Below are 113,096 nucleotides of genomic sequence, written 5' to 3' on the forward strand. Positions count from 1 at the left end.
GTCGAGCTGGACGACGCCCACTACGTGGTCAACGCCGAGTACGTCACCACCGAGGACGGCACCGGTCTGGTCCACCAGGCGCCCGCCTTCGGTGAGGACGACCTGAAGACCTGCCGCGCCTACGGCCTGCCGGTGGTCAACCCGGTCCGCCCGGACGGCACCTTCGAGGAGGGGCTCGGCCTGGTCGGCGGCCAGTTCTTCAAGAAGGCCGACGAGGCCCTGGTGGCCGACCTCGACGCGCGCGGCCTGCTCTTCCGCCACGTGCCCTACGAGCACAGCTACCCGCACTGCTGGCGCTGCCACACCGCGCTGCTGTACTACGCCCAGCCGTCCTGGTACATCCGCACCACCGCGGTCAAGGACGCCCTGCTGCGGGAGAACGAGCGCACCAACTGGTACCCCGAGTCCGTCAAGCACGGCCGCTTCGGCGACTGGCTGGACAACAACATCGACTGGGCCCTGTCCCGCAACCGCTACTGGGGTACCCCGCTGCCCATCTGGCGCTGTGCGGAAGGCCACCTGACCTGCGTCGGCTCCCGCGCCGAGCTGTCCGAGCTGGCCGGCCGCGACCTGTCCGGGCTCGACCCGCACCGCCCCTACATCGACGAGGTCACCTTCACCTGCCCGCAGTGCCCGGGCGAGGCGCACCGGGTGCCCGAGGTGATCGACGCCTGGTACGACTCGGGCTCGATGCCGTTCGCGCAGTGGGGATACCCGTACCGCAACAAGGAGCTGTTCGAGGCGACCTACCCCGCCCAGTTCATCTCCGAGGCGATCGACCAGACCCGCGGCTGGTTCTACACCCTGATGGCCGTCGGCACCCTGGTCTTCGACCGCTCCGCGTACGAGAACGTGGTCTGCCTCGGCCACATCCTCGCCGAGGACGGCCGCAAGATGTCCAAGCACCTGGGGAACATCCTGGAGCCGATCCCGCTGATGGACCAGCACGGCGCCGACGCGGTGCGCTGGTTCATGGCCGCCGGCGGCTCGCCCTGGGCCGCCCGGCGCGTGGGCCACGGCACCATCCAGGAGGTCGTCCGCAAGACCCTGCTGACGTACTGGAACACGGTGGCCTTCCAGGCGCTGTACGCCCGCACCTGCGGGTGGGCCCCGGGGGATGCCGACCCGGCCCCGGCGGACCGTCCGCTGCTCGACCGCTGGCTGCTGGGTGAGGCCAACACCCTGGTGCGCGAGGTCACCGAGGCGCTGGAGGCGTTCGACACCCAGCGCGCCGGCAAGCTGCTGTCGGCCTTCGTGGACGACCTGTCCAACTGGTACGTGCGCCGGTCGCGCCGCCGGTTCTGGCAGGGCGACGCGGCGGCGCTGCGCACCCTGCACGAGGTGCTGGAGACGGTGACCCGGCTGATGGCGCCGCTGGTGCCGTTCATCACCGAGCGGGTCTGGCAGGACCTGGTGGTGCCGACCACCCCGCGGGCCCCGGAGTCGGTGCACCTGTCCTCCTGGCCGGTGGCCGACGAGGCGCTGATCGACGCCGGGCTGTCGCAGCGGATGCGGCTGGTGCGGCGACTGGTGGAGCTGGGCCGGGCCACCCGTGCCGAGTCCGGCGTCAAGACCCGTCAGCCGCTGTCCCGCGCGCTGGTGGCGGCGGCCGGGTTCGAGTCGCTGGAGGAGGACCTGCGGGCGCAGATCGCCGAGGAGCTCAACGTGGCCGCGCTCGCCTCGCTGGCCGAGGTCGGCGGCTCGCTGGTGGAGACCACGGCCAAGGCCAACTTCCGGGCGCTGGGCAAGCGGTTCGGCAAGGGCACCCCGGCGGTCGCCAAGGCCATCGCGGACGCCGACGCCGCCGCCCTCTCCCTCGCGCTGCGGGAGGGCACCGCCTCGGTGGTGGTGGACGGCGAGACCGTCGCCCTCTCCCCCGACGAGGTCGTCATCACCGAGACGCCCCGCGAGGGCTGGTCGGTGGCCTCCGACTCCGGTGCCACCGTGGCGCTCGACCTGCACGTCACCCCTCAGCTGCGCCGCGCCGGTCTGGCCCGGGACGTGATCCGGCTGGTGCAGGAGGCCCGCAAGAACAGCGGCCTGGACGTCGCCGACCGGATCGCGCTGCGCTGGCAGACCGGTGACGAGGAGCTGGCGGCGGCCCTGGCCGAGCACGCCCCGCTCGTCGCCGAGGAGGTGCTGGCCACCGACTTCGCCGCCGGCGAGGGCGACGACACCTTCGGCGCCCCGTTCCGTGACGAGGCGCTCGGCCTCACCTTCCGGCTGCGCAGGCGGTGAGCTGATCCGCCGGCGCCGCCGGCCGGGCCGTGGGACGGTCCGGCCGGCGTCGGCGCGCTGCGGTCACCAGGCCGGAGCCGTACACGCAAAAGGGCCGGGGCCCCAGGGGATCAACCCCAGGGGCCCCGGCCCTATGTCACTCGGCGACCGCCGCGCGACCGAAACCGATCAGTCGGCGATCAGTTGTCGTCCTCGTCGATCAGGAAACCGCGCATCGGCGTCGGCGCCTGCTGCAACGGCTGCGGACCCTGCGGGCGCACCGGTGCCATCGGCTGCGTCATCGCCGGCGACATCTGCTGCTGACCGCCGTAGGTCTGGTTGCCGCCGCCGGTGTGGCCGCCCATCTGCTGGCCGCCGTACGACTGGTTGCCGCCGCCGGTGTGGCCCATCGAGGAGGCACCGGCCGCCGCCATGCCGCTGCCCATCGAGCCGCCCATGGAGGACGAGGACGGCAGGGAAGCGGTCGCCGGTGTGCGCGGCGGGGCGAGCGAGTCGTCCGCCTGGTTCTCCAGCTGACGCAGCTGGCTCTCCAGGTAGGACTTGAGCCGGGTGCGGTATTCACGTTCGAAGCCCCGCAGGTCCTCGACCTTGCGTTCGAGGGTGGCGCGGGCGGACTCCAGGGAGCCCATGGCCACGCGGTGCTTCTCCTGCGCGTCCCGCTCCAGCGCGTCGGCCTTGGCGCGGGCGTCCCGCTCCAGGCCCTCGGCGCGGCTGCGCGCCTCGCCGACGATCTTGTTGGCCTCGGAACGGGCCTCCGCGATCGCCTGGTCGGCGGTCTGCTGGGCCAGCGACAGGACGCGGGCGGCGCTGTCGCCACCGGGTCCGCCCTGCTGCTGCATCGGGTGGCCGCCCTGCTGCATCGGGTGCCCCTGTCCCATGGGGCCACCCGGGCCCATCGGACCTTGTCCCATCGGGCCGGGGCCCATGGGACCCTGCGGGCCGTGCTGCCCGCTGGGACCGGCCGGCAGCTGCGGGGCGCCCGGAAGCTGGGGCGGCCCCATCTGCTGCTGGTGCTGCTGGCCGGGCGGCACCGGCTGCGGTCCGGATATGGCGGCGGGCACGGGGGAGCCCTGCCTGTCCTGCTGCTCCGGCTTGCGCATCTGCTGCTGCTGGTTCTGCGCGGCGGCACGGGTGGCCGCGGCCAGCTTGGCCCGCAGGTCCTCGTTCTCGCGCAGCAGCCGGGTCAGCTCGGCTTCGACCTCGTCGAGGAAGGCGTCGACCTCATCCTCGTCATAGCCCTCTCGGAGGCGGACGGTCGTGAACTGCTTGTTACGAACGTCCTCGGGGGTCAGCGGCATCTCTTCACCTCAACGTGATCGTCGGCAATTGGCAAGACCGTATCGTTCACAGCCTGGCCACGACGGAGATCAGGATGTAGACGATGATCATCAGTACGAAGAAGGACAGGTCGAGCGCCACGCCCCCGAGACGCAGCGGCGGGATCAGCCGCCGCAGAAGCTTGAGTGGCGGATCGGTGACAGTGTAGGTGGCTTCGAGTATCACCACCATCGCCTTCCCCGGACGCCACGATCGGGCGAACTGGAAGACGTACTCCATCACCAGCCGGAAGATCAGCACGATCAGGAAGCACATCAACGCGATGTGGATGACCTGCTTTGCGACATCCATCGCGCTTCCCTCTCCCCTGCTCTCCACCGGCTCTGCGGTCCGGTTCCACGTGCCTGCGTATGTCAGCTCTGGTTGAAGAACCCGCCCTCGGCGATCCGGGCCTTGTCCTCCGCCGTTACATCGACGTTAGCAGGAGACAGCAGGAACACCTTCTGCGTCACCCGCTCGATGCTGCCGTGCAGCCCGAAGACGAGACCCGCGGCGAAGTCGACGAGGCGCTTGGCGTCCGTGTCGTCCATCTCGGTCAAATTCATGATCACCGGGGTGCTCTCCCGGAAGTGTTCCCCGATCGTACGGGCTTCGTTGTACGTGCGAGGGTGGAGCGTCGTGATCCGGTAGGGCTCCCGCTCCGACACGACCTTGGGCATGATCACCGGTGCGTTCTTCTCCAGAGTGCGGCGTTCGGGTGTGATGGATGCCACGGGTGCGATCCGCGGCTCCCGGGGGGCCGGCGCGTGGGTGACGCGGGCCGGTTCGTCCTGCGGGGGCTGGTGCTGACGCCGGGCGCGGTCGGGCTCCGGCTCGGGTTCGAACTCGTCGTCGGGGTCGAACCCCGGGCCGTCGTACCCATCGTCCTCCACGAGGCCGAGGTAGACCGCCATCTTGCGCATCGCGCCGGCCATGCTCTGCGTCCTCCGCTCTGTGGTGGATCGGCACCGTCATCAGGTGAGGGGATCCACTTCGGTCAGCTCCGAACCTGACGGAGCATGACCATATTTTCTGCTGTGGTCCGACTTGCTGGTGACGTTACCGGAGCCCAGGACGGACTCCGAGTACCGCCGTACCCACGCGCACATGTGTCGCACCGGCGGCGATGGCCTCCTCGAGGTCCGAACTCATCCCTGCGGAGACCATGTTTGCAGCAGGATGGCTCGCGCGCAGGGCAGATGCGATTTCCATCAGCCGCTCGAATGCTCTTCGCGGCTGCGAGGCGTACTCCCCGGCAAGCGGCGCGACCGTCATCACCCCATCGAGGCGCAGCCCTTGAGCTGCGGCGATCGCGTCGGCGACGGCCGGGACGTCCTGCGGGGCGAGGCCGCCGCGGCTGCCGAGCGAGCCGGTCGGCGCGTCGAGCGCCACCTGCACCAGGCACCCCGTCGTCCGCTCGGCGCGCACCGCCGCCGAGGAGAGCGCGGAGACCAGCCGGAGCCGGTCGACCGAGTGCACGGCGTCCGCGTAACGGACCACGGAGCGCGCCTTGTTGGTCTGCAATTGTCCGACGAAGTGCCAAGTGAGTCCGAGATCGGCGCATTCCGCCGCTTTCGGGGCCGCTTCCTGATCGCGGTTCTCCGCGACCTCACGGACGCCGAGTTCCGCGAGAAACCTCACATCCGAGGCCGGGTAGGTCTTGGTGACCACGATGAGGGTCACCTCCTCGCGCGGCCGGCCCGCGGCCCGGCACGCGGCGGCGATCCGCTCCTCGACACCGGCCAGATTCCTGGCGAGTTGCGACTTTCTGTCCGTCACTTGCTGCCGTCTTTCCCGCACGTGCCGTCACTGCCGATCCATACGTACCCGGCGAGCCGGCCGGTGGTCCTCTCCCGCCGGTACGAGAAGTGGTCCGGTGATTCACGGGTGCAGATATGGGATTTCTCACCCTTCGTCACCCCCGCGCCGACGAGTTGGGCCCGCACTCCGGCGGCCACGTCCACCGCCGGTGTCCCCCACAAGGTGGTCGCCCACGCCCGCGGTGCCACCGCGGCGACGTCGGCGCGCATCGCCTCGGGCACCTCGTAGCACCGGCCGCAGACCGCGGGCCCGGTGTGGGCGGTGATCCGCTCCGGGCGGGCGCCGAGCGCGGTCATCGCCTCGACGGCCGCCGGGACCACCCCGGCCACCAGCCCGGGACGGCCGGCGTGCGCGGCGGCCACCACCCCGGCCACCGGGTCGGCGAGGAGCACCGGGACGCAGTCGGCGGTGAGCACCGCGAGCGCCAGCCCGGGCCGGTCGGTGACGATCGCGTCCACCGCGGGCACCGGGTCGTCCCCCCAGGGGGCGGTGACGTGGGCGACGTCGTTGCCGTGCACCTGGTTCATCCACACCACGCGGCCGGGGTCGAGCCCCAGCGCGCCCGCCGCCGCGGCCCGGTTGGCGCGGACCGCGGCCGGGTCGTCGCCGACCGCGCCGCCGAGGTTGAGCTCCTCGTACGGAGCGGCGCTCACCCCGCCCCACCTGTCGGTGAAGGCGAAGTGGGCGCCGCTCACTTCGTAACGCTCGCTTATCACCTGCGAATGATCACTTCAGGAAGTCCGGGACGTCCAGTTCCTCGGCCTGGCTGTCCTGGTGGTAGCGGGGGGCCGGGGGGGCCGGGGGCGGGGTGACGGGGGGCAGCGGGGCCTCGACGACCGGGGCCGGGTCGGGCTCCTCGTCGCGCTGCGGGGCGACCGAGCCGAGGCCGCCGAAGGCCGGGCGGGTGGACGGCTCGGCGGACTGGCCGCCGGGGCGGGACTGACCGCCGCCGTCCTCGCGGCCGTAACCGCCGAGCACCTTCTCGCGGTTCTTGGTGGGCGGCTGGCCGCCGTCGAACCCGGCGGCGATCACGGTGACCCGCACCTCGTCGCCGAGGGCGTCGTCGATGACCGCGCCGAAGATGATGTTGGCCTCCGGGTGCGCCGCCTCGCTGACCAGCTGCGCCGACTCGTTGATCTCGAACAGGCCGAGGTCGGAGCCGCCGGAGATGGAGAGGAGCACACCACGGGCGCCGTCGATGGACGCCTCCAGCAGCGGCGAGGAGATCGCCATCTCGGCCGCGGCCACCGCGCGGTCGTCGCCGCGCGCCGAGCCGATGCCCATCAGCGCCGAACCCGCCTCCGACATCACGGACTTGACGTCGGCGAAGTCGAGGTTGATCAGGCCCGGGGTGGTGATCAGGTCGGTGATGCCCTGGACACCGGAGAGCAGCACCTGGTCCGCGGACTTGAACGCGTCGAGCACGCTGACCTGGCGGTCGGAGATGGACAGCAGCCGGTCGTTGGGGATGACGATGAGGGTGTCCACCTCGTCGCGGAGCGCGGCGATGCCGTCCTCGGCCTGGTTGGCCCGGCGGCGGCCCTCGAAGGTGAAGGGGCGGGTGACCACGCCGATCGTCAAGGCGCCCAGTGAACGGGCGATGTTGGCGACCACCGGGGCGCCGCCGGTGCCGGTGCCGCCGCCCTCGCCCGCGGTGACGAAGACCATGTCGGCCCCCTTGAGGACCTCCTCGATCTCCTCGCGGTGGTCCTCGGCGGCCTTGCGGCCCACGTCCGGGTTGGCGCCGGCGCCGAGGCCGCGGGTGAGCTCGCGGCCGACGTCGAGCTTGACGTCGGCGTCGCTCATCAGCAGGGCCTGCGCATCGGTGTTGATCGCGATGAACTCGACGCCCTTGAGACCGACCTCGATCATCCGGTTGATGGCGTTGACGCCACCGCCGCCGATGCCGACGACCTTGATGACTGCGAGGTAGTTCTGCGGTGCTGCCACGTCGAAGGCCTCTCGCCTCGATTTACGTGCCGGTGTCCCGCGAAGCCGCGGAGCACCGGCGGATGCCGATGGGACGGTCCGGACGCCCGACCCGAACCCTAAACCTGAGGTTTAGGGTTACCAGTATGTCTGTGCCTTGTGCCTGCCCTGGACAGGACAGTAAGTCGACAAGCGGTTCCCGTTCAACGAACACGCCGAACCTACCGCTTTTCTTTTGACCCTATGTGATCACGCCTGACGCGGGCGAACCAGGGTCACCACGGAAAGCGCGACGTCAACTTCCCGATGCGGCGGGGGCGCTGGGGACACTCACGTCGAAGTGGCGCGCGCCCCCGGCCGCCTTCAGCAGCGCGCGCAGCGCCACCGACTTCTGCGCCCCGCGCTCCGCGCTCCCCCACACCACCGTGCGCCCGCCGTCGAGTTGCAGCGAGACGGCGTCGAAGGAACGCACCTGGATGACGCGGGTCCGCTTGCGCACCGGCGCGGGGAGATCCGTGGCGACCTGTACCGCGGCCCGCAGAAGACGATCCGGGCCGAAATAGCCATTACTGGACGAAGCGTCCCGGCCGGCCGATCCGTCGCGCGTTCCGGAACCGGTCGCCAATTCCACCCGGGGAACACCGGAAGGAGCGGTCGACTCCGTGGCAAAACGGACACCATCGGCGTCCAGTTCCACATATTTTCCGTCCTTTTCCAGAACGGCTGCCGGAGTTCGCTCGGTCACATTGAGCGTCAGGGTGTGCGGCCAGGAACGGACCACCTCCACCGCGGCCACCCCGGGCAGCCCGGAACGGACGCGTCCGGCCACCGCGTCGGTGTCCACCGAGGCCAGCGCGGTGCCCTCGGGCACGGCCGCCGCCGCCCGCACCTGACCGGCGCCGAGCGCGCGCACCCCGGTGACCCGCACCTGACGCACCCGCAGCCAGGGCGAGAGGTACAGCACCGCCAGGCAGCCGGCGACCACCACGGCCACCGCGACCAGCAGCAGGAGCAGGCCGCGCCGGGAGAGCCGCGGGCGCCGGGCGGCGGGCGGGGTGGGGCGGGGCGGACCGGCGGTCTCCCGCTCCGCCCGCCGGGTCGTCATCGGTCCGGCCACGCCTCCACCCTTCCGTCCGTTCGCGGCCCTATCCTGCCCGGCCGGCCGCGACGGCCTCGTGCACCATGCCGACGAGCAGGTCGTCGGCGTCCCGGCGGCCGAACTCGGCGGCGGACCGGGACATCTCGTACAGCCGGTGCGGATCGGTCAGCACCGGCAGCACGTTGCCCAGCACCCACTCCGGGGTCAGCTCGGCGTCGTCCACCAGCAGGCCGCCGCCGGCCTTGACCACCGGCTGGGCGTTGAGCCGCTGTTCGCCGTTGCCGATGGGCAGCGGGACGTAGGCGGCGGGCAGGCCGACCGCGGAGAGCTCGGCCACCGTCATCGCGCCGGCCCGGCACAGCATCATGTCGGCGGCGGCGTAGGCCAGGTCCATCCGGTCCAGGTAGGGCACCGGGACGTAGGGCGGCATGCCGGGCATGTTGTTGGGGGTCGGCAGCTCGTTCTTGGGGCCGACGGCGTGCAGGATCTGGACACCGGACTGCTGGAGGCGCGGCGCCACCGCCTGGACGGTCTCGTTGAGCCGCCGGGCGCCCTGGGAGCCGCCGGAGACCAGCAGGGTGGGCAGGTTGGGGTCGAGCCCGAAGGCGGCGCGGGCCTGCGGACGGACGGCGGCCCGGTCCAGGGTGGCGATGGCCCGGCGCAGCGGGATGCCGATGTAACGGGCGTCACGCAGCTTGCTGTCGGGCGTGGAGACCGCGACCACCTTGGCGTACCGCGAGCCGATCTTGTTGGCCAGGCCGGGGCGGGCGTTGGCCTCGTGCACCACGATGGGCACCCCGAGGCGCTTGGCGGCCAGGTAGCCGGGGAGGGCCACGTAACCGCCGAAGCCCACCACGCAGTCGGCCTTGGTGCGTTCCAGCACCTGCTCGGCGGCCTTGATGGTGCCGCGCAGCCGGCCGGGCACGGTGATCAGCTCCGGGGTGGGGCGCCGTGGCAGCGGTACCGCCGGGATGAGCGCCAGTTCGTAGCCGCGTTCCGGCACCAGCCTGGTCTCCAGGCCACGCTCCGTACCGAGCGCCGTGATACCCACGGTCGGGTCCTGCCTGCGCAGGGCGTCCGCGAGCGCGAGCGCGGGCTCGATGTGGCCGGCGGTCCCTCCGCCGGCGAGAACGACATGCACCGAAATTCACCGCTTCCTGGACGGTCGTCGCCTGGCGAGCCGTCTCATGCTCCGTGTGATTACCCCAGTCGGAAAACCGTGTCCCCGCGCGGCCAGTGCCGCCCGCGCCGCGGGCTCGCTCCTGGCGAAGGAGACCAGCAGCCCGACGGCGAACATGGTCGGCAGCAGGGCCGAACCCCCGTAGGAGAACAGCGGGAGCGGAACTCCGGCGATCGGCAGCAGGCCGAGCACCGACCCGATGTTGACCACGGCTTGCGCCATGATCCAGGTGGTCACGCTTCCCGCGGCGAACCTGACGAAGGGATCCTCCGTGCGTCCGGCCACGCGGATACCCGCATAGCCTAGAGCCGCGAAGAGACCCAGTACCGACAGCGTCCCCGCCAGCCCCAGTTCCTCCCCGGTGACGGCGAAGATGAAGTCGGTGTGCGGCTCGGGGAGTTGGCCCCATTTTTCCACACTGGCGCCGAGTCCGGAACCGAACCATCCGCCGGAGGCGAGTGCGTAGATTCCGTGAACGGCTTGCCAGCACTGGTCGGCCGGACCGGGATCGGTGGCACCGAGGCAGGCGAACCGGGACATCCGGTGCGCACTGGTCTTGATCAGGACGAGCGCCAGGATTCCGGCGACCGACAGCACCCCGGCGAAGAGCCGGGTCGGGGCGCCGGCCAGCCACAGCAGCCCGAAGAGCATCGCGGTGAGCACGATCGCGGTGCCCATGTCGCCGCCGATCAGGATCAGCCCGAGGATCAGGAAGACCACCGGCACCAGCGGCACCAGCAGGTGCTTCCACTGGTTGAGCAGACGCTTGTCGTGCTTGCGGGCGAGCAGGTCGGCGCCCCACAGCACCAGCGCCAGCTTGCCGAACTCGCTGGGCTGCATCTGGAACGGGCCGCCGAGCGCCAGCCAGTTGCGGTTGCCGTTGACCGACATCCCGATCCCCGGCACCTGGATCAGCGCCATCAGGAAGACCGAGCCGGCCAGCAGCGGATAGGCCAGCGCCCGGTGGCCCTTGACCGGCAGCCGGGCCGCCACCACCGCCAGCACCGCGCCGATCGCGGCGGCCAGCAGCTGCTTGCGGAAGAAGTACGTGGACGGCAGGCCGCGCTGCAACGCCTTGATCTGGGAGGCCGAGAAGACCATCACCAGCCCCAGCACGATGATGAGCAAGGCGGCGCCGACGATGACGTAGTAGGCGGTCAGCGGGCGGTCCCAGGTGCGCCGGGCCCGTTCCAGGAGCGCCAGCGGGCCGCGCGGGGCGAGCCGGCCGCGGGCGGCGGCACCGCTCGGCGCGCGCCCCGGGCCGGGTACGGCGGCGCCGGCCCGGGGCGGGACGCGCCGGGGCGGCAGCGCCCGGGCGGCCCCCGGCCCCGGGCGGCGTGTTCCGTTGCGGGCGCCAGGACCTCCGTCCGTCATGCGCGTCCCTTTCCTCGTACGTCCCGCCGGTTGACCGGCGACGCGCGGACGCCCGGCTAGTGGTGGTCGGTCAGGCCCTGTACGGCCTCGGCGAAGGCGTCGCCGCGCTTGCCGTAGTCGGTGAACATGTCCATCGAGGCGCAGGCGGGGGCCAGCAGGACGGTGTCGCCCGGCCGGGCGAGGCGCCGCGCGGCGTCGACCGCCTCGGCCATCGCCCCAGTGTCGGTCCGTTCCAGGTCGGTCACCGGGACCTCGGGGGCGTGTCGCGCCAGCGCTTGGGCGATCAGCGCGCGGTCGGCGCCGAGCAGCACCACGCCGCGCAGCCGGCCGGCCGCGCCGGCCACCAGCTCGTCGAAGGTGGCGCCCTTGGCCAGCCCGCCGGCGATCCACACCACGTGGTCGTAGGCGGCCAACGAGGCTGCCGCGGCGTGGGTGTTGGTGGCCTTGGAGTCGTCCACGTAGGCCACGCCGTCCACGGTGGCCACGTGCGTGATGCGGTGGGCCTCGGGGCGGAAGGCGCGCAGGCCGTCGCGGACGGCGGCGGGCTGGACGCCGTAGGCCCGGGCGAGGGCGGCGGCGGCCAGCGCGTTGGCGATGTTGTGCGGGGCCGGCGCGGCCAGGTCGGAGACCTCGGCCAGCTCCTGGGCGTTGCGGTGCCGGTCGGGGCAGAACGCGCGGTCGAGCAGGATGCCGTCGACCACGCCGAACTGCGAGGGGCCCGGGGCGCCGAGGGTGAAGCCGATGGCGCGGCACCCCTCCTCGACGTCGGCCTCGCGCACCAGGGCCTCGGTGGCGGGGTCGTCGGCGTTGTAGACGCAGGCGATCCGGTTGCCCTCGTAGATGCGGCCCTTGTCGGCGGCGTAGGCGGCCATGGAGCCGTGCCAGTCGAGGTGGTCGGGGGCGAGGTTGAGGACGGCGGCGGAGTGGGCGCGTACCGAGGGCGCCCAGTGCAGCTGGTAGCTGGAGAGTTCGACGGCGAGCACGTCGTGGGGCTCGGCGGAGCGGACCACGTCGAGGATCGGGGTGCCGATGTTGCCGACGGCGGCCGTCCGCAGCCCGGCCGCCCGGAGGATGGCGGCGAGCATCCGGACGGTGGTGGTCTTGCCGTTGGTGCCGGTGACCGCGAGCCAGTCGGCGGCCCCCGGTGCCCGCAGCCGCCAGGCCAGTTCCACGTCGCCCCAGACCGGTACGCCGGCCGCTTCGGCGGCGGCGAACAGGGGGCCGGTGGGCTTCCAGCCGGGCGAGGTGACCACCAGGCCGGTGTGCTCGGGCAGCGTGGCGCCGTCGCCGAGGCGGACGCCGATCCCCTCGGCGGTCAGCTCCGCCGCGGTGGCGCGCTGCCGTTCGCCGTCGCCGCCGTCGACCACGGTGACCCGGGCGCCCAGTCCGGTCAGGGCCCGGGCGGCGGCGATGCCGCTGACCCCGAGGCCGGCGACGGTGACGTGGGCGCCCTTGAACTCCATGTCGGTCACGTCACTCACCTGGAGGCCACGAATCCGGCGTAGAACAGGCCGAGGCCCACCGCCATGCACATGCCCTGGATGATCCAGAACCGGACCACCACCAGGACCTCGCTCCACCCCTTGAGCTCGAAGTGGTGCTGGAGTGGCGCCATCCGGAAGACCCGTCGTCCGGTGAGCCGGAAGGAGCCGACCTGGATCACCACGGAGAGGGTGATGAGCACGAACAGGCCGCCGAGGATGGCCAGCAGCAGCTCGGTGCGCGAGCAGATCGCCAGACCGGCCAGGGCGCCGCCGAGCGCCAGCGAACCGGTGTCGCCCATGAAGATCTTGGCCGGCGAGGTGTTCCACCACAGGAAGCCGAAGCAGGCGCCCATCAGCGCGGCGGCCACCACCGCCAGGTCCAGCGGGTCGCGTACCTCGTAGCAGCCGGCGCCGGCGGTGAGCGGGTTGGCGCAGGACTGGCCGTACTGCCAGACGCCGATGACGGTGTAGGCGGCGAAGACCATCACCGAGGCGCCGGTGGCCAGGCCGTCCAGGCCGTCGGTGAGGTTCACGCCGTTGGACATGGCCAGGATCATGAAGAGCGCCCAGACCACGAAGATCACCGGGCCGATGGACCAGCCGAAGTCCTGGGTGAAGGAGAGCCGGGTGGAGGCGGGCGTGACCCCGCGGGCGTCGGCGAAGTTGAGCGAGAGGATGGCGAAGGCGATGCCGACGATGAACTGGCCGGCCATCTTCGCCTTGGCCCGCAGGCCCAGGCTGCGCTGCTTGACGATCTTGATGTAGTCGTCCAGGAAGCCGACCAGGCCGAGGCCGGCGAAGAGGAAGAGCACCAGCAGCCCGGACATGGTGGGCCGCTCGGAGACGATCACCTTGGTCAGCGCGTAGGCGACCAGGGTGGCCAGGATGAAGGCGATGCCGCCCATGGTCGGGGTGCCGCGTTTGCTGGCGTGCGCCTTGGGGCCGTCGTCCCGGATGAACTGCCCGTACCCCTTGCTGGCCAGCAGCTTGATCAGCAGCGGGGTGCCGATCAGCGAGAGGAAGAGCGCCAGGACGCCGGAGATGAGGATCTGCTTCATCACCGGGTGCCCTCCGCCCCGGCACCGTCCAGCAGCGCCTGCGCCACCCGCTCCAGGCCCATCGCCCTCGAAGCCTTCACCAGCACGACGTCCCCCGGGCGCAGTTGGCTGCGCAACAGGTCGATCGCCGTCTCCGCGTCGGACACGTGCACCGACTCCTCACCCCACGAACCCTCGTTCTTGGCGCCCATGTCCAGCCAGGCGGCCGGTTCGCCGCCGACGGCCACGAGCTTGCTGACGTTGAGCCGGACGGCCAGCCGCCCGACGGCGTCGTGCTCGGCGAGCGAATCGTCGCCGAGTTCGGCCATCTCGCCGAGCACCGCCCAGGTGCGCCCCCCGCGTGCCCGGGCGGCGTCGCCCATGGCGGCGAGCGCGCGGAGCGCGGCCCGCATGGACTCGGGGTTCGCGTTGTAGGCGTCGTTGACGACCGTCACACCGTCCGGGCGCTCGACGACCTCCATCCGCCAGCGCGAGAGCGTGCCGGCCTCGGAGAGCGCGGAGGCGATCTGTGGCGTGGGCATGCCGAGTTCACGGGCGACGGCTGCCGCGGCGAGCGCGTTCGACACGTGGTGCTCACCGTACAGCCGCAAGGTCACCGGGGCGCACCCGGAGGGTGTGCGCAGGGTGAAGACCGGGCGTCCGCCGTCGTCCAGCCGGACGTCCTCGGCCCGCACCTCGGCCTCCTCGGACTCGCCGAAGAGCACCACCCGGGCCGTGGTCCGCGCGGCCATGGCGCGCACCAGCGGGTCGTCGGCGTTGAGCACCGCCACCCCGCCGTCCGCCCCGGCCGGCAGCGCCTCCACCAACTCGCCCTTGGCCTGGGCGATCTGCTCCCGGCCGCCGAACTCGCCGAGGTGCGCGGAGCCCACGTTGAGCACCACGCCGATCCGCGGCGGGGTCAGTTCGGTCAGGTAGCGGATGTGCCCGATGCCCCGGGCGCCCATCTCCAGCACCAGGTGGCGGGTGCCGTCGTCGGCGCGCAGCGCGGTCAGCGGCAGCCCGATCTCGTTGTTGAGCGAGCCGGGGGTCCACACGGTGGGGGCCAGCCGCTGGAGCACCTGGGCGATCAGGTCCTTGGTGCTGGTCTTGCCGGAGGATCCGGTGAGCGCCACCACGGTGGTGCCCAGCCGTGCGATGACGGTCCGGGCGAGCGCGCCCAGCGCCCGCTGCACGTCGTCCACCACGATCGCGGGGACGCCGAGCGGGCGCGTGGCGAGTACGGCCACGGCGCCGTCCGCGACGGCCTGCGCCGCGTAGTCGTGGCCGTCCACGCGCTCTCCGCGGAAGGCGGCGAACAGGCCGCCGGGGCGTACCTCGCGGGAGTCGATCACCACGGGTCCGCCGACCGGCGCCTGGGGGTCGGGTATGTCGTGCATGCTCCCGCCGACCGCCTGCGCGACCTCGGCGAGGGTGAGTGCGATCACTGCTGGTCCTGGTCCTTTGGCTGCGGCTGCCGACGCGAGGCGTGCTCGATCGCCTCGCGCAGCACCTCCCGGTCGTCGAAGGGGCGTACCACTCCGGCGATGTCCTGGCCCTGCTCATGGCCCTTGCCCGCGACGAGCACGGTGTCGCCCGGCTCGGCGCGGGCCACGGCGGTGGCGATCGCGGTGGCCCGGTCGGGCTCCACGGTGACATGGCCGCGTTCATGGGCCGGTACCTCGGCGGCACCGGCGAGCATGGCGGCCAGGATCGCCAGCGGGTCCTCGGAACGGGGGTTGTCCGAGGTGAGTACGGCGGTGTCCGCGAGCCGGGCGCAGGCGGCGCCCATCGGTCCGCGCTTGTGCTGGTCGCGGTCGCCGCCGCAGCCGAGCACGATGTGGACGCGGCCCTCGGTGACCTTGCGCAGCGCGCGCAGCACCGATTCGACGGCGTCGGTCTTGTGCGCGTAGTCCACCACGGCCAGGAACGGCTGTCCGGCGTCGACCCGTTCGAGGCGGCCGGGGACGCCGGTCACCGCGGCGATGCCGTCGGCGGCGGTCCGCGCGTCGATCCCGGCGGTGACCAGGGCGACCAGGGCGGCCAGCGCGTTGGCGACGTTGAACGGGCCGGGCAGCGGCGCGGCGGCGCGGATCCGCTCGCCCCCGGGGCCGACGGCGGTGAAGGTGCTGCCCTCGGTGCCCACCACCACCTCCTCGGCCCGCCAGTCGGCGTCCGGGTGGCCCTCGGCGGAGAAGCTCACCAGCGGCACGGTGGCCTCGGCGAGCAGCCGGCGGCCGTACTCGTCGTCGTGGTTGACCACGCCGCGGCGGCTGCGCGCCGGGGTGAACAACTGCGCCTTGGCCTGGAAGTAGTCCTCCATGCCGGAGTGGAACTCCATGTGCTCCGGGCTGAGGTTGGTGAAGACGGCCACGTCGAAGACGGCGCCGTCGACCCGGCCGAGCACCAGGGCGTGGCTGGAGACCTCCATGGCCACCGCCCGCACCCCGCGCTCGCGCATGGCGGCGAAGAGCGCCTGGAGGTCGGTGGCCTCGGGCGTGGTGCGTTCGCTCTTGAGCCGTTCGGTGCCGATCCGCGACTCGACGGTGCCGATCAGCCCGGTGTCGTCGCCGTGGACCGCGCGCAGCCCGCCTTCCACCAGGTAGGCGGTGGTGGTCTTGCCGGAGGTGCCGGTGATGCCGATCTGGAGCAGGTCGCGGCCGGGCTCGTCGTAGACGGCGGCGGCGAGCGCCCCCATCCGGGCGCGCGGATCGGCGACGGTGAGCACCGGCAGCCCGGTGGCCGCCGCGCGGTCGCGCCCCGCGGGGTCGGTCAGTACGGCGACGGCCCCGCGTTCGGCGGCCTGCGCGGTGAAGTCGGCGCCGTGGAACCGGGCGCCGGGCAGGGCCGCGTAGATGTCACCGGGGCGCACCGCCCGCGAGTCGTGGGTGATGCCGGTGACGAGGGCGTCCCCGGCCGGCGCCGCGGTGCCGAGCTGCCCGGCCAGTTCCGCGAGCGGCTTGGGGCGGACCTGGGACGGGCGCGGAGGGCCCGGCTGCTTGCCCGGGCCGTCGTGCGCGTTGGGGGTACCCCCGCGGTGCAGGGTGGTGGACTGATCAGCATGTGGCACGGCGGTGAGGTTACCCGGCGTGCGGGGGTGGGAGCGAAAAGGGGCCGGGGCCGGGGCGTGTGCTCCGGTTCCGTCCCGGGATGGTTTTGTGATCGTTGTCACGGAGGTGTCGCTATCGCTGGTCACGGCGGTGTCACCGGTTTTCCGGCCGGAAATCGACGGGGAACGGGGCGGCGGCGGTGGCGGACGGCGGCACCTGGAGGGTCTTGAGGGCGAACTCCATGACCTCCTTGAAGACCGGTCCGCAGTTGGGACCGCCGAAATAGCTGCCCACGGTGGGGTTCTGCACCACGCAGGAGACGGTGATCCGGGGGTTGTCGGCGGGGGCGAACCCCATGAACGAGGCGGTGTAGCCGTGGTAGCGGCCGGTGACCGGATCCACCCGGTTGGCCGTGCCGGTCTTGCCCGCGACGCGGTAGCCGGGGATGCGGGCGGCGGTGCCGGTGCCCTGTTCGTCGCCGACCACGGACTCCAGCATCCGGGAGAGGGTCCTGGCGGTCTGCTCGCTCACCACCCGGGTGCGCTTGGGCGCCGGCGCCGCGGTGAACCGGCCGTCCGGGCCCACCGTCCCCTTGACCAGGGTGGGCGTGATCCGGACACCTCCGTCGGCGATGGTGGAGTAGATCGAGGTGGCCTGCACCGCGTTGACCGACAGGCCCTGGCCGAACGGGATGGTGTACTGCTGCGAGGTGGACCACTTCTGCGGGGGCGCGAAGATGCCGGGGGTCTCGCCGGGGAAGCGGAGCCCGGTCGGCTCGCCGATGCCGAACTTGCGCAGGTAGTCGTAGAGCACCTGGTCGGCCTGGAACTGGGTGCGGCCGAGGTGGCCGGTGGCCAGGATGGTGCCGATGTTGCTGGACTTGGCGAGGACGCCGTTGAGGGTCAGGTCCCAGGTGCCGTGGTCGACGTCGTCGTGGAAGACGCGGTCCTCGCGCTGGAGGGTGCCGGGCACCACGACCCGGGTCAGCGGGGTGGCCACGCCCTGGTCGAGGACGGCGGCCATGGAGACCAGCTTGCTGACGCTGCCGGGTTCGTAGGCGTCCTGGAGGGCGGCGTTGCCGAGGGCGGCGCGGTCGGCGTGGGTGAGGTCGTTGGGGTCGAAGCCGGGGGCGTCGGCCATGGCGAGGATCTGCCCGTTGCGGGCGTCCTGCACCACCACGTAACCGCGGTCCGCGTGGGCCGCCTCGACCTGCCGGGTGATGGCGTTCTGCGCGGCCCACTGGATGTCGCGGTCGATGGTGAGCTCGACGTCGGCGCCGGGCACCGCGGGCTGCTGCTGCATGCCGGCCGCGGGGATCTGCTGGGCTCCGGAGGCGGCGAAGGTCATCCGGCCGGGTTTTCCGGCCAGTTCGCCGTTGAGGGCGGCCTCCAGACCGCCGGCGCCGGCGTTCTCGCCGTTGACGAAGCCGATGACGCCGGCCGCGAGGTCGCCGGCCGGGTAGACCCGCTTGCTGGTGCTCTGGGCGAGGACCCCGGCGAGCAGTCCGGCGGCGCCCGGTCCGGCCGGGCGGGCGGCCGGGGCGTTCTTCAGCTCCTTGACCCGGTTCCACACCTGGGGGGAGCGGCGCCGGGCGAGCACCACGTAGCGGCTCTTGGGGGTGGCCAGCCGGGCGGCGAGGGTGCCGGCGTCCACCCCGAGGACGGGGGCGAGGAGGCGGGCCGCGCGCTGCGGGGCGTCCGGCCGCTTGGCCTGGCCGGGGGTGAACAGGTAGGGGTCGGCGGTGATGTCGTAGGCGTCCACGCTGGTGGCCAGCGGCACCCCGGCCCGGTCGGTGATGTCGCCGCGCACCGCGGCCACCTCCACCGGCTGGTAGCGGTTGACGTCGGCCTTGGCCGCGTACGCCGGAGCGTCGACCACCTGCACCTGGAACAGGCGTACCACGAAGGCGAGGAGCACCAGGGTGAGGAGGACGGCGACCAGCCGCAGCCGGGGCCGGGGGCGGCCGAGCCGCAGCGTCCCGCCGCCACCACGGCGGGCCGGGCGGCCCTGCGGCGCGGGACGGCCCCGCGGCGCGGGACGCGGGCGGCCCTGCGGGCGTGGTTTCCTCTCCCCCTCGGCGGGCCGCGGGAGCTGCCCCCGCCGTGGCGGCCTCTGCTCGATCACGCGGTCACCTTCCGGACGTCACGACTAGCTGCTGACCAGGGCGCCGACCCGGGCGGCGGGCCGGCGGCGGCTGCTCACGGCGCCCCCGGGGTGGCCGAGGCCGATCCGGGGACGCCGCGCACCGAGCCGTCGGGGGTGAGTAAGGCGGGGGTGCCGCCGGGCACCATGCCCAGCCGGCGGGCCCGTTCCTGGAGGGTGCCGGGGGCGGAGTCCTGCTCCACCTCCTGCTGGAGCGCCTGCCGCTCGTCGGTGAGCCGGGTGGTCTCCTTCTTCAACTCGGCGAGCTGGAAGGAGCCCTGGTTGATGGCGGCGTTGAGCAGCAGCAGCGAGACCAGCCCGGTGGCCAGCAGGACGACCACCAGCACCACGAACGGGGCGCGGGCGGCGCGGGCCCGGCCGGTACGGGCCGGCGCGGGACGGGACTTGCCGGTACGGGCCGGGACGGGGCGGGGTCTGCGGGTCACGGCGCCCCTTCCGCCGCGCCGGAGGGGTCCTTGCGGATCCGTTCGGCGGCGCGCAGCCGGGCGGGGGCGGCCCGGCGGTTGGCGGCCACCTCCTCCTCGGTGGGGAGTTCGGCGCCGCGGGTGAGCAGCTTCAGCCGCGGCTGGTAGCGCTCGGGGACCACCGGCAGGCCGGGCGGCGCGGTGCTCGTCGCGCCGGCCGCCAGCACCTGCTTGACCAGCCGGTCCTCCAGCGAGTGGTAGGAGAGGACGGCGATCCGGCCGCCCACCGCCAGGGCGGCCACGGCGGCCGGGACCGCCCGTTCGAGCACGTGGAGTTCGCCGTTGACCTCGATGCGCAGCGCCTGGAAGGTGCGCTTGGCCGGGTTGCCGCCGGTGCGCTTGGCGGCCTGCGGCAGCGCCTGGCGGATCAGCTCGACCAGCCGGGCGCTGTTGGTGAACGGTTCCTGCTCGCGTTCCCGGACGACCGCTTCGACGATCTTGCGGGCGAACTTCTCCTCGCCGTAGGTCCGCAGGATGCGCACGAGTTCGCCGGGCGGGTAGGTGTTGAGCACCTCGGCGGCGCTGACCCCGGTGTCCTGGTTCATCCGCATGTCCAGCGGGGCGTCCTGGGCGTAGGCGAAACCGCGTTCCGCCTCGTCCAGTTGCATCGAGGAGACGCCGAGGTCGAACAGGACGCCCTGCACCTCGGGGACGCCGAGCCGGCCGAGTACCTGCGGCAGTTCGTCGTAGACGGCGTGCACCAAGGTGGCCCGGTCGCCGAAGGGGGCCAGCCGCTTGCCGGCGAGTTCCAGCGCGGCCGGGTCGCGGTCGACGGCGATCAGCCTGGCCTGCGGGAAGGCGGTCAGCAGCGCCTCGCTGTGGCCGCCGAGGCCGAGGGTGGCGTCGACCACCACGGCGCCGGGCTCGCGCAGCGCCGGGGCGAGCAGCTCCAGGCAGCGCTCCAGCATGACGGGTACGTGCCGCGGCTCCACGTCAGCACCCCTCCCCGGCACCGGCGTGGCCAGGGCGTGGCCACGGCTGCGGGAAGGTCGTGTCGCGGGTGGTGCTCATCTGGGTGGGGCCCTCGATCGTCGGGTGGTGGCGGGGGACGTGGCCCCGGGTCCCCGCCCGCTCGGAAGGGGAAGCGGCCGGCTGGCGCCGGGGAAGGGGCACCAGCAGACCGTGGAGCGGGAGGAGGCCCGGCGTCACGTACCCCGCGGCTGCCGGGGTCACGTACGCGGACGTACGTACGGAAACGGAAAACGTGGCGGAATGGGACGCCGTCACACTATGCCGGGCAGCACCTCCTGCGACAGCGCGGCGAAGCTCTCCTCCTGGGCGGCGAGGTAGCTCTCCCAGGCGGCGGCGTCCCAGATCTCCACCCGGTTGTTGGCGCCGATCACCGCGCAGTCGCGGGTCAGCCCCGCGTACTCGCGCAGCGGCTGCGGCACGGTGATGCGGCCCTGCTTGTCGGGGACCTCGTCGGTGGCGCCGGCGAAGAGCACCCGCATGTAGTCCCGGGCGGCCTTGGAGGTCACCGGCGCCTGCCGCAACTGCTCGGTGACCGCGCGGAACTCGGCCTCCGGCCATACGCACAGGCAGCGTTCCTGCCCCTTGGTGATCACCAGGCCAGCCGCGAGCTGCTCGCGGAACCGGGCGGGGAGGACCAGCCGGCTCTTGTCGTCCAGCCGGGGCGCGTACGTCCCGAGGAACATCCGCACCTCCCGCGGTCGACCGGCTTCGTGCCGTCGGAAACAGCGCAGTGGGAGCACATCCGTCTCCCACTTCGCGCCACTTTACTCCACCGCGCCCCACCGTCAATCGCACGCTGGACCGCACGCTAGGCCATGCGGGTGTAAAAACCGCAGGCCAGGGCGGGTGGAGGGGGGCGGAGGGCGGCGCATACCGGTGGCGGTCGGCGAGCGCGTGCGCCCCCTGCCCGTCATTCACCCGGTCGGCGGCGGGCGCTCCAGCCCTGTGGGTTAGCTCACAGGGCGGCACATTGACCGAGGATGCGCCCTCGTATGCGCCCTTTTCCCGGCCGACCCAGCGGGACGCGGCCGGGCGGCGCCGATTAACGTCTAGGCATGTCCACTACCTCGTCCACCCCCGCAGAGCCGGTCACCGGCAGCGTCACCGACCGCCTCGTCGCCGCCAACCGCGCCTACGCCGACCAGTTCACCGACCCGGGCATGGACGCCCGCCCGGTGCTCAAGGTCGCCGTCGTCGCCTGCATGGACGCCCGGATCGACCTGCACGCAGCGCTCGGTCTGCACCTGGGCGACTGCCACACCATCCGCAACGCCGGCGGCGTGGTCACCGACGACACCATCCGCTCCCTGACCATCAGCCAACGGGCCCTGGGCACCCGCTCGGTGGTCCTCATCCACCACACCGGCTGCGGCCTGGAGTCCCTCACCGAGGACTTCCGCACCGAGCTGGAGCACGAGGTGGGCCAGCGGCCGACCTGGGCGGTGGACGGCTTCACCGACGTCGACCAGGACGTGCGGCAGTCCATCAACCGGGTGCGCACCTCCCCGTTCCTGCTCCACACCGACGACGTGCGCGGCTTCGTCTTCGACGTGCACACCGGCCTGCTGCGGGAAATCACGGCCGAGTAACGGCGCTCCCGTGACGTGACGGTCCGGGGAAGGGAACAATGCAACGAGCGGCACCGGCGCCCCGGTGCCGCTCATCCATCGGGGAGGGCCGGTCCGTGACCGGGAGCCGGCTCCTGGAACCCTTGGACCGGGGTTCCGACGGGCCTAGGAGGGCCGAGTGACGACCTATGACGCACGCGTGAACCTCGGTGAACTGACCGGCATCGCGGCGAAGGTACGCGACTCGGTGGAGAACGTGATCGAGGGCAAGCCGGAGGTCGTGCGGCTCGCCCTGACCGTCCTGCTCGCCGAGGGCCACCTGCTCATCGAGGACGTGCCCGGGGTCGGCAAGACGATGCTCGCCAAGGCGCTGGCGAAATCCATCGACTGCTCGGTCCGCCGCATCCAGTTCACCCCCGACCTGCTGCCCTCCGACATCACCGGGGTGAGCGTCTTCGACCAGCAGCGCCGGGACTTCGAGTTCAAGCCCGGCGCGGTCTTCGCCCAGATCGTGGTGGGCGACGAGATCAACCGCGCCTCGCCCAAGACCCAGTCGGCGCTGCTGGAGTCGCTGGAGGAGCACCAGGTCACGGTGGACGGCACCACCTACGACCTGCCCACCCCGTTCATGGTGATCGCCACCCAGAACCCGGTGGAGATGGAGGGCACCTATCCGCTGCCGGAGGCGCAGCGGGACCGCTTCATGGCCCGGGTCTCCATCGGATACCCCAGCGTGGACGCCGAGTTGCGGATGCTGGACGTGCACGGCGGGGTGAACCCGCTGGACGACCTGCGTCCGGTGGCCGACGCCGACGACATCACCGGCCTGATCGAGGCGGTGCGCGCGGTCCACGTGGCCCCCGCGGTACGGCGGTACGCGGTGCAGCTGGTGGCCGCCACCCGGGATCACCCCGATCTGCGGCTGGGCGCCTCGCCGCGGGCCACGCTCCACCTGGTGCGCGCCGCCCGGGCCGCGGCGGCGCTGGACGGACGGGAGTTCGTCCTGCCCGACGACGTCCAGGCGCTGGCCCCGGTGGTCCTCGCGCACCGGCTGCTGCCCACCGCGCAGGCCCAGTTGAACCGGGTCGGCGCCGAACAGGTGGTGGCCGAGATCGTGCGGCGCACCCCGGTGCCCGATCCGTACGACGCGGAATCCGGCGGCCGGGCGCTGTGAGGCGGCCGTCCGCGCCCGCGGTCCGGCCGGCCGTGCCGGGGCCGCCGGACGGGAGCGCCGCCGAGGGGGGCGGCCGGGGCGGGCTGCCGCGCGCCCTGTCCGGGCTGACCACCCGCGGCCGTTCCTTCCTGGCCGCCGGGGCCGCCGCCGGGGTCTGCTCGTACCTGCTGGGCCAGCCCGATCTGCTGCGGGTGGCGGCGCTGCTGGTGGCGCTGCCGCTGGTGTGCGTGGTCGTGGTGGCCCGCACCCGTTACCGGGCGGCCGGCGGCCGGCGGCTGACCCCGACCCGGGTGCCGGCCATGTCGCAGGCCCGGGTGGTGCTGCGGGTGGAGAACGTCTCCCGGCTCCCCACCGGGATGCTGATGCTCCAGGACCGGGTGCCCTACGTGCTCGGGCCCCGGCCGCGGTTCGTGCTGGACCGGGTCGAGCCGGGCGGCCACCGGGAGGTCTCCTACCGGGTCCGCTCCGACCTGCGCGGCCGGTACCCGCTGGGCCCGTTGCAGCTGACGCTCTGCGACCCGTTCGGGATGTGCGAACTGACCCGCCCCTTCGACGACTCCGACACGCTCACCGTGGTGCCCCGGGTGGAACGGCTGCCCGTGGTGCGCCTCGGCGGCGACGCCCCCGGCTACGGTGACGGGCGCAGCCGGGTGCTGGCGCTGGCCGGCGAGGACGACGTCATCCCGCGGGGCTACCGGCACGGCGACGACCTGCGCCGGGTGCACTGGCGTTCCACCGCGCGCTACGGCGAGTTGATGGTGCGCCGCGAGGAGCAGCCGCACCGGGCGCGCTGCACCGTGCTGCTGGACACCCGGCGTACCGCCTTCCCCGGCGAGGGCCCGGACTCGGCGTTCGAGTGGGCGGTCACCGGGGCCGCCTCGGTGGTGGTGCACATGCTCCAACAGGGCTTCACCGCACGGGTGGTGACCGACACCGGCAGCGCGGTGCCGGCCACCTGGGCCATGGGGGCCGCGGGCGGCGGCGGTGAGGCGTCGGAGGCCGCCGGGGTGCTGCTGGACGCGCTCGCGGTGGTCGAACGTTCCGAGGGCACCGAACTGTCCCGGGCGCACGAGGCGTTGCGCGGGGACACCGAGGGGCTGCTCGTGGCCTTCCTCGGGGAACTCGACGAGGCGCAGGCGTCCTCGGTAGCCCGGCTGCGGCGGCGCGGCGGCACCGCGGTGGCCTTCGTGGTGGACACCCAGGAGGACGGCACGGCGGTGGAGGGACCGTTGCGGGTGCTGCGGACGGCGGGGTGGAGCGCGGTCGCGGTGCGCCCCGGCGACCTGCTGCCGGAGCTGTGGCGGCGGGCGGCCGGCGTGGACGCCCGCGGGACGAGGGAGGCCGCCAGGTGAGCGGACGCGGACGGCTCACGGTGTGCGCGGTGCTGGCCTGCCTGCTCACCGCGACCTCGCTGCTGCCGCTGGCCACCCCGGTCACCTGGTACGTGCAGGCGGCGCTGCTGGTGGCGGTGCAGGCCGCGGTGGGGGCGCTGGCCCGGCGGGTGCCGCTGGGCCGCGCGCTGACGGTGGCGGCCCAGGCGCTGGTCTCGCTGCTGCTGATGACGCTGGTCTTCGTGCCCGGCCAGGCGCTGCTGGGGCTGGTGCCCGGGCCGCGGGCGCTGCTCGCCTTCGGCCACCTGCTGACCGAGGGCGTGCAGGACGTGGGCCAGTACGCGCCGCCGGCCCCGGTCACCGCCGGGATCCGGCTGCTGCTGGTGGGCTCGGTGGTGCTCTTCTCGCTGGTGGTGGACGTGATCGCGGTGACGCTGCGCAGCGCCGCGCCCGCCGGGCTGCCGCTGCTGGCGCTGTACTCGGTGGCCTCCGGGCTCAACGAGGGCGGCGGGCACTGGCTGTGGTTCCTGTTCACCGCCGCCGGCTACCTGGTGATGCTGCTCGCCGAGGGGCGGGACCGGCTCACCCGCTGGGGGCGCGTCTTCGGCCCTGCGCCCCGGCGTACCGGGTTCGTACCGGCCGGGACGGGCACGGCGGCCCCGGTGCGGGGCGGCCGGCGGATCGGGGCGCTGGCGGTCGGCCTCGCGCTGCTGGTGCCGGCCGCGCTCCCCGCGATGGGCGCCGGGCTGCTCACACCGGACGGGGCCGTACGCGGCCTGGGCCGCGGCGGCGGCACGATCGCCGCGGTCAACCCGCTGGTGTCGTTGCAGTCCAGCCTCAACCAGCCGCAGGACCAGGAGGTGCTGCGCTACCGCACCACCACCGACGACGCCGCCGACATGTACCTGCGGATCCTCACCCTCGACCAGTTCGACGGCACCACCTGGCGGGCCTCGCAGCGCCGGGTCACCGACGTCCCCGACACCCTGCCCACCCCGGCCGGACTCGGCTCCGCGGTACAGGTCGCGCAGGTCAACACCACCTTCGCGGCGGCCACCGGCTACGTGCAGACCTACCTGCCGATGCCCTACCCGGCGGTGCGCGTCAAGACCGGCGGCAGCTGGCGGTACGAGCCGGAGGGGCGCACCCTCGTCGGCGACCACGGGCAGACCACCGCCGGCACCCGCTACCAGGTGACGAGCCTGCTGGTGCAGCCCACCGCGCGGCAGCTCGCCGAGGCGCCCGCCCCGCCGGCCAGGCTGCGCCAGGAGTACACCCAGGTGCCGGCGAACCTGCCGGCCGAGGTGCGGCAGACCGCGCTGCGCGTCACGGAGGGGGCGACCACCGCCTACGACCGCGCGGTGCGGCTCCAGCAGTGGTTCACCACCACCGGCGGCTTCTCCTACGACACCAAGGTCGCCGAGGGCAGCGGTCCGGACGCGATCGTGCGCTTCCTGCACGACAAGCGCGGGTTCTGCGTGCACTTCTCGTTCACCATGGCCGCCATGGCCCGCACGCTGGGCATCCCGGCCCGGGTGGACGTCGGCTTCGCGCCGGGCACCCCGCAGTCGGACAACTCGTACCTGGTCGGGCTGAAGGACGCGCACGCCTGGCCGGAGCTGTACTTCGAGGGCGTCGGCTGGACCCGGTTCGAGCCGACCCCGAGCCGGGGCTCCACCCCCGACTACACCCGCCCCACCACGCCGTCCCCGGGCGGCCAGGACCCGTCCGGGCCGCGCCACGGCTCCGGGGCGGTCCCCGCGCCGGGCCCCTCCCCCAGCGCCTCGTGCGACGGATCGGGCCACCCGGGGCGGGCGGACTGCACGGGCACCACGACCGTGACGGTGGGCATGCCGTCGGACGGCTCGTGGGCCGGGTACGCGCTGCTCGGGCTGGTGGCGCTGCTGGCGCTGGCGCTGGGCGCGGTGCCGGCGGTGTGGCGGGTGCGGCAGCGGTCGGTGCGGCTGGCCCGGGCGGCGGGGGCGGCCGGGGCGCGGGAGGCGGTGCTGGCCGCCTGGCGCGAACTCGTCGACACCGCGTGGGACCTCGGCGCCACGCCGGACGGTGCCGAGACGCCACGCCGCGCCGCGGCCCGTGTCGTGCGCGTCTTCGGACTCGCCGGCCCCGCCGCGGAGTCGGCCCGACGGCTCGGCGACGCGGTGGAGCACGTCCTGTACGCCCCGGCCACCCCCACCGTCCCCGACGGCCTCGCGGACGACGTGCGCCGGGCGTGCGCCGCCCTGCACGCCGGGGCCGACCGGCGCACCCGCCTGCGGGCCCGGCTCGCCCCGCGCTCCGCGGCCCGCCTCGGCCGCCGGTTCGCGGAACTCCGCACGGCGGTGGCGGCACGCTGCCGTGCGGCGCTGGCGACGCTGCGTCCCAGCCGCTGAGGGGCGCCGCCGGGCGTGTCGGCCTCCCCCGCCGGGGGCGCGCACCGCACGGAAGACGCCGGACCCCTCCGGCCCGGACCGGAGAGGTCCGAACCGGAGGGGTCCGGCGGAGACGGGTGGAACGGAGGGTCAGGGCCCCTGTTGCTCGTCGCGGCGGCGCTGCCAGCGCTCCTCGATCCGGTCCATCACCCTGCCCTTGCGGCGCGGGTGGGGCCGGCCGGGGTGGTGGCCGACACGTCCCGGAGCGGACTGTTCCGGTTTGGCGGACCGTCGCCAAGCGGTCACGGCGAGCGCCGCGCAGCCGAGCATCACGAGGAAGCCGACCACGCTGATCCAGATCTGCTGGGCGACCATACCGGCCATCAGGAGCGCGATGCCGACCAGGAAACCGGCGACCGCCTGGTAGACGCGCCGCCGGGTGAACGTGCGCAGCCCGCTGCCCTCGAGCGCCGACGCGAACTTCGGGTCCTCGGCGTAGAGCGCTCGCTCCATCTGCTCCAGCATGCGCTGCTCGTGCTCCGAGAGCGGCACGGAGTCCTCCTACTCGTCGGTCGCAGGGGGTGCGACCGGTACGACCCTTTCAGGATAGGCAGGGTTGCGCCCCCGGGAAACCCGCCCCTCTGCCCCTGGCCACCCGCTGATCCACTGATCGCGCACCTGCGGTGTGCGACAAGTGCATTCCCCGCGGGTGGGTTCCTCATGCTGCCCTTGCTTTACCTCGATGATACGTTCCGCGCGGCCGGAAGGCAGCGGTCCGCGATGGGAGCGACGCCACATCCGCCGCGGACGTTCCGTGCCCGGTCAGCCGCGGTGCGCGAGGACGTGCAACTGGGTCGCGATCGAGTGGAACGCGGGGAGTTCGGCGGCGGCCAGCTCCAGCTCGCGCAGCGCCTCGACGGCGCCCGGCTCGGTGTCCACCAGCACCCCGGGCACCAGGTCGGCGAAGACCCGCACGCCGTGCACCGAGGCGACCTCCAGCCCGGCCTCGCCGACCAGGGCGGTGAGTTCCTCGGCGGTGAACCGCCGGGGCAGCGGATCTCCCTCACCCCAGCGCCCGTCGGGGTCGGTCAGCCCGCGGCGCGCCTCGCCGAAGTGGCCGGCGATGGCGCGGGCGAGCACGGCGCCGTTGCGGCCGGCGGCGAGCAGGCTCAGCGTGCCGGAGGGGCGCAGCGCGCGCACCACGTTGCGCACGCCGCCAGCCGGGTCGTCGAGGTACTCCAGCACCCCGTGGCAGAGCACGACGTCGTAGGCGCCGCTCTCCACCACGTCGAGCAGGCCGCCCGCGTCGCCCTGCACCCCGCGCACCCGGTCGGTGACCCCGGCCTCGGCGGCCCGGCGCTCCAGGGCGAACAACGCGTCCGGGCTGGGGTCGACGACGGTGACGCGGTGGCCGAGTTCGGCCACGGGGACGGCGAAGTTGCCGGTGCCGCCGCCGGTGTCGAGGACGTCGAGCCCCGACCCCTCCGGAACGGCGGCCTTGGCCCGCCGTTCCAAGGCGTCCTTGAGCACCTCCCACACCACGGCGGTTCGCAGGGACGCGCGGGGGCGCAGCGGGTCTGACACGGCGCGACGGCTCCTCATCCACGGATGTTCCACGTACTGGCCGCTCCACCATAAGGCTTCGCCGACCTCAGCCATCACTACCTCGGGGTGCGCCCGTTCCCCTTTCGCCGTGGCGGTTCGCTCGCGCTGGCGGTCAGCCATTACCTCCCCGGGTGCCCCCGGTCCCCCTCTCGTCGTGGCTGGCGTCACGGATGTTTCCCTCCGCCCACCCGTGGCTGTCATCGCATAGCGCGGGATGCGCACTGTCTGCCTGGGTTCCCGGGGGCCCTCCGGGGTGACTCCTCGCTCCCCGTATCCGCCACGGTTGCGCTCCGGCTACTGGGTCGCTGCGGGGACACCCCTGCACGCCCCCGTTCCGCATCGTTCCGCGCTGCGGCACGGGGTGGGTGAGAAAGGAAATCGGGGTCACCCCAACCTCCTTACTCACCCCCACCCGCGAAGAGAGGCACCCGCGAACGGACAGGAGGGGGTGTGCCGGGGGTGTCCCCGCAGCGACCCAGCGGCCGGAGCCAAGCTGTGGCGGATACGGGGAGCGAGGAGTCACCCCCGGCGCGCCCCCGACCCCATACGCACCCAAGGCGAACCCACCCGGTGCCGAACCCAACCAAAACCCCACCAACCACCCACCGGACAGGGGCGAACGGGGGCCACCCCGGCACCCTGAAACGGGCGAACCGGGCCACGGAGTAATGGCTGACCGCCAGCGCGTAGCGGGCCCGCTGACCGCCAGCGCGAGCGAACCCGCGTGAGCGAACCGTCAGGAGGGGAGGGCCAGGAGGCGGTGGACGAGGCGGAGGAAGACGGTGACGGCGCGGAGGAGGTCGTCCGCCTGGCGCCAGGTCGCGGCACCGGGTATGCCCGCCTCGGCCCGTGCCCGGCGTTCCGCGCCGGAGGCGAAGAGCGCACTCCACTCGGCCAGTTCGGGGGCGGCCTCCGGAAGCACCTCCCAGGCGCTGCGGATGCGCCGGCGGCGGCGCGGGGTGGCCTCGGGACGGCCGCGTACCGCGAGGACCGCGGCGGCGGTGCGCAGCGCGGCCAGATGCGCGGTGGCGTACCGCTCGTTGGCCGTGGGGGCCTCGGCCGCCTCGGCGAGACCGCGGCGGGCCTGGGCGAGCAGGTCGAGGGCGGCGGGCGAGGCGGTGGCCCGGCGCAGGACGGGGTGGACGTCGGCCGGCGGACCGGCGGACCGGCCTCCGGGGATCGGACGGCGACGCGATGCGGCGGTGGCAGCCATGGCGACCTCCTGTCGTCGGTGACGGTTCGCACCGTCACCGCCCATAGTCGGGCACACCACTGACAATCGACCCTGACCTGGGGAAATCCCGTATGCGCGGCGGGAGTTGGGGCACCCGGAGGACAGCCGGGCGGAGGATGTGGCATCCTAGTTTTTAGACTGACCAGTCAGTGCAAGACGAACCACCGCGTGAACGAAGGAGGGGCACGTGCAGCAGGGGCGCGCGCAGCACAGCCGGGCCACGGCCGCCGACCGGCCACCGGAAACACCCCCGGAGCAGGCCCGCACGGCCCAAGGGGGTCCGGCCTCCGGGACGACCCCGGCGGCCCCGGACACCCCGTCCACCACGGCGCCGGCGGCCCCCGCCGGAACGACCGCACCGGCCGGAACGACGGCCCCCGCCACCGTCCGCGCCCACCACTTCGGCCTCAAGGGCCCCCGCGGCTGGGTCTTCCAGGACGTCACCTTCGACGCCCCGGCCGGCAGCCTGGTGGCGCTCGCCGGACCGTCCGGTTCCGGGCGCACCTGCCTGCTGCTGTCGCTCACCGGCCGCATGCGGGCCACCGAGGGCCACGCCGAGGTGGCCGGGTTCCGGCTGCCCAAGCAGCTCGCCCAGGTTCGCGGGATCACCGGGATCGGGCCGGTCGCCGGGATCGCCGAACTCGACCCGGCGCTCACCGTCGCCGAGCACTTGCGGGAACGCGCCCTGCTGGTCAGCCGGTTCGGCGGCTCGCTGCGCCAACTGCTGCGCCCGCGCAAGGAACGCGCGGCCCACGCCCGCGACCGGATCGCCGAGGCGCTGGCGACGGCCGGGCTCGACCCGCGGACGCTGCCCAAGGGCCCCCGCACCAGCGTGCGCGACCTGGAACGGCTGGAGGCGCTGCGGCTGGGCATCGCGCTGGCGCTGCTGTCCGGCCCCCGGGTGCTCGCGCTGGACGACGTGGACCACAAGCTGTCCACGGAGGACCGGGCCGCGGCCTGGCGGACGCTGCGTTCCGTCGCCGCCTCGGGGGTGACCGTCCTCGCGGTGTGCACCGAGCCGCCCGGGGACGTGCCGGACGCGCTGACGGTACGCCTGGGCAGCACGCGCCAGGCGGCGGAGGAGACCATACGGAAGGGGGCGGCGGCCGATGCGGGCGCCACGGTTGGCAGCGCTTGAGCTGCGGAAGTTCGGGCGAGGGAAGCTGCCGGTCGCGGCGTTGGTGGCGTTGCTGCTGCCGCTGTTGTACGGCGCGCTGTACCTGTGCTCGTTCTGGGACCCGTACGGCCGGCTGGACAAGGTGCCGGTGGCCCTGGTCGACGAGGACAAGGGCGCCACGGTCAAGGGTGAACGGATCGCCGCCGGCGACGAGATCGTCAAGAAGCTGCGGGCCAACCGCAGCAAGAGCTTCAACTGGGTCGACACCAACGCCCAGGACGCCGCCAAGGGCGTGGAGAACGGCACGTACTACCTGTCGTTGACCATCCCGGCCGACTTCAGCCACCGGGTGGCCTCCAGCGGCGGCGACGACCCGCAGACCGGCGCGCTCCAGGTGCGGACCAACGACGCCAACAACTACATCGTCGGCCAGATCTCCCGCACCGTCTTCTCCGAGGTGCGTTCGGCGGCCTCCGCGACCGCGTCCCGGGGCTTCTACGACAAGATCTTCCTGGCCTTCTCCGACATCCACGACAAGACCCGCACCGCGGCCGACGGCGCCGCCAAGCTCAACGACGGCCTGGGCAAGGCCAAGGACGGCGCCGCCAAGCTCAACGACGGCCTCACCAAGGCCAAGCAGGGCAGCGGTGAACTCGTCGACGGCCTGGGCACCGCCAAGCAGGGCAGCGGACAGCTCGCCGACGGCCTCGGCACCGCCAAGCAGGGCAGCGGCAAGCTGGCCGGCGGGCTCGACACGCTGGAGAGCGGCTCCGCGAAGGTGGCGGCCGGCGCCCACGAGGTGGCCGACGGCACCCAGCAGCTCGCCGACAAGGTGGGCGGCCTCGCCGACACCGTACGGCCGGTGCTGAAGAACCACAGCCAGGAGATCGCCGACGCGGCCCGGCTGGTCGCCGACGGCTCCCGGGTGATCCGGGAGAACCTGGCCAAGCTGCCGCAGGCCGCCGCGCAGGCCGACAGCGACGCGCAGTCCGCGTACGACGACCTGTCCGCCGCCTACCAGCGGCAGTGCGGCGGCGCGGCGGGCGACGTCAAGGGGCTGGGCGTCGACTGCGCCGCGCTGAAGAAGGCGGTGGACGCCGCGCAGCTCACCGCGCGGGTGGCGCACGACGTGCACACCGTCGTCCAGAACGACACCGACGGCCTGCGTCAGCTCGACGGCGACCTCGCCTCGTTGCAGCAGCTCGCCGGCAAGCTCGCCGACGACGCCCCGCACCTGTCGTCCGACCTGGACAACGCGGTGCGCCAGATCAACCAGCTCAACTCCGGTGCCCACCAGGTGGCTTCGGGCGCCGACCGGGTGCACGCCGGCAACCGCGACGCCAGCACCGGCGCCAACGCCCTCGACGGCGGCCTCGGCAAGCTGGAGAACGGCGGCAACGCCCTCGACAACGGCATCGGCAAGCTGCGGAACGGCGGCAACGCCCTGAACAGCGGCATCGGTGACCTGTCCACCGGCGCCCAGTCGCTGAGCGGCGGTCTGTACAAACTCTCCGACGGCTCCAACCAGCTGGCCACCGGCCTGGCCGACGGCGTCCGGCAGATCCCCGACTACGGCAAGGACGCCCGGACCCAGCGGGCCGGGGTGATGGCCGACCCGGTGCGGCTGGCCGCCGAGGACATGCACAAGGCGCCCAACTACGGCACCGGCTTCGCGCCCTACTTCATCCCGCTCTCGCTGTGGGTCGGCGCGATGGTCGCGTACATGCTGATGCAGCCGCTCAGCAGGCGGGCGCTGGCCGCCGGGGCCTCCGGGTGGCGGATCGCGCTGGCCGGCTGGCTGCCGGTGGCCGGGATCGGGGTGCTGCAGAGCGCGGCGCTGCTGTCGGTGCTGCACTGGGCGATCGGGCTCCAGATGGTCCGGGCGGCCGGCACGGTGGGCTTCCTGCTGCTGGTGGTGGCCTGTTTCACCACCCTCGTCCAGTGGTGCAACGCGCGGTTCGGCCCGGCCGGCCGGGTGCTGGTGCTGGCGCTGCTGATGCTCCAGCTGACCTCCGCGGGCGGCACCTACCCGGTGCAGACCTCGCCGGCGTTCTTCAACTGGATCCACCCGTTCCTGCCGATGAGCTACGTGGTGGACGGCCTGCGCCACCTGATCACCGGCGGGGACATGTGGCCGGTGTGGCGGGCCTGCCTGGTGCTGGCCGCCTTCACCGCCGGGGCGCTGACGCTCACCGCGTGGACCGCCCGCCGCAAGCAGGTGTGGACGGTGGACCGGCTGCACCCCGAGATCAGCTTGTGAACCGGTACGCCACGGTGCCCCGGGCCGCGCGCCCGGGGCACCCCGCCGGGGGAGGAGAATCAGCGCCATGAACAGCGCACGACGCGAGGCGACCCGGCAGAAGCTCTACGAGGCCGCGGTCACCCTGATCGCGGAGAAGGGGTTCTCCTCCACCACGGTGGACGAGATCGCCGAACGCGCCGGGGTGGCCAAGGGCACCGTCTACTACAACTTCGCCAGCAAGAACGACCTGTTCGAGGAGTTGCTGCGGCACGGTGTCGGTCTGCTGACGGCGTCCTTGCGGGAGGCGGCGGAGGGGGTGTCGGCGGCCGGCGGCAGCCGGGTCGACGCGTTGGACGCGATGATCCGCGCCGGGCTCGCCTTCATCGCCCGCTACCCGTCGTTCACCCAGCTCTACGTGGCCGAGCTGTGGCGCACCAACCGGGCCTGGCAGTCGACCTTGATGATGGTCCGGCAGGAGGCGATCGCGGTGGTGGAGAAGGTGCTGCGGGAGGCGGTGGACGGCGGTGAGCTGAGCGCCGAGATCGACGTGCCGCTGACCGCGTCCGCGCTGTTCGGGATGGTGCTGGTGGCCGCGCTCGACTGGCAGGCGTTCCAGCCCGAGCGGAACATCGACGACGTGCACGCCGCCTTGTCCCGGCTGCTCCAGGGCCGGGTCGGCGGCAGCGGCTCGTAGCCCCTCGTCCCCCGACCCCCGAGCGCGAGCGCGCTGGTCCGGCGCGGCTCGATCCCCCGTCGAGCCGCGCCGGACCAGCGCTTCCCCCGCTCTTTCCCCCGTGCGGACCGTGCCGTCCGTTCCGCCGCCCCGTGCCGGCGGTTCCGGATGATCACTGCCGTCCGCGTGATCCACTCTCTCGTCCCCGGGGCCCCCGTCCCATCCGTGCGGCTACTCAACTGGGTGCCTAGGTACGGATACTCAGCCCCGGTGCGACGGGCTCACCGGGCGGGCCGGAACCTGGGGTGCGGCGTTGTCGGTGGTGGCCGATAGAGTCCCGGACATGGCAGGAATCGCGGTGATCGGCGCGGGTATGGGCGCCCTGGCGGCGGCGGCCCGGCTGGCCACGGCGGGCCACCGGGTGACGGTGTACGAGCGGGCGGCGACGTACGGCGGCGGGGTGGGCCGCTACGAACGTGACGGCTTCGCCTTCGACACCGGCCCCGGGCTGCTCCATCTGCCCGCCGTCTACCGGGACTTGTTCATCAAGACCAGCCGGGGCGGCAAGGGCACCCTGGAGTCGGTGGTCGAGGTGCGGCAGACCGACCCGTCCAGCGCGCACGTGCTCCCGGACGGCACCCGGTTCGCGCTGCCGGACGCCTCCCGGGCCGGGGTGGTGGCGGCGCTCGACGCGGCGCTGGGCGCGGGGGCCGGCCAGCGGTGGGGCGAGGTGATGAACCGGGCGCGGCACGTGTGGGAGGTCACCCGCCGTCCGCTGCTGGAGGAGACGCTGGCCGCCGACCCCACGCCGCTGGGCCGCGACCCCTACCCGGCCGCCCGGCGCGGGCTCTTCCGGCGCGCCGTCCCCTCGCTGGCCGCGCTGGCCGCCCGCGAGCTGGGCCACCCCGGGCTGGTGGCGCTGATGTCCGGGTACGCGCTCCAGTACGGCCTCGATCCGGCGACCGCCCCGGCGAGCGCGGTGGTGCTGCCGTACATGGAGCAGACCTTCGGCACCCGGTACGTGGCCGGCGGGATGCGGGCGCTGGCCGGCGCGGTGTACGACCGGTGCGTGGCGCGGGGCGTGGCGTTCCGCTTCGGCGCCGAGGTGACCCGGGTCGTCGAACGGGACGGCCGGGCGGCCGGGGTCGAGCTGGCCGACGGCGAGGTGGCCGAGGCGGACGTGGTGGTGGACGGCAGGCCCGGCACGCCGCTCCCGGGTGATCTGGCGCGCTTCACGGTGCTGCTGGCGCTGCGCGGCGCCCGTCCGTCCGGCACCGCCCACCGCACCGTGGTGCACGGCTCCGGCACCCCGGACGAGGAGGCGCCCACGGTCACCGTGCTGCGCCCCGACGACCCGGCGCTGCGGCCGGACGACCGCCACGAGTCGGCCGTCCTGACGGTGACGGTGCGTCCGCAGGGCCCGGTCGACTGGACGGCGCCGGGGTACGCGGAGGCGTTCGCGGACCGGGTGACGCGGGCGGTCGGGGCGGCCATACCCGACCTGGCCGACCGCCTCCTGTGGCGCGAGGTACGCACCCCGGCCGACGTCGCCGCGGCCACCGGCGCCCCCGGCGGCGCCGTCCCCGCCCCGGTCCTCGCCGGGGCCGACGGCGCCTTCCTGCGCACCGCCAACCGGGGCGGCACCCCCGGCCTCTACCTGGTCGGCGGCTCCGCCCACCCCGGCGGCGGCCCCGCCCACGCCGGCATGTCCGCCGCCATCGTCGCCGACCTCATCGCCGGCGGCCCCGGCGGCAGCCGCTGACCCCCAGCGCCGGGCACCCGACCGCCCGGGGCGGCCCACGCCGTCTTGTCGACCCGTGCCGACACCGCCCATCACGACAGCCGCTGCCCCCGGCCCCTCAACGGGCCGCCCCGCCCCGGACATCCCGCCCCGGCACCGGGCACGCCAGCGTAGGGAGGGGGAGACAGCCCCTACCACGTTGCCAACCCCGTCACGACACCGGCCGACCCGCAACCGCCCATCACGACAGCCGCCCCGCCCCGAACGCCGGCGCGCCGACGGCGGGGGCAGCCCGACCCCGCGACCGTGCCGTCAGCCGCGCCGGCCGATCGCGCCGGACACGGCACGCCGACCCGGCGGCTCGAAGCCTCGGCGCGGAATCGACCACGCCCACGTACCCGGCGGGGTGACCGCAACCCGGCTACGGGCCCGGGCCGGCACCGCGCCGGCCGATCGCGCCGGCGCGGCACGCAGTCCACCCGCCTGCCCGCCCCGGACCACACCTCGCTGCGCCACGCCTCCCCCGCCGCGACTCCGGGGCTCACCACCCGTACGGGTCGTAGGGCTCCGCGGGATGGGGGTGGTCGGGGGGATGGGGGGGTCCAGATGCCGCCGGGAGGGGTGGGGGGGGTGTAGGGGTCGGCGGGTGGGGCGGGGGGGTAGGGCTGGTCGGCGTAGTCGGGGTAGGGCGTGGTGTTGCCGAAGACGTCGGGTTCGTAGGCGTCGTCGTAGCCGGGGTAGCCGACCGGTTCGGACGGGTCGGCCCAGGGCTGGGGGTGGGGCTGGCCGGGGTCGGCCGGGTAGCCGTCGGGCTCGCCGCCGTCGTACGGCTCGAAGCCGCCCACCGCGGTGGCCTCGGGGTCGTCGGCGGTCGCCTCGACGGTGGCCGCGGTGGCCGCCGCGGCGGCGGCACCCGCCGCTCCGGCCACCGCCGCGCCGCGACCGCCCTTGCGGCGCCGGCCGCCACCTCGCCGACCGCCACCGTCACCCGTTCCGGAGGACTCCACGGCGGCGGCCCCCCGGCCGCCCCGACCACCGGCCCGGCGGCGCCGGCTCGCACCGGGCCGGCCGCCCAGCGCCCACCCGGACGTGAACCCGCGCCGGTAGGACAGGGTGACGAAGGTCTGCCCGGTGGCGAAGGCGACCGCCCCCAGGCAGATCACCAGGACCGAGGGGATGACCACCCCCGCCACCACGCCCAGGAAGCCGGCGAAGGCGCACAGCCGCCATCGCAGCCGCGCCTTGTGCTGGAGGAGCACCTCGCCGAGCAGCCACAACGCGACGATGCCGAACGCGATGTAGAGCAACGCGTAGCCCATACGCGCCCTTCCTCAACCGGTCGTCACCGAAGCCGTCGCCCAGGGCGGTGGATCCGCCCGTCACGGCCTACGGTGCAGGCCCAGGTTCTCGTAGATTTCCAGTGAAGCCGTGGAGTGGTTCAGCGTAATGAAGTGGAGCCCCGGGATCTCCTCGGCCATCAGCTTGCGGCACATCTCGGTGGCGAACTCGATGCCGATGGCCCGTACGGCCGCCGGGTCGTCCTGCACCGCGAGGATGCGCTCGGCGAGCGCGGGCGGGAACGGGGCGTTGCCGAGCTGCGAGAACCGCTCGATCTGCCGGACGTTGGTGACCGGCATGATCTCCGGGATGATCGGCGTGTCGCAGCCGGCCGCGGCCACCCGGTCCCGCAGCCGCAGGTAGTCGTCGGCGTCGAAGAACATCTGGGTGATGGCGAAGTCGGCGCCGGCCCGGCACTTGGCCACGAAGTGCCGGGTGTCGGTCTCCACGTCGGTGGAGCGCGGGTGCATCTCGGTGAAGGCGGCGACGCCGACGCAGAAGTCGCCGGACTCCTTGATCAGTTCGACGAGTTCGGCGGCGTACCGCAGCCCGCGCGGATGGGGCACCCACTCGCCCAGCGGGTCGCCGGGCGGGTCGCCGCGCACCGCGAGCATGTTGCGGATTCCGGCGTCCGCGTACTGCCCGATGATGTTGCGCAGCTCGGCCACCGAGTGGTTGACGGCGGTCAGGTGGGCGCAGGGGGTCAGCGTGGTGTCGGAGACGATGCGGTCGGTGGCGCGTACGGTGCCTTCGCGGGAGGAGCCGCCGGCGCCGTAGGTCACCGAGACGAACGTCGGGTTGACCGCCTCGATGCGGCGGATGGCGTTCCACAGCGTCCGCTCGCCCTTCTCGGTCTTCGGGGCGGCGAATTCGAAGGAGTACGAGCGCTCGCCGGAAGCGAGCAGCTCCCGGATGGTGACCGCGCGATCGGTCCTGGTGGAAGGGGTTCCAAGGGCCATACGGGTCAGGCTATCCGGCCATCCGGGGCGCCCATAACCTGCAATGCCATATACGCGTTATGCCGGGTTCCCGTCCGCCCCTCGGACGATCTTGGCGAGCCGGGCGGCGGCGTCGGCCGGGTCGTCGGCCTCGGTTATCGCCCGGACGACGACGATCCGCCGAGCGCCGGCCGCCAGCACCTGCTCGACGTTGTCCAGGCCGATGCCGCCGATGGCGAACCAGGGGCGGGCGGTGCCGAGCCCGGCGGCGTACTCCACCAGCGGCAGCCCCGGCGCGTGGCGGCCGGGTTTGGTCGGGGTGGGCCACACCGGCCCGGTGCAGAAGTAGTCGGCACCGGGCTCGGCGGCGGCTGCCGCCGCCTCGGACTCGGCGTGGGTGGAGCGCCCGATGAGCACCTCGTCGCCGAGGAGGGCGCGGGCGGCCGGCACCGGCAGGTCGCCCTGGCCGAGGTGGAGCACGTCCGCGCCGGCCGCGTGGGCGACGTCGGCGCGGTCGTTGACCGCCAGCAGCTTGCCGTGCCGTCGGCAGGCGTCGGCGAAGACCGCCAGGTGCTCCAGCTCCTCGCGGGCCTCCATGCCCTTGTCGCGCAGTTGCACGACGTCGACGCCGGAGGCGAGGACCGCGTCGAGGAATTCGGCGAGGTCGCCCTGGCGCTTGCGGGCGTCGGTGCACAGGTAGAGCCGGGCGTCGGCGAGCCTGGCGCGCCGGTCGGCGGCGGTGGCGGTGCTCATGGCGGTGGGCGCTCCCCCGGGGTGGTGGCTGCTGGGTCTGCCGGTGCGGCGCGGGTCAGACGGCGAGCGCCTGGGCGCGCCGCTTGACCTCGGTGCCGCGATTCTCCCGCAGCGCCTGGGCGGGGGTGCCGGGCAGGGTCGGGTCGGGGGTGAAGAGCCACTCCAGGGCCTCTTCGTCGGTGAAGCCGTCGTCCCGCAGGAGGGTGAGGGTGCCGGGGACGCCCTTGACCACCTTGCCGTCCCCGATGAAGTCCGCGGGCACCATCAGGACCCGGTTCTCCCCGCGGCGGACCGCGATGAGCTGGCCCTCCTTGATGAGCGAACGAACACGGGTCACCTCGACGCCGAGCCGCTCGGCGACCTCGGGGAGGTTGAGCCAGGCGGGTACGAGGGCGTCAATCTTGTTGTCGATCTCGGTCACACGACAAGCCTGCCATCCCGCACCGACAACCGGTACCCGGACCCGTCCGCCCGGGCGACGGCGTACGCCGTACGGCTACGCAGCCTCGCGCACCGCGTTCTTCAGCGGCACCGCCGCGTCCCGTACCGCCGTCTCGTCCAGCAGCGCGCCGCGCTCGATGAGTTTGCGGCCCTGGGCGAGGTCGCGGGGGCGGCCGACGGCGAGCAGGGCGGCCAGGGCGCCGTCGCGCAGCCAGCAGACCGACCAGGCGGGGCCGCCGGGTTCGCCGCGCAGCACCATGCGGTCGGCGGCGGTGTGGTGGCCGGCGTACTGCACGAAGCGGCCGAACTGCTCGGACCAGAAGTACGGCACCGGGTCGTAGACCTCGTCGCCGCCCAGCAGGTTGGCGGCGGCCACCCGGGGGCCCTGGACGGCGTTGTCCCAGTGGTGGATCAGCAGCCGTTCGCCGTACCGGGCGGAGGGGAACGAGGCGCAGTCGCCGACCGCGTAGATCCCGGGGAGCGAGGTGCGCAGGCGGTCGTCGGCGCGGACCGCGTGGTGCTCGTCGAGCGCGATGCCGGAGCCGGCCAGCCAGCCGGTGGCCGGGTGGGCGCCGATGCCGACGACCACGGCGCCGGCGGTCAGCCGGGTGCCGTCGGAGAGGACCACCGAGCCGGGCTCGACGGCGGCGACCGCGGTGCCGGTCAGCAGCCGTGCCCCGGCCGCCTCGTACCAGCCGCGCATCGGCTCGGCGATCTCCGGCGGCAGCACCCCGGCCAGCGGGTGGTCGGCGGCCTCCACCACGGTGACCGGGCACCCGGACTCGCGGGCCGCGGTGGCGAACTCGGCGCCGATCCAGCCCGCGCCGACCACCACCACCTCGTGGCGGGCGGCGAGCACCGGGCGCAGCGCGTTGGCGTCGTCCAGGGTGCGCAGCAGGTGGACGCCGGGCAGGCCGGCCGAGCCCGGCAGGGTGACCGGTTCGGCGCCGGTGGCGATCACCAGCCGGTCGTAGGGCAGCGGGCCGTCCGAGGTGATCACCTCGCGCTCGGCGGGGCGCAGCGCCTCGGCGCGCGAGCCGAGCCGCAGGTCGACGCGGAGGCCGGCGAAGTCCACCTCGAACGCCGAGCCGTCGGCGGCGCCGAGCAGGACGGCCTTGGACAGCGGCGGCCGGTCGTACGGCTGGTGGGGTTCGGCGCCCAGCAGGATGATCTCGCCGGGGAAGCCCTGGTCGCGCAGGCAGATCGCGGTCTGCACCCCGGCCATCCCGGCGCCGGCCACCACGACCCGCGCCACGTTCCCGTCCTCGGTCACGACAGTCTCGTCCTCGCTCACGCGATCACCGTAAACCCGTCGGGCCCCGGGGTCGCAGTCGTACGCGGCGAGATGTCTGACACACCGTCACACCAAGATCGCCGCGGGGCGGCGCGCGGGGCCGTCCGTCCCCGCCCTTAACCGGGGCGCCCGGCGCGTAATACAGTGGCTGCCGTATTGCACTCGCGGGAGCCCGGACGCACCGGGCTGAGAGGGCGGCTGGCCGGCCGCCGACCGTAGAACCTGATCCGGGTCATGCCGGCGAAGGGAGGAGCGGGATATCCATGTATCCGTCCACGCGTCCGCCGCGACCGGGGCACAGCCATGACGTGCTCGTGGTCGGCGGCGGCATCATCGGCCTGGTCACCGCCTGGCGGGCGGCCCAGCGCGGGCTGCGGACGGCGGTGGCCGATCCGGCGCCCGGCCGGGGCGCCGCCCGGGTGGCGGCCGGCATGCTGGCCCCGGTGACCGAGCTCCAGTACGGCGAGCAGACGCTGCTGGAGTTCAACCTGGCCTCGGCGCGGCGGTATCCGTCGTTCGCCGCCGAGCTGGCCGAGGCCACCGGGGCGGACATCGGCTACCGGGAGTGCGGCACGCTGGCGGTCGCGCTGGACGCCGACGACCGGGCGCAGCTTCGTGAACTCCACGCGTTCCAGGGGTCGTTGGGGCTGAGCGCGCAGTGGCTCAGCGGCCGGGAGTGCCGGCGTCTGGAACCGATGCTCTCCCCCGCGGTCCGCGGCGGCCTGCGGGTGGACGGCGACCACCAGACCGATCCGCGCCGGCTCGCCGCCGCCCTGCTGCGCGCCGCCGAGCTGGCCGGGGTGGTCCTGCACCGTGCCGAGGCCGCCCGGATCGAGGTGGCCGGCGACCGGGCGGTGGGCGCGGTGCTCTCCGACGGCACGTTCGTGGCGGCCGGCCGCACCGTGCTCGCCGCGGGGAGCTGGAGCGGCACCGTCGCCGGGGTGCCCGAGCACGTGCTGCCGCCGGTGCGCCCGGTCAAGGGCCAGGTGCTGCGGCTGCGGATGCCGCCGGGGGCCACCCCGTTCCTGTCCCGCACCGTCCGCGCCGTGGTGCGCGGCGGCCACGTCTACCTGGTGCCCCGGGAGAACGGGGAGCTGGTGATCGGGGCCACCAGCGAGGAACTGGGGTGGGACACCACGGTCACCGCGGGCGGCGTGTACGAGCTGCTGCGCGACGCCCACGAACTGGTGCCCGGGGTCACCGAGCTGGCGCTGACCGAGACGATCGCGGGGCTGCGGCCCGGCTCGCCGGACAACGCGCCCGTCCTCGGCCCCACCGAGCTGCCCGGGCTGCTGCTGGCCACCGGCCACCACCGCAACGGGGTGCTGCTGACCCCGGTGACCGGGGACGTGATGGCCGAGGTGCTCACCACCGGCGAACTGCCGGACGCCGCCCGCCCGTTCTCGCCCCGCCGCTTCGCCGGCCCGTCCTCTTCCGCTTCCGCCACCACCACCGCACGCAGCGAGGTGTCGTCCGCATGACCGTCCCGTCCATGGTGACCGTCTCGCTCAACGGCGAGTCCCGCGAGGTCCCGGCGGACCTCACCCTCGACCGGCTCGTCGCCACCTTGACCACCGCCCACTCCGGGGTGGCCGCCGCCGTCAACGAGACGGTGGTGCCCCGGGGCGCGTGGAGCTCCACCCCGCTCGGCGACGGCGACCGCGTCGAGGTCCTCACCGCAGTCCAGGGAGGCTGACCGATGGCCGACGACCCGCTCGTCATCGCCGGTACCACCTTCTCGTCCCGGCTGATCATGGGCACCGGCGGTGCTCCCAGCCTGGAGACGCTGGAGCAGGCGCTGCTCGCCTCCGGCACCGAGCTGACCACGGTGGCCATGCGCCGCCTCGACCCGGCCGTCAAGGGCTCGGTGCTCTCGGTGCTGGACCGGCACGGCATCCGGGTGCTGCCCAACACCGCGGGGTGTTTCACCGCGGGCGAGGCGGTGCTCACCGCCCGGCTGGCCCGGGAGGCGCTGGGCACCGACTGGGTCAAGCTGGAGGTGGTGGCCGACGAGCGCACGCTGCTGCCCGACCCGGTCGAACTCCTCGACGCCGCCGAGACGTTGGTGGACGACGGCTTCACCGTGCTGCCGTACACCAACGACGACCCGGTGCTCGCCCGCAAGCTGGAGGACGTGGGGTGCGCCGCGGTGATGCCGCTGGGCTCGCCGATCGGTTCCGGGCTGGGGATCCGCAACCCGCACAACTTCCAGCTCATCACCGAGCGCGCCCAGGTGCCGGTGATCATGGACGCGGGGGCCGGGACCGCCTCGGACGCGGCGTTCGCCATGGAGCTGGGGTGCGCGGCGGTGCTGCTGGCCTCGGCGGTGACCCGGGCGCAGCGTCCGGTGCTGATGGCCGAGGCGATGCGGCACGCGGTGGAGGCCGGCCGGCTCGCCCACCGCGCCGGCCGCATCCCCCGCCGCCACCACGCCCTGGCCTCCTCACCGGTGGACGGGGTCGCCGCCTTCGACCCGGAGCGCCCGGCGTTCTGACCTGGGGCCGCGGCGGTCGGTCCCGGCCGTCGCGGCTCGTAGACTGACCTGTCGTGGATACGACCCTGCGCGACCCGCTGATCGGCCGGGCGCTCGACGGCCGGTACCGGATCGAGGCGCGGATCGCGGTGGGCGGGATGGCCACCGTCTACCGGGCCGTGGACACCCGGCTGGACCGGGTGCTCGCGGTGAAGGTGATGCACCCCTCGCTCGCCGCCGACGCGGCCTTCGTCGAGCGTTTCATCCGGGAGGCCAAGTCGGTCGCGCGGCTGGACCACCCCAACGTGGTGGGCGTCTACGACCAGGGCACCGACGGCGACTACGGCTACCTGGCGATGGAGTACGTGGCCGGGTGCACGCTGCGGGACGTGCTGCGGGAGCAGGGGGCGCTCACCCCGCGGGCCGCGCTCGACGTGCTGGAGCCGATCGCGGCGGCGCTGGGCGCGGCCCACCGTTCCGGTCTGGTGCACCGGGACATGAAGCCGGAGAACGTGCTGATCGGGTCGGACGGCCGGGTCAAGGTCGCCGACTTCGGGCTGGTGCGCGCGGTCGGCAACGAGACCACGGCGACCAGCGGTTCGGTGCTGGGCACGGTGTCGTACCTGGCCCCGGAGCAGATCGAGGACGGCTCGGCTGACCAGCGCACCGACGTCTACGCGTGCGGGGTGCTGCTCTACGAGATGCTCACCGGGGCCAAGGCGCGTTCCGGCGCCACCCCGGGTGCCGTGCTCTACCAGCACCTCAACGAGGACGTCCCGGCGCCCTCGGCGGCCGCCCCCGGGCTGGCGCCGGGCCTGGACGACCTGGTGGCGCGGGCCGCCGCCCGGGACCCCGGTGAACGTCCGGCGGACGCCGTCGCGCTGCTGGCCCTGGTGCGGCAGGTACGGGCCGGGCTCACCGGCGAGCAGCTCGACGCGGTGCCGCCGACCGCCCGCACGCCGCTGGCGCCGGGCGCCGAGGACCGTACCGCCGTGGTGCCCCGGCCCGGCGGCGGCCCGGCCGAGGGGGCGGTGGACCGCACCGCCCGCTTCCAGGTGCCGCCGGATCTGGTGCGCGAGGAGACGGTGGCCCCGGCGGTGCGCCGTCCCTCCCGGCGCGGGTTGATCGCGCTGCTGGTCGCGCTGGCGGTGCTGGTGTGCGGCGGGGCGGTGGTCTGGTACGTCGGCTCGGGCCAGTTCACCTCGGTGCCGCCGGTGCTGGCGCTGACGCAGGACGAGGCGGGCAAGCGGCTGCGGGCGGCCGGGCTGGGGGTGAGCTTCGGCGAGGCCTGGAGCGAGACGGTGGCCAAGGGCCGGGTGGTCTCCACCGACCCCGGGCCGGGCGCCCGGATCCGGGGCAACGGCACGGTACGGGTGGTGGTCTCCCGGGGCCCGCACCGGGTCGCGGTGCCGGACGTCACCGGGCAGCCGCTGGACGCCGCCCGGGACCGGATCTCCGGCGCCGGGCTCACCCCGGGCACGGTGGCCAAGGCGTTCAGCGACTCCGTTCCGGCCGGCTCGGTGATCTCCACCGACCCGGCCAAGGGCACCGCGCGCAAGTCCGGGGACGCGGTGGCGTTCACGGTCAGCAAGGGCCGGCCGGTGCCGGTGCCGGACGTGACCGGGAAGACGGTCTCCGACGCCGAGCAGGCGCTGACCGGGGCCGGGCTGAAGGTGGAGGTCTCCGGCACCCCGGTCTACTCCGACGCGGTGCCCAAGGACTCGGTGGCCCAGCAGTCCCCCGGCCACGGCACCCAGGCGGCGGCCGGCGACACCGTCACGCTGACCGTCTCCAAGGGGCAGCAGCTGTTCAAGGTGCCCGACGTCACCGGCAAGGACGTGGACGAGGCCACCAGGATCCTCCAGCAGGCGGGGTTCAAGGTCTCGGTGATCCAGGTGTTCTTCACCGGCAAGGTGTTCAACCAGTCGCCGGGTGGCGGTTCGACGCAGCCGAAGAACACCACGATCACGCTGTGGGCCCGGTGAGCGCGGACGGCCCGGCGGGCACCGTCCGCGGCCATGACATCCTGGAACGGTGAGCCTCACCTCCTCCCCCGCCGGCCTCGTTCCGCGCAACCCCGTCGGTGCCCACGTCCCCGTCTCCCGGGGGCTGGCGGCGGGCGGGCTGCCGTACGCGCGGGCGGTCGGCGCCGAGGTGGTCCAGGTCTTCGTGGCCAACCCGCGCGGCTGGGCCACCACCGAGGGGGTCCCGGCCCAGGACGCCGCGTTCCGCGAGGGGTGCGCGGCCGAGGGCGTTTCGGCGTACGTCCACGCGCCTTATCTGATCAACTTCGGTTCGCACACCGCGGAGACGGTCACCAGGTCGGTGGCCTCGCTGCGGCACTCGCTGCGCCGCGGCCGGGCGATCGGGGCGCGCGGGGTGGTGGTCCACACCGGTTCGGCCACCGGAGGGCGGACGCGTGAGGTGGCGCTGGCGCAGGTGCGCGAGCACGTGCTGCCGCTGCTGGACGAGCTGACCCACGACGACGACCCGTGGCTGCTGCTGGAGCCCACCGCGGGCCAGGGCGCCTCGCTGTGCTCCCTCATGGCCGACCTCGGCCCCTACTTCGACGCCCTCGACCACCACCCCCGGCTCGGGGTCTGCCTGGACACCTGCCACGCCTTCGCGGCCGGCCACGACCTGACGGCGCCGGGCGGCACCAAGGCGCTCCTGGACGAGCTGGTGGAGGTGTGCGGTCCGGGCCGGCTGAAGCTGATCCACGCCAACGACTCCAAGGACGTCGCCGGCGCCCACAAGGACCGCCACGAGAACATCGGCGCCGGTCACATCGGCGTCGAGCCCTTCCGGGACTTCTTCACCCACCCGGCCACCGAGGGCGTCCCGCTGGTCATCGAGACCCCGGGGGCGAAGGAGCAGGACGCGGTGGACATCTCCCGGCTGAAGGCGTTGCGGTGAACGAGGCTAGAGTTCCGGGCCGTCGCCCGGTTCCTCCTGGTAGGAGTAGCGCTGCTCGCGCCAGGGGTCGCCGATGTTGTGGTAGCCGCGTTCCTCCCAGAAGCCGCGGCGGTCGGCCACCATGTACTCCACGCCGCGCACCCACTTCGGCCCCTTCCAGGCGTACAGGTGCGGCACGATCAGCCGTACCGGGAAGCCGTGCTCGGCGGTGAGCAGCTCACCGCGGCAGTGGGTGGCGAAGACGGCGTTGTCGTCGGCGAAGTCGGCGATCCGCAGGTTGGCGCTGAAGCCGTACTCGGCCCACACCATCACATGGGTGACCTCGGGCGCGGGCGGGGCCAGGGCCAGGAGGGTCGAGGTGGAGATGCCGCCCCACTCGACGCCGAGCATGGAGAACTTGGTGACGCAGTGGAAGTCGCCGACGACCGTGGTGTGCGGCAGCGCGGAGAACTCCTCGTGGTTCCAGCAGTGCTTGTCGCCGTCGGCGGTGGCCCCGAAGACCCGGAACTCCCAGCGGTCGGGGCGGAACTTGGGCACCGGTCCGTAGTGCAGCACCGGCCAGCCGCGCTGAAGGCGCTGCCCCGGAGGAAGCTCTCCTTCGTGGCGTTCCGACTGACCCATGACTCCATGGTGACAGACCGGACGGCATGCTTTTGACCAGGGCGGCTATGATTCCGGGCGCAACGCACCCGGACGTGTACATACTGGATCGGCCCGGTCCGCGGTGCGAGGATGCGCGTCACATGTCGGGCTTCCCCAGAAGGGCGGCTGTTGCCATGCAGGGCGACCCCGAGGTCATCGAGTTCCTCAACGAGCAGCTCACCGCGGAACTGACCGCGATCAACCAGTACTTCCTGCACGCGAAGCTTCAGGAGAACAACGGCTGGTACAAGCTGGCCAGGTACACCCGGGCCGAGTCGTTCGACGAGATGCGGCACGCCGAGGTCCTCACGGACCGGATCATCTTCCTGGATGCGCTCCCCAACTACCAGCGCCTCTTCCACGTCCGCGTGGGCCAGACGGTCACCGAGATGTTCCAGGCCGACCGCCAGATCGAGGTCGAGGCCATCGACCGCCTGCGGCGCGGGATCGACGTGATGCGCGCCAAGGACGACATCACCTCGGCCAACATCTTCGAGTCCATCCTCGCCGACGAGGAACACCACATCGACTACCTGGACACCCAGCTGGAGCTGGTGGACAAGCTCGGTGAGGCGCTCTACCTCGCCCAGCAGATCGAACAGCCCAGCTCGGACGGGGACTGACCCCTCCGGGCCGGGCTCAGGCGACCGGTGCCGCCACGCGGGCGGCGGCGCGGCGGGCGGCCTGCCGGGCGCGGACGGCGGTGAGGCGGGCCGCGGCGGCGGGCGGCAGCGCGGGGGCGGCCGAGGCGGCCTCCCGCGGCAGGCAGTCGGCGCCCCGGCCGAGCAGCGCCTGGATGCGGCGCACGCACGAGCCGCAGTCGGTGCCCGCCTTGCACGCCGAGGCGATCTGGCGCGGGGTGCAGCGTCCGGAGTCCGCGTGCTCGCGTACCTGCTCCTCCGTGATGCCGAAGCACGAGCAGACGTACACGCGGTTCACCCCTTGCTGGTATCGGGCCCGGCCAGGTCGGCCGTCACTGAGGTTAACCTAACCTTACCCAGCCCACCAGCGGCGGGGAACGCCGAAGGGGCGCGGATCGGTGTGATCCGCGCCCCTTCCGCCGTTACCGGCCGGTCACTGGCCGCGGTACATCTCCGCCACCAGGAACGCCAGGTCGAGCGACTGGCTGCGGTTGAGCCGCGGGTCGCAGGCGGTCTCGTAGCGCTGGTGCAGGTCGTCCACGAAGATCTCGTCGCCGCCGCCGACGCACTCGGTGACGTCGTCGCCGGTCAGCTCCACGTGGATGCCGCCCGGGTGGGTGCCCAGGCCCTTGTGGACCTCGAAGAACCCCTTGACCTCGTCGAGCACGTCGTCGAAGCGGCGGGTCTTGTGCCCGGAGGCGGCCTCGAAGGTGTTGCCGTGCATCGGGTCGCAGACCCAGGCCACCCGCGCCCCGGAGGCGGTGACCTTCTCGACCAGCTCGGGGAGCTTGTCGCGGACCTTGTCGGCGCCCATCCGGGTGATGAACGTCAGCCGGCCGGGCTCCCGCTCCGGGTCCAGCCGGTCGATCAGCGTCAGCGCGTCGTCCACCGTGGACGTCGGCCCCAGCTTGACCCCGACCGGGTTGGCGATCCGGGAGGCGAACTCCAGGTGCGCCCCGTCCAGCTGCCGGGTGCGCTCACCGATCCACACCATGTGCCCGGAGACGTCGTACAGCCGGCCGGTCCGCGAGTCGGTACGGGTCAGCGCCGACTCGTAGTCCAGGATCAGCGCCTCGTGCGAGGAGTAGAACTCGACGGTCTTAAACTCCTCGGGGTCCGCGCCGCACGCGTGCATGAAGTTGAGCGCGCTGTCGATCTCCCGGGCCAGCGCCTCGTAGCGCTGGCCGGACGGCGAGGACTTCACGAAATCCTGGTTCCAGGCGTGCACCTGGCGCAGGTCGGCGTAGCCGCCGGTGGTGAAGGCGCGCACCAGGTTCAGCGTGGCGGCCGAGGCGTGGTACATCCGCTTGAGCCGCTGCGGGTCCGGGGTGCGGGCCTCGGCGGTGAACTCGAAGCCGTTGACGGAGTCGCCGCGGTACGTCGGCAGCGTCACCCCGTCGCGGGTCTCGGTCGGCTTCGAACGCGGCTTGCTGTACTGGCCGGCGATCCGCCCGACCTTGACCACCGGCACCGAGGCCGCGTACGTCAGCACCGCGCCCATCTGGAGCAGCGTCTTCAGCTTGTTGCGGATCTGGTCGGCCGAGACGGCGTCGAACGCCTCGGCGCAGTCGCCGCCCTGGAGCAGGAACGCCTCGCCGCGGGCAACCGCCCCCATCCGGGCGCGCAGCAGGTCGCACTCACCGGCGAAGACGAGCGGCGGATACGACTCCAGCTCCGCGATCACATCGCGCAGAGCCTCGGGATCCGGCCACTCGGGCTGCTGCGCCGCGGGCAGATGACGCCAGGTGTTGCCACCGGCGGTGTTTTCAGCGTTCACGGTCACAGACACAAGGTTACGGGGTCGCACCCCCCGCCCCGGGCGATGCTCACGTAATGAGACGAGATTCCCAACGTCCCGGACATCACCTCTTCGGGTGAGCCCGCCGCCCGCGCGAGCGGGATGACCCGGTTTGGGCCGGTGGCGCTCCGGTGCGGGTCGGTAGCGTGGCGGTCGGAGGAGGGTCCGAATGGCCGCAGAGCCCGTCAAGCCGTACCACGACGTCGACCCGGAGCGCGCGCTGAAGTACGCGGTGCAGCACGTCGCGGGCGGGCGGGCCGAGGTCGTCGAGGGGACGCTCCGGGCGTCGTGGCGGTCGTGGGGCCACGAGGGGGCCGTCCGGGAGATCCGTCGGCGGATCCTGCCCCGGCTCGACCGGATGGGCTGGGTCGACGGCTCCGGCAACGTCGACCTTCCCGGCTCGGCGAACTGGTACGTCCCCGACCTCGTCGTCATCCCCCAGGAACTCGACGCCACCGACCCGTTCCTCGTCCTGCCCGACCAGACGCTGCTCGTCGTGGAGTGCACCTCCCCGTCCGACGAGGACACCGACCGGATCGTCAAGCGGAAGCGGTACGCCGAGTACGGCGCACCCCTCTATCTGCTGGTCGACTCACAGGAGCGCGTCTGCACGGTCTTCTCCGCACCGTTCGAACTCGGCTACACCCGGGTCGACGGCCCCCATCCCTTCGGCACCCCCGTCCGGCTCCCCGAGCCCTTCGGAATGGACATCGACACCTCCGGCTTCTGACGGGAGGATGGGGCGAGCCGTCCGGCTCCGGGGATCTTGGGGAGAAGTCCGCACATGTCGTTACCGCCGCCACCGCCACCGCCGTCCCCGCAGGGGAACCCGTACGCGGGCGCACCGGCGCCCTGGGGGGCGCCCCCGCCACCGCCTCCTCCGGCCAGGAACAAGGCGGGCAAGGTGGTCGCCATCGTGACCGGGACCGTCGTGGCGGCGGCGGTCGTGGTGGGCGTGGTGAGCTACGGGGAGCGCGGCGAGGCGCGACGTGAGGTCGCCGAGCAGGGACCGGATCCGCAGTACAAGCTCACGGTGCCCAGGACCCTGCTGGACGGCACGTACGTCCGCGCCCGCGACCTCAGCGGGCCGCTCGCCGAGCAGGCGGGCGCCAAGGGCATCGACATGCAGAGCCGGACGGCCGCCGGCGGCGAGTACGTCACCGCCGCCGGAACGGACCGGAAGGCACTGCTCGTCACGGGGCTCTCCGGCCGCACCGCCGACCCCGTCCACGACCGGGACGAGTTGCTGAGCGGCGCCTCCAACGCCCAGGCCACCACGCTCTCCATCGCCGCGAAGGAGTTCACCCCGGCCGATTCCTCCGAGCGGGTCGCCTGCGAGGTGCTGTCCACGACCCGGGGAAGCCAGGTGGTGTCCTTCCCCATCTGCGGATGGGGTGACAACGGCACCGTGGCCACCGTCATGCAGACCGGCTCCGCCACGACCGGCTCCCCCGACTCCGTCGACCTCCAGGCGTGCGCGAACCTGACATCCCGGGTCCGCGCCCAGGTCCGGGTGGCGCTCCGCTGACCCGGACCGCCGCTCGTCACGGCTCACGGCATTCGACCCCCGCCGACAGGACGAGACCATTAGCCTGAGGTTCGGTCATGGCCACGGCAGAAAGCTGAGGGCAACAAAGATGGCAACAGGCATCGTCCGATGGTTCAACGACGCCAAGGGCTTCGGGCTGATCATCCCCGACGACGGCGGCGAAGACCTCTTCGCCCACTTCTCGGAGATCAGGACCGACGGGTTCAAGTCCCTTCAGGAGAACCAGAAGGTCGAGTACGAGGTGAAGTCCGGCCCCAAGGGCCTCCAGGCCGCGAACATCAGACCGCTGTAACCTCCCCGGCCGGGCCGCGTGAGCTTGAGCTGGTACGGCGGCCCGGTCGGCGGGCACGAGTTCACCTCGGGCTTCCGCAGCTCACCAGCGCGTAGCGCAGGATGCGGCCGGGCACTCGCACCGGTCCGACCGCATCGGGGGAACCCACGGCGACCGTGGTGGCGCTGTTCCGCATGGTCGTACGGCGGGTCCACCACGCACGGAGCGCGGAACACGACGTCCCGCGCCCGGTGATCACCATGCCGTCGTTGCCCCCGATGCGGCGCCGGCCCCGCCGACAGGGCGCCAGGGCGGGCCACCGCTTCACCGTCCCCGTCCGCGGCTGACCCGGCCCACCGCCAGCTCGAACCACACCGTCTTGCCGCCACCGTCCGGATCCGGCTCGGCGCCCCACTCCCGCGTGACCGCGCCGAGCAGGGCCAGCCCGCGCCCGCCCTCGTCCAACGGCCCCGCCACCCGCGCTCGCGGCAACTGCGGCGAACCGTCCGCCACCTCCACCCGGACCCCGCCCGGCAGCCGCGCCACCCGCACCCGGCACGGCCCGTCCGGCGCGTGCCGCACCGCGTTCCCGACCACCTCAGTGACCGCCAACTCGGCGGCGCAGATCAGCTCGGGCAACCCCCACAACTCCAGCAGGATGGCCACTATCCGCCGCACATGACGCACGATGTGCGGGCTGGGACGCAGGGTCATGCGGTACTGCTCCGGAGGGAAGTCACCCAGGACTTCGGCGGCGATCGGATTCACCCCACAAGGCTGCAACCGGCCGACTACGCTGAGCTACACGCCGAACGAAACCCCCCATACCGTTGGCGGGGTACGGAAGCCAAGGGGGTCCCATGCCCAACATCCGCGAACTCGACCCAGGTGCCTCCCCACTCAACTTCTACGGCTCCGAACTCCGCCGCCTCCGCCTCGCGGCCCAACTCACCCTCGACGAACTGGGCGCCAAGGTCTACTGCACCGGCTCGCTGATCGGCCAGATCGAAACGGCGCGGAAGGTCCCGACGCGCGAGTTCACGGAGCGGATCGACACGGCCCTCGGGACGGACGGGACGTTGATGAGGGTGTGGGAGTTGGTGATGCGGAGCCAGTTGCCGGGTTGGTTCCGGCCGTACGCCGAGCTGGAGGCGAAGGCGACGCACATCTACAGCTTCGAAGCTCAGGTGGTACCTGGACTGTTGCAGACGCCTGAGTACGCCCGCGCCACGCTCGGCGTCATGCAGCAGAAGCGGCTGGTCGAACGGGTGGCAGCCCGACTTGAGCGCCAGCGCATCCTCGACCGGGAGGAGCCGCCCGTTTTCTGGGCCGTTATCGGCGAGGCGGCGCTGCATCAGCAGATCGGCGGCCCGAAGGCCATGCGTGGTCAACTGGCCCACCTGTTGAGCTTCCGTGACCACGACTGGGTGCAGATCCAGGTCATGCCGTTCACGGCAGGCGCCCACGCGGGACTTCCCGGTTCGTTCAAGATTCTGCGCTTTGAGAAGGACCCGGACATCGTCTACGACGAGGCGTACGGGCCCGGCCACATGACCGCCAACCCGCAGGAAGTCAAGGGCCGTTCGCTCCGTTACGATCATTTGCGTGCCGCCGCCCTCTCGGTGGAGGACTCGGCGGAGTTGATCGCCCGCGTGATGGAGGATCGCTATGCAGAGCAAGCCTGACCTGACCAGCGCTCAGTGGCGGAAGTCCAGCTACAGCACCGACACCGGCGGCGATTGCGTCGAGGTCGCCGCCCTCCCTTCTACCGTCGCCGTCCGCGACTCCAAGAACCCCGACGGCCCGGCCCTGACGTTCACCCCGGAAGCGTTCACCGCCTTCCTCTCGGCCGTGACGGACGGCGAGTTCACCGCGTAACCCCGGATCCGGCGGCACCGGGCGCCCACGGCGATGCGCCCCGCCCGGTGGCCGACCGGCGTTCTTGTCGGGCACGCGAACCCTGGGCACGCTGGGACCACCGGCGGAGGCGCCGATGGCCCACGTGACGGAGGTTCGCCATGCCCAGCAATACCGATCTGACCGGCGCGCGGTGGCGGAAGTCGAGCTACAGCAGTGACACCGGCGGACAGTGCGTCGAAGCGGCGGTGCTCGGTGGCGCCCGCTGGCGCAAGTCCAGCCACAGCGGGGACGACGGCGGCAACTGCGTCGAGGCAGCCGCACTCGGCGGCGCCCAGTGGCACAAGTCCAGCCACAGCACCGACACCGGCGGCAACTGCGTCGAGGTCGCCGCCCTCCCCGCCACCGTCGCCGTCCGCGACTCCAAGGACCCCGACGGCCCGGCCCTGACGTTCACCCCGGAGGCGTTCACCGCCTTCGTAACCGCCGTGGCCAAGGGCGAGTTCACCAGGTAGCCCCGCGACAGCGCACCGAAGGAGTTGGACGGACGATGCCGCGGTTCATCAGCGACGAGAGTTTCGACCACTACTTCGGCGACGGCTTCGCGCACACCGCGTGGCGTCTCGAAACGCGACGGGGTTACGCCTCGGACCGGGAAGGGGACGGGTGGCAGCGGTTCCTGCGCGGTGAGGCGGACGGGGAGGACCCGGACCGTCCGTGGTGCCGGAACATCCGGGCCCAGGTCGCCCGGGGCAAGCGTGTCGAGCGGGTGCGTCTGGTGGACGACCCGCCGACGATCGGGCAGCGGTTCCTGCTGTACAGCGCCGCCACGAACGTCGCGGCCGGGGAAGACATCCGGGGGCTGTTCCGTGCCCAGGCCGAGCAACTGGGCCTGCCCATGGACGACTTCTGGCTGTTCGACTCCCGCTTCGGTCTGAGACTCCACTTCGACGAGAGCGACACCTACCTCGGCGCCGAGTTGGTCACCGAGCCGGCCGAGGTCCTGCGGTGGTGTCAGGTACGGGACGCCGCGTGGCACCACGCCATGCCGTACGAGGAGTTCAGGGCCCGGGTACCGGCCACGGCGTGACGACGGGTTTCCAGCGCGGCCGGGGCGACCGTCCGCATGGCGGAACGGAACGCGGCGGGCGCGAGGGGTGTGCGTTACGCTACGCCGCATGTACGCGCATGCTGCCATGTCCTGGTGGTGGACCGTCCATCCGGCGGCCCACTGATCGCGCGTACCGAGAAACGCAGACGCGAAGGCCGCCCGAGGGGCGGCCTTCGGTGTTTTCGCGGGGCGGCCCCTCTGTTCTGGAGGGAAGGCAGGAAGCCGTGCCGAAGAGGATGGACGCTCGTGAGGTGGTCGCCCGGTTGACGGAGCCGGGGTGTCCGCCGTTCGCGGTGGTGCGCAGGGGGGCGCCGGGGCGGGCGGGGGATGTGGTGGAGGTGCTGGTCGGGCCGGTGGAGGAGGCCGGGCGGCTGGCGGAGATCGGGTTGCCGGAGGGGGCGCCGGGGCGGAGCGTGGTGGACGCGCTGGCGCTGGTGCCGTTCCGGCAGATCCGGGAGCGGGGGTTCGAGGCCCGGGACGACGGGACGCCGCTGATGGTGTTGCGTCCGCGGGAGGTGTACGAGCTGCCGCTGGACGAGGTGCGGGCGGCGCTTCCGACGCGTCCGGTACGGGTGTCGGGCGGGGCGTTCGACGTGGACGACGAGGCGTACGCGCGGATCGTGGAGCGGGTGGTCGCCGAGGAGATCGGGCGCGGCGAGGGCGCCAACTTCGTGGTGCGGCGCACGTTCGAGGGGACGGTCGAGGGGTTCGGCGCGGCGGACGCGCTGGCGTTGTTCGGGCGGTTGCTGGCCGGGGAGCGCGGCGCGTACTGGACGTTCGTGGTGCGTACCGGCGAACGCACGCTGGTGGGGGCGAGCCCGGAGGCGCACGTGCGGATGTCGGGCGGGACGGTGGTGATGAACCCGATCAGCGGGACGTACCGCTACCCGGCCGAGGGGCCGTCGGCGGAGGGGCTGCTGGCGTTCCTGCACGACGCGAAGGAGGTGGAGGAGCTGACCATGGTGGTCGACGAGGAGCTGAAGATGATGTGCGCGGTCGGCGACCTCGGCGGCCAGGTGGTCGGGCCCCGGCTGAAGGAGATGGCCCATCTGGCGCACACCGAGTACGAGTTGCGCGGACGCAGCACGCTGGACGTGCGTGAGGTGCTGCGCGAGACGATGTTCGCGGCGACGGTGACCGGCTCGCCGGTGCAGAACGCCTGCCGGGTCATCGCCCGCCACGAGCGCGGCGGGCGCGGTTACTACGCGGGGGCGCTGGCGCTGATCGGGCGGGACGCGGGCGGGGCACGCACGCTGGACTCGCCGATCGTGATCCGTACCGCGGACGTCGCCGCGGACGGGCGGCTGAGGGTGTCGGTGGGGGCGACGCTGGTGCGTCACTCGGATCCGTGGGGCGAGGTGGCCGAGACGCACGCCAAGGCGGCCGGGGTGCTGGCGGCGCTCGGGGTGCGGCCGGGTCCGGCGGACGGCGGGGCGCGACCGGCGGGCCGGCTCGCCGCCGATCCCCGGGTGCGGGCCGCGCTCGACGCCCGGCGGGCGAACCTCGCCCCGTTCTGGCTGCGGATGCGGGAGCCGGGGCGCACGGCGGACCGGGGGCACGCGCTCGTGGTGGACGCCGAGGATACCTTCACCGCGATGCTGGCCCATCTGCTGCGGTCGGCGGGGCTGGCGGTGACGGTACGGCGGTACGACGAGCCGGGGACGTACCGGGCGGCGGTGGCGCACGCCGGTCCGGTGGTGCTGGGACCGGGGCCGGGCGACCCGGGTGACCTGGGCGACCGGCGGATGCGGGGCCTGCGTCCGCTCGCCGCCGAGCTGCTGCGCGGCGCGGCGGCCGGGGAACGCGCGGGCGGGGTGCTCGGGGTGTGCCTGGGGCACGAACTGATCGCCGCCGAGCTGGGGTTGGACGTGGTCCGCAAGGACGTGCCGTTCCAGGGCGCGCAGGAACGCGTGGACTTCTTCGGGCGGCCGGAGACGGTGGGCTTCTACAACACCTTCACCGCCCGCTGCGACGACGCGGTAGCCGCCGAACTGGGCATGCACGGCGTGGAGTTGAGCCGCGACGCGTTCTGTGGTGACGTGCACGCGCTGCGTGGTCCGGGGTTCGCCGGTGTCCAGTTCCACCCGGAGTCGGTGCTGACGCTGAACGGCACCGCGATCGTGGCGGAGCTGCTGGCGGCGGTGACGGTGGGGTGAACGGCGAAGGGGCGCGCCGGGGTTCCGGCGCGCCCCTGGGGGCCGTGGGCGTCAGCCGAAGAAGACGCCCGCCTCGGCGTAGAGCGCCGGGTCGACCGTCTTGAGCTTGGCGGTGGCCTCGGTGAGCGGTACCCGGACGATGTCGGTGCCGCGCAGCGCGACCATGGTGCCGAACTCCCGGTCCCGTACCGCGTCGATGGCGTGCAGGCCGAAGCGGGTGGCGAGCCAGCGGTCGAAGGCGGTGGGGGTGCCGCCGCGCTGGATGTGGCCGAGCACGGTGGTGCGGGCCTCCTTGCCGGTGCGCTTCTCGATCTCCTTGGCGAGCCAGTCGCCGATGCCGGAGAGGCGTACGTGGCCGAAGGAGTCGAGCTGGTCGGCGTCCTTGACCACCAGGTCGCCGTCCTTGGGCATGGCGCCCTCGGCGACCACCACGATCGGCGCGTAGCTGGCCTGGAAACGGGACTCCACCCAGCCGCAGACCTGGTCGAGGTCGAAGCGCTGCTCGGGCAGGAGGATGACGTTGGCGCCGCCCGCGAGCCCGGCGTGCAGCGCGATCCATCCGGCGTGCCGGCCCATCACCTCCACCACCAGCACCCGCATGTGGGACTCGGCGGTGGTGTGCAGCCGGTCGATGGCCTCGGTGGCGATGTTGACCGCGGTGTCGAAGCCGAAGGTGTAGTCGGTGGCGCTCAGGTCGTTGTCGATGGTCTTGGGTACGCCGACGCAGGGGACGCCGTACTCGTCGTACAGCCGGGCGGCCACCCCCAGGGTGTCCTCGCCGCCGATCGCGACGAGGGCGTCCACCTCGTACTTGGCGAGGTTCTCCTTGACCCGGCGGACCCCGTTCTCGGCCTTGAGGGGGTTGGTGCGGGAGGAGCCGAGGATGGTGCCGCCGCGGGGCAGGATGCCGCGGACCGCGGGGATGTCCAGTTGCCTGGTGAGCCCTTCGAGCGGGCCGCGCCAGCCGTCGCGGAAGCCCGTGAACTCGAACCCGTGGTTCTGTACGCCCTTGCGGACCATGGCCCGGATCACGGCGTTGAGACCGGGGCAGTCGCCGCCGCCGGTCAGCACTCCGACGCGCATGGAATCTTCCCTTCTCCAGCACCGCGAACAGCACTGGCAGACGTCCGACTCCGGCAACGCTAGCCGTGATCCAGGTCACACGGGATCGCCCGGAACGCCGAATTCGCGGCGGTTCCGGGGCCCCCGCGGCGCACGGCTCACCCGTACGGGGTGCCCGCCGAGGGTTCGGCGGGGTTCACCCCTCGTCCAGGCCGCGCTCGATGGCGTAGCGGACCAGTTCGACGCGGTTGTGCAGTTGCAGCTTGCCCAGGGTGTTCTGGACGTGGTTCTGCACGGTGCGGTGGGAGATCACCAGGCGTTCGGCGATCTGGCGGTAGCTCAGCCCCTTGGCGACCAGCCGCAGCACCTCGGTCTCGCGTTCGGTCAGTCGCGGCACCCCGGGGTCGTCGGGCTCGGCCGGGGCGGGGGCGGCGGCGAGCCTGCGGTATTCGCCGAGGACCAGCCCGGCCAGCCCGGGGGTGAAGACGGGGTCGCCGGCGGCGGTGCGGGCCACCGCGTCGATCAGCTCCTCGCGCCCCGCCGACTTCAGCAGGTATCCGGTGGCCCCGGACTTGACGGCCTCCAGCACGTCCTCGTGCTCGCCGGAGGCGGAGAGCACCAGCACGCGCAACGCCGGGTCGGCGGCGACGAGTTGCTTGCAGACCTGGACGCCGGGCAGGCCGGGCAGGTTGAGGTCGAGGACGAGCACCCGGGGGGCGGCGGCGCGGGCGCGGCGTACCGCCTCGGGGCCGTCGCCCGCGGTGGCCACCACCTCGTACCCGGCCTCGGCCAGGTCGCGGGCGACCGCGTCGCGCCACATCGGGTGGTCGTCGACCACCATCACCGTCACCTTGTCGTCGGCCACCGGGCCGCTCCCTCCTTCGTCGTGCTCGGCCGGCCGGCCACCGGCACCCGTAGTTCCACCTCGGTGCCCTGGCCCGCCACCGAGGTCACCTCGGCGCTGCCGCCCAGGTCGCGCAGGCGTCCGCGGATGGACTGGGCGACCCCGAGGCGCCCTTCGCGCGCCGCGTCGGCCAGCCGGCCCTCGGGGATGCCGGGGCCGTCGTCGCGGACGCTGACCAGGACGGCGTCGGGCTCGGCCTCCAGCAGGATCCAGGCGTGGGCGCCGGCCCCGGCGTGCCGGGCCACGTTGTCCAGCGCGGCGCCGACGGCGGCGGCCACCTCGCGGGCGGCGTGGCCGGGCAGCAGCACCGGCTCGGCGGGCGCGGAGACGGTGACCCGGGCCCCGGCGTAACGGCCGATCAGGGTGCGCAGATCGCTCTCCGCGGGGCCGTCCCCGGCGTCGTCCGCCACCGCCCCGGCCGCCTCGGGCGCGGTACGGGGGGCGGGCACCGGGCCGCCGGTGATCAGGGAGCGCAGCGCGACCTCCTGTTCGCCCGCCATCCGGCCCAGTTCGGCCGCCTCGCCGCCGATCTCGCTGCCGCGCCGCTGCACCATGGCGAGGACCTGGAGCACGCTGTCGTGGATGTCCCGGGCGAGCCGTTCGCGTTCCCGGGTGGCCGCCTCGATCTGGAGGGCGCGGGCGAGCACCCGTTCGCTGCCACGGGCGAGTTCGACCACGTAGCCGATGCCGACGGTGATGAAGACCAGCAGCACGATGCTGTGCACGTTGCCCTGGCTGACCTGGCCGCGCTCGACGACGTTGGCGACGCCGACGACGGCGGAGGCGCCGGCCGCCCACCGCCAGCCGCCCTTGATGGCGAAGGCGAGCACCGGCCCGGCCGACCAGATCCCGACCAGCGTGGGGTTGCCGGCCACCACCCGGACGTGGGTGTCCACGGCGATGGTGAGCAGGATGCCGGTGAGGCCGACGGCGAGGTCGGCGAGGAGGAACGGCCGGGTGCAGCGGACGCCGGAGGTGACGCACGGCGTGGTGGCCAGCGTCCAGCCGGTGAGCACCGCCATGTAGGCCCACGCCCACCCCGGACGGGCGTACTGGTCGTCGGTGTAGGCGTAGTGGGCGACGACGTAGGCGAGCGAGAGCACCCGGTAGGCGGTGAGCGCACGCCACAGCGGCTGCTCCACCGATATCCGGTCGACCTTGGATGGCCGTGCGGCGCGCGGCACTGGTTTCTCCTCCCCCGAACTTCCTCCCCGGACCCCCGTGCAGGATCTCCGCCCCGGGCGTCCGCCCCGGACTTCCGCCCCCGACGGGACGGCGGCCGTCCGCCGCCGTCGGTCCGCCTACTGCTCCGCCTGGTCCTTCCTGGCTTCCCTGGCCTCGGCCTCGGCCTGCTTCTTGGCCTCGGCGATCTGGCGCTTGGCGGCGGTGGCGTAGATGTCCACGTACTCCTGGCCGGAGAGCTTCATGATCTCGTACATGACCTCGTCGGTCACCGAGCGCAGGATGAAGCGGTCGTTCTCCATGCCGTGGTAGCGGCTGAAGTCCAGCGGCTTGCCGATCCGGATGCCCGGGCTCATCAGCTTGGGGACGACCTTCCCGGGCGGCTGGATCTTCTCGGTGTCGATCATGGCGACCGGGATCACCGGGGCGCCGGAGGCGAGGGCGACCCGGGCCAGGCCGCCGGGCTTGCCGCGGTAGAGGCGGCCGTCCGGGGAGCGGGTGCCCTCCGGGTAGATGCCGAACAGCTCGCCGCGGGCGAGGACTTCGAGGCCGCTCTTGATCGCCGCCTCGCCGGCCCCGCGGGCCCCGGAGCGGTCCACCGGCAGCTGGCCGACGCCCTTGAAGAACGCGGCGGTGAGCTTGCCCTTGACGCCGGGTGAGGTGAAGTACTCGGCCTTGGCGATGAAGGTCACCTTGCGGTCGAGCACGGCGGGCAGGAAGAACGAGTCGGAGAACGACAGGTGGTTGCTGGCCAGGATGGCCGGACCCTCCGCCGGGATGTTCTCCAGCCCCTCGACCCAGGGCTTGAAGGCGAGTTTGAGCGACCCGCCGAGCGTCAGCTTCATCACGCCGTAGAACAACCCAAGACCTCCCGCAGTCACTGGCTAGACCTTATCCCGCCGGGGGCGCGGCATCTTCCCCGGCGAGCACCGCCGGACCTACCGGGTGTCCGATCGGCCGCGTACTGTGAAGTACCTGTCCGCCGATCACCGCGGAGCCCCACCTCACCGAACAGGAGACCCACGGTGCCGCTGCTTCCTGGTGCCGAGCCGTACCGCCACGACGGCGGCGAGGTCGGAGTGCTGTTGTGCCACGGATTCACCGGCTCCCCTCAGTCGATGCGCCCCTGGGGCGAGTATCTCGCCGACCGCGGGCTCTCCGTCTCCGTACCGCTGCTTCCCGGCCACGGCACCCGCTGGCAGGACATGCAGATCACCGGCTGGCAGGACTGGTACGCGGAGGTGGAACGGGAGCTGCTCGCGCTGCGGGACCGCTGCCGCCGGGTCTTCGTCTTCGGGCTGTCCATGGGCGGCTCCCTCACCCTGCGGCTGGCCGCCCGGCACCCGTCCGAGGTCAGCGGCATCGCCCTGGTGAACCCGGCTGTGCGGGCGTACGGCGCCGCGTTCAAGGCGGTTCCGGTGCTGCGGCATCTGATGCCGTCGGTGGCCGGGATCGCCAGCGACATCGCCAAGGACGGTCAGGCCGAGGTGGGGTACGACCGCACGCCGCTGCACGCCGTGTACGCGATGACCAGGCTGTGGCGGCTGGTGGAGGCCGATCTGCCGCGGGTGACGGCGCCGCTGCTGCTGATGACCAGCCGGGTCGACCACGTGGTGGACCCGGCCAACTCCGACGTCGTGGCGGCCGGCGTCGGCAGCACCGACATCACCCGGCGCACCCTGGACCGCAGCTACCACGTGGCCACCCTCGACCACGACGCGGAGGAGATCTTCCGCACCTCGTACGCGTTCGTGCGGCGGCTGGAGCCGGAGGCGGCACCGGCCACGGAGGGTACGGCGGACGAGGTGGCCGGTGGCTGAGCGGGAGGAGCCGGCGGACGGCCCGGAGGACCCCGCCCCGGGCGGCGGCACCCCGCTGGACGAGGAGGCCGCCTGGGCGCAGATCGTCGCCGCCTACGGGGAGGACGCCCCGGTCGGCACCGGTGAGTGGCCGGACGCGGAGAACCTGCCCGCCGCCGGCCGGCCCGACGGCGGGATCCCGGCGATCCCCCGCCACTTCGTGATCCGGCCGCCCGAGCCGGGTCCGCGCGACTACGAACTGGCCGAGGAGGACGAGGGCCACTTCGAACCCCCCGAACCCCCGCCACTCCCCCAGGCCGACGTCACCGCCAAGTTCGCCTGGCTCGCCGTCCTCGGCGGCCCGGTGCTCCTCCTCGTCTACGTCCTGCTCCAGCAACCGGTGCCCTGGTGGGCGATGGTCCTCGGCATCGGCGGCTTCCTCGGCGGCTTCGCCACGCTGATCGCCCGGATGAAGGACCGCGACGAGGACGGGGACGACCCGTCCGGCGGTGCGGTGGTCTGACGGTCCTGCCCCCCAGTCCCGTCCACGCGAGTCACCCCCCGCCTGCCCGACCGCCCGCCCGCGCGGCGAACCGGCTGCGTGGGGCTGCGCCCCGGCCGTCCCGCGTGAACCCCGGTCGCCCGGGGGAACCCCCACGACGCCCCCGGGGACGCCCCGGCGGACACGCACGCCGCGCGTGCGCCCAGCGCCGCCACGGCAGGCACCTCCACCGCACGGCGACCGGTACGCGGAGGCCGCTCCTCCCCGCGGCAGCGCAACGTGCCGGGGGCACCGCCGTCCCGCGGGCGGAACCCTCACGGCGGGCCTACGCGGCAGCGCGCGGGCGGGGCCCGGCGCGCCGGCCCACCCGACCCACGCCGACACCCCGGCCGCCCGGAGGGCAGGACCCGGCACCCCCGGCGAACGCCACGCGCGGGCCCTGCGTCGCCACGCCAGGGGGGCTCCCACACACGGCGGACCCGTGCGCGACCCTCGCAGGAGCGCACGGGTCCGCCGGGGCTACTTCGTCGGCGGGATGCGGAGGGCGGCGAGGACGGGGAGGTGGTCGGTGGCGGCGACGAGGTCGGCGGGGGTGATGCCGGGGAGGGGCGTGGGGACGCCGCAGGCGAGGATCTCGACGCCCTGGGTGGCGAGGACGGCGTCGATGCGCTGCCGGGGGGCGCGGGGGGCGGAGGTGTGTTCGCCGCCCCAGGGGCGGGTGGCCCAGGCGTCCTGGAGTTCGGCGGCGAGGTGGCCGAAGGTGTGGCCCTGGGGGGTGTCGTTGAGGTCGCCGGCGACGACGGCGTGGGGTTCGCCGCTCGCGGCGACGTTCTCCAGTACCAGTCGGCCCTGACGGCGGCGTTCGGTGGCGTCCAGGCTCAGGTGGCAGCTGACGACGTGCAGCCGGGCCGCCCCGAACCGCAGGACGGCGGTGGCCAGGCCGCGCTGGTGGAGGCCGGGGGTGCGGGGCAGCAGGATCTCCTCGGTGCGGACGACGTGGGCCCGCAGCGTGGTCATGATCATCGGGCCGGCCGTGGTCGCCCCGCCGGCGACGGTGACCAGGCCGGTGCGGCGGCCCAGCCACGCCGCCCGCTTGCGCCAGCGGAAGAAGCGCGGCGCCTCCTGGAGGCAGAGCACGTCGGGGGCGCAGGCGCGGACGACCCGGGCCAGCGCCTCGCGGTCGTCGCGCATCGACCGCACGTTGTAGCTGAGGACGCGCACGACGGCCGAACCGTCCGGCTCGGTCCGGGACGCGGGCAGGTCCTCCACGGGTGCGGTCACGGCGTTTCCCCCTCCGGGTCGAAATGGCGTCCAGGCACGGCGTGCCGGATGCCGGCGCAGGCCCTCCGGGCGGGCCGCGCCGGCATCCGGTGGTGTCAGCCCTGACGGGCGAGGTCGGCGGCGCCCACCAGGCCCGCCTTGCCGCCGAGCTGGGCGGCGAGCACCTGGGCGTGCGGACGCCACCGGCCGCCGACCAGCCAGCGGCGGAACGACTTGCGGATCGGGTCGAGCACCAGGTCGCCCTCGTCGGAGACGCCGCCGCCCACGATGAACGCGGACGGGTCGAAGAGCGAGGCGAGGTCGGCCAGGCCCGCGCCGGCCCAACGGGCCAGCTCCCGGAAGGAGTCGACGGCCACCGGGTCGCCCTGCCGGGCGGCCTCGCTGATGTGCTTGCCCTCGATGGTCTCCGGGGTGCCGTCACCCAGGCCCAGCAGGATCTTGGCGGCGTCCGGGGTGGCCGCCGCGCGCTGCCGGGCGTACCGCACCAGGGCGCGCCCGGAGGCGTACTGCTCCCAGCAGCCCTGGCTGCCGCAGCCGCACAGCAGGCCGTCCGGGACCACCCGGATGTGGCCGAACTCGCCGGCCACGCCGAACCGGCCGCGGTGGAGCCGGCCGCCGATGATGATGCCGCCGCCGAGTCCGGTGCCCAGGGTGATGCAGACGACGTCGTCGTGGCCCTGGCCGGCGCCGAAGCGGTATTCGCCCCAGGCGGCGGCGTTGGCGTCGTTCTCCACCACCACGGGGAGGCCGACGCGCTGCTCGACCTTGTCCTTGAGCGTCTCGTGGCGCCAGTTGATGTTGGGCGCGAAGAGCACGGTGGCGCGCTTGTTGTCGACGTATCCGGCGGCGCCGATGCCGACCGCCTCGACCTGGTGGTCGGTGCTCACGGTGCGCACCGCGTCGGCGATGGCGTCGATGACGCCCTCGGGCGTCGGCGGGGTCGGCACCTTGCAGGTGTCGAGAATCGTGCCCTCTTCGTCGACCACACCGGCCGCGATCTTGGTACCGCCGATGTCGACGCCGATGGTGAGTCCCATGTGTCCCTCAGATTCCGGTCGAACCCCGCTGAAGCCAACCGTACCCGAGGCGGCTCAGTCGAGGTCGATGTGTTCAGGTCCTGAAGGCTCGCCGCCGTCGGAAGGGCGGTCGGAACGAGGGGTGGGGCCCGGTTCGGTGGCCCGGTCGCGGGTGCGGGTCCAGCGGCTCTCCTGGCCGCGGACCATGGCCCGGTAGGCCGCCAGGATCTCCCCGCCGGCCGCGCTGAGGTGCTCGAACACCTCCGGGTTGCGTTCCCGTACGGTGTCGGTGACGGCCTTCACCTGAGCGATCACGGTGTGCGCGGCGGTGGCCGCGGCGGGGCTGCCCAGTTCGGACACCTTTTCGACCACGGCTTCGGCGAGTTTACGCAGTTCCTCGGCGGCGGTGCCGGGCCGGTCGCCGGTCGCGCCGCGGCGCCTGGCCTGTTCCGCCGCGAGGTCCTCGGCGCACGCCCGTGCCCACGCGTCGGCGTCCGCCTCGGGGTTCGGACGGTCCGTGCCTTCGCTCATCGCGGACTCCTCCCTGCCTGGCCGTCAGGCGTCGCCGGCCGCCTGGTTACGACGGTACCCGAACGGCCGCCGCCCACGGGTCCGGCGGCCGGGCGTCAGCGGGGCCACAGGGCGGGGTCGGGGGTGAAGCGCACCTGGAGCGCGCCGTCCCGCAGCGCGGCCCCGGCCACCGTGCACCGGCGCAGCGCGGACGGCAGCGGCACGATGCGCCGGAACCCGGCGGCGTCCACCACGAGTTCGTCCCCGCGGCGCACCAGGTCCAGGCCGTCGCGGTCGGCGCAGGGCAGCGGCAGCCGCCACAGCAGCAGCCCTTCGTCGGCAAGGCGGTCCTCCACCGTCCAGGGGTCGCCGGCCGGTCCGGGGCGGGGATGGCCGGCGGGGGCGAGGGCGGGCAGCGCGAGCCGGGCGAGGCCGTCCGGGCCGAGCGGTTCGCCGCCCAGGTGCGGCAGTTCGTGGACGGGGACGCCGTCCGCGTCGGGCGCGGCGCGCAGCGTCTTCAGGTGCCGGCGGCGGCTGTCGGCGAGGTCGGCGAGGAACGGGTCGTCGGAGCCGTCCGGCAGCATCCGGTTGGCGACCACGCCGTCGAGCCGGTGGCCGAAGAGGGCGAGCCCGGTCAGGGCGGCGGGTATCCGCTCGGCGGCGGCCGGGCCGGGCTCGGCCACCAGCCGCACGGTGGTGGCCGCCGAGCCCAGTACGGCCTGGACGGCGGCGAGTTCGGCGTCCCAGCGGGCGGCGGTCTCGTAGAGCCACTGGGCGGGCATCGGCACCCCGGCGAGCTGGGCGAGCATCGGGCGCAGCGCGCGGGCGGCCTGGCGTTCCGGCGGCAGCAGCCGGGCCAGGTAGCGGCGGAGCTGTTCGGGCAGGGCGAGCAGCGACAGGGCGTGCGGCAGCGGCGGCAGGTCGGCCACCACCACGTCGTACCCGTCGGCCGTGCGCAGCGCGTGCAGCAGCGCGAAGGAGTCGGCGCCGGGGGGTTCGGTGAACTCCTCCGGGTCCAGCGGTTCGGCGCCGAGCAGGTCGAACAGGCCGCCGAGGCGCTGCTGGAAGCCGGCCGCGCGCTCCCGGAAGGCGCCGGCGCCGTCGGTGCGGCGCACGGTGAGCCCGGGGGCGTCGGCGAGCGGCGCGGCGATCGCGGCGTCCTCGGTGACCAGCAGGGTGCGGGCGCCGTCCCGGGCGGCGGCCAGCGCGGTGGCGGCGGCCGTGGTGGTGCGTCCGGCGCCGCCGAGGCCGGTGATCAGGATGGTGCGCAAGGCCGGCTCAGCCGTCCGTGCCGGTCTCGCCGCCCGCCGCGGTGCCGGTCTCCTCGACGCGCTTCTTCAGCCCGGCCAGCGCCCGGTCGATGATGACCTTCTCCGCCTTGCGCTTGATCATGCCGAGCATGGGGATCTTGACGTCGACGGTGAGCTGGTAGGTGACCTCGGTGCGGTGGCCGCCCTGGACCGGGACGAGGGTGTAGGAGCCGTCGAGGGTGCGCAGCATCTGGGACTTCACCAGCGACCAGCTGACCTGGTCGGGGCCGCCCCAGGTGTAGGCGAGGGTGTGGTCGTCCTTGATGGCGCCGGCGTCGAGGACCAGGCGGACCCGGCGGGCCCGGCCCTGCTCGTCGGTGTCGAGGATCTCCGCCTGCTTGACCTCGCCGGTCCATTCCGGGTAACGGGCGAAGTCCGCGATCACCCGCATGACCTCGGCCGGGGCCGCCTCGATGGTGATGCTCGACCTGGTGTGTTCCGCCATCGCCGTGGCCCCTCCGGGACTTCCCTCGTCGCCTGTGCTGGTGTTGTCTGGGGCGTCAGGTTATCGCGCGCGGCCCGGACGGCGGACGGCCGGTCGTCCCGGTCACCACCGCAGGACGTACGGGGTGCGGGTGGCGTTGAAGTGGCCGACGTTGACGCACTCGGTGGCGCCGATCCGCATCCGCCGGGTGAGCGGCTGGTGGACGTGGCCGAAGAGGGCGTACTTGGGGCGGACGGTGTGTATCGCCTCCAGCAGCGCCTCGCTGCCGCGCTCGAAGCGGCGGGCCACGGTGTCGTAGCACAGCTCGGGCACCGCGGGCGGGATGTGCGAGCAGAGCACGTCCACCGGGCCGAGGGCGGCCACCTTGGCGGCGTAGGTCTCGTCGTCGATCTCGAACGGGGTGCGCATCGGGGTGCGCAGTCCGCCGCCGACGAAGCCGAAGGTCCGGCCGCCGATCTCCACGGTCTCGCCGTCGAGCACGGTGGTGCCCGGGCCGGCGTACTCCGGCCACAGCTGCGGCATGTCCACGTTGCCGTAGGTGGCGTAGGTGGGGGTGGGCAGCACGGCGAACATCTGCTCGTACTGCCGGCGGACCGCGGCCTCCACGGCGGCGGTGCGGTCGATGCCGTCCCACAGCCGCCGGGACAGCTCACGGGCCTCGGTGAAGCGGCGGGCGGTGCGCAGTTCGACGATGCGGTCGGCGTTCTCGGTGCCGAACAGGTCGGGGAAGATGCCGCGCGAGTGGTCGGCGTAGTCCAGGAACAGGATGAGGTCGCCGAGGCAGACGAGGGCGTCCGCGCCGTCGCCCGCGGTGGCGAGGGCGTCGGCCGCGCCGTGGACGTCACTGACGACATGGACCCGCATGGCGATCACTGTAACCGCCGTCGGCGGCGGACATGCCAAGGGTGCCCCACCCGCCCGGAGCAGCGCCGTCACCCCTTCGGTTACCTGCGGGTCAGCCCTGTGCTGGACTACGCTGCGGGGGACGGCGGCGCGTGTGACTCACCGAACATCTCGGCCTGACCCTCTATCCCCAACCGCTTACCGATGGGTAACGTCCGGGCAGTCCATTACCCCTCTCGATCATGAGCCTGCGCTCATGGCCACAGCGCAGCCGACAACGCAGCCGGCGCCGACGAGGAGCAGCAGTCTTGCGCGAGTTCAGCCTTCCGGCCCTGTACGAGGTCCCCGCGGACGGCAACCTGACGGATCTCATCCGCCGCAACGCCGCTCAGCATCCCGATGTCGCCGTACTCGCCCGCAAGGTCGCCGGGCGCTGGCAGGACGTGACCTCGGCCGGCTTCCTCGCCGAGGTGCGCTCCGCCGCCAAGGGCCTGATCGCCTCCGGGGTGCAGCCCGGTGACCGGGTGGCGCTGATGTCGCACACCCGTTACGAGTGGACGCTGCTGGACTTCGCCATCTGGAGCGCGGGCGCGGTCACCGTCCCGGTCTACGAGACCTCCTCGGCCGAGCAGGTCGAGTGGATCCTGGGCGACTCCGGCGCGGTGGCCTGCGTGGTGGAGACCGAGGCCCACGAGGCGGTCGTGGAGTCGGTGCGGGAGCGGCTGCCGCAGCTGAAGAACGTGTGGCGGATCGAGGCCGGCGCGGTCGAGACGCTCGGCGCGGCCGGCAGCGACGTGGGCGACGAGCGGGTGGACGAGCGCAGCGCGATCGCCGACGCCGACTCGCCGGCCACCATCGTCTACACCTCGGGCACCACCGGCCGCCCCAAGGGGTGCGTGCTGACCCACCGCAGCTTCTTCGCCGAGTGCGGCAACGTGGTGGCCCGGCTGGGGCCGCTGTTCCGTACCGGGCACTCCTCGGTGCTGCTCTTCCTGCCGCTCGCCCACGTGCTGGGCCGGCTGGTCGAGGTGGCCTGCGTGATGGCCCCGATCAAGCTGGGCCACGTCAGCGACATCAAGCACCTCACCGACGAACTCGCCGCGTTCCGGCCCACGATGGTGCTGGGGGTGCCGCGGGTCTTCGAGAAGGTCTACAACTCGGCGCGGGCGCAGGCCCAGGCGCAGGGCAAGGGGAAGATCTTCGACAAGGCGGTCGAGACCGCGATCGAGTACAGCCGGGCGCTGGACACCCCGGCCGGGCCGGGGCTCGGCCTGCGGCTGCGGCACAAGCTCTTCGACCGGCTGGTCTTCGCCAAGCTGCGGGCGGTGCTCGGCGGCCGGGCCACCCACGCCATCTCCGGCGGCGCCCCGCTCGGCGAGCGCCTGGGCCACTTCTACCGCGGGATCGGCTTCACCGTGCTGGAGGGGTACGGCCTCACCGAGTCCTGCGCGGCCACCGCGTTCAACCCGTACGACCGGACGAAGATCGGCACCGTGGGGCAGCCGCTGCCCGGCAGCGTGGTGCGGATCGCCGACGACGGCGAGGTGCTGCTCCACGGCGAGCACCTGTTCACCGGGTACTGGAACAACGAGAAGGCCACCGCGCAGGCGCTGGAGGACGGCTGGTTCCACACCGGCGACCTCGGCACGCTGGACGAGGACGGCTATCTGACGATCACCGGCCGCAAGAAGGAGATCATCGTCACCGCGGGCGGCAAGAACGTGGCGCCGGCCGTCATCGAGGACCGGATCCGGGCGCACGCCCTGATCGCCGAGTGCATGGTGGTCGGCGACGGCCGCCCGTTCGTCGGCGCGCTGATCACCCTGGACGCGGACTTCCTGCCGCGGTGGGCCGAGCAGCACGGCAAGCCCGCCGGTGCGACGGCGGCCGAGCTGCGCGACGACCCCGACCTCCTCGCCGAGGTGCAGCGCGCGGTGGACGACGGCAACTCGGCGGTGTCACGGGCCGAGGCGGTCAAGAAGTTCCGCATCCTGCCCGCCCAGTTCACCGAGGAGTCCGGGCACGTCACCCCGTCGCTGAAGCTCAAGCGCAACGTGGTGCTGCGGGACTTCGCCGACGAGATCGAGGCGATCTACGCCAAGTGAGCCGTCCGGGCCGCCGGGTCGGTCCCGGCGGCCCGGCGGTCACAGCAGCGACCTGAGGCGTTCGGCCAGCAGGTCCCAGCGCCAGGACTCCTCCACCCAGCGGCGTCCGCGCCGGCCCATGCGGGCGCGCAGTTCGGGGTCGGCGAGCAGGGTGGCGATCCGGTCGGCGGCGGCTGCCGGGTCGCCGCCGGGCACCACCCAGCCGGTCTCGCCGTCCAGGACGGCGTCGGGGGCACCGCCGGAGTCGCCGGCCACCACCGGCAGCCCGGTGGCCGACGCCTCCAGGTAGACGATGCCGAGCCCCTCCACGTCCAGGCCGCCGCGGCGGGTGCGGCAGGGCATGGCGAAGACGTCGCCGGCGCCGAAGTGGGCGGGCAGTTCGGACCATTCGACGGGGCCGGTGAAGCGCACCGCGTCGGCGACCCCGGTGGCGGCGGCGAGCTTGCCCAGGTCGTCGCGGTAGGGGCCGCCGCCGACGATCAGCAGCACGGTGTCCGGCACCCGGCGCAGGATCTCCGGCATCGCGCGGATCAGCGTGTCCTGCCCCTTGCGGCGCACCAGCCGGGAGACGCAGACCGCCACCGGGCGGCCGGCCAGGCCGAGCCGTTCGCGCAGCTCGGGGCCGCCGGAGCCGGCGTGGAAGGTCTTCTCGTCCACCCCGGGCGGCAGTTGCACCATGCGGGAGGCGGCCCGGGGGGTGAGCACCGGCGCTATCCGCGAGCGGGTGTACTCGCCGAGGTAGGTGATGGTGTCGGTGCCCTCGCCGATCCGCCGCAATACCGCGCGGGCGCCGGGCAGTTGGGCCCAGCCGGCCTCGTGGCCGTGGGTGGTGGCGACGATCCGCCGGGCCCCGGCGGCGCGCAGCGCGGGCGCCATCAGGCCGAGCGGCGCGGCGGCCCCGAACCACACCGAGCCGCAGCCGTGTTCCCGCAGCAGCTCCGCCGCCCGCCGGGTGGCCCGCGGCGTCGGCAGCAGCATGGTGGTGGTGTCGCGCACCACCGGGAACGGCTGCTCGGCGTCGAACGCCGCGACCGCCGCCTTGTCCTGCCACGTCGAGGCGTACACCACGACCTTGCCCGGGTCCAGCCGCACCGCCATGGAGTGCACGAACGCCTGGATGCCGCCCGGGCGCGGCGGGAAGTCGTTGGTGACGATCAGGGTCTTGTCCATCGCGCACGACAGTACCGGTAGCCGGCCGCGCCCCCGGCACGCCCCGGGGCCCGCGATCACGTACGCTCCCTGCCGGTGACGATCTCCTCGGTGAAGGTACGGCGGGCGGCGGTGGCGGCCGGGCCGCCGCTGCTGGTGTGGGGTGCCGCCGCGGCGCTCCAGCTGCTGATGCTGGCCTGGCTGCACACCCGCCCCGACGACTGGCTGCGGGCCGCGCTGACGCCCTGGGACAACCAGTTCTACGTGCAGATCGCCGAGCACGGCTACCCGCACGCGCTGTCGTACGACGAGCACGGCGCGCTGGCCGGCAGCCCGCTGGCGTTCTTCCCGCTGTACCCGGCGGTGATCGCGGTGGTGGCGGGGGTCACGGGGGCGGACGGGGCCGACGCGTCGGTGGTCGCGGCGTGGCTGGCGTCGGCGGCGGCGGCCGTGGTGGTGCACCGGCTGGGGCTGCGGCTGTACGGGCCGCGGGCGGCGCTGGCGCTGGTGGTGCTGGTGTTCACCCAGCCGATGGCGGTGACGTTGTGGATCGGCTACTCGGAGAGCCTGTTCCTGCTGCTGGCCGCGGGCTGTCTGCTGGCGGCGCACCGTGAGGCGTGGCTGACGGCCGGGGCGCTGGCGCTGCTGGCCGGGCTGACCCGTTCCACCGGGGCCGCGGTGGCGGTGGCGCTGGCGGTCGCCGCGGTGGCCGCGACGCGCCGGCGGCGGCGGGTGGAGTGGCGGGCGGTGGCCGGTCCGGTGGTGGGCGCGCTCGGCGTGCCGGGGTACCTGGCCTGGGTGGGGTGGCGCACCGGGCGGCCGGACGCCTGGTTCGCGATCCAGCGGGCGGGGTGGCAGACCGCGTGGGACTGGGGTGCGGCGACCTGGCGGTTCCTGGCGGACACGCTGCGCCGCGGCCACGACTGGGTGCCGATGGTGACCGCGGTGCTGCTGGTGGCGCTGGCCGCGGCCGTGGTGACGGCGCTGCTGCGCGGGACGTGGCCGCCGCTGGCCGTCTACGGGGTGCTGATCCTCGTGCTGACCGTGGGGCAGACCAACTACTACCACTCCAAGCCGCGGCTGCTGGTGCCCGCGCTGCTGACGCTGGTGCCGGTGGCCGCCGCGTGTGCCCGGCCCCCCTGGCGCACCAAGGTCCCGGCGCTGGTGGCGCTGGCGTTGTTCGGCACCTGGTTCGGGGCGTACATGCTCACCGACTGGATCTACGCGATCTGATCGGGCCGCCCGGTGCGGTGGGCGGCGGCGTGGGCGCGGGCGGCGGCGATGCGCTGCGCGGTCGTCGGATGGGTGCCGAAGACCAGGTGCGGGACGCGCGGCGGGTCGGGGTCGGCGACGTTGGCCAGCGCGAGCCGCCGCTGCATGGCGATGAACGCCGGTACGTCGCCGGTGAGTTCCAGCGCGTACCGGTCGGCGCGGCGTTCCACACGGCGGCTGAGGGCGCACCCGGCCGGTCCGGCGAGGGCCGAGCCCACCGCGAGCAGCGCGGTCAGCAGCGCCATGGAACGCGGGTCGGCGAACCGCTCGACCCCGGCCAGGTGGAGCAGCGGCGGCCACCGCAGCGCGAGGGCGGCCAGGCAGACCCCGGCCGCCGCGCCGACGGCGCCGAGCAGCGTGCCGCGGGCCACGTCCCGGTGGCGTACGTGGCCGAGTTCGTGCGCGGTGACCAGCTCGACCTCCTTGCCCGCGGCGGCGGTCAGCAGGGTGTCGTGGACGACGATGCGGCGGGTGGCGCCGAAGCCGGAGACGTAGGCGTTGACGGCGTTGGTGCGGCGGGATGCGTCGGCCACGAGCACGTCGCGTACCGGCACCCCGGCGCGGGCGGCGAGGGCGAGCAGGGTCTCGCGCAGCGGCCCGTCGGCCATCGGGGTGAAGCGGTTGAACAGCGGTTCCAGGACGACCGGGGCCAGCCACGACAGGGCCACGGTGAGCGCGGCGGCGGCGCCGGCGGCCCACGCCCACCACCAGCGGGTGGCCCCGGCGAGCCCGTAGAGCGCGAAGAGCGCGCCGACCGCCAACGGGGCGCCCACCAGCAGCCCGCGCCCCTGGTCCGCCCACCAGCCGGCCCAGCCCTGGGTGACCAGCCCGAACCGGGCCCGTACCACCTGGAGCCGGGCGGTGAACGGCAGCCGCACGCAGGTGTCGGCGAGGACGAGGGCGAGGCCGCCGAGGAGCACCCGGGCCCACCAGGCGCCGCCGGACGGCTCGGCCACCGCGGTCACCAGCGCGGCGCCGGCCGGGGTGAGCCCGAGCAGCAGCGGCAGCGCCAGTGCCAGCGCGCGTCCGGCCAGCAGCGGCGGCCACTGGGCGCGGCGCAGCGCCCGGCCGCGGGCGATCTCCTCCGCGGTGAAGTCCGCCTCGGTCACCTCAACTCCTCGGTCAGGTAGGCCCGCCAGCGTGCCGTGAAGGCGTCCAGGCCGAGCCCGAGGGTACGGCGGAGCGCGGTGTCGGTGTCCATCCGTCCGGCGGCCTGGTAGAGCGCGGTGAGCCGGCCGCTGCCCCAGGTGCCGGCGATCATCCGGCAGGCGAGCCAGGCGCCTTCGTAGGCTTGCGCGAGGCCGCCGCTGGTGGTGCCGAAGTCGGCGGTGGCGGGCAGGGCGCGCGGCGGGTGGCCGGCGACGACGTCGGCGGCGAGTTCGGGGGCGGCCTGGCGGGGGGTGCGTCCGGTGCCGGTGTAGCCGACCCAGTCGGCGAACCCCTCGGAGAGCCACAGCGGGGTGCCGGCGGTGGTGGCCTTGCGGGTGGCGACGTGGGTGATCTCGTGGGTGAGCACCACCGTGCGGCCCAGCGCGCTGAGCCCGGCGAACGCCTGCGGGTTGACGATGACCCGGTCGGCGGGGGCGGTGGCCGAGCCGCGCAGTTCGGCGGTGGTGACCGCGGCGATGCCCTGGTACGCGGAGGGGGCGGCGCCCAGCAGCGCGGCCATCCCGGCCTCGTCGGCGGGGACCTCCACCACCGCCTTGCCGGGCCACGGGCCGGGCCAGGCGGCGCGGACCACCGGCACCGCGGCGTCCGCCAGGCTCGCGTAGCGGCGCAGCGCGTCCGGGGTGCCGCTGCCCAGCACCAGGCTGTGCCGGCCGCGGACCACGGTGACCTTGCCCTGGTCCCACGGCTGGACGGCGCCGGGGTGGCCGGCCGGTCCGGTGGTGCCGGCCACGTACCAGCGGCCGTCGCGGCGCACCAGGGTCAGGTAGCCGGTGCCGGAGACGGGGGCGGCGTCGTAGTCGCGCAGCGCGTAGTCGAGTTCGACCTCGGCGGCGGTCTCGCCGGAGGGCGCGGGGAAGCCGCCGGTGGCGCGCAGCCGGTAGCCGAAGGAGGCCAGCGGGACGGCGGCGAGGTTGCCGAAGACCCGGCGCTGGGCGGCGCGCAGGGCGGCGGAGCGGGGGTCTACGGTGGCGAGGAAGGCGGCCTCGTCGTGGTGGAGCACGGCCGCCGCGCGCCGGCCGAGCATGGCGCGGATCCCGTCGGCGCCGGCCGCGTCCTGGTGGCGGGTGGAGCAGGCGGCGGCCGACACCGCCAGAGCCGTCGCGCATCCGGCCGCGACGGCCCGCTTCGGCCACCTCGGTGTCCCGGCCACGCCCCGATGGTATGCGAGGGGTCAGGGGCGTACGACGGCGGTGACCGGCATCATCGTCACCGGGTCGTAGCGCACCCGGGCGCCGGGGTAGGGGGCGTGGATCACCTTGCCGCCGCCGACGTACATGGCCACGTGGCTGGCGTCGTTGCGGTAGATCACCAGGTCGCCGGGGCGGGCCTGGCCGAGCGGAACGTGGCGGCCGGCCGTCAGCTGTTCCTGGGAGGTGCGCGGCAAGGTGGTGCCGGCCCGCTGGTAGGCCCAGTACATCAGCCCGGAGCAGTCGAAGGCGGACGGGCCGCTGCTGCCCCAGACGTAGGGCGAGCCGAGGGCGCCGCGGACGGCGGCGACGGCTTCGGCCGCGCGCCCCGAGACGGGGGCGAGGGTGGGCAGGTCGGGCAGGGGGCCGGCCGCCTCGACGCGGTTGTTCTGGGCGGCGCCGAAGCCGGCCGCGGCGCGCTGGGCGGGCGCCAGGGCGTCGATGAGCCGCCGGGCCTGGTTGAGCTTGCGCTGCACGGTGGTCTTGCGGGCGGCCAACTGGGCGCGGGTGCGGTCGAGTTCGGCGAGGCGGGCGCCGGCCTGGGCGCGTTGCTGGCGCAGGGTGCGTTCGGCGAGCCGGAGCCGGTGGAGCTGGCCGGCCCGGTGGTGGCGGGCGCGTTCGGTGAGGGCGGCGCGTTCGAGGTAGCCGTCGGGGTCGGAGGTGAACAGCAGGGTGAGGGAGGGGTCGAGGCCGCCGTCGCGGTACTCGGCGGCGGCGATCACGCCGAGGCCGTCGCGCAGCCGGTTGACCGACTGCTGGGTGCGGGCCATCTCGGACTGGAGGGCCTCGATCCGGCCGCGCAGCCCGGTGGCCTTCTCCAGCGCCGCGTCGTAGCTCTGGGTGGCCCGTTCGGCCTGCTGGTAGAGGGCGTCCACCTGGGCCCTGACCTGTTCGGGGCCCTCCTGCGGCTGGGCGCCGGCGGGTGCGGTGGCGTAGAGCGCGGCGGCGGCCGCGGCGGAGAGCACCGTGGCGCGGGCGGTCCGGGCCGTACCGGGTGGCGCGCATCGGCGATGGGACGCCATGGGGGACCCTGCCTCCTGATCTGACCAAGGCCCCCGGCCCGGGGCCGCGCGGCACCACACCGCGCGGAGCCGCACAGTAGCGGCGTGGTGACGGTCAGTTCAAAACGCGGCGTCCCGTGTTGTGCCGGCGGCGCGGCCGAGCCGCTGGTCAGCGCATGGAGGGCGTCAAGGCGGCGCATCGCCTGCCACCCGTTCGCGGTGACGCCGGGCGGGTGGTGCGGCCAGGACGCGGCCGGGCCCCGCTCGTGGTGAGCGGGGCCCGGCCGGAGACGTTTCTGACGTTGTGTCAGTTGGGGGTGCTCAGACCCGGACGCCGAACTGGAACGGCATGTCGCTCATCGCCTCGAAGCGGACGTTGGCGCCGGTGTGCGGGGCGTGCAGCACCATGCCGTTGCCGGCGTAGAGGCCGACGTGGTGGGCGTCGCCGTAGAAGATGACCAGGTCGCCCGGGCGCAGCTCGTCCATCGACAGGTGCGTGCCGGCGTTGGCCTGCTCCTCGGAGGTGCGCGGGATCGATATGCCCGCCTGGGCGTAGGCCCACGAGGTCAGACCCGAGCAGTCGAAGGCGTTGGGGCCGGTGGCGCCCCACACGTAGGGCGAGCCGATGACCGACTCGGCGGCGGCGAGCGCGGCGGCGGCGCGCTGCGAGGCGGCCGGCGAGTCACCGAGGCTGGGGCGCTGGTTGCTGCGGTTGGAGCGCTCCTGCTCCTGCTGGAGCTGGGCCTTCTCCTGCTGGGTGAGCGTGTTGAGCAGGTCCTGCGCCTTGGAGAGCTTCGCCTGGACCTCCTGCTTCTTGTCCGCGAGGTCCTTGCGGGTGCTGTCCAGCTGGGCGAGCTTGGCGGTGGCCTCGGCCCGCTCCTGGTCCAGCAGGCGCTTCTGCTCCTCGATCTGCTTGAGCGCGTCGGCCTGGCGACCGCTCAACTGGTCCATGGTGGACGCCTTGTCGAGGAAGTCGTCCGGGTTGGAGGAGAGGAAGAGCTGGACGGACGGGTCGATGCCGCCCTCGCGGTACTGGGAGGCCGCCAGCGTGCCCAGGTTGTCCTGGAGCTTGTTGAGGGTGGCCTGCTCGCGGGCGACCTTGTTCTGCAGGTCGTTCACCTGCTGCTGCAGCTTGTCCTGCTGCTCCTTGGCGCCGTCGTACTTCTCGGTGGCCTGCTCCGCCTGCTCGTACAGGCTGTCGACCTGGGCCTTGACATCGGACTTGGACGGCTTGGGGTCGGCGTGGGCCGCCTGGGACGACAGGGCGACCGCCGCTGCGGCGGTTGCGGTGAGCACGGTCACGCGGGTGCGGCTGGCCGGCTTGGGACGACGGTGGGACGCCACGGAGGACGAGCTCCTTCTTCCTGTTGCCGCCTACCGGGTGAGCTGTCGGGTTCGGGCAGGAAGCAGCCCTACCGGGTCCCATCGCGCCGCACGGCACGACCTGACCCCGATTCACCCCGGGAATGTTGGTTCCCCGGCTCCGAGTACCAGTCCCCCCGTGACGCACGCCGGCACTCGAACTCGGCGGTAACCCCCACTGTCATCCGGGTTGGATGATCGACTGCGCGGAGGTTCGAAGCCAGACCCTAGTGACCACATTGTGATCGGATCAAATCCCCGGGAGAAAAAAGTCCGCCGCATCGCAACTTCTTTACGCGGCGCGCAGGACGGTACCGGACATATCCGTCCGCGCCCGGCGTTCCACCGTATCCACGGGGCCGCCGCGGGCCATTTCTGTGAGCGCAATCACAGCCGATACGAAAACGGACGGGCCGCCCGCAAACGGAAATTGAGGGCGATTCACAGGGCGTTCCCGCCGAACGGCCGGGCGGCGGCGGGAATAAGCGGGACTCAGGCCCGGGAGAGCCGGCGCAGCAGCAGCAGGGAGGCCACCGGGCGCGCCCCGGCCCGGGCCACCCCGTCGGCCACCTCGCGGTCGGTGGAGACCACCACCACCGGGCGCCCCGGCGGCTCGGCCCGCACCAGCCGGCGGATCAGCTCGTCGGCGGTCTGCCCGGGCTTGCTGAAGAGCACCCGCACCCCGCGCGGCGGCGCGAGCAGCACCGGCGCCGACAGCTCGGCGCCGTCGAAGACACAGGTGATCTCCACCCCGGTCTGCGCGGCGAGCACCGCCAGCCCGCCCAGCAGCCGCAGCCGCTGCTTCTCCAGCGGCAGCGCCGGATACCCGGTCTTGGTGACGTTGTAGCCGTCGACCACCAGATGGGCCTGGGGCAGCGCCAGCAACTGGTCGAGCAGCGCCGGGTCGTCCTCGGCCAGCGCGCGGCGGGCGATGTCCTTGGGGCTCATCCGGCCCGGGGCGACGGCCTCCACGGTGTCGGCCGGACGGCCGGAGACCGGCGGCAGCGCCAGCTCCCGGCGCAGCCCCTGGGCCGCGTCCAGCACGGTGTCCAGCAGCAGCCGCAGCCGCATGTCCTCCAGGCTGCGCCCCTCGCGCACCGCGCGGCGACCGGCCTCCAGGGCCGATTCGGCCTCGGCCAGCCGGGAGCGCAGCCGCCGCCCCTCGGCGTCGGAGGCGGCCAGTTCGGCGGCGGCGGCCGTGCGGGTCTTGTCCAGCTCCGCCTCGGCCTTGCGCACCGCCGCCTCGGCGCGCCGCAGATCGCTGGTGACGCTGCGCAGCTTGCGGTGCAACGACTCGTTCTCCCTGCGCGCCGCCTCCAGCTCGGCGCGGACGCCGGCCGTCTCGCGCTGGGCGGTGGCCCGCACCTCGGCCAGCTCCTCGCGCAGCCGGCGCAGTTCGCGGTTGGTCTCCTCGCCGACCTGGTCGGCCAGGGCCCGCTGGGCCTCCTCGCCGGCCGCGGCCACCAGCTTGGACCAGCCGGCCGGACGCAGCAGATAGGCGGCGGCGGCCACGTCCAGCGGGTCGGCGGCCGGCGGCGGGGTGCCGCTGTCCAGGGCGGCGGCCAGCTCGGGCTGGGTCTCGCGCAGCCGGGTGGCGATGCGCTGCCGGAAGACCGGGTCGGTCTCCAGCGCGGCGGCCAGCGCGTTGCCGGCGAACTTCGCCCGGCGGCTGGGGGTGAAACGGGCGTACTGGCGCAACTGCGCCGGGAGTTCGGCGGTGGTCAGCGAGCCGAAGGCGTCGGCCGCTATGGTCACCACCCGGTGCCGGACCCCTTCAGGAAGCGGCCGGTCGAGCGGCTCGTCGGTCCCGCCGGCGTCCTCCGGCACCGCCTCCGGGTTGCCGCCCGTACGCTCCACCAGTCACTCCCGTCCGTCTCCTTCGCCCGTACGTCCCTATTGTCCCCGCGGGTGGCGGATCAGACCTGCCCGGGTTCGGTCCCGGCGGCGGGCCGGTCGACCAGTTCGACCCGGTCGTCGGCGCCGCACCAGCGGCAGCGTACGGACTCCACCGTCTCGCCGAGCACCTCGCGCTCCTCCACCTTCGGGTCACCGGCCAGATCCAGGTGGACGTACTCCACCGCGCGGGTGGCCCGGGTGACGTCGAAACGGGTCAGGTTGCCGCACAGGGTGCACCGCCAGCGCGTGGTGGCCGTCGGCAGGGGAACCGGCATCGTGTCGTCCTCATCTCCTCGTCCGCCACCCGGGCGGCCCGCCGTCCGGTACGTCACCCGAACGCCGGATGCGCTTCCGGCAACCCTACGGCCTACCACGCCCGGCGTGCTGGGGGTGTCCGGCGAGGCGACCTATGCCCGATAAGACCGTTTCCGTCATGATCGAGGCATGCCACCGCTCCGCGAACCGGGGAAGACCGCCGCCCGCCGCCCGCCGGTGGTGACGTACTCGGTGATCGCCCTGTGCTTCCTGGTCTTCCTCACCGGCCCGGCCTCCGGGCTGGGCGGTACGGACGGCGGCGGCGGACCGGCGCTCTGCGCCCAGGTGCGCTACTTCGACCACTGGGGGGTGATCCCCACCGAGCTGTGGCACGGCCCGCTGGCCCCCGGCGCGCTGGGCCTGCCCTACGGCTGCCACAGCCCGCACTACGCGGACAAGGCGCCCTTCGTCTCGGTGCTCACCGCGCTCTTCCTGCACGGCAACTGGCTGCACCTGCTGGGCAACATGCTCTTCCTGTTCGTCTTCGGCGCCGGGGTCGAGCGGCGCATGGGGCCGCTGCGGTTCGCGCTGTTCTACCTGGCCGCCGGGTACGCGGCCACCTACGGCTACGCGGTGGCGCACGCGGACTCCACGCAGACGCTGGTCGGCGCCTCCGGGGCGATCGCCGGGGTGCTCGGCGGCTACCTGTTCCTCTTCCCCCGGGCCCGGGTCACCAGCCTGCTGCCGTTCCTGCTCTTCCTGCCGCTGCGGTTCCCCGCCTGGCTGGCGCTGGGCTTCTGGTTCGTCCTCCAGTGGCTCGCCGCCCGGGCCGACACCCCCGGACCCGGCGTCGCCTATCTGGCCCACGTGATCGGGTTCGGCTTCGGGTTCCTGTGCGCCGGGGCGTGCTTCCGGGAGCGGTCTAAGCTGACCCCGCAAGCCGCGACCCGAGGAGAGGGCCAACCGTGATCACCGCGATCGTGCTCATCAAGACCAGCGTGGACCGGATCCCGGAGATCGCCGAGTCGATCGCCGCGCTCGACGGGGTCAGCGAGGTGTACTCGGTCACCGGCACCTACGACCTCGTCGCCATGGTCCGGGTGGCCCGGCACGACGACCTCGCGGACGCCATCCCGGGCCGCATCAGCAAGATCCCCGGTGTCCAGGCCACCGACACCCACGTCGCCTTCCGCACGTACTCCCAGCACGACCTGGAGGCCGCCTTCTCCATCGGCCTGGACAGCTAGCTCCCGTCGGGGCCCGGGCGTCATCCGGCCGCGACGCAGCGGCCGTCCTCCGTGCGGTACTCCCACTTCGCCCCGTCCCGCACCAGCTCCGCCACCGCGCCCAGGAAGCGCTCCACGTGCTCGTCCGGGGTGCCGGCGCCGAAGCTGACGCGGACGGCGTTGAGCGGGCGTTCGCCGGGGACGGTGTCGGGGGCGCCGCACTCGGCGGGCTCGTCGGGGGCGCCGCCGAGCAGGGTGCGCACCAGGGGGTGGGCGCAGAAGAGCCCGTCGCGCACCCCGATGCCGTACTCCGCGGAGAGCGCGGCGGCCAGGTGGGAGCTGTTCCACCCCTCGACGACGAAGGAGATCACGCCCACCCGGGCGCTGCCGGGGCCGAACAGCGAGAGCACCGTGACCCCCTCGACGGCGGCCAGCCCGGTCAGCACCCGGTCGACCAGTTGCTGTTCCCGGGCGACCAGGGCGTCGAAACCGGCCTCGGTGAGCGCGCGGCAGGCGGAGGCGATGGCGTAGGCGCCGATGACGTTGGGCGAGCCGGCCTCGTGGCGGGCGGCGTCGGTGTGCCACTCCACGTCGATGCCGCCGTCCGCGCGCCGGGCCACGGTACGGCTGGCGCCGCCGCCGGCCAGGTACGGTTCGGCCGCGGACAGCCAGTCCGGGCGGCCGGCCAGCACTCCGGAGCCGAACGGCGCGTAGAGCTTGTGGCCGGAGAAGGCCACGTAGTCGACGTCGAGGGCGGTGATGTCGACCGGGTGGTGCGGGGCGAGCTGGGCGGCGTCGAGCACGATCCGGGCGCCGTGCGCGTGCGCGGCGGCGGCCAGTTGGCGTACCGGCCACAGCTCGCCGGTGACGTTGGAGGCGCCGGTGACGCAGACCAGCGCGTCGCCGTGCGGGTCCCGGGCGGCCAGCGCGCGCTCAAGGGTGGCCACCGCCTCACCGGGTGAGCCGGGGGCGGCCAGGTAGGTGACGTCGTGGCCGCGCCACGGCAGCAGCGAGGCGTGGTGCTCGGTGACGAAGACGAACACCTGGGTGGTGACCGGGACGACGGCGGCCAGCAGGTTGAGCGAGTCGGTGGTGGACCGGGTGAAGACCACCTGGTCGTCGGGGCGGCAGCCGAGGAACTCCGCCACGGTGCGCCGGCTCTGCTCGAACAGGTCGGTGGAGAGCTGCGAGAGGTATCCGGCGCCCCGGTGCACGCTGCCGTAGTACGGGGCGTACCCGGCCACGTCGTCCCACACCCGCTGCAACGCCGGGGCGCTGGCGGCGTAGTCCAGCGCCGCGTAGGTCACCTCCCCGCCGGTGACCAACGGCACCCGGACGTCACGTCCGAGGACCGGCAGCGGCTGACAGGCTTCCCGAGTCACTGCGACATCGAGGACGGACATGGCGAACTCCCGGAAAAAGCAGGCGACATCACGGCGCGGCCGGTACAAGGGCGGCGCCCGGACACGCGGGTACGCCGACGCGGCGGCCGGACGGTACGTCCGTTCCGGCCCGGTGGGCACCACGCGGTGAAGGGAAAATGGGAAACGGCGGAAAACGGGCCGTCGACCCGGAAGGGCTGACCGGCCCTATCGCATTCGCTTGCTCAAGAAATACTCCCGCGACAACCAGGACCCCTGGCCGTCACCGTGTTCTACGGGAGGGGTCCGCGCTTGCCATAAGCCTCGCTGCTTACGGCCTGGTCATCACCCGGGGCACCCCGCCACGGACGGAGGGTTGCCGGACAGCGAGCCGGGGCCTTCGCGCTGTCACTCGTGACCTGTCGACGAGTATGCCATGTGATCGCCGAACGGCAAGGGCGGTGTCCGCAGTTCGGACACCGCCCCGCGTACCCGGCGGCCGGCTCAGGCGTTGGTGGCCGCCACCCAGCGCTCCAGCACCCGCAGCGCGGCGCCGGAGTCGACGGAGCGCGCGGCACGCGGCAGCTGGGCGGCGATCTGCTCGGCCAGCGGGGCGCCGGTCGGCTCCAACGCCACCAGCGCGGCGGCCGAGTTGAGCAGGACGGCGTCGCGGACCGGACCGCGTTCCCCGGCCAGCACGCGGCGGGCCACCTCGGCGTTGTGCGCCGCGTCGCCGCCCCGCAGCGCCTCCACCCCGACCAGCTCGATGCCGACGTCCCGGGGGTCGAAGGAGACCTGGTCCACCTTGCCGTCGCGGACCACCCACACCTGCGAGGTGGCGGTGGTGGTCAGCTCGTCCAGGCCGTCGTCGCCGCGGAAGACCAGGGCGGAGGAGCCCCGGTCGGCCAGCACCCCGGCCACGATCGGCGCCATCCGCGGGTCGGCCACCCCGGTGGCCTGGGCCCGTACCCGGGCCGGGTTGGTGAGCGGGCCGAGGAAGTTGAAGACCGTCCGGATGCCCAACTCGGCCCGAGCGCTGGCGACATGGCGCAGCGCCGGGTGGAACCGCACCGCGAAGCAGAAGGTGATCCCGGCCTCGGCCGCCACCTCGACGACCCGGCGCGGCGACAGTTCGAGGTTGACCCCGAGCCGTCCGAGCACGTCGGAGGCGCCGCTGGCCGAGGAGGCCGCCCGGCTGCCGTGCTTGACCACCTTGGCCCCGGTGCCGGCCACCACGATCGACGACATGGTGGAGATGTTGACCGTCCTGGCGCCGTCGCCGCCGGTGCCGACGATGTCCACCGAGGGGCCCGGCACCTCGATGAGGTTGGCGTGCTCGTACATGGCGCGGACCATGCCGGAGACCTCCTCGACGGTCTCCCCCTTGGCCCGCAGCGCCACCATGAACCCGGCGATCTGCGCGTCGGTCGCCGCGCCGCTCATGATCCGGTCCATCGCCCAGGCGGTGTCGTCCCCGGACAGGTCGCGCCCGGCCAGCAGGGCGCCCAGGACGCCCGGCCAGGTGGGGGCCGCCCCGCGGTCGCCTCCGACGGGGGTCAGCGCGTTCATGGGCCGCTCCTGGGTCTGCTACCGACTACTGGGGCACAGCGTATAGCGGCCCGGGCACGGCCGAGGGCCCCGTCCGGACTGTGGTGTCCGGGCCGGGGCCCTCGGTGTGGCGACGGTGTGGTTACGGGATCAGTGGTGGCCGTGGCCGCTCGTGATCTCCGCGTGTTCCTCCGCGGTGGGCTTGGGGATCTGGCCCTGCTCGCCGTAGTAGCCCTGGGAGAGCTTGGCGCGCAGCTTGGTCATGGCCCCGGCCTTGCGCTCGACGCCGTTCTCGTCGACCTCCGGGCCCACCTCGATCGGCTCGTACTGCTGGTGCGAGGTCAGGGTGTACATCGCGCCCTGGTCCAGCGGCTCGTGCACCTCGATGAACTCGCCGTGCGGCAGCCGCTTGATCACGCCGGTCTCGCGGCCGTGCAGCACCTTGTCGCGGTCCCGGCGCTGCAGGCCCAGGCAGAACCGCTTGGTGACGACGAAGGTGAGCACCGGGATCACGAAGAACCCGATCCGCACGAACCAGGTGATCGCGTTGATCGACAGGTGGAAGTGGGTGGCCGCGATGTCGTTGCCACCGCCGAGCAGCAGCACCATGTACCAGGCGACCCACGCCGCGCCGAAGGCGGTGCGCACCGGACGGTTGCGCGGCCGGTCCGCGAGGTGGTGCTCACGCTTGTCACCGGTGACCCACGCCTCGACGAACGGGTAGAAGGCGATCGCCATCAGCACCAGGCCGAAGAGGAGCAGCGGGATGAAGACACCCAGCTGGAGCGTGTGACCCCAGAAGTTGATCTCCCAGCTCGGCATGGCCCGGATGAGACCTTCGGCCATACCCATGTACCAGTCCGGCTGCGCACCGGTGGACACCTGGTCCGGACGGTACGGGCCGTACTCCCAGATCGGGTTGATCGAGGCGATCGCGGCGAGCGCGGCGATGACACCGAAGACCAGGAAGAAGAAGCCGCCGGCCTTGGCCATGTACACCGGCAGCAGCGGCATGCCGACGACGTTCTCGTTGGTCCGGCCGGGGCCGGGGAACTGGGTGTGCTTGTGGTAGAAGACCAGGATCAGGTGGGCCACCAGCAGGCCCGCCATGATGCCGGGCAGCAGCAGGATGTGGATCGTGTAGAAGCGCGCCACGAAGTCGTGCCCGGGGAACTCGCCCCCGTACAGGAACATCGACAGGTAGGTGCCGACGATCGGCACCGACAGGATCGCGCCCTCCATGAAGCGCACACCGGTACCCGACAGCAGGTCGTCCGGGAGCGAGTAGCCGGTGAAACCGGTGAACATGCCCAGGACGAACAGCAGGAAGCCGAAGAGCCAGTTGATCTCACGCGGCTTGCGGAAGGCGCCGGTGAAGAAGACGCGCATCATGTGCACGAACATCGAGGCGATGAAGACGATCGCCGACCAGTGGTGGATCTGCCGGATCAGCAGACCGCCGCGCACCTCGAAGCTGATGTGCATGGTGGAGGCGAAGGCGTCCGACATCCGGATGCCCTGCAACGGCGTGTACGGGCCGTTGTAGACCACCTCGGTCATGCTGGGGTGGAAGAACAGCGTCAGATACACACCCGTGAGGATGATGATCAGGAAGCTGTAGAGCGCGACCTCACCCAGCATGAAGGACCAGTGGTCCGGGAAGATCTTGCGCATGTTGGCCTTGGCGAGGCTGTAGATGCCCAGCCTGCCGTCGGCCCAGTCCGCGAGCCGCTCGCCGGCCGGGGCCTTGCCCCGCCGGGCGCCGGTCGCCTGGTGTGTGGTGCTCATCCGCGCTCCCAGAAGCTCGGGCCGACGGGCTCCGCGAAGTCACCGAGGGCTTCGAGGTAACCCTTGTCGTTGACGCTGATCCGAAGCTGCGGCAGGGCGTGACCGGCGGGTCCGAAGATGACCCGGCCGCCGTCGGAGAGGTCGAACGTCGACTGGTGGCAGGGGCAGAGCACGTGGTGCGTCTGCTGCTCGTACAGGCTGATCGGGCAACCGACGTGCGTGCAGATCTTGGAGAACGCCACGATGCCCTCGTGGCCCCAGTCGAGCTCGCGCTTGTCCTTGATGTCCTCCGGCTTGAGCCGGACGATCATCAGCGCCGCCTTGGCGATGACGTCCTGGAACTCCGGGTCGTCGTCGCTGAGGCCCTCCGGCTTGGCGAAGGTCAGCGAACCGATGGCGACGTCCTCGGGGCGCAGCGGCTGATTGGTGTTCTGGTTGATCAGCAGCATCCCCTTCTTCCACGCCGTGTGCCGGAGCTTGGTCTCCGGCAGCGGACCGAGGTCGCGGAGGAGGACCACGCCGGAGAGCGGCACCAGGGCCAGCGCGCCGAACATGGTGTTGCGGATCAGCTTGCGGCGGCCGAGCTGGCTCTCCTTGGCGCCCTGCGCGAAGTCGGCCATCACCTGCTGGCGGACCTCGGGGCTCGCCTCGATCGGGTGGCGCTCCTGCGGGACCTCGTGGTCCGACATCAGCGTCCGGGCCCAGTGCACGGCGCCGGCGCCGATGCAGAACAGCGCCACGCCGAGGGTCAGACCCAGGGCGAAGTTGAGCGCGCTGACGTGGCCGATCGGGAAGATGTAGACGATCTTGTGGATCGGCAGCGTCACGTACGAGGCGATGAAGCCGACCGTGGCCAGCATGGACAGCGTGAACAGGAACGCCACCACACGCTCGGACCGCCGGGCGGTGCGCTCGTCGATGTCCTGGCGACGCGGCTCGTGGGGCGGCAGGCCCGGGTCGGCGAACGGGTCGCCCACGGGCTGGACGGCGCCGTGGTGAGCGTCCGACCGCTCACCTGGCAGGTTTTCTTCTGACATGTCCTCGTTGGATCCGGGCTGGCTACTCATGACTTCCTGGCCTTCGTGGTCCGGGCGGCGACCCAGACGGCCACAGCGATCAGCGCACCGAGGCCGAAGATCCAGCCGAACAGACCCTCACTGACCGGGCCGAGGCCGCCGAGCTCCAGACCACCGGGGTTCTCGGACTTCTCGCTGTCGACCTTGTCGAGGTAGGCGACGATGTCCTTCTTGTCCTTCTGCGGCATCGTCGCGTCCGGGAACGCGGGCATGTTCTGCGGGCCGGTGAGCATGGCCTCGTAGATGTGCTTGGGGTCGACGCCTTCCAGGGTGGGGGCGAACTTGCCGTTGGAGAGCGCACCGCCCTTGCCGGAGGCGTTGTGGCACTGCGCGCAGTTGGTACGGAACAGGTCACCGCCGTTGGCGATGTCCGCGCCGTCCGGGCTGTACTGGTCCTTCGTCGGCGTGGCCGGACCCGGGCCCAGGGAGGCGATGTACGCGGCGAGCTGGTCGATCTCCGCCTGGTTGTAGATCGCCTTCTTGCGCGGCACCTGGGCGCCGGGCTGCTGGGCCGGCATGCGGCCGGTGCCGACCTGGAAGTCCACCGCGGCCGAACCGACGCCCACCAGGCTGGGGCCGGTGCTGGTGCCCTGCCCCGAGGTGCCGTGGCAGGTGGCGCAGCCGACGGTGTAGAGCTTCTTGCCCTGCTCGATGGCGAGGGACTGAGCGGAGTCGGCCTGCGCCTTCTCGGCCGGCGCGAACGCGGCGTACAGCCCCCCGGTGGCCGCGAGCGCGAAGAGTAGGACGACAAGCGCCGCCAGCGGATGGCGTCGTCGTGCGGAGAGCTTTTTCACGGATTACCCCGGTGTCAGGATCTTCTGCGTCGATGCTTCTGGTACAGGTCCGCCTGTCGCGGACCGATGACTACTTGATCAAGTAGATCGTGGCGAAGAGGCCGATCCAGACGACATCGACGAAGTGCCAGTAGTAGGACACGACGATGGCCGCCGTGGCCTGTTCGTGGGTGAACCTCTTGGCCGCGTACGTCCTGCCCAGGACGAACAGGAACGCGATCAGACCGCCCGTCACGTGCAACCCGTGGAAACCGGTGGTGAGGTAGAACACCGATCCCCAGGGGCTGGACTTCAGGGAGATTCCGTCGTCCCGGACCAGGTTGGTGTACTCGAAGACCTGACCGCCGATGAAGATCGCGCCCATGATGAACGTGATCGTGAACCAGCGACGGAGCTTCTTCACGTCACCGCGCTCCGCGGCGAAGACGCCGAGCTGGCAGGTGAGGGAGGAAAGCACCAGGATCGTGGTGTTCGCCGAGGAGAACGGCACGTCCAGGTGCTGGTTCTGACTGTGCCAGAAGGCCGTTCCGGTCACCGATCGCAGGGTGAAGTACATCGCGAAGAGGGCCGCGAAGAACATCAGCTCGGAACTGAGCCAGATGATGGTTCCGACGCTGACCAGGTTCGGCCGGTTGACCGACGGGTGCGCGTGCCCGGTTTCTACTGTCGTTGCTGTCGCCACGACCGACATTATGTCGGTCGCTTATCTCGCACTCACCCCGGGGGGTGCCGTTCGGAGTGTCAAGGGCTTCCGGGGTACCCGCGTGGCGTACCGCCGTCCTCACCCGAAGGGGGGATACGCGGCAGCCGCCGGCCGCCCATGCCCGCCCGGCAGCGCTCCTGACGGGTCGTCGGGCGCCGTTCCGGGGCGTGCCGCACCCTCCTCCGGCGGCCGGTGCCGGGGGTAGCATCACCGCCCAACGGTCTCCACCGCGCCGCGACCCTCAACGAGGAGGCTCCGCCCATGCAGCCGACCGCCACGGTGCTCGTCTACAGCGACGACGCGAACACCCGCGAGCAGGTACGCCTGGCGGTGGGACGCCGTCCGGCCCCCGACGTGCCGCCGGTCGAACTCCTGGAGTGCGCCACGCTTCCGGCGGTGCTCGCCGCGCTGGACGAGGGCGGCATCGACGCCTGCGTGCTGGACGGCGAGGCGGTCCCGGCCGGCGGGATGGGGGTGTGCCGGCAGATCAAGGACGAGATCTTCCAGTGCCCGCCGGTGGCGCTGCTCATCGGGCGCCCGCAGGACGCCTGGCTGGCCACCTGGAGCCGGGCCGACGCGGTGGTGACCCACCCGGTGGACCCGGTGGCGCTGGCCGGGGCGCTGGCCGGGCTGCTGCGCCGCCGCACCGGCGGCGGCCCCGCCGCCCGCCACTCCCCCGCCCGGGTCTGACCCCGGGCGGCGCCGCGGGTCAGGTACGGGGGGCGAGCCGGGCGGCGTCCCCGGGCTGCCGGGCGGTGCCGTCGTGGCCGCCGGGACGCCCCTTGGCGGCCAGCGCGCTGCCCCGGAGCCATTCGGACCAGGACAGGTTCCAGTCGCCGAAGCCGTTGCCGAACGGCTCCATCCCGCGCCCCTCGCTGCCCACCACCTCGACCACGTCGCCGGGGCGCACCTGGTCGTAGAACCAGTGGGCGTTGTCGGTGCTCATCCCGGTGCAGCCGTGGCTGACGTTGGCCGACCCCTGCGACCCGACCGACCAGGGCGCCGCGTGCACGTACTCGCCGCTCCAGGTCACCCGGGTGGCCCAGTGCACCGGCAGGTCGTAGGAGTCGTGGCTGCCGACGTCGATGCCGATGGTGCTGCTGCGCATCCGGACGAAGGGTTCCTTGCCGAGCACCACCTTGATGCCGTTGCGGGTGGCGAAGCCGGGCTTGCCGGTGGTCACCGGGACGGTACGCACCCGGTGGCCGTTGCGGGTGAGGGTGAGCTGGTGGGCGCCGGCGTCGGTGACGGCCACCACGCGGTCGCCGGTGCGCAGCGTCAGGGGCGCCGCGGGGCCGCCGTACAGGCCGCCCTCGACGCGGGTGCCCTGCAGGGTGCTGGTCACCTCGATACGGGCGTCGGCGGGCCAGAAGTCGCGCGGCCGGTAGTGCAGGGTGCGGCTGTCCACCCAGTGCCAGGCGCCGTTGACCGCGGGGTGGCTGGTGACGTGCAGGGCGCCCTCGACCACCGCGCGGGCGGCGGCGTCGCGCACCGGGCGGCTCAGTTCCGCGGTGACCGGCTGCCCCACCCCGTAGACCCCGGCGTCGGGGCCGAAGCGGACCCGGAGGTTGGCGTCGGCGGGCGCGGTGTCGAAGCCCACCGTCTGCCGGCCCGGCCGGCCGTCCTCGTCCTCGGTGCTCACCCGGACCGTGTAATGCGCCCCTGCGGCCAGCGGAGCGGTGCTGTGCCACTCCCGTCCGTCGGCGGCGAGTTCGCCCCGCAGATAGCGTCCTGTGGCGTCGGTGGCCGTGACGTCGGTGATCTTGTTGCCGTCTCCCCTGGCGGTGATCTTCAGCGGCTTGTCCGGGTCCACCCGACGGCTGCCGTCGGCCGTGCTGTAGGCGATCTGGCCGGTGGCGTCGTAGGGCTTGGCGGCCAGCGGGTCGTCCGACCCGTCACCGCAGGCGGCCAGCGTCGCCGCGAGCACCACGGCGCAGGAGACGCGGAGTATGGCCGGACGGCTTCGAGGTGTCTGACTCATGGTCACAACGTAAGAAGCCCCACCCGGGTGCGGCGCGTTACGTTGCGGCAATCGGGGGTCCCCGGGGTCGCCGGGTACGCCGCAGGGCCGGGTCCCCCGTGGGGTACCCGGCCCTGGTGGTACGGGGTGTCGCGGATCAGTACCGCTGGTCGGCGCCGCGGTAGTACTCGAACACCCAGCCGAAGAGGGCGACGAGGATGACCGGCGCCGAGAAGTACAGCAGCCACCAGCCGAAGATGATGCCCAGGAAGCCCAGCGCACCACCGATCGCGAGCATCAGCGGCTGCCAGCTGTGCGGGCTGAAGAAGCCCAGCTCGCCGGCGTCGTCGGCGACGTCCGCGTCCTCCCGGTCCTGCGCCCCGGTGTCCGCCCGGCGGGCGGTGAAGGCGAGGTAGAAGCCGATCATCACGCTCAGGCCGAAGGCCATGAAGAGCGCCGTGGTACCGGCGGCCTCCTTCGCCCACACACCGTAGACGATGGCCATCACCAGGAGGAAGACCGACAGCCAGAGGAACATCTTGCCCTGGTACTTCACTTGCCGGCCTCCTTGCCCTCGGCACCGGCCAGGACCGCCTGGTGACCGTGGCTGTCGAGCTGCTCCAGCGCCGCGATCTCAGGGTGATGCAGATCGAACGCCGGGGATTCGGAGCGGATGCGCGGCAGGCTGAGGAAGTTGTGCCGCGGCGGCGGGCAGGAGGTCGCCCACTCCAGCGAGCGGCCGTAGCCCCAGGGGTCGTCCACCTCGACCTTCGGCGCGTACTTGGCGGTCTTCCACACGTTGTAGAAGAACGGCAGGATCGACAGACCCAGCAGGAACGAGCAGATGGTGGAGATGGTGTTCAGCGTGGTGAAGCCGTCGGCCGCCAGGTAGTCGGCGTAGCGGCGGGGCATGCCCTCGACGCCGAGCCAGTGCTGCACCAGGAACGTGCCGTGGAAGCCCACGAAGAGCGTCCAGAAGGTGATCTTGCCGAGCCGCTCGTCGAGCATCTTGCCGGTGAACTTCGGCCACCAGAAGTGGAACCCGGCGAACATCGCGAAGACCACGGTGCCGAAGACCACGTAGTGGAAGTGGGCCACCACGAAGTACGAGTCGGAGATGTGGAAGTCCAGCGGCGGCGCGGCCAGGATGACACCGGTCAGACCACCGAAGGTGAAGGTGATCAGGAAGCCGATCGCCCACAGCATCGGGGTCTCGAAACTCAGTGACCCCTTCCACATCGTGCCGATCCAGTTGAAGAACTTCACGCCTGTCGGCACCGCGATCAGGAACGTCATGAAGGAGAAGAACGGCAGCAGCACACCACCGGTGACGTACATGTGGTGGGCCCACACCGTCACCGACAGGCCCGCGATGGTGATGGTCGCGGCCACCAGACCCATGTAGCCGAACATCGGCTTGCGGGAGAAGACCGGGATGACCTCGCTGATGATGCCGAAGAACGGCAGCGCGATGATGTACACCTCGGGGTGGCCGAAGAACCAGAACAGGTGCTGCCACAACAACGCGCCGCCGTTGGCCGCGTCGAAGACATGGGCCCCGAACTTCCGGTCCACCTCCAGCGCGAAGAGCGCGGCGGCCAGCACCGGGAAGGCCAGCAGCACCAGCACCGAGGTGAGCAGCACGTTCCACACGAAGATCGGCATGCGGAACATCGTCATGCCCGGCGCGCGCATGCAGATGATGGTGGTGATGAAGTTGACCGCACCGAGGATCGTGCCGAAGCCGGAGAGCGCCAGACCCATGATCCACATGTCGGCACCCGCACCCGGCGAGCGGACCGCGTCCGACAGCGGCGAGTAGGCGAACCAGCCGAAGTCGGCCGCGCCCTGCGGGGTGAGGAAGCCGCCGACCGCGATCAGCGAGCCGAACAGGTACAGCCAGTAGGCGAACATGTTCAGCCGCGGGAACGCCACGTCGGGCGCGCCGATCTGCAGCGGCATGATCCAGTTGGTGAAACCGGCGAACAGCGGCGTCGCGAACATCAGCAGCATGATCGTGCCGTGCATCGTGAACGCCTGGTTGAACTGCTCGTTCGACATGATCTGCAGGCCCGGACGGGCCAGCTCGGCACGCATCAGGAGAGCCATGATGCCGCCGATGCAGAAGAACGCGAACGACGTCGTCAGGTAGAGGGTGCCGATCGTCTTGTGGTCGGTGGTGGTCAGCCACGACACGACCTTGTTGCCCGGTTGCCTGCGCCGGGCCGTCGGGGTCCCCGCGGCGGCGGTTCCGCCAGCCGCGGAGGCACCCGGGGATTCATTGAGGATGCTCACTTGTCACTCTCCGACTAGCGGGTGCTGCCTACGGTCTGGCTGCCCGGCTGCTGGTTCGTCTTGGCGTCCCGGGTGTTGCCGGTGGTCGGAATGCCCGCCGGGACGTAGCCGGTCTGGCCCGCCTTCGCCAGATCCTTCAGGTGCGCCTCGTACTGCGCGGGCGTGACGACCTTGACGTTGAACAGCATCCGGGAGTGGTCCGCACCGCACAGCTCGGCGCACTTGCCCATGAAGGTGCCCAGCTTGTTCGGGGTGACCTGGAAGACGTTGGTGTGGCCCGGGATGACGTCCTGCTTCATCAGGAACGGCACCACCCAGAAGGAGTGGATGACGTCCCGGGAGGTGAGGACGAACTTCACCGTCTGGCCCTCCGGCAGCCACAGCGTGGGGCCGGGGCTCGGGTTGCCCTTGGTCCACTCGCCCGGGGTGGCGGTCTCGTAGACGCCACCGGCGTTGGCCGGCGCGCCCTCCAGGGCGGTCTTCGGGATGCTGGACAGCTCCTTGGGCGTGGTCGAGGCGGCCGGGCTGCCCGGCACGTCCTCGATGTAGTTGAACGCCCAGCTCCACTGGTAGCCCACGACGTTGATGACGTGGTCGGGCTTCTTGGAAACTTCGAGCAGCTTGGACTCGTCGCGTGCGGTGAAGTAGAAGAGCACCGCGACCACGACGAGCGGGACCACGGTGTAGAGCGCCTCGAGCGGCATGTTGTACCGGGTCTGCACCGGTACCTCCACCTTGGTCCGGCTTCGCCGGTGGAAGATCACGCTCCAGATGATGAGGCCCCAGACCAGCACCCCGACCGCGAGCGCCGCGGCCCAGGAGCCTTGCCAGAGCGAAAGGATCCGCGGTGCCTCTTCCGTGGCTGGGCTGGGCATGCCGAGGCGGGGGAAGTCCTTGTAGGAGCAACCGGTGGCAGTCACCAGGACCAGGCCCGCGGCCAACGCCTGCGGCAACCGCCGCCGCATCGGGCGCCGCGACTTGCGGTCGGAGCCGTTGGGACTCACGTAGCGCCTTCCCGAGAGTCTCGCCCGCGCGTCCGGGAACCCGGCCGTATGCGTTCGGTCGGCGCCCTGGCGCGGGCAGGGTGTGGATGTTTATGCGGACCAAACCCTACTGGACGCTTTTTGGGGCCGCGCGGGGAGGGGTCCCAACGCGCCGGTCGAGGGTGGGGATGGCCCCCGAAGGGGTGGAATCCCGCAGTCCGGCGGCCAACTGACGCCGTTGGCCGGGGCTCCCGCGAGGACGCCTGGCGGGGCGCCGGCCACCGCCGCGGACGGCAGGCGTTAGCGTTCCGTCGTGCCCTACTTCGACGCCGCCTCCACCGCTCCGCTGCACCCGGTCGCCCGCCAGGCGTTGCTCGCCGCGCTGGAGGAGGGGTGGGCCGATCCGGCCCGGCTGTACCGGGAGGGGCGGCGGGCCCGGCTGCTGCTGGATGCGGCGCGGGAGACGGCCGCCGAGGCGCTCGGCTGCCGCCCGGACGAGCTGGCGTTCACCTCCTCGGGCACCGCCGCGGTGCACACCGGGATGGCGGGCGCGCTGGCCGGCCGCCGTCGGACGGGTCGTCACCTGGTGGTCTCCGCGGTCGAACACTCCTGTGTGCTGCACGCCGCCGAGGTCCACCGGCGGGACGGCGGCACCGTCACCGAGGTGGCCGTGGACCGCGCCGGCCGGGTCGATCCGGACGGCTACCGGGCGGCGTTGACCGACCAGACGGCGCTCGCCGTGCTCCAGTCGGCCAACCACGAGGTGGGCACCGTGCAACCGGTGGCCGAGGTGGCCGAGGCGTGCCGGGCGGCCGGGGTGCCGCTGCTGGTGGACGCGGCGCAGTCGGTGCCGTGGGGCCCGGTGGACGGCGACTGGTCACTGCTGACCGCGAGCGCCCACAAGTGGGGCGGGCCGGCCGGGGTCGGGCTGCTGGTGGTCCGCAAGGGGGTGCGGTTCGCCGCGCCGGGCCCGGCGGACGAGCGGGAACGCGGACGCCATCCCGGGTTCGAGAACGTCCCGGCGATCGTGGCGGCGGCGGCCTCGCTGCGCGCGGTACGGAACGAGGCGGCGGCCGAACGCGACCGGCTCGCCGCCCTGGTGGACCGGATCCGGGCCGAGGTGGCGGCGACCGTGCCCGATGCCGAGGTGGTCGGCGACGCGGTACGGCGGCTGCCGCACCTGGTGACCTTCTCCTGTCTGTACGTGGACGGGGAGACGCTGCTGGGCGAGTTGGACCGGGCCGGGTTCGCGGTCTCCTCCGGTTCGTCGTGCACCTCCAGCACGCTGGTGCCCAGCCATGTGCTGCGGGCGATGGGGGTGCTGTCGGAGGGCAACGTCCGGGTGTCGCTGCCGCCGGGGACGAGCGGGGCCGACGTCGACCGGTTCCTGACGGTGCTGCCGGAGCTGGTGGCCGAGGTGCGCGGGCGGCTGGGGGTGCCGGCCGCGGCGGAGCCGGCGCCCGCCGGGCCGCCGGCCGGGCGGGTGGTGGACACCCTGGGCCGGCGCTGCCCGGTCCCGGTGATCGAGCTGGCCAAGGTGATCACCGCGGTCCCGGTGGGCGACACCGTCACCGTGCTCTCCGACGACGAGGCCGCCCGGCTGGACATCCCGGCCTGGTGCGAGATGCGCGGCCAGGGGTACGAGGGTGAGCGGGCGGCGGAGCGCGGGACGGCCTACGTGGTGCGCCGGCTGTCCTGAAGCGCCCCGCCAAGGCCCGCTCAGGCGAGGTGGACGCGGACCTCGTCGGCGGCGTCGACGCCGTACGCCTTGGCGAAGCGGTCCATGAAGTGGGCGCGGCGCAGCTCGTACTCCTGGGTGCCGACGGTCTCGATGACCAGGGTGGCGAGCATGCAGCCGACCTGGGCGGCGCGTTCCAGGCCGAGGTTCCACGACAGGCCGGCCAGGAACCCGGCCCGGAAGGCGTCGCCGACGCCGGTGGGGTCGGCCTTGGCCTCCTCCTGCGGGGTGGGGACCTCGATGACGGGCTCACCGTCCCGTTCGATGCGCACCCCGTTGGCGCCCAGCGTGGTGACCCGGGTGCCGACCTTGGTCAGCACCTCCTGGGCCGACCAGCCGGTCTTCGTCTCCACCAGGCTCTTCTCGTACTCGTTGGAGAACAGGTAGGTGGCGCCGTCGGTGAGGACCCGGATCTCCTCGCCGTCCATGCGGGCGAGCTGCTGGGAGAAGTCGGCGGCGAACGGGATGCCCCGGGTGCGGCACTCCTCGGTGTGGCGGAGCATCGCCTCGGGGTCGTCGGCGCCGATGTGCACCAGGTCCAGTCCGCCGACCCGGTCGGCGACCGACTGGAGTTCGATCTGCCGGGCCTCGCTCATCGCGCCGGTGTAGAAGGTGCCGATCTGGTTGTGGTCGGCGTCGGTGGTGCACACGAAGCGGGCGGTGTGCAGCACTTCGGAGATGCGGACCGAGGCGGTGTCCACCCCGTGCCGCTCGAGCCAGGCACGGTATTCGGCGAAGTCCGCGCCGGCCGCGCCGACCAGGATCGGGTGGAGCCCGAGCTGGCCCATGCCGAAGCAGATGTTGGGGGCGACGCCGCCGCGGCGGATGTCGAGGGTGTCGACCAGGAACGACAACGAGACCGTGTGCAGCTGGTCGGCGACCAGCTGGTCGGAGAAACGGCCTGGGAAGGTCATCAGGTGGTCGGTGGCGATGGAGCCGGTGACAGCGATACGCACGGCTAATTCTGCTCCTGCGAAGCGGGCCTGCGGCCGGGACGGGGCACTGCGGACCAGGCAACGCTACCCGGTCCGCGGCCTCGTCAAGCGGCGGACGGGCCGCCGGTCCGGTCGCGCGTTCGGTTCGCCGGGGCCGCACCGGGTGGTCGCGGGGCGTGGCGGGAGACCGGGCGGCGCCGGAATATTACCGGTACGTACGGGTTCCGTGGGTGGTCCGGAATGTCTACGGTCGTAGCGGACAGTGCCGTTTTCCTTCGATCCCTTCGGGAGTCGCCATGGCCGTTCGTGACGACCAGCAGTCGGTGGAGTTCCCCGGCTATCCGGGGGTGGGCCGGGGCGCGGAGGGTTCCGCGGCCGAGCTGATCGACGACTGCCGGCGGACCGCCGCGCGGTGGACGAAGGCGCCGCGCGCCGCGGAGCGGGCGGCGGTGTCGCCGGCGCAGATCCACGGCACCCGGGTGCCGGACGCCTCCGCGGACGCCGTGCGGGCCATGTCCGACTACGGCGGCTGAGCGCGGAACCGCACGGCACCCCGCCGCGTCCAAGGCGTGTCCCCGCCGGGGACGGGAGACGCGGACGCGAGAGGGGTCGTGCCGATGACCGGGGAAGCGGACGGGCGCCGCGGGTGGCGGACGGGCCCGGTGGTGGCGGTGGCGGCCGGCGCGGTGCTGCTGGCCGGTGGCGGGGGCGCGTACTGGGCCTCGCAGGCGGCCCGCGGTGTCCCGCCGCCGGCCGGTCCGCGTACGGCGCCGGTGGTGCGCGCGGCCGACCGGGTGCCCGAGGACGCGGTGGCGCGGCTGGCCGGGGCGCTGGGGGTCTCCGGCGCGGTCACCGCGGACCACGGTCTGTGGCGGGTGGGTACCGGGTCGCGGCTGCTGGTGGGCCGGGCGGCGCCGGGGGCGTGGACGTACAGCCGGAACGGTTCGGGGTGTCCGCCGCAGGACGCGCGGTCGGCGGCCGGTGCGGGCGCGGCCGACCCCGTCTGCTTCGCCCCGCCGGACGCCGGGGCGCCCCGCTCCGTCCGCCCGGTCTCCGCCGCCGTGGCCGAGCGTGCGGCGGCCCCGGTGCTGGCGGCGCTGGGGCTGCGCGGGGCCGAGGTGGACGCCTCCGGCACGGCGGGCGGGGTGCGCACCGTGACCGCCGATCCGGTGGTGGCGGGGCTGCCGACGCGAGGGTGGCGGACCCAACTGCGGGTCGGGCCGGACGGTTCGGTGGTGAGCGGCTCGGGACGGCTGGCGGAGCTGGTGCGGGGCGCGGCGTACCCGGTGCGGGCGGCGCCGTCGTCCGCGCGGGGCGCGCGGCTCGGGCTGGCGGAACAACTCGTGGGCGGGCGGCCGGAGTTGGTGCCGTCCTGGCTGCTGCCGGGGAAGCCGGGCGAAGGGTATCCGGCGGTGGATCCCGCGGGGTCGGCCACGCCGGTGCCGGTGGTGTCGTACGCGGCGGACGGGCGCACGCTGCTGCTGCGGTTCTGGGGCGGAATCTGCGCGCGGTACGACGGCACGGTGGTCGCGCGGTCGGCGGGGGCGGTACGGGTGCGGGTCACCGCGAGCGTTCCGGATCCGCGCCGGGTGTGCGCGCTGCTGGCGAAGTCGATGACCGTGGCGGTGACGCTGGACCGGCCGCTGGGCGGGCGGACGGTGTACGACGCCTCGGACGGGCGGGCGGTGGCCGCCGGGGACGGCCGGGGGTGAGACGACGAAGGCGCCCGCCCCCGTTGCGGGGACGGGCGCCTTCGGCCCGGGCTCAGTGGAAGGAGTCGCCGCAGGCGCAGGAGCCGGTGGCGTTGGGGTTGTCGATGGTGAAGCCCTGCTTCTCGATGGTGTCCACGAAGTCGATCGTGGCGCCGCCGAGGTAGGGGGCGCTCATCCGGTCGGTGACGACCTTGACGCCGCCGAACTCCTTGACGACGTCGCCGTCGAGCGAGCGCTCGTCGAAGAAGAGCTGGTACCGCAGGCCGGAGCAGCCACCGGGCTGGACGGCGACGCGCAGCGCGAGATCGTCACGGCCTTCCTGCTCCAGCAGGGACTTGACCTTGCCGGCGGCGGCGTCGGACAGGATGATGCCGTCGCTCACGGCGGTCTTCGCGTTGGTCTCGTCCTGAACCGTCATCTGCTTCACTCCCGGGTTGTACGGACTACGGATTGCTGCCGACGGCTGGAACCGCCGGTGTCCCGGAAAAATTCCGGACCGGGCTCGGCCTTTCCGCTTCCGGTTTCTCCGTTCCCGTCCTTCATGCTCGCACACCGGCGCGGGGACGGTCACGTGGGCGGTGGTGGCCCGGCGGGGTGGCGCGGAGGAATGCGTCACTTCGACAAGATGCCCATCGTCAATCTGACGCGAAGCGGTTATGATAGATAGCGTCATTTAGACGAAAAGGGTTTGCCGACCAGAAAGGGCGCCCCGCCCGTGACCACCACCGAACCGCTGGACGTCCAGCCCACGCCCCTCGCCCTGCTGCTGCTCGGCCGCGAGGCCGACCCGAGGAGCGAGCGCGGAGTGGAGTGCCCCGGCGACCTGCCCGCCCCCTCCGACCCCGACCTGGTGGAGCGCGCCCGCAAGGCCAAGGCGAGCCTCGGCGACCGGGTCTTCGTCCTCGGCCACCACTACCAGCGCGACGAGGTGATCGAGTTCGCCGACGTCACCGGGGACTCCTTCAAGCTCGCCCGGGACGCGGCGGCCCGCCCGCAGGCCGAGTACATCGTCTTCTGCGGTGTGCACTTCATGGCCGAGAGCGCCGACATCCTCACCTCCGACGACCAGCGGGTGATCCTGCCGGACCTGGCGGCCGGCTGCTCGATGGCCGACATGGCCACCGCCGAGCAGGTCGCCGAGTGCTGGGACGTGCTCACCGACGCCGGGGTGGCCGACACCGTGGTCCCGGTGTCGTACATGAACTCCTCCGCCGACATCAAGGCGTTCACCGGCCGGCACGGCGGCACCATCTGCACCTCCTCCAACGCCAAGCGCGCCCTGGAGTGGGCGTTCTCGCAAGGGGAAAGGGTGCTCTTCCTGCCCGACCAGCACCTCGGGCGCAACACCGCCGTACGCGACCTGGGCATGTCCCTGGACGACTGCGTGGTCTACAACCCGCACAAGCCGGGCGGCGGGGTCACCGCCGAGCAACTGCGCGCGGCGAAGATGATCCTGTGGCGCGGCCACTGCTCGGTGCACGGCCGCTTCAGCCTCGACTCGGTGAACGACGTGCGCTCCCGCATCCCCGGGGTCAACGTCCTGGTGCACCCGGAGTGCAAGCACGAGGTGGTGGCCGCCGCCGATCACGTGGGCTCCACCGAATACATCATCAAGACGCTGGACGCCGCCCCGGCCGGCTCGGCGTGGGCCATCGGCACCGAACTGAACCTGGTGCGCCGGCTGGCCAAGGCCCACCCGGACAAGCGGATCGTCTTCCTCGACCGCACCGTCTGCTTCTGCTCGACCATGAACCGCATCGACCTGCCGCACCTGGTGTGGGCGCTGGAATCGCTCGCCGAGGGCACGGTGGTCAACCGCATCCAGGTCGACAAGGAGACCGAGCACTACGCCAAGGCGGCCCTGGAGCGCATGCTCGCGCTGCCGTAACCGTTCGTTCGCGGTAACCCCCGCGCGCACGCTGGTGGGCGCGGGGGCGGTACGGCCACGATGGGACGCATGCTGCTGCGCCCGGTACGCGACACCGCCGACGACGCCAGGGCCGTACAGGCCGTCACCGCCGCCGCCTTCGCCCCCTCGCACGCGCTGACCGACGGCGGTACGGCGCCGGTGGAGTGGACGGCCGAGCGGCTGGTGCGTTTCGAGCGCCGGGTACGCCATCTCGCCCGTACCGACCCCGGCGGCTGCTGGCTGGCCGAGGAGCCGGACACCGGGCCGGTCGGGGTGGCGCTGGCCGGCCGGCGCGAGGGGCTGTGGGCGCTGTCGCTGCTCGCCGTGGTGCCCACCGCGCAGGGCAAGGGGGTGGGCACCACGCTGCTGGCCCGGGCGCTCGACCACGGCCGCGGCTGCCTGCGCGGGATGATCTGCGGCTCCCGCCACCCGGTGGCCGCCCGCCTGTACCGGCGGGCCGGCTTCACCCTGCACCCGACCATGCGGCTGCGCGGCGTGGTCGACCCGGCCCGGCTCGACCCGCCGGACGGCGCCGTGCACGACGGCACCGAACGCCACCGCGACCTGCTCGACTCCGTCGACCGCGGGGTCCGCGGCGGCGCCCACGGCCCCGACCACGCCGAACTCCTGCGCCACCACAAGCTGTTGGTCACCGACGACCTGGCCGGCAGCGGCTACGCCTACGTCTCCGGCGGCAAGGTGGAACTGCTCGCCGCCACCTCCCGCCGCCTCGCCTCCCGGCTGCTGACCGCCGCCCTGCTGTACGTGCCGCAGGGCGAGCCCGCGCTCGTCAAGGATCTGACGGCGGATCAGCAGTGGGCGCTGGACGTCGGCTTCGCGGCCGGCCTCGACGTGGCGGGCGGCGGATACCTGTGCCTGCGCGGCATGCGCCCGCCCGCCCCGTACGTGCCCTCGGACTCCTACCTGTGACGGCCTGCGGTCACCCCTGCCCGGGGCGGACCAGGCCGGACTCGTAGGCGATGACCACCAGCCCGGCGCGGTCGCGGGCGCCGAGCTTGGCCAGCGCGCGGTTGACGTGGGTCTTGACGGTCAGCGGGCTCACCCCGAGGCGTTCGGCGATCTCCTCGTTGGACAGCCCCGCGGCCACCTCGGTCACCACCTCGCGTTCCCGGGCGGTGAGCGCGGCCAGCCGGGCGGCGGCGGCCGGGGACGGCCCGGGGGCGCCGGCCCCGCTGACGAACTGGGCGATCAGGCTCTTGGTGGCGGCCGGGGAGAGCAGCGCATCGCCGGCCGCCACGGTACGGATGGCGCCCAGCAGTTCGGCCGGCTCGGCACCCTTGCCCAGGAACCCGGCGGCCCCCGCGCGCAGCGCCTCGGCCACGTACTCGTCGGCCTCGAAGGTGGTCAGCACCAGCACGTGGGTGGCGGACAGCTCCGGGTCGGCGGTGATCGCCCGGGTGGCGGCGAGGCCGTCGGTGCCGGGCATGCGGATGTCCATCAGCACCACCTCGGGGCGGTGCCGCCGGGCCAGCTCGACCGCCTCGGCGCCGTCGCACGCCTCGCCGACCACCGCCATGTCCGCCTCGGACTCCACCAGCACCCGGAAGGCGCCGCGCAGCAGCGCCTGGTCGTCGGCGAGCACCACCCGCACCGTCATCGCCCCTCCTCCCCCGCCGCCGGTCCGGCGGCGGCCGACGGCAACGTCACGAAGACCCGGAAGCCGCCTTCCGGCCGGGGCCCGGCCCGGCACACCCCGCCGAGGGCGGCGGCACGTTCCCGCATGCCGATCAGCCCGTGGCCGCCGCCGGCCACCGGGTCGCCGGCCGGGCCGCGCCCGTCGTCCTCCACCGTGATCTCCAGTCTCCCGGGGGTACGCACCAGCCGCACCTGGGCCCGCGCCCCAGGACCCGCGTGCTTGTGGACGTTGGTCAGCGACTCCTGGACGACCCGGTAGGCGGTCAGCTCCACCGCGGCCGGCAGTGGACCCGCGGCTTCGCCCTCCCGGACCAGGTCGGCGTGGAGCCCGGCCCGGGCGAACCCGGCCAGCAGGTCGTCCAGGGCGGCCAGCCGCGGGGCCGGCTCCCGCGGCGCCTCCGGATCCCCGGCCTGCCGCAACAGCCCGACGGTGGCCCGCAGTTCGTCCAGCGCCGACCGGCTCGCCTGCCGGACGTGCGCCAGCGCCGCCCTGGCCTGGTCCGGCCGCGACTCCATGACGTGGGCGGCCACCCCGGCCTCCACGTTGACCAGGGCGATGTGGTGGGCGACCACGTCGTGCAACTCGCGGGCGATACGCATGCGTTCCTCGGCCACCCGGCGGCGGGCCTCCTCCTCCCGGGTGCGCTCGGCGCGGACCGCCCGTTCCTCCATGGCGGCCACGATGGCGCGGCGGCTGCGCACCGCGTCCCCCACGGCGGCGGCCAGCCCCGTCCAGGCGAGCACCCCGAAGTGCTCCTGCGCGTACCACGGCCCCGGGCCGTACGACATCACCACCGCGGTCATCCCCAGGCAGGTGGCGGCCCCCAGCCGCCAGGTGGTGGAACGGTCGGTGCGCGACGCCACCGTGAACACCGCGACCACCACGGTGATCACCAGCGGGGTGGTGGCGAGGGGGGCGGCGACCGTGTAGCCGGCGGTGATCAGGCAGGTGGCGGCGAGCACGGTACGCGGCAGCCGGCGGCGCACGGTGAGCGCGGCGCACGCGGCCACCGCGCATCCGGCGCCGAGCGCGTCGGGCAGCCGGTGTCCGCCGCCGGGGCGGGCCAGCGGCCCGGTCACGATCGCGGCGAGCACCAGCACGGCGACCACGGCGTCCAGCGTCAGCGGACGCGCCCGGAGCCGGTCGCGGAAACGGTCGAGGCTGCTCACGCCTCGACGGTAAGGGGCGCCCCGGGCCACCCCGCACACCGCCCCGCCCGCACACCGCACGGCACGCGCGAAGCGGCACGCCCCCGGTCCCGTACGTGGCGCACGGGGCCGGGGGCGTGGTGACGCGGTGCCGGAGGGGTCGGGTCAGCCGGGGATCAGGCCGTCCTCGCGGAGCATCTCGCGGACCTCGGAGATGGTGGCGTCCGGGGCGGGCAGCACCAGGTCGGACGGCTCCAGGGCGTCGTCCGGCAGCGGCTCGCCGAGCCGGCGCACCGCCTCCAGCAGGGCGCCCAGGGTCCGGCGGAACCCGGCCTCGTCGTCCTTCTCCAACTCGACGAGCAGGGCGTCATCCAGCGTGTTGAGTTCGTCCAGGTGGCTGTCGGCCAGTCTCACCTGGCCCTCCCCCATGATCCTGACGATCACGACGGTCTCCCTTCGCGGTGCTGGGGCCGGGCGGCTCAGCGCTTGTCGAATCGCGGCTGGTCCTGCGGGCGCTGCTGGTGGGCCTGGCCGCCCTGGCCGCCCTGGCCGCCCTCGATGGCCTGCTGGCCACCGGAGCCGCCGGCCAGTTCGGCCTTCATCCGCTGGAGCTCCAGCTCCACGTCGGAACCGCCGGAGAGCCGCTCCAGCTCCGCCGTGATGTCGTCCTTGGCCATCCCCGAGGGGTCGTCCAGGGCGCCGGAGGCGAGCAGTTCGTCGATGGCGCCGGCCCGGGCCTGCATCTGGGCGGTCTTGTCCTCGGCCCGCTGGATCGCCAGGCCGACGTCGCCCATCTCCTCGGAGATGCCGGAGAACGCCTCGCCGATCTTGGTCTGCGCCTGGGCGGCGGTGTAGGTGGCCTTGATGGTCTCCTTCTTGGTGCGGAAGGCGTCCACCTTGGCCTGCAACCGCTGCGAGGCGAGGGTGAGTTTCTCCTCCTCGCCCTGGAGGGTCTGGTGCTGCGTCTCCAGGTCGGTGATCTGCTGCTGGAGCGCGGACCTGCGGGTCAGCGCCTCGCGGGCCAGGTCCTCCCGGCCCAGCGCGAGCGCCTTGCGGCCCTGCTCCTCCAGCTTGGCCGACTGCTGCTGGAGCCCGTTCAACTGGAGCTCCAGCCGCTTACGGGAGGTGGCCACGTCGGCCACCCCGCGGCGTACCTTCTGCAGCAGTTCCAACTGCTTCTGGTACGAGTAGTCGAGCGTCTCGCGCGGGTCCTCGGCCCGGTCCAGGGCCTTGTTGGCCTTCGCGCGGAAGATCATCCCCATCCGCTTCATGACACCGCTCATGGGCCTCGCGCGCCCCCTTCGTCGACTCTCTCCGGCACCTTCGTTGACCCCTACAGTACGGGCCCCGGTTCCATTACCGCACTGTTCGCAGGGGGATGCGCTCATCCTGAGGGACGATCGGGGCCGACGCGCATCCGGCGCAGGGAGTAGGCGGACGCCCCGGGCCCCGGAGCGGGCGTAAGGTGCGCCGTCCGACGCGGGTGGGGGGCCGCCCGCCGCAGCACGTACCCTTGGCCTTGTGTTCCGACGTCGTTCCCAGGATGAGCAGGCCGCGCCCACCACGGTGACCGCGGACCCGGTCGAGGCCAAGCGCCGCGACCCCCAGGCCCCCAAGGGGCGCCCGACCCCCAAGCGCAGCGAGGCCCAGGCCCGCCGCCCCCGTCCGGCCGCCACCGGTGACCGCAAGGCCGCGGCCAAGCAGGCCCGGGAGGCACGCCGGATCGAGATGGCCAAGCAGCGCGAGGCGCTGGCCAGCGGCGACGAGCGTTACCTGCCGGTCCGCGACAAGGGCCCGGTGCGCCGCTTCTGCCGCGACTACGTCGACGCCCGCTACCACGTGGCCGAACTGTTCCTGCCGCTGGCCGTGGTGATCCTGGTGATCAGCATGGTGCCCAACATGCGGGTCAAGGACGTCTCGCTGCTGCTGTGGCTGGTGCTGATCGTGCTCATCGTGGGCCAGTCGCTCTTCACCGGGCTGCGGCTGCGCTCGCTGCTGGCCGACCGCTTCCCCAAGGAGAACAAGCGCGGCGCGGTCGCCTACGCCCTGATGCGTTCCCTCCAGATGCGCCGGATGCGGCTGCCCAAGCCGCAGGTCAAGCGCGGAGAGCGGGGCTGACCGGGCAGCCCGCGGCCACCGGGTTCACCGGCGGCGCGGACAACTGGCTGGCCGGCCTGGGGGGCCTGCGCAACATGGTGCGCCAGGAGCTGGTCGCCCGGCAGCTCGACGAGCAGATCACCGCCCGCTTCCCCGTCGGCCGCCGGCTGCGGGTGCTCGACGTCGGACTCGGGCAGGGCACCCAGGCGCTGCGGCTGGCCCGCGGCGGCCACGCGGTGACCGGGCTGGAGAGCGACCCGGCGATGCTGGCCGCCGTCGAGGAGACGCTGGCCGGGGAGCCGGAGGGGATCCGCGAGCGGGTACGGCTGGTGACCGGCGACGGCCGCGAGACCGGCCGCCACTTCGAACCGGGCAGCTTCGACGTGGTGCTCTGCCACGGCGTGCTGATGTACGTGGACGACCCGGACGCGATGCTCGCCGGGCTGGCCCGGGTGCTCGCCCCCGGCGGCCTGCTGTCGCTGCTGGTGCGCAACGCCGACGCGCTGGCGATGCGGCCGGGGCTCGCCGGTGACTGGGAGGGCGCGCTGGACGCCTTCGCCACCACCGCGTACACCAACCGGCTGGGCCTGCGGGTACGGGCCGACCGCCGCGAGACGCTCACCGCCACGCTCACCGCGATCGGGGTGCCGCTGCACACCTGGTACGGGGTGCGGGTGTTCACCGACACGGCGGCCGACGAAGCCGTTCCGCCGCCGGAGCCCGGGGCGCTCGACCGGCTGCTGGCCGCCGAGGACCGCGCCGGGCGCACCGATCCGTACCGGTCGGTGGCGGCGTTGCTGCACCTGTGCGGAGTCCGTGACTGATTGACGCCGCTCCGCTCGCCCCGGCCGCCGGGGCGGGAGAGCCTTGGGTCATGAGCGGATCACGCATCGTCCGTGCCGTGCCCGCCGCGCTGCTGTGCGCGGCGCTGCTCGCCGGGTGCTCCGGTTCCCGGGGCGGCGCCCCGGCCCCGTCCGCCTCCCCGGGTACGGCCGCGCCGTCCCGGGGCGCGGGGCCGACGGTGAGCGACCGGTTGCAGGACGAGTACCAGAAGGTCGTCAGGGACGTGCTGCCCTCGGTGGTGCAGATCACCGCGGGCCAGTCGCTGGGGTCCGGGATCGTCTACGACACGTCCGGGGACATCGTCACCAACGCCCATGTGGTGGGCGACTCCACCGCGTTCAAGGTGACCCTGGCGACCGGCGGCGGATCGGCCGACGCCACGCTGGTGGGCAGCTACCCGGCCGACGACCTCGCGGTGATCAGGCTGCGCCGGCCGCCCGGCGGGCTCAAACCGGCCGTCTTCGGCGACTCCGCCAAGGTGGAGGTCGGCCAGATCACGCTGGCCATGGGCAACCCGCTGGGGCTGTCCAGCAGCGTCACGCAGGGCATCGTCTCGGCGGTCGGCCGTACGGTGAGCGAGGGCGGCAACGGCGGCGGCAACGGGGCCACCATCGCCAACATGGTGCAGACCTCGGCCGCCATCAACCCCGGCAACAGCGGCGGCGCCCTGGTCAACCTCTCCAGCCAGGTCATCGGCATCCCCACCCTCGCCGCCACCGACCCCGAACTCGGCAACAGCGCCGCCCCCGGCATCGGCTTCGCCATCCCCGCCTCCACCGTCACCGACATCGCCGGTCAACTGGTCAAGAACGGCAAGGTCACCAACTCCGGCCGCGCCGCCCTCGGCGTCACGGTACGCACCGTTCTCGGCGACAACTTCCAGCCCGCCGGCGTCGCCATCGTCTCCGTCAAAAACGGCGGCGCCGCCGACAAGGCCGGCCTGCGCCCCGACGACGTCATCACCAAACTCGACGCCACCCCCGTGACCACCGCCGCCTCCCTCACCGAAGTCCTGGCCGCCCACCGCCCCGGCGACCACGTGACGGTCACGTACACCCGTGACGGCTCGCGGCGGACGGCGGGGGTGACGCTGGGCCAGTTGTGACCGGGGGACGCCGGGCCGTGGCGGGCCGCCTCCGGCGGGGGGCGCCGCCGCCGGGGGCGGGCGAGCCCGTCGGAGCGCCGCCCCCCGGCGCAAGGGGGTGGGGTCGCCCCGCCGCCGACGCGAGCGGGCGAGCCCGCACCCAGGGGGGCGAACGGCCGCCCACCGATACGGGGCTCGGCGGGACGCCACCCCCGGCACAAGGGGGTGGGGGGCCCGCCGCCGTCCGCCACATGCGGTGAGCCTCGCAAGGCACCTCTGCCGGGCCGAGGCCCGACGCCGACACATACGGGCGAACCCGCACCCCGGCAGACGCCCCCCGGCCTCGACAGGCGGCGGGCCGTCCGCCCCGGCGCGAGGGGGGAGCCGACGGCACGGCGGGAGCCCCGCAAGGCGCGCCGGGCCGGGGCGGGCGGGGCCGTCCGGCGGCGGGCCGATGGACCGGCGGGGAACCCTTGCCGTGCCGGGTCAGCCCGCGTCGGCCTCCGACAGGCTCATCGGGCCGTAGATCTCGGTGGCGTCCTCGAACAGGGTGACCTGGTCGACGCCGGCGTCGAGCAGGTCCTTCCAGTTCTCACCGAGCCAGGACTCGGCGTCCCCCTGGGTGGTGAACTCCTCCTGGTCGACCGCCGGAGCCGTCCGGGTGCCGTCCGACTTCTCGAACCGCCATGTCCACGCCATGCCGTGCCCCTTCCACCGTGGGTTACCCGCGCAGGTTAACCGAAGATCACCGCCGCCGGGCCGCGCCGTGGGCAGATGCGACGCGCACCCGCGGCGTAGGCGACGATGTGGCCATGGAGATCACGCTGCTCGGCACCGGCGGACCGCGCGGGCTGCCGGTGCCCGGCTGCCCGTGCGCGGTCTGCTCCGCCGCCGTCGCGTCGGCGGCCCGTGCCCCCGTTTCGCTGCTCGTCGACGGGACACTGCTGCTCGACCTCACCCCCGGCCCGGCGCTGGCCGCCGCCCGGGCCGGCCGCACCCTCAGCGGGGTACGCCAGGTGCTGCTCACCCATCCGCAGGCGGGCCCCCCGGTCGACCTGCCGCCAGGGCTGCCCGCCCCGGGACGGGTACCGGAGGGCGAACGCCTCACCTCGCTCACCGGCCACCGGGTGCTCGCCGTCCCGGTGGACGCCCCCGGCACCGGCTACGAGGTGACCGGCCCGGCCGGCGACCGGCTGCTCTACCTGCCGCCCGGCTGCGGCCCGGCCGGGCTCTCCTCCGACGGCGACCCGGCCCCCTACGACATGGTGCTCCTCGACGTCGTCGGCCGGCCCGACGCGCTCGCCCGGCTGCGGGCGGCCGGCGCGGTGGGCGCCACCACCGACGTGATCGCCGTCCACCTCGGCCACGACGCGCCCCCCGAACCCGAACTCCACCGCCGGCTCGGAGCGGCCGGCGCCCGCGCCGTCCCGGACGGCCGCACCCTCACCGTCGGCGAGTACGAGGCCGTACCGGACGTACCGCGCCGCACCCTCGTCCTCGGCGGCGCCCGCTCCGGCAAGTCCGCCGAGGCCGAACGGCGGCTGTCCGCCTTCCCCGGCGTCGTCTACGTGGCCACCGGCGGCACCCGGGACGGCGACGCGGAGTGGGCCGCCCGGGTCCGGCTGCACCGCGAGCGCCGCCCGGCGACCTGGCGCACCGTCGAGACCTGCGACCTCCTCCCCCTGCTCGCCGAGGACGGCCCCCCGCTCCTCGTCGACTGCCTCGCGCTCTGGCTCACCCACGTGATGGACGCCGCCGGCGCGTGGCAGGACGCCCCCGGCGCCGACCGCGAGATCGACCACCGCACGGCGGAACTCGCCGCCGCGTGGCGCGCGACCCGGCGCACCGTGGTCGCCGTCAGCAACGAGGTCGGCTCCGGCGTGGTCCCCGCGACCGCCTCCGGCCGACGGTTCCGTGACGCCCTCGGCCGCCTCAACACGGCCGTCGCCGCCGAATCCGAACACGTCCTCCTGGTCGTCTCCGGACTCGCCCTCCGCCTCCGCTAGCCCGCCACGCGGTTGCCGCCCCCGCACCGCTTCAGGGTTCCGGAGTGGCCCCCGTTCGCCCCTGCCCGGTGGGTGGTTGGGGTGGGTTTTTGGTTTGGTTCGGCACGGGGTGGCTTCGCCTATTGCCGGTACGGGGTCGGGGGCGCGCCGGGGGTGACTCCTCGCTCCAGGTATCCCCCACGGTTGCGCTCCGGCTGCTGGGTCGCTGCGGGGACACCCCCGGCACACCCCCTTGCGCCGTCGTGCGGGTGCCTCTCTTCGCGGGAGAGGGTGACATAGGAGGTTGGGGTCACCCCGATCTCCTCCTTACCCACCCCGTGCCGCAGCGCGGAACGATGCAGAACGGGGGCGTGCAGGGGTGTCCCCGCAGCGACCCAGCGAACCGGCGGAAAGCCGAAGACGAAACGCGGAGCGAGGAGTCACCCCGGAGGGCCCCCGGGAACCCAGGCAGACAGTGCGCACCCCGCGCTATACGCGTACAGCCACGGGTGGGCGGGGGGAAGAATTCCGTAACGCCAGCCACGACGAGACGGGGGATCGGGGGAACCCCGAGGAAGTGATGGCGGGCGTCAGCGCGAGCGAACCCCCTTGCGGGGGAGGGAAGCTATCGTTCACCCGTGAGCAGCCTCCACCCACGTGATTTGATCCCGCAGGACTTCGACATCGACGCGTTCGCCGCGTTGATCGACCGGCCCGATCCCGCCATCCGGCAGGATGCGCGGGAACGCAGGCGGCGGACGGCCGTACCGCAGGCGGCCCTCGGCCGGCTCGGCGAACTCGGCGACTGGCTCGCCTCGGTGCAGGGGCAGGCCCCGGCCCGGCCGATCGAGCGGGCCCGGCTGGTGGTGTTCGCCGGTGACCACGGCGTCGCGGCGCGCGAGGTCTCCGTCCACCCGGCCGGCCGCGCGAGCGACCTCGCGCGGGCGGTACTCGACGGCAGCGCGCCCGTCTCCGTACTCGCCCACCAGTACGGCGCCCAGGTCCGCCTCGTCGACATGGCGCTCGACTGCGACCCGGGCGAGTTGCCGGAGGAGGTGGTGCGCCACCGGGTGCGGCGCGGGTCGGGGGCGGTCGACGCCGAGGACGCGCTGACCGCGCAGGAGACGGTGGCGGCGTTCCGGGCCGGGATGGCGGTCGCCGACGAGGAGGCGGATTCGGGTACGGATCTGCTGGTGCTCGGTGATGTGAGCGTGGGCGGCACCACGGTGGCGGGGGTGCTGGTGGCCGCGTTGTGCGGCACGGACGCCTCGGTGGTGACCGGCCGCGGTTCCGGCATCGACGACCTGGCGTGGATGCGCAAGTGCGCCGCGATCCGGGACGCGTTGCGGCGGGCCCGGCCGGTGCTGGGCGACCCGGTGCGGCTGCTGGCGGCGGTGGGCGGTGCGGACTTCGCGGCGATCACCGGTTTCCTGCTCCAGGCGGCGGTGCGCAAGGTCCCGGTCGTGCTGGACGGGGTTGTCTCCGCGGCGTGCGCGCTGGTGGCGCAGCGGGTGGCGTTCCGCGCCCCGGACTGGTGGCTGGCCGGCCACGTCTCCGGCGAACCGGCGCAGGCCAAGGCGTTGGACCGGCTCTCGCTGGAGCCGCTGCTCGACCACGGGGTGCGGCTCGGTGAAGGCACCGGCGCGCTGCTGGCGTTGCCGTTGCTGAAGGCATCGGCCGCGTTCGCCGCCGAGTTGCCGGAGACCGGCGAAGCCGGTGGGTAGTTCCGCCGAGGCAGCCGGGGCGGCCACCGCCGCCGAGGGGCTGCGTTTCGCGTTCGGCACGTTGACCGTTCTGCCGGTGCGGGTGGCGCGGTGGGACCGGGCGGCGGGGCGGGCCGGGATGCTGGCGGCGCCGCTGGTGGGGGTGGTCGCCGGGGCGGTGGCGGGGGCGGCCGGGGCGGCGGTGGTGGTGGCCGGCGGCGGGGCGCTGCTGGGCGCGGTGGCCGCCGCGGCGGTGCCGGCCGCGCTCACCCGCGGGCTCCATCTGGACGGGCTGGCCGACACCGCGGACGGGCTGGGCAGCGGGAAGCCGGCCGACGAGGCGCTGCGGGTGATGAAGCAGTCGGACATCGGGCCGTTCGGTGTGCTCACGCTGGTGCTGGTGCTGCTGGCCCAAGTGGCCGCGCTCTGCGCCGCGTTCGGGCGCGGCCCGCTGTACGGGCTGCTGGCCGCCGTGGTGTCGGCCGCCACGGCGCGTACCGCGATGTCGTTGGCGTGCCGGAGCGGGGTGCCGGCCGCGCGCCGGGACGGCCTCGGGGTGGTGGTGGCCGGGACGGTGCCGGTGGCCGGCGCGGTGGCGGTGGCGGTGGCGACGGTGGCGGTGGCGGGCGCCGCCGGGCTGTTCTTCGGTGTCGTCGGCGCGGTGCGGGCGGGGGCCGCCGCGCTGCTGGGGCTGGCCGCCGCCGAGGTGTTGTCGCGCCGTTGCCGGTCCCGGCTGGGCGGGGTGACCGGTGATGTCTTCGGGGCGCTGTGCGAAACGGCGGCCACGGTGGCGTTGTTCGTGCTGGCGCTGGGGTGATCCGTCCCGCTCGCCCGTTGTGTTCGCGGTATCTCCGCCCGGCGGCGGGCAGGCGGTGACTGTACGTCAAAATGGTGGCGTCCGAGCGGCTGCCACCACCGAACCGGGTGGCAGTCGCCGGGCCCGTGCCGTACCGCCGCCTCCGACCGGCGGAGCGGCTACGGCGGCGGGCCTGCCACGGGCGTAGGCTCACGACAGCCGAGGGACCGTCCGGCCGCCCGCGCACCACGGATTCCGGGTGCCGCGGGCGCGGCGGACGGCCCCTCGGACGAAGGCGCAACACGACCTCGACGGAAGAGGAACCCGAATACCGTGACTGCACTGACTCTCAGCACTTCCTCCGCCGCGACGCTGCGCGCGGACGCCGTCGTGGTGGGCGTCGCCAAGGGGCCCAAGGGCCCGGTGGCCGCCCCCGGCGCGGAGGCGGTGGACCAGGCGTTCGACGGCAAGCTCGCGGCCACCCTGGAGACCCTCGGCGCGTCCGGCGGCGAGGGTGAGGTGACCAAGCTTCCGGCGCCGGCCGGCGTCAAGGCCGCGGTGGTGCTGGCGGTCGGTCTGGGCGAGGCCCCGGAGGCGGACGGCCGGTACGACGCCGAGGCGCTGCGCCGGGCCGCCGGTGCCGCCGCCCGTACCCTGGCCGGCTCGAAGAAGGCCGCGTTCGCGCTGCCGGTGGCGGACGCCGACGCGGCCGGCGCGGTGGCCGAGGGCGCGCTGCTGGGCGCGTACGCGTTCAACGCCTACCGGGGCGGCGCCAAGGGCGAGAAGAACAACGGCGTCAAGGAGCCGCTGGCCGAGGTGGCGCTGCTCGGCGGCAAGCCGCGCGACAAGGAGTACAAGGCCGCGGTCGAGCGGGCGATCGCGGTGGCCGAGGAGGTCAACCGCGCCCGCGACCTGGTCAACACCCCCTCCAACGACCTGTACCCGAAGTCGTTCGCCACCACGGTGCAGGCGGTCGCCAAGGAGCACGGCCTGAAGGTCGAGGTGCTGGACGAGAAGGCGCTGCTCAAGGGGGGCTACGGCGGCATCATGGGGGTCGGCCAGGGGTCGGCCAACCCGCCGCGCCTGGTGAAGCTGAGCTACACCCACGGCAAGGGCGCCAAGCACCTGGCGCTGGTCGGCAAGGGCATCACCTACGACTCGGGCGGCATCTCGCTCAAGCCGGCCGGTCACAACGAGACCATGAAGTGCGACATGTCCGGTGCCGCCGCGGTCTTCGCCGCCGTGGTGGCCGCCGCCCGGCTCGGGCTTCCGGTGAACGTCACCGGCTGGCTGGCGCTGGCGGAGAACATGCCGTCGGGTACCGCCACCCGTCCGGGTGACGTGCTGCGGATGTACTCGGGCAAGACGGTGGAGGTGCTCAACACCGACGCCGAGGGCCGTCTGGTGCTGGCCGACGCGATCACCCGGGCCAGCGAGGAGAAGCCGGACGCGATCGTGGACGTGGCCACCCTGACCGGTGCGATGGTGCTGGCGCTGGGCAACCGCACCTTCGGCATCATGGCCAACGACGACGCCTTCCGCGAGGCGCTGCACGCCACCGCCGAGGAGGCCGGTGAGGCGTCCTGGCCGATGCCGCTCCCGGCCGACCTGCGCAAGGGCATGGACTCGCCGGTGGCCGACATCGCCAACATGGGTGAGCGGATGGGCGGCGGCCTGGTGGCCGGGCTCTTCCTGAAGGAGTTCGTGGGCGACGGCATCACCTGGGCCCACCTGGACATCGCGGGTCCGGCCTTCAACGAGTCGGGGCCGTTCGGCTACACCCCCAAGGGCGGCACCGGTTCCGCGGTGCGCACCCTGGTGCGGCTGGCCGAGCGGGCCGGCGCGGGCGAGCTGCTCTGACCCGTCCGGCGACCGTGCGACACGGGCCCCGGGGCGGTGTGCTCCGGGGCCCGTGCCGTACGCGGGGGCCGCGCGTGCGTCGCGTCACACCGCGGACGGGGCCGTGGTCACCGGTTGCCCGGTCCGGCGTTCGCCCACAACGAAATCCGCACGGCCTACCGATCGGTAACGCGTGCTGGGGCCGGGCCGGGCGTCCCGTAGCCCGGCCCCGCGTCCCGGCAGCCGTCAACAAGTGCGAAGATGTTGTCTCGGCACGACAGGGCCCCCTTTTGAACAACGTTTGAACAAGCGGCCGAACCAAAGCCGCCGCCCGGTCACGGCGACCGGCTCCGGCGTACCCATGCATGGAGGACGTGACGTGGCGAACGACGCCAGCACCGTTTTCGACCTAGTGATCCTCGGCGGTGGCAGCGGCGGCTACGCCGCAGCTCTGCGCGCGGCGCAGCTGGGCCTGGACGTCGCCCTGATCGAGAAGGACAAGCTCGGCGGCACCTGTCTGCACCGCGGCTGCATCCCGACGAAGGCTCTGCTGCACGCCGGCGAGGTGGCCGACGCGGCTCGTGAGGGCGCCCAGTTCGGTGTGAAGTCCTCCTTCGAGGGGATCGACATCGAGGGTGTCCACAAGTACAAGGACGACGTGATCTCCGGGCTCTACAAGGGCCTGCAGGGTCTGGTCGCCGGCCGCAAGGTCACCTACGTGACCGGCGAGGGCCGGCTGACCTCCCCCACCACCGTCGAGGTGAACGGCGAGACCTACACCGGCCGCCACATCCTGCTGGCGACCGGCTCGGTGCCGAAGTCGCTGCCGGGTCTGACGATCGACGGCGACCGCGTCATCTCCTCCGACCACGCGCTCGTCCTGGACCGGGTGCCGAAGTCCGCCATCGTGCTGGGCGGCGGCGTGATCGGCGTCGAGTTCGCCTCCGCGTGGAAGTCCTTCGGCGTGGACGTCACCATCGTCGAGGCCCTGCCGCACCTCGTCCCGGTCGAGGACGAGAACTCCTCCAAGCTGCTGGAGCGCGCCTTCCGCAAGCGCGGTATCAACTTCTCCCTCGGTTCCCGCTTCTCCGGTGTCGAGTACACCGCCGACGGGGTGAAGGTCTCGCTGGAGAACGGCAAGACCTTCGAGGCGGAGCTGCTGCTGGTGGCGGTCGGCCGCGGCCCGGTCTCGCAGGGCCTGGGCTACGAGGAGGCCGGGGTCGCCATGGACCGCGGCTACGTCCTCGTCGACGAGTACATGCAGACCAACGTCCCGACCATCTCCGCCGTCGGTGACCTGGTGCCCACCCTCCAGCTCGCCCACGTCGGCTTCGCCGAGGGCATCCTGGTGGCCGAGCGGCTGGCCGGCCAGAAGGTCGTGCCGATCGACTACGACGGCGTGCCGCGGGTCACCTACTGCCACCCGGAGGTCGCCTCCGTCGGCCTGACCGAGGCCAAGGCCAAGGAGCTGTACGGCGCCGACAAGGTGGTCACCCTCAAGTTCAACCTGGCCGGCAACGGCAAGAGCAAGATCCTCAAGACCCAGGGCGAGATCAAGCTCGTACAGGTCCGTGACGGCGCCGTGGTCGGTGTCCACATGGTCGGTGACCGGATGGGCGAGCAGGTCGGCGAGGCGCAGCTGATCTACAACTGGGAGGCGCTGCCCGCGGAGGTCGCACAGCTCATCCACGCGCACCCGACGCAGAACGAGGCGCTCGGTGAGGCGCACATGGCGCTGGCGGGCAAGCCGCTGCACGCGCACGACTGACCCCTCACACGCCCGCAATCCGCACAGATCGTTAGGAGCAACCGAAACCATGGCGGTTTCCGTAACCCTGCCGGCGCTCGGCGAGAGCGTGTCCGAGGGCACCGTCACCCGCTGGCTGAAGGCCGAGGGTGAGCGCGTGGAGGCCGACGAGCCGCTGCTCGAGGTCTCCACCGACAAGGTCGACACCGAGATCCCGGCCCCGGCGTCCGGCGTCCTCACCTCCATCAAGGTGGCCGAGGACGAGACGGTGGAGGTCGGCGCCGAGCTGGCCGTCATCGACGACGGCTCGGGGGCCCCGGCCGAGGCGCCCGCCCCGGCCGCCGCCGCTGCCGAGGAGCCCGCCCCGCAGGCTCCGGCCGCCCCGGCTCCGGCCCCGCAGGCCGAGGCCCCGGCGCCCGCGCCGGCCGAGCAGGCCCCGGCCGCCCCGGCCGGTGGCGCCGAGGGCACCGACGTCGTCCTGCCCGCGCTGGGCGAGTCGGTCACCGAGGGCACCGTCACCCGCTGGCTGAAGCAGGTCGGCGAGGACGTCGAGGCCGACGA

At 73.5% G+C, this 113,096-nt stretch carries 107 protein-coding genes and 3 riboswitches (2 of these 110 only partly in view); of the genes, 44 read left to right on the forward strand and 63 right to left on the reverse strand.

All coding sequences use genetic code 11. The features are described 5' to 3' along the window. On the forward strand, positions 1–2,238 hold the 3' portion of the coding sequence (gene ileS / locus SCATT_RS05510; protein WP_014141951.1) for an isoleucine--tRNA ligase. 891 nt of this gene lie to the left of the window's left edge; the window shows 2,238 of its 3,129 coding nt (coding positions 892–3,129); the start codon falls outside the window, past its left edge; the stop codon is at positions 2,236–2,238. Between the two features lie 179 nt (positions 2,239–2,417). Here ileS and SCATT_RS05515 read toward each other — a convergent pair whose 3' ends face one another. From SCATT_RS05515 to mraZ, 17 genes are all read right to left on the reverse strand, one after another. After that, positions 2,418–3,536 (reverse strand): DivIVA domain-containing protein, encoded by a 1,119-nt coding sequence (locus SCATT_RS05515; RefSeq protein ID WP_014141952.1) that lies wholly within the window; start codon positions 3,534–3,536, stop codon positions 2,418–2,420. Between the two features lie 46 nt (positions 3,537–3,582). After that, positions 3,583–3,867, reverse strand: a complete 285-nt coding sequence (locus SCATT_RS05520; protein ID WP_014141953.1) for a YggT family protein — start codon at positions 3,865–3,867, stop codon at positions 3,583–3,585. Positions 3,868–3,929: 62 nt separating this feature from the next. Further along, a complete protein-coding gene (locus SCATT_RS05525) occupies positions 3,930–4,490 on the reverse strand; it encodes a cell division protein SepF (RefSeq protein ID WP_014141954.1) in 561 nt (186 codons plus the stop codon). Positions 4,491–4,614: 124 nt separating this feature from the next. Further along, positions 4,615–5,334 (reverse strand): YggS family pyridoxal phosphate-dependent enzyme, encoded by a 720-nt coding sequence (locus tag SCATT_RS05530; RefSeq protein WP_014627545.1) that lies wholly within the window; start codon positions 5,332–5,334, stop codon positions 4,615–4,617. Beyond that, positions 5,331–6,092 carry a peptidoglycan editing factor PgeF gene (gene pgeF, locus SCATT_RS05535; protein WP_014627546.1) on the reverse strand — a complete coding sequence of 254 codons (762 nt, stop codon included), beginning with the start codon at positions 6,090–6,092 and terminating at the stop codon, positions 5,331–5,333. The genes SCATT_RS05530 and pgeF overlap by 4 nt, the downstream gene beginning before the upstream one ends. Before the next feature lie 10 nt (positions 6,093–6,102). Next, positions 6,103–7,326, reverse strand: coding sequence for a cell division protein FtsZ (ftsZ, locus tag SCATT_RS05540; RefSeq protein ID WP_014141957.1), 1,224 nt, complete (start codon positions 7,324–7,326; stop codon positions 6,103–6,105). Positions 7,327–7,600: 274 nt separating this feature from the next. Next, a complete protein-coding gene (locus SCATT_RS05545) occupies positions 7,601–8,422 on the reverse strand; it encodes a cell division protein FtsQ/DivIB (protein ID WP_014141958.1) in 822 nt (273 codons plus the stop codon). A 28-nt stretch (positions 8,423–8,450) separates the two neighbouring features. Next, positions 8,451–9,545, reverse strand: a complete 1,095-nt coding sequence (gene murG / locus SCATT_RS05550) for an undecaprenyldiphospho-muramoylpentapeptide beta-N-acetylglucosaminyltransferase (RefSeq protein ID WP_014141959.1) — start codon at positions 9,543–9,545, stop codon at positions 8,451–8,453. Between the two features lie 6 nt (positions 9,546–9,551). Continuing rightward, positions 9,552–10,958, reverse strand: coding sequence for a putative lipid II flippase FtsW (gene ftsW / locus SCATT_RS05555; RefSeq protein ID WP_014141960.1), 1,407 nt, complete (start codon positions 10,956–10,958; stop codon positions 9,552–9,554). Positions 10,959–11,014: 56 nt separating this feature from the next. Next, positions 11,015–12,421 carry a UDP-N-acetylmuramoyl-L-alanine--D-glutamate ligase gene (gene murD / locus SCATT_RS05560; RefSeq protein WP_173405680.1) on the reverse strand — a complete coding sequence of 469 codons (1,407 nt, stop codon included), beginning with the start codon at positions 12,419–12,421 and terminating at the stop codon, positions 11,015–11,017. 14 nt (positions 12,422–12,435) lie between these two features. Continuing rightward, the gene (gene mraY / locus SCATT_RS05565) at positions 12,436–13,500 is read right to left on the reverse strand and encodes a phospho-N-acetylmuramoyl-pentapeptide-transferase (protein ID WP_014141962.1); all 1,065 of its coding nucleotides are present in this window, start codon (positions 13,498–13,500) and stop codon (positions 12,436–12,438) included. Next, positions 13,500–14,924 (reverse strand): UDP-N-acetylmuramoyl-tripeptide--D-alanyl-D-alanine ligase, encoded by a 1,425-nt coding sequence (locus SCATT_RS05570; RefSeq protein ID WP_014141963.1) that lies wholly within the window; start codon positions 14,922–14,924, stop codon positions 13,500–13,502. The genes mraY and SCATT_RS05570 overlap by 1 nt, the downstream gene beginning before the upstream one ends. Next, complete coding sequence (locus SCATT_RS05575) at positions 14,921–16,648, reverse strand: UDP-N-acetylmuramoyl-L-alanyl-D-glutamate--2,6-diaminopimelate ligase (RefSeq protein ID WP_041824454.1); 1,728 nt, start codon at positions 16,646–16,648, stop codon at positions 14,921–14,923. The genes SCATT_RS05570 and SCATT_RS05575 overlap by 4 nt, the downstream gene beginning before the upstream one ends. Before the next feature lie 31 nt (positions 16,649–16,679). Continuing rightward, entirely contained in the window at positions 16,680–18,650 is a 1,971-nt protein-coding gene (locus tag SCATT_RS05580; RefSeq protein ID WP_014141965.1) for a peptidoglycan D,D-transpeptidase FtsI family protein, read from the reverse strand. Between the two features lie 74 nt (positions 18,651–18,724). Beyond that, complete coding sequence (locus SCATT_RS05585) at positions 18,725–19,114, reverse strand: FtsB family cell division protein (RefSeq protein WP_014141966.1); 390 nt, start codon at positions 19,112–19,114, stop codon at positions 18,725–18,727. Continuing rightward, positions 19,111–20,061, reverse strand: coding sequence for a 16S rRNA (cytosine(1402)-N(4))-methyltransferase RsmH (rsmH, locus tag SCATT_RS05590; protein WP_173405681.1), 951 nt, complete (start codon positions 20,059–20,061; stop codon positions 19,111–19,113). The genes SCATT_RS05585 and rsmH overlap by 4 nt, the downstream gene beginning before the upstream one ends. A 315-nt stretch (positions 20,062–20,376) precedes the next feature. Beyond that, entirely contained in the window at positions 20,377–20,808 is a 432-nt protein-coding gene (gene mraZ, locus SCATT_RS05600) for a division/cell wall cluster transcriptional repressor MraZ (RefSeq protein WP_014141969.1), read from the reverse strand. A 372-nt stretch (positions 20,809–21,180) separates the two neighbouring features. On the opposite strand from mraZ, the gene SCATT_RS05605 reads away from it, so the two are divergent. The 4 genes from SCATT_RS05605 to SCATT_RS05620 all read left to right on the forward strand — a co-directional run bounded on the left by SCATT_RS05605 (position 21,181) and on the right by SCATT_RS05620 (position 26,588). Then, positions 21,181–21,714 carry a beta-class carbonic anhydrase gene (locus SCATT_RS05605; protein WP_014141970.1) on the forward strand — a complete coding sequence of 178 codons (534 nt, stop codon included), beginning with the start codon at positions 21,181–21,183 and terminating at the stop codon, positions 21,712–21,714. Positions 21,715–21,871: 157 nt separating this feature from the next. Next, positions 21,872–22,867 (forward strand): AAA family ATPase, encoded by a 996-nt coding sequence (locus SCATT_RS05610; RefSeq protein WP_014141971.1) that lies wholly within the window; start codon positions 21,872–21,874, stop codon positions 22,865–22,867. A 32-nt stretch (positions 22,868–22,899) separates the two neighbouring features. Then, positions 22,900–24,219, forward strand: coding sequence for a DUF58 domain-containing protein (locus SCATT_RS05615; protein WP_014627550.1), 1,320 nt, complete (start codon positions 22,900–22,902; stop codon positions 24,217–24,219). Beyond that, positions 24,216–26,588 (forward strand): transglutaminase family protein, encoded by a 2,373-nt coding sequence (locus tag SCATT_RS05620; protein WP_014141973.1) that lies wholly within the window; start codon positions 24,216–24,218, stop codon positions 26,586–26,588. Before SCATT_RS05615 ends, SCATT_RS05620 begins: the two co-directional genes overlap by 4 nt. A gap of 129 nt (positions 26,589–26,717) precedes the next feature. Here SCATT_RS05620 and SCATT_RS05625 read toward each other — a convergent pair whose 3' ends face one another. The 3 genes from SCATT_RS05625 to SCATT_RS05635 all read right to left on the reverse strand — a co-directional run bounded on the left by SCATT_RS05625 (position 26,718) and on the right by SCATT_RS05635 (position 29,385). Continuing rightward, on the reverse strand, positions 26,718–27,119 hold the full coding sequence (locus SCATT_RS05625) for a DUF3040 domain-containing protein (protein WP_014141974.1): 402 nt from the start codon (positions 27,117–27,119) through the stop codon (positions 26,718–26,720). Positions 27,120–27,389: 270 nt separating this feature from the next. Beyond that, positions 27,390–28,151: a methyltransferase gene (locus SCATT_RS05630; RefSeq protein ID WP_014141975.1), complete on the reverse strand. Its 762-nt coding sequence runs from the start codon at positions 28,149–28,151 to the stop codon at positions 27,390–27,392. Positions 28,152–28,908: 757 nt separating this feature from the next. Further along, positions 28,909–29,385 carry an SAV_6107 family HEPN domain-containing protein gene (locus SCATT_RS05635; protein WP_014141977.1) on the reverse strand — a complete coding sequence of 159 codons (477 nt, stop codon included), beginning with the start codon at positions 29,383–29,385 and terminating at the stop codon, positions 28,909–28,911. 208 nt (positions 29,386–29,593) lie between these two features. Here SCATT_RS05635 and SCATT_RS05640 point away from each other — a divergent pair, with 208 nt between their 5' ends. From SCATT_RS05640 to SCATT_RS05655, 4 genes are all read left to right on the forward strand, one after another. Further along, positions 29,594–30,544 (forward strand): ATP-binding cassette domain-containing protein, encoded by a 951-nt coding sequence (locus SCATT_RS05640; RefSeq protein WP_014141978.1) that lies wholly within the window; start codon positions 29,594–29,596, stop codon positions 30,542–30,544. Further along, positions 30,516–32,783, forward strand: a complete 2,268-nt coding sequence (locus tag SCATT_RS05645; RefSeq protein ID WP_014141979.1) for a YhgE/Pip family protein — start codon at positions 30,516–30,518, stop codon at positions 32,781–32,783. Before SCATT_RS05640 ends, SCATT_RS05645 begins: the two co-directional genes overlap by 29 nt. A gap of 67 nt (positions 32,784–32,850) precedes the next feature. Further along, positions 32,851–33,459, forward strand: coding sequence for a TetR/AcrR family transcriptional regulator (locus tag SCATT_RS05650; protein WP_014141980.1), 609 nt, complete (start codon positions 32,851–32,853; stop codon positions 33,457–33,459). 322 nt (positions 33,460–33,781) lie between these two features. Further along, positions 33,782–35,200: a phytoene desaturase family protein gene (locus SCATT_RS05655; RefSeq protein WP_014141981.1), complete on the forward strand. Its 1,419-nt coding sequence runs from the start codon at positions 33,782–33,784 to the stop codon at positions 35,198–35,200. Positions 35,201–35,370: 170 nt separating this feature from the next. Here SCATT_RS05655 and SCATT_RS39340 read toward each other — a convergent pair whose 3' ends face one another. The 5 genes from SCATT_RS39340 to SCATT_RS05680 form a co-directional block, all read right to left on the reverse strand. Further along, entirely contained in the window at positions 35,371–36,498 is a 1,128-nt protein-coding gene (locus tag SCATT_RS39340) for a hypothetical protein (protein WP_014627553.1), read from the reverse strand. 60 nt (positions 36,499–36,558) lie between these two features. Further along, a complete protein-coding gene (gene metF / locus SCATT_RS05665; RefSeq protein ID WP_014141983.1) occupies positions 36,559–37,476 on the reverse strand; it encodes a methylenetetrahydrofolate reductase [NAD(P)H] in 918 nt (305 codons plus the stop codon). 57 nt (positions 37,477–37,533) lie between these two features. Beyond that, positions 37,534–38,208, reverse strand: coding sequence for a thiamine phosphate synthase (gene thiE / locus SCATT_RS05670; RefSeq protein ID WP_014141984.1), 675 nt, complete (start codon positions 38,206–38,208; stop codon positions 37,534–37,536). Between the two features lie 55 nt (positions 38,209–38,263). Continuing rightward, on the reverse strand, positions 38,264–38,629 hold the full coding sequence (locus SCATT_RS05675; RefSeq protein WP_014141985.1) for an Rv2175c family DNA-binding protein: 366 nt from the start codon (positions 38,627–38,629) through the stop codon (positions 38,264–38,266). 75 nt (positions 38,630–38,704) lie between these two features. Further along, entirely contained in the window at positions 38,705–39,874 is a 1,170-nt protein-coding gene (locus SCATT_RS05680) for an NAD(P)/FAD-dependent oxidoreductase (protein WP_106433162.1), read from the reverse strand. A 223-nt stretch (positions 39,875–40,097) separates the two neighbouring features. Beyond that, a riboswitch (TPP riboswitch) is annotated at positions 40,098–40,210 on the forward strand. Between SCATT_RS05680 and thiO the strand changes: the two genes are divergently transcribed. The 5 genes from thiO to SCATT_RS05705 all read left to right on the forward strand — a co-directional run bounded on the left by thiO (position 40,207) and on the right by SCATT_RS05705 (position 45,332). Beyond that, positions 40,207–41,424, forward strand: a complete 1,218-nt coding sequence (gene thiO / locus SCATT_RS05685) for a glycine oxidase ThiO (RefSeq protein ID WP_014141987.1) — start codon at positions 40,207–40,209, stop codon at positions 41,422–41,424. It overlaps the preceding riboswitch by 4 nt. After that, the gene (gene thiS, locus SCATT_RS05690) at positions 41,421–41,639 is read left to right on the forward strand and encodes a sulfur carrier protein ThiS (RefSeq protein ID WP_014141988.1); all 219 of its coding nucleotides are present in this window, start codon (positions 41,421–41,423) and stop codon (positions 41,637–41,639) included. Before thiO ends, thiS begins: the two co-directional genes overlap by 4 nt. A 3-nt stretch (positions 41,640–41,642) precedes the next feature. Further along, positions 41,643–42,437, forward strand: coding sequence for a thiazole synthase (locus tag SCATT_RS05695; protein WP_014141989.1), 795 nt, complete (start codon positions 41,643–41,645; stop codon positions 42,435–42,437). A gap of 53 nt (positions 42,438–42,490) precedes the next feature. Continuing rightward, positions 42,491–44,401 carry a Stk1 family PASTA domain-containing Ser/Thr kinase gene (pknB, locus tag SCATT_RS05700; RefSeq protein WP_014141990.1) on the forward strand — a complete coding sequence of 637 codons (1,911 nt, stop codon included), beginning with the start codon at positions 42,491–42,493 and terminating at the stop codon, positions 44,399–44,401. Positions 44,402–44,450: 49 nt separating this feature from the next. Next, positions 44,451–45,332 carry a deoxyribonuclease IV gene (locus SCATT_RS05705; RefSeq protein WP_014141991.1) on the forward strand — a complete coding sequence of 294 codons (882 nt, stop codon included), beginning with the start codon at positions 44,451–44,453 and terminating at the stop codon, positions 45,330–45,332. A gap of 6 nt (positions 45,333–45,338) precedes the next feature. Here SCATT_RS05705 and SCATT_RS05710 read toward each other — a convergent pair whose 3' ends face one another. Further along, positions 45,339–45,953, reverse strand: coding sequence for a sulfite oxidase-like oxidoreductase (locus tag SCATT_RS05710; RefSeq protein ID WP_014627555.1), 615 nt, complete (start codon positions 45,951–45,953; stop codon positions 45,339–45,341). Positions 45,954–46,108: 155 nt separating this feature from the next. On the opposite strand from SCATT_RS05710, the gene bfr reads away from it, so the two are divergent. Further along, a complete protein-coding gene (bfr, locus tag SCATT_RS05715) occupies positions 46,109–46,597 on the forward strand; it encodes a bacterioferritin (RefSeq protein ID WP_014141993.1) in 489 nt (162 codons plus the stop codon). Positions 46,598–46,613: 16 nt separating this feature from the next. On the opposite strand, the gene SCATT_RS05720 is transcribed toward bfr, so the two are convergent. Continuing rightward, positions 46,614–46,904: a (2Fe-2S)-binding protein gene (locus SCATT_RS05720; protein ID WP_014627556.1), complete on the reverse strand. Its 291-nt coding sequence runs from the start codon at positions 46,902–46,904 to the stop codon at positions 46,614–46,616. Positions 46,905–47,048: 144 nt separating this feature from the next. After that, positions 47,049–48,398, reverse strand: a complete 1,350-nt coding sequence (locus tag SCATT_RS05725) for a class II 3-deoxy-7-phosphoheptulonate synthase (RefSeq protein WP_014141995.1) — start codon at positions 48,396–48,398, stop codon at positions 47,049–47,051. A gap of 184 nt (positions 48,399–48,582) precedes the next feature. On the opposite strand from SCATT_RS05725, the gene SCATT_RS05730 reads away from it, so the two are divergent. The 3 genes from SCATT_RS05730 to SCATT_RS05740 all read left to right on the forward strand — a co-directional run bounded on the left by SCATT_RS05730 (position 48,583) and on the right by SCATT_RS05740 (position 50,254). Further along, complete coding sequence (locus tag SCATT_RS05730; RefSeq protein ID WP_014141996.1) at positions 48,583–49,143, forward strand: Uma2 family endonuclease; 561 nt, start codon at positions 48,583–48,585, stop codon at positions 49,141–49,143. Between the two features lie 186 nt (positions 49,144–49,329). Further along, complete coding sequence (locus SCATT_RS05735) at positions 49,330–49,941, forward strand: hypothetical protein (RefSeq protein WP_231905040.1); 612 nt, start codon at positions 49,330–49,332, stop codon at positions 49,939–49,941. A 109-nt stretch (positions 49,942–50,050) separates the two neighbouring features. Continuing rightward, positions 50,051–50,254, forward strand: coding sequence for a cold-shock protein (locus SCATT_RS05740; protein WP_014141998.1), 204 nt, complete (start codon positions 50,051–50,053; stop codon positions 50,252–50,254). Between the two features lie 303 nt (positions 50,255–50,557). Here SCATT_RS05740 and SCATT_RS05745 read toward each other — a convergent pair whose 3' ends face one another. After that, a complete protein-coding gene (locus SCATT_RS05745) occupies positions 50,558–51,001 on the reverse strand; it encodes an ATP-binding protein (RefSeq protein ID WP_014627558.1) in 444 nt (147 codons plus the stop codon). 92 nt (positions 51,002–51,093) lie between these two features. On the opposite strand from SCATT_RS05745, the gene SCATT_RS05750 reads away from it, so the two are divergent. From SCATT_RS05750 to SCATT_RS05770, 5 genes are all read left to right on the forward strand, one after another. Further along, on the forward strand, positions 51,094–51,918 hold the full coding sequence (locus SCATT_RS05750; protein ID WP_014142000.1) for a helix-turn-helix domain-containing protein: 825 nt from the start codon (positions 51,094–51,096) through the stop codon (positions 51,916–51,918). Next, positions 51,902–52,111 carry a DUF397 domain-containing protein gene (locus SCATT_RS05755; RefSeq protein WP_014142001.1) on the forward strand — a complete coding sequence of 70 codons (210 nt, stop codon included), beginning with the start codon at positions 51,902–51,904 and terminating at the stop codon, positions 52,109–52,111. Before SCATT_RS05750 ends, SCATT_RS05755 begins: the two co-directional genes overlap by 17 nt. Positions 52,112–52,251: 140 nt before the next feature. Continuing rightward, positions 52,252–52,605 carry a DUF397 domain-containing protein gene (locus tag SCATT_RS05760; RefSeq protein WP_014142002.1) on the forward strand — a complete coding sequence of 118 codons (354 nt, stop codon included), beginning with the start codon at positions 52,252–52,254 and terminating at the stop codon, positions 52,603–52,605. 35 nt (positions 52,606–52,640) lie between these two features. Beyond that, complete coding sequence (locus tag SCATT_RS05765; protein ID WP_014142003.1) at positions 52,641–53,180, forward strand: DUF6879 family protein; 540 nt, start codon at positions 52,641–52,643, stop codon at positions 53,178–53,180. A gap of 257 nt (positions 53,181–53,437) precedes the next feature. After that, on the forward strand, positions 53,438–55,357 hold the full coding sequence (locus tag SCATT_RS05770; RefSeq protein ID WP_173405682.1) for an anthranilate synthase family protein: 1,920 nt from the start codon (positions 53,438–53,440) through the stop codon (positions 55,355–55,357). A 51-nt stretch (positions 55,358–55,408) separates the two neighbouring features. Here the strand turns inward: SCATT_RS05770 and SCATT_RS05775 are convergent, their stop codons facing one another. From SCATT_RS05775 to SCATT_RS05790, 4 genes are all read right to left on the reverse strand, one after another. Beyond that, positions 55,409–56,440, reverse strand: coding sequence for a 6-phosphofructokinase (locus tag SCATT_RS05775; RefSeq protein ID WP_014142005.1), 1,032 nt, complete (start codon positions 56,438–56,440; stop codon positions 55,409–55,411). Between the two features lie 175 nt (positions 56,441–56,615). Next, positions 56,616–57,260: a response regulator gene (locus SCATT_RS05780; RefSeq protein ID WP_042507616.1), complete on the reverse strand. Its 645-nt coding sequence runs from the start codon at positions 57,258–57,260 to the stop codon at positions 56,616–56,618. 5 nt (positions 57,261–57,265) lie between these two features. After that, positions 57,266–58,507, reverse strand: a complete 1,242-nt coding sequence (gene macS / locus SCATT_RS05785) for a MacS family sensor histidine kinase (RefSeq protein WP_014142007.1) — start codon at positions 58,505–58,507, stop codon at positions 57,266–57,268. Between the two features lie 117 nt (positions 58,508–58,624). Next, positions 58,625–59,350 (reverse strand): lysophospholipid acyltransferase family protein, encoded by a 726-nt coding sequence (locus SCATT_RS05790; RefSeq protein WP_041825022.1) that lies wholly within the window; start codon positions 59,348–59,350, stop codon positions 58,625–58,627. Between the two features lie 180 nt (positions 59,351–59,530). Here SCATT_RS05790 and SCATT_RS05795 point away from each other — a divergent pair, with 180 nt between their 5' ends. After that, the gene (locus tag SCATT_RS05795; RefSeq protein WP_014142009.1) at positions 59,531–60,325 is read left to right on the forward strand and encodes an alpha/beta hydrolase; all 795 of its coding nucleotides are present in this window, start codon (positions 59,531–59,533) and stop codon (positions 60,323–60,325) included. Then, a complete protein-coding gene (locus SCATT_RS05800; RefSeq protein WP_014142010.1) occupies positions 60,318–60,827 on the forward strand; it encodes a hypothetical protein in 510 nt (169 codons plus the stop codon). The genes SCATT_RS05795 and SCATT_RS05800 overlap by 8 nt, the downstream gene beginning before the upstream one ends. A 498-nt stretch (positions 60,828–61,325) precedes the next feature. Here the strand turns inward: SCATT_RS05800 and SCATT_RS05805 are convergent, their stop codons facing one another. The 6 genes from SCATT_RS05805 to SCATT_RS05830 form a co-directional block, all read right to left on the reverse strand. Continuing rightward, positions 61,326–62,087 carry an endonuclease/exonuclease/phosphatase family protein gene (locus tag SCATT_RS05805; RefSeq protein ID WP_014142011.1) on the reverse strand — a complete coding sequence of 254 codons (762 nt, stop codon included), beginning with the start codon at positions 62,085–62,087 and terminating at the stop codon, positions 61,326–61,328. A 95-nt stretch (positions 62,088–62,182) separates the two neighbouring features. After that, positions 62,183–63,124: an ROK family glucokinase gene (locus SCATT_RS05810; RefSeq protein WP_014142012.1), complete on the reverse strand. Its 942-nt coding sequence runs from the start codon at positions 63,122–63,124 to the stop codon at positions 62,183–62,185. A 54-nt stretch (positions 63,125–63,178) separates the two neighbouring features. Beyond that, positions 63,179–63,634 carry a DUF5304 domain-containing protein gene (locus SCATT_RS05815; RefSeq protein ID WP_014142013.1) on the reverse strand — a complete coding sequence of 152 codons (456 nt, stop codon included), beginning with the start codon at positions 63,632–63,634 and terminating at the stop codon, positions 63,179–63,181. A 95-nt stretch (positions 63,635–63,729) separates the two neighbouring features. Continuing rightward, positions 63,730–64,884, reverse strand: coding sequence for an ArsA family ATPase (locus SCATT_RS05820; protein WP_014142014.1), 1,155 nt, complete (start codon positions 64,882–64,884; stop codon positions 63,730–63,732). A gap of 7 nt (positions 64,885–64,891) precedes the next feature. Then, the gene (locus tag SCATT_RS05825) at positions 64,892–65,368 is read right to left on the reverse strand and encodes an SRPBCC family protein (RefSeq protein ID WP_014142015.1); all 477 of its coding nucleotides are present in this window, start codon (positions 65,366–65,368) and stop codon (positions 64,892–64,894) included. A gap of 102 nt (positions 65,369–65,470) precedes the next feature. Then, a complete protein-coding gene (locus SCATT_RS05830; RefSeq protein WP_014142016.1) occupies positions 65,471–66,232 on the reverse strand; it encodes a metallophosphoesterase family protein in 762 nt (253 codons plus the stop codon). 287 nt (positions 66,233–66,519) lie between these two features. Here SCATT_RS05830 and SCATT_RS05835 point away from each other — a divergent pair, with 287 nt between their 5' ends. Next, complete coding sequence (locus SCATT_RS05835) at positions 66,520–68,316, forward strand: AMP-dependent synthetase/ligase (RefSeq protein WP_014142017.1); 1,797 nt, start codon at positions 66,520–66,522, stop codon at positions 68,314–68,316. 39 nt (positions 68,317–68,355) lie between these two features. Here SCATT_RS05835 and SCATT_RS05840 read toward each other — a convergent pair whose 3' ends face one another. Next, positions 68,356–69,486 carry a glycosyltransferase family 4 protein gene (locus SCATT_RS05840; RefSeq protein ID WP_014142018.1) on the reverse strand — a complete coding sequence of 377 codons (1,131 nt, stop codon included), beginning with the start codon at positions 69,484–69,486 and terminating at the stop codon, positions 68,356–68,358. Between the two features lie 75 nt (positions 69,487–69,561). Here SCATT_RS05840 and SCATT_RS05845 point away from each other — a divergent pair, with 75 nt between their 5' ends. Beyond that, complete coding sequence (locus tag SCATT_RS05845; RefSeq protein WP_014142019.1) at positions 69,562–70,698, forward strand: mannosyltransferase family protein; 1,137 nt, start codon at positions 69,562–69,564, stop codon at positions 70,696–70,698. Here the strand turns inward: SCATT_RS05845 and SCATT_RS05850 are convergent. The 6 genes from SCATT_RS05850 to SCATT_RS05875 form a co-directional block, all read right to left on the reverse strand. Continuing rightward, on the reverse strand, positions 70,686–71,846 hold the full coding sequence (locus SCATT_RS05850) for a M48 family metallopeptidase (protein ID WP_014142020.1): 1,161 nt from the start codon (positions 71,844–71,846) through the stop codon (positions 70,686–70,688). The genes SCATT_RS05845 and SCATT_RS05850 overlap by 13 nt on opposite strands. Continuing rightward, positions 71,843–72,994, reverse strand: a complete 1,152-nt coding sequence (locus SCATT_RS05855; RefSeq protein WP_014142021.1) for a hypothetical protein — start codon at positions 72,992–72,994, stop codon at positions 71,843–71,845. Before SCATT_RS05855 ends, SCATT_RS05850 begins: the two co-directional genes overlap by 4 nt. 84 nt (positions 72,995–73,078) lie before the next feature. Continuing rightward, positions 73,079–74,116, reverse strand: coding sequence for a C40 family peptidase (locus SCATT_RS05860; RefSeq protein ID WP_014142022.1), 1,038 nt, complete (start codon positions 74,114–74,116; stop codon positions 73,079–73,081). Positions 74,117–74,416: 300 nt separating this feature from the next. After that, the gene (locus SCATT_RS05865; RefSeq protein ID WP_014142023.1) at positions 74,417–75,439 is read right to left on the reverse strand and encodes a C40 family peptidase; all 1,023 of its coding nucleotides are present in this window, start codon (positions 75,437–75,439) and stop codon (positions 74,417–74,419) included. An 11-nt stretch (positions 75,440–75,450) separates the two neighbouring features. Beyond that, positions 75,451–75,635: riboswitch (cyclic di-AMP (ydaO/yuaA leader) on the reverse strand. A 314-nt stretch (positions 75,636–75,949) separates the two neighbouring features. Beyond that, positions 75,950–77,314 carry an NYN domain-containing protein gene (locus SCATT_RS05870; RefSeq protein WP_014142024.1) on the reverse strand — a complete coding sequence of 455 codons (1,365 nt, stop codon included), beginning with the start codon at positions 77,312–77,314 and terminating at the stop codon, positions 75,950–75,952. A gap of 59 nt (positions 77,315–77,373) precedes the next feature. Further along, complete coding sequence (locus SCATT_RS05875) at positions 77,374–77,628, reverse strand: hypothetical protein (protein ID WP_014142025.1); 255 nt, start codon at positions 77,626–77,628, stop codon at positions 77,374–77,376. Positions 77,629–77,797: 169 nt separating this feature from the next. Here SCATT_RS05875 and SCATT_RS05880 point away from each other — a divergent pair, with 169 nt between their 5' ends. Together SCATT_RS05880 and SCATT_RS05885 are read left to right on the forward strand one after the other, a co-directional pair. Next, a complete protein-coding gene (locus SCATT_RS05880) occupies positions 77,798–78,577 on the forward strand; it encodes a rhomboid family intramembrane serine protease (RefSeq protein ID WP_014142026.1) in 780 nt (259 codons plus the stop codon). Next, positions 78,574–78,855 (forward strand): Lrp/AsnC family transcriptional regulator, encoded by a 282-nt coding sequence (locus SCATT_RS05885; RefSeq protein ID WP_014142027.1) that lies wholly within the window; start codon positions 78,574–78,576, stop codon positions 78,853–78,855. The genes SCATT_RS05880 and SCATT_RS05885 overlap by 4 nt, the downstream gene beginning before the upstream one ends. 20 nt (positions 78,856–78,875) lie before the next feature. On the opposite strand, the gene SCATT_RS05890 is transcribed toward SCATT_RS05885, so the two are convergent. The 6 genes from SCATT_RS05890 to ctaE form a co-directional block, all read right to left on the reverse strand. Then, entirely contained in the window at positions 78,876–80,237 is a 1,362-nt protein-coding gene (locus tag SCATT_RS05890) for an aminotransferase class V-fold PLP-dependent enzyme (protein ID WP_014142028.1), read from the reverse strand. 261 nt (positions 80,238–80,498) lie between these two features. Then, a riboswitch (SAM riboswitch) is annotated at positions 80,499–80,615 on the reverse strand. A gap of 84 nt (positions 80,616–80,699) precedes the next feature. Next, the gene (gene trpD, locus SCATT_RS05895) at positions 80,700–81,764 is read right to left on the reverse strand and encodes an anthranilate phosphoribosyltransferase (RefSeq protein WP_014142029.1); all 1,065 of its coding nucleotides are present in this window, start codon (positions 81,762–81,764) and stop codon (positions 80,700–80,702) included. Positions 81,765–81,893: 129 nt separating this feature from the next. Continuing rightward, positions 81,894–83,531, reverse strand: coding sequence for a cytochrome bc1 complex cytochrome b subunit (qcrB, locus tag SCATT_RS05900; protein WP_014142030.1), 1,638 nt, complete (start codon positions 83,529–83,531; stop codon positions 81,894–81,896). Next, positions 83,528–84,598, reverse strand: a complete 1,071-nt coding sequence (qcrA, locus tag SCATT_RS05905; RefSeq protein ID WP_014627565.1) for a cytochrome bc1 complex Rieske iron-sulfur subunit — start codon at positions 84,596–84,598, stop codon at positions 83,528–83,530. The genes qcrB and qcrA overlap by 4 nt, the downstream gene beginning before the upstream one ends. After that, complete coding sequence (gene qcrC / locus SCATT_RS05910) at positions 84,595–85,401, reverse strand: cytochrome bc1 complex diheme cytochrome c subunit (protein ID WP_014142032.1); 807 nt, start codon at positions 85,399–85,401, stop codon at positions 84,595–84,597. The genes qcrA and qcrC overlap by 4 nt, the downstream gene beginning before the upstream one ends. A 70-nt stretch (positions 85,402–85,471) precedes the next feature. Further along, positions 85,472–86,092: an aa3-type cytochrome oxidase subunit III gene (ctaE, locus tag SCATT_RS05915; protein ID WP_014142033.1), complete on the reverse strand. Its 621-nt coding sequence runs from the start codon at positions 86,090–86,092 to the stop codon at positions 85,472–85,474. Between the two features lie 273 nt (positions 86,093–86,365). Between ctaE and SCATT_RS05920 the strand changes: the two genes are divergently transcribed. Further along, on the forward strand, positions 86,366–86,794 hold the full coding sequence (locus tag SCATT_RS05920; RefSeq protein WP_014142034.1) for a hypothetical protein: 429 nt from the start codon (positions 86,366–86,368) through the stop codon (positions 86,792–86,794). Positions 86,795–86,813: 19 nt separating this feature from the next. Here the strand turns inward: SCATT_RS05920 and SCATT_RS05925 are convergent, their stop codons facing one another. The 4 genes from SCATT_RS05925 to ctaC all read right to left on the reverse strand — a co-directional run bounded on the left by SCATT_RS05925 (position 86,814) and on the right by ctaC (position 91,363). Next, positions 86,814–88,085, reverse strand: a complete 1,272-nt coding sequence (locus SCATT_RS05925; protein WP_042507617.1) for a L,D-transpeptidase — start codon at positions 88,083–88,085, stop codon at positions 86,814–86,816. Between the two features lie 136 nt (positions 88,086–88,221). Next, the gene (locus SCATT_RS05930; protein ID WP_014142036.1) at positions 88,222–88,620 is read right to left on the reverse strand and encodes a cytochrome c oxidase subunit 4; all 399 of its coding nucleotides are present in this window, start codon (positions 88,618–88,620) and stop codon (positions 88,222–88,224) included. Then, positions 88,617–90,359: an aa3-type cytochrome oxidase subunit I gene (gene ctaD / locus SCATT_RS05935; protein WP_014627568.1), complete on the reverse strand. Its 1,743-nt coding sequence runs from the start codon at positions 90,357–90,359 to the stop codon at positions 88,617–88,619. The genes SCATT_RS05930 and ctaD overlap by 4 nt, the downstream gene beginning before the upstream one ends. A 14-nt stretch (positions 90,360–90,373) precedes the next feature. After that, entirely contained in the window at positions 90,374–91,363 is a 990-nt protein-coding gene (ctaC, locus tag SCATT_RS05940) for an aa3-type cytochrome oxidase subunit II (RefSeq protein WP_014142038.1), read from the reverse strand. Between the two features lie 292 nt (positions 91,364–91,655). Here ctaC and SCATT_RS05945 point away from each other — a divergent pair, with 292 nt between their 5' ends. Next, positions 91,656–93,041 (forward strand): cysteine desulfurase/sulfurtransferase TusA family protein, encoded by a 1,386-nt coding sequence (locus SCATT_RS05945; RefSeq protein WP_014142040.1) that lies wholly within the window; start codon positions 91,656–91,658, stop codon positions 93,039–93,041. Positions 93,042–93,061: 20 nt separating this feature from the next. Here the strand turns inward: SCATT_RS05945 and SCATT_RS05950 are convergent, their stop codons facing one another. Continuing rightward, on the reverse strand, positions 93,062–94,036 hold the full coding sequence (locus tag SCATT_RS05950; RefSeq protein WP_014142041.1) for a carbohydrate kinase family protein: 975 nt from the start codon (positions 94,034–94,036) through the stop codon (positions 93,062–93,064). Positions 94,037–94,311: 275 nt separating this feature from the next. Between SCATT_RS05950 and SCATT_RS05955 the strand changes: the two genes are divergently transcribed. Further along, positions 94,312–94,548 (forward strand): hypothetical protein, encoded by a 237-nt coding sequence (locus SCATT_RS05955; RefSeq protein WP_014142043.1) that lies wholly within the window; start codon positions 94,312–94,314, stop codon positions 94,546–94,548. 84 nt (positions 94,549–94,632) lie between these two features. After that, positions 94,633–95,727, forward strand: coding sequence for a hypothetical protein (locus SCATT_RS38895; protein WP_014142044.1), 1,095 nt, complete (start codon positions 94,633–94,635; stop codon positions 95,725–95,727). 52 nt (positions 95,728–95,779) lie between these two features. Here the strand turns inward: SCATT_RS38895 and SCATT_RS05965 are convergent, their stop codons facing one another. Beyond that, the gene (locus SCATT_RS05965; protein WP_014142045.1) at positions 95,780–96,145 is read right to left on the reverse strand and encodes a HesB/IscA family protein; all 366 of its coding nucleotides are present in this window, start codon (positions 96,143–96,145) and stop codon (positions 95,780–95,782) included. 297 nt (positions 96,146–96,442) lie between these two features. Between SCATT_RS05965 and nadA the strand changes: the two genes are divergently transcribed. Together nadA and SCATT_RS05975 are read left to right on the forward strand one after the other, a co-directional pair. Continuing rightward, complete coding sequence (gene nadA / locus SCATT_RS05970) at positions 96,443–97,615, forward strand: quinolinate synthase NadA (protein WP_014142046.1); 1,173 nt, start codon at positions 96,443–96,445, stop codon at positions 97,613–97,615. Between the two features lie 69 nt (positions 97,616–97,684). Continuing rightward, on the forward strand, positions 97,685–98,566 hold the full coding sequence (locus SCATT_RS05975) for a GNAT family N-acetyltransferase (RefSeq protein WP_014142047.1): 882 nt from the start codon (positions 97,685–97,687) through the stop codon (positions 98,564–98,566). Positions 98,567–98,576: 10 nt separating this feature from the next. Here SCATT_RS05975 and SCATT_RS05980 read toward each other — a convergent pair whose 3' ends face one another. The 4 genes from SCATT_RS05980 to SCATT_RS05995 form a co-directional block, all read right to left on the reverse strand. Beyond that, the gene (locus SCATT_RS05980) at positions 98,577–99,254 is read right to left on the reverse strand and encodes a response regulator transcription factor (RefSeq protein ID WP_014142048.1); all 678 of its coding nucleotides are present in this window, start codon (positions 99,252–99,254) and stop codon (positions 98,577–98,579) included. Then, complete coding sequence (locus SCATT_RS05985) at positions 99,251–100,462, reverse strand: sensor histidine kinase (RefSeq protein WP_014142049.1); 1,212 nt, start codon at positions 100,460–100,462, stop codon at positions 99,251–99,253. The genes SCATT_RS05980 and SCATT_RS05985 overlap by 4 nt, the downstream gene beginning before the upstream one ends. Positions 100,463–100,606: 144 nt before the next feature. Beyond that, positions 100,607–100,885: a PspA-associated protein PspAA gene (gene pspAA / locus SCATT_RS05990; protein ID WP_014142050.1), complete on the reverse strand. Its 279-nt coding sequence runs from the start codon at positions 100,883–100,885 to the stop codon at positions 100,607–100,609. A gap of 35 nt (positions 100,886–100,920) precedes the next feature. Then, positions 100,921–101,724, reverse strand: a complete 804-nt coding sequence (locus SCATT_RS05995; RefSeq protein ID WP_041824465.1) for a PspA/IM30 family protein — start codon at positions 101,722–101,724, stop codon at positions 100,921–100,923. A gap of 238 nt (positions 101,725–101,962) precedes the next feature. Here SCATT_RS05995 and SCATT_RS06000 point away from each other — a divergent pair, with 238 nt between their 5' ends. The 3 genes from SCATT_RS06000 to SCATT_RS06010 all read left to right on the forward strand — a co-directional run bounded on the left by SCATT_RS06000 (position 101,963) and on the right by SCATT_RS06010 (position 104,486). Further along, on the forward strand, positions 101,963–102,559 hold the full coding sequence (locus SCATT_RS06000) for a DUF3043 domain-containing protein (RefSeq protein ID WP_014627571.1): 597 nt from the start codon (positions 101,963–101,965) through the stop codon (positions 102,557–102,559). A gap of 74 nt (positions 102,560–102,633) precedes the next feature. Continuing rightward, positions 102,634–103,362, forward strand: coding sequence for a methyltransferase domain-containing protein (locus SCATT_RS06005; RefSeq protein ID WP_014142053.1), 729 nt, complete (start codon positions 102,634–102,636; stop codon positions 103,360–103,362). Between the two features lie 50 nt (positions 103,363–103,412). Then, positions 103,413–104,486 carry a S1C family serine protease gene (locus tag SCATT_RS06010; RefSeq protein WP_014142054.1) on the forward strand — a complete coding sequence of 358 codons (1,074 nt, stop codon included), beginning with the start codon at positions 103,413–103,415 and terminating at the stop codon, positions 104,484–104,486. Positions 104,487–104,951: 465 nt separating this feature from the next. Here the strand turns inward: SCATT_RS06010 and SCATT_RS06015 are convergent, their stop codons facing one another. Further along, entirely contained in the window at positions 104,952–105,164 is a 213-nt protein-coding gene (locus tag SCATT_RS06015; protein WP_014142055.1) for a hypothetical protein, read from the reverse strand. 113 nt (positions 105,165–105,277) lie between these two features. Here SCATT_RS06015 and SCATT_RS06020 point away from each other — a divergent pair, with 113 nt between their 5' ends. The 6 genes from SCATT_RS06020 to sucB form a co-directional block, all read left to right on the forward strand. Then, on the forward strand, positions 105,278–106,471 hold the full coding sequence (locus tag SCATT_RS06020; RefSeq protein WP_014142056.1) for a bifunctional adenosylcobinamide kinase/adenosylcobinamide-phosphate guanylyltransferase: 1,194 nt from the start codon (positions 105,278–105,280) through the stop codon (positions 106,469–106,471). A 617-nt stretch (positions 106,472–107,088) separates the two neighbouring features. Then, a complete protein-coding gene (gene cobT / locus SCATT_RS06025; RefSeq protein WP_014142058.1) occupies positions 107,089–108,174 on the forward strand; it encodes a nicotinate-nucleotide--dimethylbenzimidazole phosphoribosyltransferase in 1,086 nt (361 codons plus the stop codon). Beyond that, positions 108,167–108,970: an adenosylcobinamide-GDP ribazoletransferase gene (locus tag SCATT_RS06030; protein WP_014142059.1), complete on the forward strand. Its 804-nt coding sequence runs from the start codon at positions 108,167–108,169 to the stop codon at positions 108,968–108,970. Before cobT ends, SCATT_RS06030 begins: the two co-directional genes overlap by 8 nt. A gap of 312 nt (positions 108,971–109,282) precedes the next feature. Further along, complete coding sequence (locus SCATT_RS06035; RefSeq protein ID WP_014142060.1) at positions 109,283–110,809, forward strand: leucyl aminopeptidase; 1,527 nt, start codon at positions 109,283–109,285, stop codon at positions 110,807–110,809. Between the two features lie 358 nt (positions 110,810–111,167). Further along, complete coding sequence (gene lpdA, locus SCATT_RS06040; protein ID WP_014142061.1) at positions 111,168–112,556, forward strand: dihydrolipoyl dehydrogenase; 1,389 nt, start codon at positions 111,168–111,170, stop codon at positions 112,554–112,556. Positions 112,557–112,605: 49 nt separating this feature from the next. Then, positions 112,606–113,096, forward strand: the beginning of a protein-coding gene (gene sucB / locus SCATT_RS06045; protein ID WP_014142062.1) for a 2-oxoglutarate dehydrogenase, E2 component, dihydrolipoamide succinyltransferase. 1,264 nt of this gene lie beyond the right edge of the window; the window shows 491 of its 1,755 coding nt (coding positions 1–491); the start codon lies at positions 112,606–112,608; its stop codon lies beyond the right edge, outside the window.

Source organism: Streptantibioticus cattleyicolor NRRL 8057 = DSM 46488, assembly GCF_000240165.1.
GTDB classification, from domain to species: domain Bacteria; phylum Actinomycetota; class Actinomycetes; order Streptomycetales; family Streptomycetaceae; genus Streptantibioticus; species Streptantibioticus cattleyicolor.

What these genes read in the sequence shown, in the direction of transcription:
- SCATT_RS05740 (WP_014141998.1), top strand. Translation starts at nt 50,051, where the DNA reads ATGGCAACAGGCATCGTCCGATGGTTCAACGACGCCAAGGGCTTCGGG.
- SCATT_RS05980 (WP_014142048.1), bottom strand. Translation starts at nt 99,254, where the DNA reads ATGACGGTGCGGGTGGTGCTCGCCGACGACCAGGCGCTGCTGCGCGGC.
- SCATT_RS05810 (WP_014142012.1), bottom strand. Translation starts at nt 63,124, where the DNA reads ATGGGACTCACCATCGGCGTCGACATCGGCGGTACCAAGATCGCGGCC.
- SCATT_RS05790 (WP_041825022.1), bottom strand. Translation starts at nt 59,350, where the DNA reads ATGAAGCTGACGCTCGGCGGGTCGCTCAAACTCGCCTTCAAGCCCTGG.
- SCATT_RS05520 (WP_014141953.1), bottom strand. Translation starts at nt 3,867, where the DNA reads ATGGATGTCGCAAAGCAGGTCATCCACATCGCGTTGATGTGCTTCCTG.
- SCATT_RS05920 (WP_014142034.1), top strand. Translation starts at nt 86,366, where the DNA reads ATGCAGCCGACCGCCACGGTGCTCGTCTACAGCGACGACGCGAACACC.
- ftsW (WP_014141960.1), bottom strand. Translation starts at nt 10,958, where the DNA reads ATGACGGACGGAGGTCCTGGCGCCCGCAACGGAACACGCCGCCCGGGG.
- SCATT_RS06015 (WP_014142055.1), bottom strand. Translation starts at nt 105,164, where the DNA reads ATGGCGTGGACATGGCGGTTCGAGAAGTCGGACGGCACCCGGACGGCT.
- SCATT_RS39340 (WP_014627553.1), bottom strand. Translation starts at nt 36,498, where the DNA reads ATGGGCTACGCGTTGCTCTACATCGCGTTCGGCATCGTCGCGTTGTGG.
- SCATT_RS05775 (WP_014142005.1), bottom strand. Translation starts at nt 56,440, where the DNA reads ATGCGCGTCGGAGTGCTGACCGGCGGCGGCGACTGCCCCGGTCTCAAC.
- SCATT_RS05955 (WP_014142043.1), top strand. Translation starts at nt 94,312, where the DNA reads ATGGCCGTTCGTGACGACCAGCAGTCGGTGGAGTTCCCCGGCTATCCG.
- SCATT_RS05635 (WP_014141977.1), bottom strand. Translation starts at nt 29,385, where the DNA reads ATGGCTGCCACCGCCGCATCGCGTCGCCGTCCGATCCCCGGAGGCCGG.
- SCATT_RS05815 (WP_014142013.1), bottom strand. Translation starts at nt 63,634, where the DNA reads ATGAGCGAAGGCACGGACCGTCCGAACCCCGAGGCGGACGCCGACGCG.
- SCATT_RS05840 (WP_014142018.1), bottom strand. Translation starts at nt 69,486, where the DNA reads ATGGACAAGACCCTGATCGTCACCAACGACTTCCCGCCGCGCCCGGGC.
- SCATT_RS05925 (WP_042507617.1), bottom strand. Translation starts at nt 88,085, where the DNA reads ATGAGTCAGACACCTCGAAGCCGTCCGGCCATACTCCGCGTCTCCTGC.
- qcrB (WP_014142030.1), bottom strand. Translation starts at nt 83,531, where the DNA reads ATGAGCACCACACACCAGGCGACCGGCGCCCGGCGGGGCAAGGCCCCG.
- SCATT_RS06020 (WP_014142056.1), top strand. Translation starts at nt 105,278, where the DNA reads ATGGAGATCACGCTGCTCGGCACCGGCGGACCGCGCGGGCTGCCGGTG.
- ctaE (WP_014142033.1), bottom strand. Translation starts at nt 86,092, where the DNA reads ATGTCGGTCGTGGCGACAGCAACGACAGTAGAAACCGGGCACGCGCAC.
- SCATT_RS05830 (WP_014142016.1), bottom strand. Translation starts at nt 66,232, where the DNA reads ATGCGGGTCCATGTCGTCAGTGACGTCCACGGCGCGGCCGACGCCCTC.
- SCATT_RS05650 (WP_014141980.1), top strand. Translation starts at nt 32,851, where the DNA reads ATGAACAGCGCACGACGCGAGGCGACCCGGCAGAAGCTCTACGAGGCC.
- SCATT_RS05645 (WP_014141979.1), top strand. Translation starts at nt 30,516, where the DNA reads ATGCGGGCGCCACGGTTGGCAGCGCTTGAGCTGCGGAAGTTCGGGCGA.
- SCATT_RS05710 (WP_014627555.1), bottom strand. Translation starts at nt 45,953, where the DNA reads ATGGGTCAGTCGGAACGCCACGAAGGAGAGCTTCCTCCGGGGCAGCGC.
- thiE (WP_014141984.1), bottom strand. Translation starts at nt 38,208, where the DNA reads ATGAGCACCGCCACCGCCGCCGACCGGCGCGCCAGGCTCGCCGACGCC.
- rsmH (WP_173405681.1), bottom strand. Translation starts at nt 20,061, where the DNA reads ATGCTGGAGCGCTGCCTGGAGCTGCTCGCCCCGGCGCTGCGCGAGCCC.
- mraY (WP_014141962.1), bottom strand. Translation starts at nt 13,500, where the DNA reads ATGAAGCAGATCCTCATCTCCGGCGTCCTGGCGCTCTTCCTCTCGCTG.
- SCATT_RS06010 (WP_014142054.1), top strand. Translation starts at nt 103,413, where the DNA reads ATGAGCGGATCACGCATCGTCCGTGCCGTGCCCGCCGCGCTGCTGTGC.
- SCATT_RS05765 (WP_014142003.1), top strand. Translation starts at nt 52,641, where the DNA reads ATGCCGCGGTTCATCAGCGACGAGAGTTTCGACCACTACTTCGGCGAC.
- SCATT_RS05875 (WP_014142025.1), bottom strand. Translation starts at nt 77,628, where the DNA reads ATGCCGGTTCCCCTGCCGACGGCCACCACGCGCTGGCGGTGCACCCTG.
- SCATT_RS05965 (WP_014142045.1), bottom strand. Translation starts at nt 96,145, where the DNA reads ATGACGGTTCAGGACGAGACCAACGCGAAGACCGCCGTGAGCGACGGC.
- SCATT_RS38895 (WP_014142044.1), top strand. Translation starts at nt 94,633, where the DNA reads ATGACCGGGGAAGCGGACGGGCGCCGCGGGTGGCGGACGGGCCCGGTG.
- thiS (WP_014141988.1), top strand. Translation starts at nt 41,421, where the DNA reads ATGACCGTCCCGTCCATGGTGACCGTCTCGCTCAACGGCGAGTCCCGC.
- SCATT_RS05755 (WP_014142001.1), top strand. Translation starts at nt 51,902, where the DNA reads ATGCAGAGCAAGCCTGACCTGACCAGCGCTCAGTGGCGGAAGTCCAGC.
- murD (WP_173405680.1), bottom strand. Translation starts at nt 12,421, where the DNA reads ATGGAGTTCAAGGGCGCCCACGTCACCGTCGCCGGCCTCGGGGTCAGC.
- SCATT_RS05515 (WP_014141952.1), bottom strand. Translation starts at nt 3,536, where the DNA reads ATGCCGCTGACCCCCGAGGACGTTCGTAACAAGCAGTTCACGACCGTC.
- SCATT_RS06005 (WP_014142053.1), top strand. Translation starts at nt 102,634, where the DNA reads ATGGTGCGCCAGGAGCTGGTCGCCCGGCAGCTCGACGAGCAGATCACC.
- SCATT_RS05770 (WP_173405682.1), top strand. Translation starts at nt 53,438, where the DNA reads ATGGACGCTCGTGAGGTGGTCGCCCGGTTGACGGAGCCGGGGTGTCCG.
- bfr (WP_014141993.1), top strand. Translation starts at nt 46,109, where the DNA reads ATGCAGGGCGACCCCGAGGTCATCGAGTTCCTCAACGAGCAGCTCACC.
- SCATT_RS05680 (WP_106433162.1), bottom strand. Translation starts at nt 39,874, where the DNA reads ATGGCCGGGGTGCAGACCGCGATCTGCCTGCGCGACCAGGGCTTCCCC.
- SCATT_RS05825 (WP_014142015.1), bottom strand. Translation starts at nt 65,368, where the DNA reads ATGGCGGAACACACCAGGTCGAGCATCACCATCGAGGCGGCCCCGGCC.
- SCATT_RS05890 (WP_014142028.1), bottom strand. Translation starts at nt 80,237, where the DNA reads ATGTCCGTCCTCGATGTCGCAGTGACTCGGGAAGCCTGTCAGCCGCTG.
- SCATT_RS05780 (WP_042507616.1), bottom strand. Translation starts at nt 57,260, where the DNA reads ATGGTGGTCGACGACCACCCGATGTGGCGCGACGCGGTCGCCCGCGAC.
- SCATT_RS05750 (WP_014142000.1), top strand. Translation starts at nt 51,094, where the DNA reads ATGCCCAACATCCGCGAACTCGACCCAGGTGCCTCCCCACTCAACTTC.
- trpD (WP_014142029.1), bottom strand. Translation starts at nt 81,764, where the DNA reads ATGAACGCGCTGACCCCCGTCGGAGGCGACCGCGGGGCGGCCCCCACC.
- SCATT_RS05525 (WP_014141954.1), bottom strand. Translation starts at nt 4,490, where the DNA reads ATGGCCGGCGCGATGCGCAAGATGGCGGTCTACCTCGGCCTCGTGGAG.
- SCATT_RS05605 (WP_014141970.1), top strand. Translation starts at nt 21,181, where the DNA reads ATGTCCACTACCTCGTCCACCCCCGCAGAGCCGGTCACCGGCAGCGTC.
- SCATT_RS05975 (WP_014142047.1), top strand. Translation starts at nt 97,685, where the DNA reads ATGCTGCTGCGCCCGGTACGCGACACCGCCGACGACGCCAGGGCCGTA.
- SCATT_RS05760 (WP_014142002.1), top strand. Translation starts at nt 52,252, where the DNA reads ATGCCCAGCAATACCGATCTGACCGGCGCGCGGTGGCGGAAGTCGAGC.
- SCATT_RS05730 (WP_014141996.1), top strand. Translation starts at nt 48,583, where the DNA reads ATGGCCGCAGAGCCCGTCAAGCCGTACCACGACGTCGACCCGGAGCGC.
- thiO (WP_014141987.1), top strand. Translation starts at nt 40,207, where the DNA reads ATGTATCCGTCCACGCGTCCGCCGCGACCGGGGCACAGCCATGACGTG.
- SCATT_RS05695 (WP_014141989.1), top strand. Translation starts at nt 41,643, where the DNA reads ATGGCCGACGACCCGCTCGTCATCGCCGGTACCACCTTCTCGTCCCGG.
- SCATT_RS05655 (WP_014141981.1), top strand. Translation starts at nt 33,782, where the DNA reads ATGGCAGGAATCGCGGTGATCGGCGCGGGTATGGGCGCCCTGGCGGCG.
- qcrA (WP_014627565.1), bottom strand. Translation starts at nt 84,598, where the DNA reads ATGAGTAGCCAGCCCGGATCCAACGAGGACATGTCAGAAGAAAACCTG.
- mraZ (WP_014141969.1), bottom strand. Translation starts at nt 20,808, where the DNA reads ATGTTCCTCGGGACGTACGCGCCCCGGCTGGACGACAAGAGCCGGCTG.
- SCATT_RS05880 (WP_014142026.1), top strand. Translation starts at nt 77,798, where the DNA reads ATGCCACCGCTCCGCGAACCGGGGAAGACCGCCGCCCGCCGCCCGCCG.
- metF (WP_014141983.1), bottom strand. Translation starts at nt 37,476, where the DNA reads ATGGCCCTTGGAACCCCTTCCACCAGGACCGATCGCGCGGTCACCATC.
- SCATT_RS05995 (WP_041824465.1), bottom strand. Translation starts at nt 101,724, where the DNA reads ATGAGCGGTGTCATGAAGCGGATGGGGATGATCTTCCGCGCGAAGGCC.
- SCATT_RS05860 (WP_014142022.1), bottom strand. Translation starts at nt 74,116, where the DNA reads ATGGCGTCCCATCGCCGATGCGCGCCACCCGGTACGGCCCGGACCGCC.